The sequence below is a fragment of the Lelliottia sp. genome, assembly GCF_045627565.1.
In the GTDB taxonomy this organism is placed as follows: Bacteria; Pseudomonadota; Gammaproteobacteria; order Enterobacterales; family Enterobacteriaceae; genus Enterobacter.
Map to the genome: position 1 here is coordinate 1 of NZ_JAZQNX010000039.1, position 115343 is coordinate 115343.

A 115343-nucleotide genomic window follows, 5' to 3' on the forward strand; every position below is an offset into this window, starting at 1 on the left:
CGATGGATTCGTCCACCGTCATCGGCACCGGAATGCCGTTATCGTCGCGCGGGCCGAGTAAATGGCTCATCAGCTGGCCTCTTTCATATGGCGAGTTAAATCAATGCGGTCGGACGGCAACAGGCATTTTTGGCGTTTGCAATCCGGGCAGGTTTCAAAGCTTTCGCGGTGATGTTCCGCGCGGACGTCACCGTTGTGTTTCAGCAGCGCGATGGCGTAGTCGATCTCTTTTTGCACGGCGAAAGGACGACTGCACACCCGGCAATGACACAGGGCAAAGCGCGACTGCTGGAGAAAATCCTCTTTTTTCCACACCGCCAGTTCGTACTCCTGCGACAGCTTGATCGCGGCCGTCGGGCAAACCTCTTCGCAGCGACCGCAAAAAATGCAGCGCCCAAGGTTGAACTGCCAGGCCAGCTCTTTGGTGGCCAGATCCGTTTCAACCGTCAACGCATTCGACGGGCAGGCATTCACACAGGCAGCGCAACCAATGCACTGCTGCGGATTGTGTTCAGGTTTGCCGCGAAAGTTTTTATCGACCGGAATCGGCTCCAGCGGATAACTGCTGGTAACCGTGCCGGTTTTGACCACTTTTTTGATAAAGGTAAACATCACGCGTCCTTATTTCAGCGGCGAGTTCTTGCGCTCGATGCTGTAGCGTTCAAGCTCTTTGTACGCCACCACTTTGCTTTTCTTTTTACGCACATCGACCACCGTCATGCGATCGGTGCAGGAGTAGCACGGATCCAGGCTGCCGATGATCAGCGGCGCATCAGAGACAGTGTTGCCGCGCAGCATATAGCGCAGCGTCGGCCAATTGGCGTAAGTCGCTGCACGACAGCGCCAGCGGTACAGCTTCTGGTTGTCGCCGGTCATGCTCCAATGAATGTCATCTCCGCGCGGCGCTTCGGCAAAACCAAGTGCAAAGCGGTTAGGGATATAGGTAAAGCCTTCGACCATCAGCGGGCCGCCCGGCAGGTTATCCAGACCAAAATCGATCATATTCAGCGCAGTGAACACTTCGTTGATGCGTACTTTCAAACGCGAAATCACGTCGCAGCCCTGCTCGGTGTGAATCGTCATAGGCAGCAGGCCATAACCGACGAACGGGTGATCGGCGCGGGTATCGCGAGCGTGGCCGCTGGCGCGCACCATTGGGCCGACGTTGCTGAAGTCGCGGGCGATTTGCGGATCAAGACGACCAATGCCCACGGTACGCTGTTCGATGTTTGGCGTACTGAGCAGCATATCCACCAGATCCTGTACGTCGCGGCGCATCTGCTGGGCCAGCAGGCGGGTCTGGATCATGTCGTCTTTCAGCAGATCGCGACGAATCCCGCCGATCAGATTCAGACCGTAAGTTTTACGCGCGCCGGTCAGGATCTCGGCCATTTTCATGGAGGCTTCACGCACGCGGAAGAACTGCATAAACCCGGAGTCGAAGCCAACGAAGTGGCAAGCCAGGCCGAGGTTCAGCAGGTGTGAATGCAGGCGCTCCACCTCCAGCAGAATGGCGCGGATCATCTGCGCACGTTCCGGCACCACAATTCCCATGCCGTTTTCGACCGAGGTGGTATAGGCGGTGCTGTGGGCAAAGCCGCAGATGCCGCACACGCGGTCAGACAGGAAAGTGACTTCGTTGTAACCCATGCGGGTTTCCGCCAGTTTTTCCATGCCGCGATGGACATAGAACAGGCGATAATCGGCGTCGATAATGTTTTCGCCGTCGACGAACAAACGGAAATGGCCCGGTTCATCGGAGGTGACGTGCAGCGGGCCAATCGGCACCACGTTGTTCTTTTTGCTGCCCAGCTCGTTGATGAATTCGTAGGTTTCACTGTCGGTTGTCGGCGCAGGGCGCTGGCGATAATCCATGCTGTCTTTACGCAGCGGATAGAGTTCGTCCGGCCAGTCGTCCGGCAATACCAGACGGCGCTCATCCGGCAGGCCCACCGGCACAAGACCGTACATGTCGCGCACTTCGCGCTCACCCCAGACGGCCGCGGGCACGCGCGGCGTGACGGACGGATATTCCGGTTTATTCGGATCCACTTCGACGCGTACGGTGAGCCAGCACTTCACACCCTGCTCCATCGACATCACGTAATACACCGCGTAATTGCCGCACAACTGACGCTCATCGTTACCGAACAGCACCGACAGCCAGCCGCCCTGCTGGTAATAAAGAAACTCCACCACTTCGGGCAGATAGTTCACCTTGATGGTGACGGTTATCTGATCTTTGGTCTGCCAGGACTCTTCCAGCACTACGCCGGGGAAAGCCTGATGCAGCGCGGCGAGATAGTTTTGACCTTTTTTTTCTTCTGACATGCTCTGACTCTCTGTAATCACGCCACCAGCAAGGAGACGAATGCTAAAAATGCAAAACCAAAACCAGCCCAGGTCATGCGTGAGGTGGCAACAAACCGCAGTCGCGCCATGCTGTTTTCAAACAGGGCGATAATGAGGACGCCAGCCATCAGCTTGAACGCGGCAATCACCACGGCCAGCAGCAGACCGCCAACGGAAAAGTGGATCATTTGACCCCACGGGAAAAAGACCCCGACAAACATCTGCAATACCACCAGCTGTTTGAGGCTGATGCCCCACTTCAGTACCGCAAAGCCGTAGCCGCTGTATTCGGTGAGCGGACCTTCCTGCAGCTCTTGCTCCGCTTCAGCGAGGTCGAACGGCAGTTTGCCCATCTCGATAAAGGTGGCAAACGCGCAGGCGCAGAGCGCCAGAATCAGCGGGATGCTCCGCGCAACGGGCCAGTGATAGACGGTGTCGGTGATAAAGCTGATATGGGTAGACCCCGCGACCTGTGCGGCGACCCACAATCCCAGCAGCAGGATCGGCTCCACTAATACGCCCAGCATTGCCTCGCGGCTGGCCCCGATACCGGTGAACGGACTGCCGGTATCCAGGCCTGCAATGGCAAAGAAAAAGCGCGCGATAGCAAAGAGGTAAATCAGGGTGATCAGATCGCCCAAAACAGGCAACGGTGACCACACGGTCACCACCGGCAGCGCGGTGGCAATAGTTAGCATCACGCCGACCATCACAAACGGCGTCAGACGAAACACCCAGCCCGCCGCATCGGGCGCAATACTTTGACGTCCCATCAGCTTGAACAGGTCACGATATTCCTGCAGCACGCCAGGACCACGACGGTTATGCATCCGCGCACGCGCCACTCGGGTCACGCCGGAGAGCAGTGGCGCGACGGCGAACAACACCAGCGCCTGAAGTAATGCCAGTAACAAACTCATGTCAGGCTCCTCGTGAAATCACAATCACCACCAGCACCGCCAGTTCGATAACGGCGAGGCGACGGAATAAGCCGGGCGCGGCAGCGCTCTGCCAGCCAGGAACCCAGCCCACCGGATTGAGCTTTTCTCGCAGCTTCAGCACGGCAGAAAAGTTTTCTTTTACCGGCATCGCAAAGCCGTGGGCGGTGATCACCATGGATTCTTCGTGTTCATATCCGCAGGCCCATGCCGCGCCGCGCGAACGGGCAGGCAGGCGATCGCGTTTGAAGAACAGCATCAGCACGAACGGCAGCAGTGGCGCGGCAATCAGCAACAGCGCAATCATCGGTTGAGAAACGGTGGTGTGCGATGTCGTCAGCGGCAGAGGAACAGCCGTACCCAGCAGCGGCAGCAGCCACGGCGCTGCAACGCCGCCTGCGATACAGCACATTGCCAGCAGAACCACGCTCGTCGTCATCAGGAAAGGTGCGCCAAAGGCCTGTCTGGCTTCACGGGTACGCGGCGCGCCCAGGAACGTCACCCCATACACTTTCGCCATACACATCACCGCCAGCGCCCCGGTAATGGCTAAACCCACCGCCAATAGCGGGCCAAGAAGGCGTGCAATAAACACGTCGCTCTGGCCGAGTGCAAAGAACGACTGGTAGATAACCCATTCGCCTGCAAAGCCGTTCAGCGGCGGCAGTGCGGCCATCGCCATCAGCCCGACCAGCATGGCAAGCGAGATAAGCGGCATTGTTTTGCCGATCCCGCCGAGCTTTTCGATGTCGCGATGCCCGGTGCGGAACCAGACGCTGCCTGCCCCCAGAAACAGGGTACTTTTAAACAGGCTGTGGTTGATGAGGTGATATAACCCGCCGATAAATCCGGCCGCAATCAGGGTCGGTTGGTTCAGTGCAAGCCCGGTCACGCCTGCGCCAAAGCCCAGCAAAATGATGCCGATGTTTTCGAGCGTGTGGTACGCCAGCAAACGCTGAATATTGTGCTCCATCAGGGCATACAGTCCGCCCACGAAAGCGGTGAGCATCCCGACCAGCAACAGCACCACGCCCCACCACAGTGGCGGTTGTCCCCCCACCAGCGTCAGCGTCAACATGCCGAACAGACCGACTTTCATGACCACGGTTGAAAACAGCGTCGCGGCAGGGGCAGAAGCGTTCGCATGTGCCTGCGGAGCCCAGCCGTGCAGCGGAATAATCCCCGCCAGCAAACCGAAGCCAGCCATACCCAGCAGCCAGATGTCGGCACCCAATGGCAACATCTGCGTGCGTTGATTGATCAACACCAGATCCAGCGTGCCGTAGCGTTGCCACATCAACCCGCACGCCAGCGCCAGCAGCAGCGTTCCCAGGCGTCCCAGCGCAAACCACAGCTTGCCAGACTGCGTGCATCCGGTGAGAAACACCCCGCATAACGCCATGATTTCTGACATCACCACCAGCGCCGCGAGATTGCTGGCGACTACGGCACAAATGGCGGTCGCCAGCAGCAAATTGACCAACAGCCCGTTCGGTTTGGTCTGCGAATGACGATGCCAGTCGATGTTAAACAGGCTGATAAACAGCCCGCACAAACCAAAGGTCACCAGCCAGATGGCGTTGAGCGGCGTAAGGGCAATGCTGTGATGGATAACAGGAATCACCGCCACGGCACTCAGCCCGCGCGTCAACACCACAACGCCCGCAGCGAACGTCATCACGCTGCCCACTGCGCCGCCAAGCCCGGCAACCCAGCCGCTCAGCGGTTTATAAAACGAGAGGAGAAGTGACAGAACCGCCGTCACCGTCAGGCACGCTACGGCGCTGATAACTAAATCGACAGCGTTCATTTCGCCCCCTCGTTTTGCGTCTGAAGCAGCGACAGATCGCCGAAATCGGTATTCACGGTCAGCTCGCGTTTGCGTTTGCTGCTGCGCGCAATATCACGAATATTCACTAAAATCAGCGCCTTTGTCGGACAGGTACGAACACAGGCCGGGCCTTGTTCATCAAAACTGCACAAATCGCATTTCACCGCCACGGCACGCACGCCCGGCACCCAATCCAGCAGCGTACTGACGCGCGCCGGAGCCGGTGGCGCGGGGGGCGCTTTTGGCGAATTAGCATTGGCAGGAATGTGCAGCGGACGGCTGCCGGAAAATTCAATGGCGCCAAATGGACAGGCGATGCCGCACAGTTTGCAGCTCACGCACAAGCTTTCATTTAACTGTACAGCCCCCTCAACGCGGGTGATGGCGTTGACAGGACAGACACCCGCGCAGGGGGCGTCCTCACAATGATGGCAGAGCTGCGGCGCAGACTCTTTCTCATTGCGCATGACTTTCAAACGTGGCATCGACTGCAACCCGTGCAGGCGGTGCGTTTCTGAACACGCCGCTTCACAGGTATGACAGCCAATGCAGACCGTCGAGTCAGCTATTACAAAACGGTTCACCGGGGAGTCCTCAGGACATAGTCATTTTTGACGAAAAAGTGCCATATCGACACGTCTCGACACGTAAACATCAGACGGTGCGCGGCTCGCTCACCAGCGCTTTTAAATCCACCGGTAAATCGTGCTCAACCGCGGAATAGAGGTTGTTGTAAACAGGTGCGATTTTTTCCAGATAGTGTTCAAGCACCTGCTGGCGATCACGGTTGCTGACGTGACCGTCAACCATGCCGTCGGCCATCAACTGCGCCTGCGCAATCAACTCTCTTTCGCCCTCTTTTGTCTCGACAAAGTACTGAATGGTGTGGCTGTTAAACGTGTCCGCCAGGGTGACGAAAATCATGAAGTGGCCGAACAGTACAAAGCACAAATCCTCTTGTGCCGCACAGCTCATGGCGTGATGCAGACGCGCTTTTGACAGGGTGATCCCCTGGACCAGCGAATTACAGTAATGCTGCCATTGTTCCTGCAGTGATTGATGGCGCTGCGCGATGTAATCCGCCTTTTCGCTAATTTCCCAAATAGTCATCTCAGGTATCCGGTTAATGGAGATACGGCTGTTAAGCAGATTTTGTGCCAATTTTTATCATATTGAAATTTATAGAATTTAAGACAATCCAAACTGTCAATGACAGCCTGTCGACGTGTCATTTCGTCAGCAACGTCATCGTCACACCCTAATCAAAATTAAGCTGGCATCGTTATTGCATTAATGGGGCAAATCATTGAGGAGGCGTCATGCACGAAATCACCCTCTGCCAGCGAGCGCTGGAGTTAATCGAACAGCAGGCAAAAGCGCACAACGCGAAACGCGTGACAGGCGTTTGGCTGAAAGTGGGACCGTTTTCCTGCGTCGAAACCAGCGCCCTCACCTTTTGCTTTGAGCTGGTGTGTCGCGACACGCTGGCTGAAGGCTGTCAGCTGTATATAGAAGAACAGCAGGCCGAATGCTGGTGTGAACACTGCCAGCAATACGTCACGCTGCTCTCCTCTAAAGTGCGCCTCTGTCCGCAGTGTCAGAACGTTGGGCTGCGCATCGTGGCGGACGACGGTTTGCAGATCCAGCGCCTCGAAATAGACCAGGAGTAAATCATGTGTAGTACCTGCGGTTGCGCCGAAGGCAACCTGTATATCGAAGGCGATGAGCATCGCCCTCATTCCGCGTTTCGCTCCGCCCCTTTCTCCCCTGCACCGCGCGCCACGGCGGCGTTAACCGGCATTCGGTTCGCGCCGAAGCAGTCGGATGCGGGCGATCTGCATTACGGCCACGGCGAAGCGGGGACGCATGCGCCAGGCATGAGCCAGCGCAAAATGTTGGAAGTCGAAATCAACGTGCTGGACAAAAACAATCAGCTGGCTGCACGCAATCGCGCACGCTTTGCCGCGCGTCAACAACTGGTGCTGAACCTGGTTTCCAGTCCCGGCTCGGGTAAAACCACTCTGCTCACCGAAACGCTCAAACACCTGAGCGGCAGCGTCTCGTGCGCGGTTATCGAAGGCGATCAGCAAACCGTGAATGACGCCGCACGCATCCGCGAAACCGGCACCCCGGCTATTCAGGTGAATACCGGTAAGGGCTGCCATCTGGATGCGCAAATGATTGCCGACGCCGCGCCGCGTCTGCCGCTGGCCGATAACGGCATTCTGTTTATTGAAAACGTCGGCAATCTGGTGTGTCCGGCGAGTTTTGATCTGGGCGAGCGTCACAAAGTTGCGGTGCTGTCCGTCACCGAAGGAGAAGACAAGCCGCTGAAATATCCGCATATGTTTGCCGCTGCCTCGCTGATGCTGCTTAATAAAATCGACCTGCTGCCGTATCTGAATTTCGATGTCGATAAATGCCTGGCGTACGCGCGCGAGGTGAACCCGGATATTCAGATCCTGCTGGTGTCCGCCACGCGCGGAGACGGCATGGAAAGCTGGCTTGCGTGGCTGGAGAACGAACGATGTGCATAGGCGTCCCGGGACAAATTCATTCCATCGATGGCAATCAGGCGAAAGTAGAAGTCTGCGGCGTGCTCCGCGACGTTGATCTCACGCTGGTCGGGTGTGCGGATGAAACTGGCGCATCGCGTATTGGCCAGTGGGTGCTGGTCCACGTGGGTTTTGCGATGAGCATGATTGACGAGGAAGAAGCCCGCGACACCCTGGCGGCGCTGCAAAATATGTTCGACGTCGAACCCGACGTGGGCGCGCTGCTGTATGGCGAGGAGCGATAGCCGATGCGCTACGTTGATGAATATCGTTCGCCAGAACAAGTGATGCGGCTTATCGCTCACCTTAAGATTCGGGCAACATTACTCGAGTACACCGCGCAGCGTCCGCTGCGGATCATGGAAGTGTGCGGCGGACACACGCATGCCATCTTCAAGTTTGGCCTTGACCAGTTGCTGCCGGAGAACATCGAGTTTATCCACGGTCCAGGCTGTCCGGTGTGCGTGCTGCCGATGGGCCGCATCGATAATTGCATCGAAATCGCCAGCCAACCGGGCGTGATTTTCTGCACTTTTGGCGATGCGATGCGCGTGCCGGGCAAAAACGGTTCACTGTTACAGGCCAGAGCGCGCGGTGCGGATGTGCGAATTGTCTATTCTCCTGTGGATGCGCTGAAGCTGGCGGCGGAAAATCCAACGCGCAAAGTGGTGTTTTTCGGCCTGGGATTTGAAACCACCATGCCCGCCACGGCGATTACTTTGCAACAGGCAAAAGCGCAAGGTCTCGATAACTTCTTCTTTTTTTGCCAGCACATCACGCTGATCCCTACGTTGCGCAGCCTGCTGGAAGAACCGGATAACGGAATTGATGCTTTTTTAGCGCCCGGCCACGTCAGTATGGTGATTGGCACAGAGGCGTACGGTTTTATTGCAGCGGACTATCATCGGCCATTAGTGGTCGCTGGTTTCGAACCACTTGATCTACTGCAAGGCGTTAACATGCTGGTTGAGCAGAAAATAGCAGCCATGAGCGTGGTCGAAAATCAGTATCGCCGCGTCGTGCCCGATGCGGGAAATCCGCTGGCGCAAAAAGCCATCGCCGAGGTTTTTGCCGTAGAAGGTGACAGCGAATGGCGCGGTTTGGGATGGATTGCAGCGTCTGGCGTGCATTTAACCCCCGCGTATCGCGCATTCGACGCCGAAGCGCATTTTCGCCCGCAGCCACAGCAGGTTTGTGATGACCCGAGAGCCCGCTGCGGGGCCGTGCTGACCGGTAAATGCAAACCGCATCAATGCCCGTTATTTGGCAACACCTGCAATCCGCAAACCGCATTTGGCGCGCTAATGGTCTCTTCCGAAGGCGCCTGCGCCGCATGGTATCAGTATCGCAATCAGGAGTGTGAAGCATGAACACGGTTGAAATGGCGCACGGCAGCGGCGGCCAGGCGATGCAGAAACTCATCAGCCAACTGTTTCTGGAAGCCTTTGCCAACCCATGGCTGGCGGAGCAAGAAGATCAGGCGCGCATTGCCCTGTCGACACTGACCGCGCAGGGCGACAGGCTGGCGTTCTCTACCGACAGTTACGTGATTGATCCGCTGTTCTTTCCGGGTGGTGATATCGGCAAGCTGGCGGTGTGCGGCACCGCCAATGACGTGGCCGTCAGCGGCGCTACCCCTCGCTATCTTTCGTGCGGTTTTATTCTTGAAGAGGGGCTGGCGATGGACACGCTAAAAGCCGTCGTTCAGAGCATGGCGCGCACCGCACGCGAAGCGGGTATCGCTATTGTCACCGGTGATACCAAAGTCGTGCAGCGCGGCGCGGCGGATAAACTGTTTATTAATACTGCAGGGCTGGGCGCAATCCCCGCGGACGTTCACTGGGGCGCACAACGGCTGACGGTCGGTGATGTGTTGATCGTGAGCGGCACGCTGGGCTGTCATGGCGCAACGATTTTGAACCTGCGTGAAGGCCTGGGCCTGGACGGCGAATTGCGCAGCGACTGCGCCGTGCTGACGCCGCTTATCCAGACGCTCCGTCATCTCCCGGGGATCAAAGCCCTGCGCGATGCGACGCGCGGGGGAGTCAATGCGGTTGCCCATGAATTTGCCGCCAGCAGCGGATGCGGCATTGAGCTGACAGAGCAACATCTGCCGGTCAAACCGGCCGTGCGCGGCCTGTGCGAACTTCTTGGGCTTGATCCGCTAAACTTTGCCAACGAAGGCAAATTGTTAATCGGCGTCGAGCGTTCTGCGGCAGAAGCCGTGCTGGCGCAGCTGCGCGATCATCCACTTGGTCAGGATGCCGCAGTGATCGGTGAAGTGGTTGAGCGCAAAGGGGTGCGCCTGACCGGACTTTACGGCATTAAACGCACGCTGGATTTACCGCACGCGGAACCGTTACCCCGAATTTGCTAGAACCGCGCTAAACGTGGTCAGCACTCTTATTTTTTTGCCCGTTTCTTTGGAAGCAATATGTCGTATACACCGATGAGCGATCTTGGACAGCAAGGGCTGTTCGATATTACGCGCACACTGTTACAGCAGCCCGATCTGGGTTCGCTCAGCGAAGCCCTGACGCGTCTGGTGCAGCAGTCTGCGCTGGCAGACAGTGCCGCTATCGTGCTGTGGCACAGCGCAAGCCGTCGTGCCAGCTACTTTGCGACGCGCGATAACGGTAAGTCCGTCGAATATGAAGACGAAACCGTGCTGGCGAATGGTCCTGTGCGCCGTATTTTGTCACGCCCGGACGCCCTGCACTGCAACTTCGACGAATTCCAGCAAGCCTGGCCGCTGCTTGCAAAGAGCAATTTGTATTCGCCTTTTGGCCATTACTGCCTGCTACCGCTCACCGTGGAAGGGCGGATTTTTGGTGGCTGCGAATTTATCCGCAACACGGATCAGCCGTGGAGCGAGACGGAATATGAGCGTCTGCATACGTTCACGCAGATTGTCAGCGTGGTGGCCGAGCAGATCCACAGCCGCGTCACCGATAACGTCGATTACGATCTGTTAAGCCGCGAGCGCGATAACTTCCGCATTCTCGTCGCCATCACTAATGCGGTACTGTCCAGACTGGACATGGACGAACTGGTGAGTGAAGTCGCCAAAGAGATCCACCACTATTTTAAAATCGACGCGATAAGCATCGTGTTGCGCGGCCATCGCAAGGGCAAGCTGACCATCCACTCCACTCACTATCTCGATGAAACCAATCCTGCGCACGAACAAAGCGAAGTGGATGAGGCGGGAACGCTTTCCGAGCGGGTGTTTAAAAGCAAAGAGATGCTGCTGCTGAATCTGAGTGAACGCGACGAGCTGGCACCTTACGAGCGGATGCTTTTCCAGTGCTGGGGGAACCAGATTCAGACCCTGTGCCTGCTGCCGCTGATGTCCGGCAATACCATGCTCGGCGTGTTAAAACTGGCGCAGTGCGAAGAACAAGCCTTTACCACGACCAACCTTAAGCTGCTGCGCCAAATCGCAGAGCGCATTGCGATTGCGCTCGACAACGCGCTGGCGTACCAGGAAATTCATCGCCTGAAAGAGCGGCTGGTGGACGAAAACCTGGCGCTGACCGAGCAGCTTAATAATGTCGACAGCGAATTCGGTGAAATCATTGGCCGCAGTGATGCCATGTACAGCGTTCTGAAGCAAGTTGAGATGGTGGCGCAAAGCGACAGCACGGTGTTAATCCTCGGCGAAACGGGCACCGGTAAAGAGTTGATCGCCCGCGCGATTCATAATCTTAGCAACCGCAACAGCCGCCGGATGGTGAAGATGAACTGCGCGGCGATGCCCGCGGGCTTGCTTGAAAGCGATCTTTTTGGTCACGAGCGCGGCGCGTTTACCGGCGCCAGCACCCAGCGCATTGGCCGCTTTGAACTGGCGGATAAAAGCTCGCTATTCCTGGATGAAGTGGGTGATATGCCGCTGGAATTGCAGCCAAAACTGCTGCGAGTATTACAAGAGCAAGAGTTTGAACGTCTGGGAAGTAATAAACTCATTCAGACCAATGTCCGGCTGATTGCCGCGACCAATCGCGATCTAAAAAAAATGGTCGCCGACCGCGAATTTCGTAACGACCTTTATTACCGTCTGAACGTGTTTCCAATTTGCTTACCGCCGCTACGCGAGCGCCCCGACGATATTCCGCTGCTGGTGAAAGCCTTTACCGCTAAAATTGCTCGTCGGATGGGACGCAATATCGACAGTATTCCAGCGGAAACGCTGCGCACTCTTTCCACGATGGAGTGGCCGGGCAACGTTCGTGAACTGGAAAATGTGATTGAGCGTGCCGTACTGTTGACGCGTGGCAACGTTCTACAGCTGTCGATCCCGGAAGTTATGATCTCAGAGCCGCCGTTACCCACGCGGGAGATCGCGCAGGACGGTGAGGACGAGTACCAGCTGATTGTCCGTATTTTAAGAGAGACCAATGGCGTCGTCGCTGGGCCAAAAGGTGCAGCACAACGTCTCGGTTTGAAGCGCACAACATTGCTCTCGCGAATGAAACGTTTGGGCATCGAAAAAGATATGTTGCTCTGATTCCATTCTCAATGCCGTGTTACGCACGGCATTCATTTCTCCAGCCATCATAATTCCTAATTAATAACAACACGTTATTATCAGTGATTGACACGATATATTTTAAATTGTATAAATCCCACCCGTTAAAATGAGTTTCATTATCATTAAAATCCCCTGACCTGCTAATAAACAATCAATTGATGAAGGATAGCGTTTTATGAAAAAGGTCCTCAGCGCCTTAGGCCTGGTATTCGCTTCGGTTAGCTGTGCATATGCAACCACTTATCCTCTGACTATTGAGAATTGCGGGTACACCCAAACCTTCACCAAAGCCCCTGAGCGCGTTGTCGCGCTGGGTCAGAATACCGTCGAAATTTTGCTGCTGTTGGGCCTGCAGGATAAGATCGCTGCCAGCGCTTTTTGGCCAACCAAAGTGCTGCCGGAACTGGCAGAGAAAAATGCCAAAATCAAACTGCTGACGGTCGAAATCCCGACACTTGAGTCTGTTCTCGCCCAGAATCCTGATTTTGTTCCGGCACAGTTGCCGTTATTGCTGGGCCCTGAAAGCAAAGTGGCGAAACGAGAAGATCTCGCGACCGTTGGCGTTAATAGCTATGTTTCACCCGGCATGTGCGCCACCAAAAAGGACGTGGGTGACATGTACGGTAGTCGTCAAAAACTCTGGGACATGACGTTCCTGTACCAGGAAATTGAAGATTTCGCTAAAATTTTCAACGTTGAAGCGCGCGGTCAGGCGGTATTTGCCGATTTCAAAAAACGCGAAGCCGATCTGCGTGCCGAATTTGGTAAAAACAAAAAAGACCTTTCATTTGTCTTCTGGTTCTCCAGCGCCTCCCCTTCTGCAGACGCCTACGTGGGCGGCAAAAATGGCGCATCCGGCTTTATCGCGAATGTGCTGGGCGGACACAACGCCATTACCTCTGAAACCGAATGGCCAACCGTGGGCTGGGAAAGCATCATCGCAGCAAACCCTGACGTCATCGTCGTCTCAAACCTCGATCGTAACCGTTGGGTTCTGGATAACGCGGAAGAAAAAATCAAATTCCTGAAAAGCGATCCGGCTGTCAGTCAGCTTGATGCCGTCAAAAAAGGCCATATCGTGGTGATGGACGGTCAGGCCATGAACCCCACTATCCGCACCATTTACGGCGCAGAACAGGTTGGCGAACAGCTTAGAAAGATGGGGCTGAACTAATGAGTTCAGCCGTTCAACAGGCACGGCAGGGGGTGTTTCTTGGCACCTCCTGCATCCTTTCTATTGCCGTGCTTATTCTGGTGATCGCCATTGGCGTCAGCGTGGGTGAGCTATCGATCCCGCTGCAAACCGTGTTCTATGCGATCGGCAATAAAATGGGATTCACCGATGTGCCGCTGAATCGCATTTTTGAGAGTGTGATTTGGGACTTCCGCCTGAGCCGTGCGCTGGTTGCGGCCTGCTGCGGTGCGGGACTGGCCATTTGCGGAGCGGTACTCCAGAGCCTGTTGAAAAATGCGCTCGCAGAACCCTATGTTCTTGGGGTCTCCGCGGGGGCCTCCACGGGCGCAGTGTCTGTTGTGGTATTAGGTATCGGAACGGGCGCCGTTTCGCTCTCCGCAGGTGCGTTCGCCGGTGCCTTTGCTGCCTTTGTGTTTGTCGCGTTCCTGACGAATGGCGCGCGTGGCGGTAACGAGCGTACTATCCTGGCGGGTGTTGCCGCCTCGCAGCTGTTTAATGCCATCACCGCCTACACCATCAGTACCTCCGCCAGCGCTCAGCAGGCCCGTGATGTGATGTTCTGGCTGCTGGGCAGTTTTAGCGGCGTCAGATGGCCTGAGCTCCAGCTGGTGCTGATTGTGGTACTGACCGGCCTGGCTATCTGCCTTTACTATTCCCGTGCGCTGGATGCCTTTACGTTTGGCGATGATGCCGCAGCGTCCCTTGGGATCGCCGTCCCTTGGGTGCGTTTGATTCTGTTCACCGTCACTGCGCTGATTACCGCAACCATTGTCAGCATGGCGGGCTCTATTGGATTTGTCGGTCTGGTCGTTCCGCATGTGATGCGCTATTTCTTTGGCCCGCTGCATCGCACGCTGCTTATCGCCAGTGCCCTGGCGGGTGCCATCCTGATGGTGCTTGCCGATATTGCGTCTCGTCTGCTGATTGCACCGCAAAGCCTGCCGGTCGGCGTGGTCACCGCCCTGGTTGGCGTGCCGTTCTTTGCCCTTATTATCTATCGTTCAAGGAATAAGTGATGAGCATCACTGCCGAAAATATTACCTGGAAGGTGGGTAAAAAAGTTATCGTCAACAATGTCTCACTGACGGTTTCTCGTGGGCAAACGGTTGGGCTACTTGGGCCAAACGGTTCAGGTAAATCCTCTTTGCTGCGCGTTCTGGCAGGCTTGCGTCGGCCCCATTCGGGCTGTGTCACGCTGGACGATAAAAACATCAGCCAGATCGCTAAAAAACAGCTGGCACGTCGGGTGGCTTTTGTTGAACAGCACGGCATGACAGAAGCGAATATGCGCGTTCGCGACGTAGTGAAACTCGGGCGAATCCCCCATCATTCGCCTTTTTCGAACTGGGGTGCGCAGGACGATGAAACCGTCACTGCTGCGCTGGAACGTGTGGATATGCTCAAAAAGAGCGAGCAAGGCTGGCAAAGTTTATCCGGCGGTGAACGCCAGCGCGTGCACATTGCCCGCGCGCTTGCGCAGACGCCAACTGAGATCCTGCTCGATGAACCCACGAACCATCTGGATATTCATCATCAAATACAGCTGATGAAACTCATCAGCGAATTACCCGTCACCAGCATTGTGGCCATCCACGATCTCAACCATGCGTCGATGTTCTGCGACGCACTCATCGTGATGCAAAATGGGGAAATTGTTGCATCGGGCACACCCGATGAGATCCTGACTGAAACGCTGTTGTGGGATGTCTTTCGGGTCGAAACGAAAATTGAAATTTCACCGTTTCATGGCAAAAAACACATCCACTACATCGCTTAACGCCGGGTAATCCGCATGTCTTTATCTCTCTTTCGGCCAGCAAAAGTCTGGCCGCCTGTTTTACTGGGCAGCCAGTTTGTTTTCAACATCGGTTTTTATGCCGTCGTTCCCTTTCTTGCGATCTTTTTGCGCGAAGACATGATGCTCTCTGGCGGGCTGATTGGGCTGATCCTGGGGCTGCGGACCTTTTCCCAGCAAGGGATGTTTATCGTCGGCGGTGCGCTTTCAGACCGATTTGGCGCACGTATCGTGATCCTGTCCGGCTGCCTTATTCGCGTGTCGGGTTATTTGCTGCTGGCGTTTGGGCAATCGCTTTGGCCGATTATATTGGGAGCCTGTCTGACCGGAATTGGCGGGGCGCTGTTTTCCCCCTCCATTGAAGCATTGCTGGCGAAAGCCGGAACACAAAGCGAGGCGCGGGGCAAACGCAGTCGCGCGGAGTGGTTTGCCCTGTTTGCCGTGTGTGGTGAACTGGGGGCCGTGCTTGGGCCGGTTGTCGGGGCACTCATGACAGGGCTTGGTTTCCGCCAGGTCGCACTGGCTGGTGCAGGTGTTTTTGTCGTGGCGTTGATCGTCCTGTTTTTCGCGTTGCCTTCAGCTCCAGCTAAAAAGCAGACGCTTGAAATGACACCCTGGTGGACCACCTTTCGTCAGCCGCGATTTGTCGCTTTCATTATCGCCTACAGCTCATGGTTACTGAGTTACAACCAACTTTATCTGGCGCTGCCCGTGGAAATTCAACGTGCAGGCGGGAGCGAAAAAGATCTGGGACCGCTGTTTATGCTGGCCTCAATATTGATTATTGCTTTTCAACTGCCGCTGGCACGTTTTGCGCGTCGTGTGGGCCCCACCAGGATCCTTCCGTTTGGGTTCATCGTCGTCTCAGCCTCCTTTGTCAGCGTCGCCCTTTTCGCGGCAACCGTCCCGCCTGCGGGGTGGCTCCGACTTGCGCCGTCCGCCTGTTTTGTCACGCTGTTAACGCTGGGGCAGATGCTGCTGGTGCCTGCCGCCAAAGATCTGATCCCCTGGTTTGCTGATGAGACAACGCTTGGCGCACATTATGGCGCACTGGCAACGGCCGGGGGTTGCACTGTGCTGGCGGGGAATTTCCTTTTCGGCGGTCAACTCGATCATGCTTTAGTGCCATCGAAAGAAGCGATTTTTCCCTGGTTGCAGTTAGCCTTTTTCCCGCTGTGCAGCGCGATAGCGATGGTGATCATTTGTCGCCCGATGCAAGGGGCGCGTGGTCGTAAAGTTTAAGACTTGTTTTTGGGGCGGCATTTCTCGGGCAGTTCCGGCACCGGGCGGCGGTCGTCTATCAAATGACGAATAGTGAGGATCGGGTGACGCCACAACATGCGTGGCCCGGCCCAGTGCATAACCTGTTTCATCTCTTCACGTTTTGCAGGTTGGTAGCAGTGGACAGGACACTGCTTACAGGCTGGTTTCTCTTCTCCAAATACGCATTTATCCAGCCGTTTATCTGCATACGCGTTCAAAACCTGATAATGCCCAGGGTCGCGAGATGCCTGAGGGCACTGTGTTTCGTAGAGCGCGATCATTTTGCTGATCGTCTCTTTTTCACGAGAGATACGTTTTCCTGACATGACAGATTATCCGTTAATAATGTGCATAAATAATACATCTTTAAACTCAGCTTTTCAGCCTGATTTCATTTGTTGCATTTCATTTTCTGAAGGCAGCTTCCAGTTATAGATTTGTGCCCTTACAAAATTACTGGCATTTTATACAGGTATTTTCATTCCCTTTTCGCCTGCTGTTAATGGAGCCTGTATGTCAGATATCACGATCACCCCGTCTCAACGCCATCTCAAAGTGGGCTACTTCAGAAAGCGCCATGAAGATCGTAATACCAAAATTCCAAAGCGCTACAGCGTTCACGCGGCACTGAGCCTAAAAGGCGACTGGCTCGAAAAAGCAGGGTTTAAAACAAATTCACAGGTCAGAGTGAGAGTCGAGCACGGAAAATTACTCATTGAGTTGATGGAAGAAGACACAGCATAAAGTCTCGACATTTTGCTGCCCCCTGTCATTTGTTCATGCGACAATAGAGGTAACTAACGGCCAGCAGGTCGCACAAAACGCAATACTTTCAATGAAATGGATATCTTAACTCCATGAGCACAATCGAAAATTTGACCGCGCATACGCCAATGATGCAGCAGTATCTGAAACTCAAAGCTCAGCATCCTGAAATCCTGCTTTTTTATCGTATGGGGGATTTTTACGAGCTTTTCTATGACGATGCAAAACGCGCGTCACAGCTGCTCGACATCTCGCTGACTAAGCGTGGCGCATCGGCGGGTGAACCGATTCCGATGGCGGGTATTCCGCATCATGCTGTAGAAAACTACCTGGCGAAGCTCGTCAATCAAGGTGAGTCCGTCGCAATTTGCGAACAAATTGGCGATCCGGCCACGTCAAAAGGCCCAGTGGAACGCAAAGTGGTTCGCATCGTCACACCCGGCACTATCAGTGACGAAGCGCTGTTGCAGGAGCGTCAGGATAACCTGCTCGCCGCGATCTGGCAGGACAGCAAAGGCTACGGTTATGCCACGCTGGATATCAGCTCCGGTCGTTTTCGCTTGAGTGAACCCGCCGATCGCGAAACCATGGCGGCGGAATTACAACGCACCAATCCAGCCGAACTGCTGTACGCCGAAGATTTTGCGGAGATGGCACTGATTGATGGCCGTCGAGGCCTGCGTCGCCGTCCGTTATGGGAATTTGAAATTGATACCGCACGCCAACAGTTAAACCTGCAGTTTGGTACGCGGGATCTGGTTGGCTTTGGCGTTGAGAATGCGCCGCGTGGTCTGTGCGCCGCAGGCTGTCTGTTGCAGTACGTAAAAGATACGCAGCGCACTACCCTGCCCCATATCCGATCGATTACGATGGAACGCCAGCAGGACAGCATCATCATGGATGCGGCCACACGTCGTAATCTCGAAATCACGCAGAATCTCGCCGGTGGCGTGGAAAACACCCTCGCCGCCGTGCTCGACAGTACCGTGACACCAATGGGAAGCCGGATGCTCAAGCGCTGGCTGCATATGCCCGTGCGTGACACAAATGTGCTGGTCAGTCGCCAGCAAACCATCGGTGCGTTACAGGATCGCTTTACAGAGCTCCAACCTGTTCTGCGCCAGGTAGGCGATTTAGAACGTATTCTTGCCCGTCTCGCGTTGCGCACCGCGCGCCCACGCGATCTGGCCCGCATGCGTCATGCCTTCCAGCAGCTTCCCACGTTACGTGCGCAGCTGGCTGAAGTGAACAGCGCTCCCGTGCAAAAACTGCGCGAAACGATGGGTGAATTCACCGAGCTGTGCGAATTACTGGAACGCGCGGTCGTGGAAGCTCCCCCGGTTCTGGTTCGCGATGGCGGCGTCATTGCTCCTGGCTATCACGAGGAACTCGATGAATGGCGTGCTCTGGCTGATGGTGCAACGGATTATCTCGATAAGCTGGAAATCCGCGAGCGTGAGCGTTTGGGGCTTGATACGTTGAAAGTGGGCTACAATGCCATCCACGGCTATTACATTCAAATCAGCCGTGGTCAGAGCCACCATGCACCCATTCACTATGTCCGTCGGCAGACCCTCAAGAACGCCGAGCGTTACATCATTCCTGAACTGAAAGAGTATGAGGACAAAGTTCTCACCTCCAAAGGGAAAGCGCTGGCGCTTGAAAAACAGCTTTATGAAGAGCTGTTCGATATGCTGATGCCGCACCTTGCTGATTTACAGGCGAGCGCAAGTGCGTTGGCTGAGCTGGATGTACTGATAAACCTGGCAGAACGCGCCGACACGCTAAATTACGCCTGCCCGACGTTTATTGATAAACCCGGCATTCGTATTACTGAGGGGCGTCATCCCGTTGTCGAGCAGGTATTACGCGAACCCTTTATTGCCAACCCGCTCAATCTTTCTCCGCAACGCCGTATGCTGATTATTACCGGTCCGAACATGGGCGGTAAAAGTACGTATATGCGACAAACTGCCTTGATTGCCCTGCTAGCCTACATTGGTAGCTACGTTCCCGCGCAGAAAGTGGAAATCGGTCCTATCGATCGTATCTTCACCCGCGTGGGTGCTGCGGACGATCTGGCAAGCGGCCGCTCAACGTTTATGGTCGAAATGACTGAGACAGCAAATATTCTGCATAACGCGACAGAAAACAGTCTGGTGCTGATGGATGAGATTGGTCGCGGGACATCAACCTATGATGGACTTTCTCTGGCGTGGGCTTGCGCCGAAAGTCTGGCGAATAAGATCAAAGCGCTGACCCTTTTTGCGACGCATTATTTCGAGCTAACGCAGCTACCCGAGAAAATGGAAGGTGTGGCGAACGTGCATCTGGATGCGCTGGAGCACGGTGACACCATCGCGTTCATGCATACGGTTCAGGATGGCGCTGCAAGCAAGAGTTACGGCCTTGCCGTTGCTGCACTGGCAGGTGTGCCAAAAGAAGTGATTAAACGTGCACGTCAGAAACTGCGTGAACTGGAAAGCTTATCGCCAAATGCGGCTGCGACTCAGGTGGATGGCTCGCAAATGTCGTTGCTGATGCCAGCGGAAGAGACATCTCCTGCGATGGAAGCGCTCGAAAATCTCGATCCGGATTCCCTGACACCGCGTCAGGCGCTGGAGTGGATTTATCGTTTGAAAAGTCTGGTGTAAACCAAAAAACCCTCTTCCTGATAAGGGAAGAGGGGCTGTATTAGCGATGAAAATCGGACAGTAGCGGCGGTATAGCAGGGACCTGCGGAGCGTCATCAATATCTTTCTGCGTCATACGAAACGCTTCAGGATAGTGTTCGCGGCTGATGCGGCGCAGCGGTTCAGTATCGCGCCAGGTATACAGACACTGCTGACACTGGTAAACCGTCCAGACATCTTTTACCGGCGACGTCGCCATCACTTCAATATGTTCATCGGCACAACGTGGACAAATCATTTCTTCTTCCTTATTGGCGTGCGGCCAGCATCGCAGTCAGTTTTTCAGCCCAGGCTTTGGTTTCAGGTAAATCCTGAACCGGCTGGCTGTAGTGACCACGGTTATCCGGCGCAACCGGAGTCGTGGCATCGATAATCATTTTGTCAGTGATTCCCGCCGGGCTGGAGCCAGGATCGAGTTCCAGCACGGACATATTCGGTAGCTGTACCAGATCACCTGCCGGATTGACCTTTGACGAAAGCGCCCACATCACCTGCGGAAGATTGAACGGGTCGACATCTTCATCAACCATGATCACCATCTTCACATAGCCCAAACCGTGCGGCGTGGTCATGGCACGCAACCCCACCGCGCGAGCAAAACCACCGTAGCGTTTTTTGGTAGAGATGATGGCCAGCAGCCCGTGGGTATACATCGCATTCACAGCCTGTACTTCCGGGAATTCTGCTTTCAGCTGTTGGTACAGCGGCACGCAAGTCGCCGGGCCCATCAGGTAGTCAATCTCCGTCCACGGCATCCCGAGATAGAGCGATTCAAAAATAGGTTTCGAGCGGTAAGAGACCTTATCAATACGCACGACGGTCATGTTACGCCCGCCGGAGTAGTGCCCGGTGAATTCACCAAACGGCCCTTCAATTTCACGCTTACGACTCTCAATAACCCCTTCAAGAATGACCTCTGAGCCCCACGGGACGTCGAAACCAGTAAGCGGTGCAGTCGCAATGGGGTACGGACTTTCACGAAGTGCGCCCGCCATTTCGTATTCTGACTGATCGTATTTGAGGGGCGTGGCCCCCATCAGGGTGATAATAGGATCGTTTCCGAGCGTGATCGCAATCGGCAAATCTTCGCCGCGCTCTTCCGCTTTATGCAGATGCAGCGCGATATCGTGCATTGGCACAGGCTGTAGGCCAAGCTTGCGTTTACCTTTCACCTCCATGCGGTAAATACCCACGTTTTGCTTGCCGAAATGATCCGGATCGAGCGGATCGCGTGAGACCACACAGGCTTTATCGAGATAAAAACCTCCATCGCCGTCGTTCAGACGGAACAGTGGCAAAATATCAAAAAGGTTAATCTCATCCCCATCGACAGTATTCTCAGCCCAGGCCGGATTCGCCCGGCGCTCTGGTGTCACCGGGAATTTATCCCATCGACGGATAAACTCATCAATCTGATTTTTGACTGGCGTGTTAGGCGGCAGCCCCAAAGAGATGGCGTGGTTTTGCCATGAACCAATGGTGTTCATCGTTACGCGAGCATCGGTAAACCCACGAATGTTGTCAAACCATAGCGCGGGTGCACCTTCGCCAATGCGTCCTGTCGCATTGGCCGCCGCGGCGAGATCGGGTTCTGCATTAACCTCTTCCTCTATTTTCAGCAGTTGCCCTTGCTCATCGAGCGCCTGCAAAAAGCTTCTCAAATCATCAAATGCCATCTTTATTCTCCTGTGAAAAATGCTTTGCCGCTTGCAGACCGTTCCAGCGACGCGCGCTTTTATGTTCCAGTCCAAACTGATCGAGTACCCGAGTCACAATGTGCTGAGTGATGTCATCGGCACTCTGCGGATGGTTGTAATACGCTGGCATTGGCGGCACCATCGCCACCCCCATGCGGGAAAGGGCCAACATATTTTCCAAATGAATAGTACTGAGGGGCGTTTCCCGTGGAACCAGAACCAGCTTTCGCCCCTCTTTTAACACCACGTCTGCGGCGCGACCTATCAACCCTTCGGCATAGCCCACGCGAATGCCAGCCAGTGTTTTCATACTGCATGGGATAACAATCATGCCGTCGGTACGAAACGAACCGGATGAGATCGTGGCAGCCTGGTCGGCTGGGCTATGCGTAAAATCAGCCAGAGAAGCGACCTCCTGAGCGGTATAGGGCGTCTCCAGTTCAATCGTGGTTTTGGCCCATTTCGACATCACCAGATGCGTTTCGACGTCAGGCATTTCCCGCAGCGCCTGAAGTAAAGCGACACCTAACGGCGCACCGGTTGCCCCGGTCATCCCAACAATCAGTCTCATTCATCGCCTCAATATATTTGTTCGCATACGAACGTTATAATTAAAATACGCTTCATAAATGCGTCTGACAAGATCGTTCGCATGCGATCACATTATTTGTCTGGGAAAGCCGCGTTAAATTTATTCGCAATAGCGGCTATCATAGGGGAAGAATTTTTATCCTGGAGAGTTCATGGAACTGAGACAAGAAGCGTTCCACCTGCTGCGTCAGCTTTTTCAACAACATACTGCGCACTGGCAGAATGCTCTGCCGGAATTAACAAAGCCACAATATGCCGTGCTGCGTTCTATTGACGAACATCCAGGGATTGAGCAGGTCGCGCTGACTGAAGTCGCTGTCAGCACCAAAGCTACACTGGCAGAGATGCTAAGCCGTATGGAGGGTCGTGGTCTGGTTAAGCGAGAGGCCGATCCGGCGGACAAACGCAGAAGATTTGTCTTTCTAACGCCTGAGGGTGAGAGTTTACTGGAACGCTGTAAACCAACAGGGAACAAGGTTGATGAAGCCTTTTTAGGCAAACTTAGCGCGGATGAGCGTACACAGTTTGCTGAATTGATTAAAAAAATGATGCAAGGCTAGCTTTCCTGCCCAATAAATTAATGGTGTTGGAAAGCGGGATTCACGGTGCAGTGATTGGCTACCGCGAATCAAAGACTCTGCTGGAAAATGCCAGTAAGGTGCGCTGGTCAGCGACGGTGCTCAATCGGGATGGCGTAAAATCAGGTAGCGCCAACCGCACAAAGCAGCGCTGACGTAGTGCATAAAAGAAAAAGGCCAGTCTTTCGACCGGCCTTTTTTTGATGAAAAGTGTCTTACTCACGGAACAGCGCTTCGATGTTCAGTCCTTGCCCCTGCAGAATTTCACGCAGGCGACGCAAACCTTCAACCTGAATCTGACGAACACGTTCACGCGTCAGGCCAATCTCACGGCCAACATCTTCCAGTGTCGCAGCTTCATACCCTAGCAGACCGAAACGACGTGCCAGTACTTCACGCTGTTTGGCGTTCAGTTCGAACAGCCATTTGACGATACTTTGTTTCATATCATCATCTTGCGTGGTGTCTTCCGGGCCGTTGTCTTTTTCATCGGCCAGGATGTCCAGCAGCGCTTTTTCGGAATCGCCACCCAGTGGGGTGTCGACTGAGGTAATGCGCTCATTGAGACGCAGCATACGGCTTACGTCATCAACCGGTTTATCGAGTTGCTCGGCAATCTCTTCTGCACTTGGCTCGTGGTCCAGTTTATGGGACAACTCGCGCGCAGTACGCAGGTAGACGTTCAACTCTTTGACGATGTGAATCGGCAAACGAATCGTACGGGTTTGGTTCATGATTGCCCGTTCGATGGTCTGACGAATCCACCAGGTTGCGTAAGTTGAGAACCGGAACCCACGTTCAGGGTCAAACTTCTCAACGGCGCGGATCAAGCCCAGGTTACCCTCTTCAATCAGATCCAGCAGTGCCAGACCACGATTGCTATAACGACGGGCAATTTTCACAACCAGGCGCAAGTTACTTTCAATCATGCGACGGCGTGAGGCAACATCTCCACGCAGTGCGCGACGCGCGAAATACACTTCTTCTTCGGCTGTTAGCAGTGGGGAATAACCAATCTCCCCAAGGTAAAGCTGAGTCGCGTCAAGCACACGCTGTGTGGCGCCCTGCGATAACAGCTCTTCTTCAGCTAAATCGTTATCACTGGGTTCCTCTTCAACTAAGACTTTCTCATCAAAAGACTCGGTTCCGTTCTCATCAAATTCCGCGTCTTCATTTAAATCATGAACTTTCAGCGTATTCTGACTCATAAGGTGGCTCCTACCCGTGATCCCTGAACGAGACATCCTGAAGCGGTATGCCCCGTCAAATTATCGCTGCGGCAAATACTGCAGCGGGTTTACGGATTTCCCCTTGTAACGAATTTCAAAATGCAAGCGTGTAGAACTGGTTCCGGTGCTACCCATGGTAGCAATTTTTTGCCCCGCCTTGATTTCTTGTTGCTCCCGGACCAGCATTGTATCGTTATGGGCGTAGGCACTCAGGTAATCATCGTTATGTTTTATGATAATAAGATTACCGTAACCGCGCAGAGCGTTACCGGCATATACAACGCGTCCATCTGCGGTCGCGGTGATAGCCTGTCCCTTAGTTCCTGCGATATCGATCCCTTTATTTCCCCCCTCGGAGGAAGAGAAGTTCTCGAATACTTTGCCGTCAGTTGGCCAGCGCCAGGTGGAGATAGGCGCACTGGAGGTCATACTGCTGGCAGTCGGTACGGTAGAGCTAACCACAGGTGCCGTAGTCGGTGCTGTGACGACAGTCGCAGACGCCTTATTATTCGGCAACATTTTGTTAGCACTCTGTTCACCTGAGTCCTCAGAATACGTAATTGTGGGTTGCGAAGCAACCACTGCGCTTGTATTTTGCGCAGGTTTAACGCTGTTATTTTGAGCGGTAACATCCGCTGCGGAAACAGAGTTGCCCGGCGTCAATGGCGTACCGGTCGCATTACCGACCTGAAGCGTTTGCCCAACTTCCAGACCATACGGGGCCTGCACGCTATTTCGCTGCGCCAGGTCACGGAAATCGTTCCCGGTGATCCACGCGATATAGAAAAGCGTATCTCCACGTTTAACGGTATAAGTGCTGCCGCCGGTATAGCTTCCTTTAGGAATGTTCCCATACTTACGGTTATAGACTATGCGGCCATTCTCGGTCTGCACAGATTGTTGCACTGGTTGAATCTGCGTTGGCTGCGCAGCAGGAAGCTGCATCGGCTGAATTGGCGGATTTTGTTGTGTTGTTGCAGTGCCCATTTTTGGTGGAGGGGTAATTAGCATTCCGCCGGACGAACTTCCGGAACCGCTGTTACCACCGACAGAGCTCACCGGAGCAGGGGCGTTATTTGAATTCGTACAACCCGCCAGCCAAAGCGAAACCAGAGACAATGCCGCAACACGGCTGATGGTGAATTTTGGGCTTCCCGCGCTCATTTATCCCCCAGGAATGTGTTAACTACCAGTGACTTAAAATTAACCGTAATCGCACAAACGGTTTGCGCCTCACCATACGCTGAATTTTCCTGAAAAACCCTGGAAAATTCCGAGTCTCAGGCCAGCTCTCCCTTCACGAGAGGCACAAAACGCACGGCTTCTACAGTATCGATGATAAACTCGCCATCCCGCCGACGAACACGCTTTAACAGCTGATGTTCATCGCCCACGGGTAACACGAGAATGCCGCCATTATCCAGCTGCGACAAGAGCGCAGCGGGGATTTCAAGCGGTGCTGCCGTCACGATAATAGCGTCAAACGGAGCGCGAGCCTGCCACCCCAGCCATCCGTCACCGTGACGTGTTGAAACATTATGTAAATCAAGCTGTTTAAGACGACGGCGCGCATGCCATTGCAAACCTTTGATTCGTTCAACAGAACAGACATGATGAACGAGATGCGCCAGAATCGCCGTCTGATAGCCCGATCCCGTTCCAATTTCGAGAACGCGAGACTCCGGTGTCAGCTCCAGTAATTCCGTCATGCGCGCGACCATATAGGGCTGAGAGATTGTCTGCCCTTGTCCTATGGGTAAGGCCACGTTTTCCCACGCTTTGTGTTCAAACGCCTCATCCACAAATTTCTCGCGCGGTACCTGCGCGATAGCCTCCAGCACACGCTCGTCGGCGATGCCCTGGGTGCGCAATTGATTCAGAAGTGCTTGTACACGTTGACTTACCATTGCGTGTTCACCCCGGCACGTTCAAGCCAGCCTGACACCACATCTTGCGCGTTGTACGCCGTTAAATCTACGTGCAACGGCGTGACGGACACATACCCTTCATCGACAGCCGCAAAATCGGTATCCGGGCCAGCGTCACATTTATCGCCAGGAGGACCGATCCAGTAAAGCGTATTGCCGCGCGGATCCTGCTGCGGAATCACCTGGTCAGCAGGATGTCGGCTGCCACAGCGCGTCACGCGAATGCCTTTGATTTCGTCAAGAGGCAGATCGGGAACGTTGATATTCAAAATACGCCCGGTGCGCAGCGGTTCACGGCTGAGTGCACGCAGAATCGAACAGGTTACCGCTGCGGCCGTATCGTAGTGCTGGTGCCCATTCAGCGAAACCGCCAGCGCAGGGAATCCCAAATGGCGGCCTTCCATCGCTGCGGCGACAGTCCCTGAGTAAATAACGTCGTCACCCAGATTTGGCCCCGCGTTAATCCCCGACACGACCACATCCGGCCCAGGACGCATTAGCGTATTGACGCCCAAAAACACGCAATCGGTCGGCGTGCCCATCTGCACGGCGATATCGCCATTCTCAAACGCAAACGTACGAAGTGACGATTCCAGCGTCAATGAATTGGACGCCCCGCTGCGGTTACGGTCAGGAGCAACAACCTGCACATCGGCAAACTCGCGCAGGTATTTCGCCAGCGTCTGAATGCCCGGCGCATGTATCCCATCATCGTTACTCAGCAATATTCGCATAATCACCCGAGGTGTTGATAAGTTCCCTGACAACGCTGGTGGCGAAGCTACCTGCCGGTAGCCAGAAGCGTAACTCGACGGTCACGTCGTCCCACCAGTTCCAGCTAAGCTTCTGCGGATAGAGCAGCATCGCACGGCGCGCCGCCTCAACTTTCTCCCGCATCAGCAATGATTGTAATTCTGGCGCATCCGCAATCGCCGCCTGTTCAGCCGTGAGCGCATCGCCCTGCGTGCCCCACTCTCCCGAGCCGGGCATCGCGGCGGTAATCATCAGCGTTTTATTATCGACGCGCGTCTGCACATCGGTCATTTCTTCCGCCGTGGCCACAAACCAACTGCCGCGTCCCGCTAATTGTAGCGCATCGCCGACAACAACTTGATTCGCGTCCGGTTTTTTCAGCCGTTCACTCACAATCTGATTAAACAACGCACTGCGGGCCGCAGACAACCAAAAACTGCGCTTATTCCTGTCACGCACCGGCGCATCGCTTTGCGCCCAGCGCAGCGCACCCAGCAAATTACTGCCGCCGATACCGAAACGCTGTGCGCCGAAGTAGTTCGGCACGCCCTGCTCCGCGATTGCGGCCAGGCGTTTTTCGACGTCGTCACGATCTGTCACGTCACGCAGAATCAAAGTGAAGGCATTGCCCTGGAGCGCGCCTAAACGCAGCTTGCGCTTATGCCGGGCATATTCCAGCACTTTACAGCCTTCAAGCTCAAATTGACTTAAATCAGGCATCACGTTGCCGGGAACGCGGGCGCAAAGCCACTGTTCCGTTACGGCGTGTTTGTCTTTCTGACCGGCAAAACTCACTTCGCGGGCGTGGATTTTAAGGAATTTCGCGAGCGCGTCGGCGACAAAACGGGTGTTACAGCCATTTTTCAAAATACGTACGAGGAGGTGTTCGCCTTCGCCGTCCGGCTCGAAACCTAAATCTTCCACCACCACGAAATCTTCGGGATTGGCTTTTAGCAGGCCAGCGCCCTGCGGTTTTCCGTGCAGCCAGGTCAGATTCTCAAACGCTGTCATTTGGCCGCCTTCACCAGCAGCGCAACCGCTTCGCAGGCGATGCCTTCACCGCGCCCGGTAAAGCCAAGTTTTTCAGTGGTGGTCGCTTTAACATTCACGTCGTCCATATGACAACCCAGATCTTCAGCAATAAACACGCGCATCTGCGGGATATGCGTCAGCATTTTTGGCGCCTGCGCAATAATGGTCACATCCACATTGCCGAGCGTGTAGCCCTTCGCCTGAATACGTCGCCAGGCTTCGCGCAACAGTTCGCGGCTATCCGCCCCTTTAAAGGCCGGATCGGTATCCGGGAACAGCTTGCCGATATCGCCCAGCGCCGCAGCACCCAGCAGGGCGTCGGTCAGGGCGTGAAGCGCCACATCGCCGTCGGAGTGTGCAAGCAACCCTTTTTCATAAGGAATGCGCACGCCGCCAATGATAATCGGGCCAACGCCGCCAAAGGCGTGTACGTCAAAACCGTGTCCAATTCGCATTATGCGTTCTCCTGATAGGTCATACGGGTAAGATAAAATTCCGCGAGCTGTAAATCTTCGGGGCGCGTCACTTTGATATTATCAGCGCGTCCTTCTACTAGCTCAGGATGGAAACCACAATATTCCAGCGCCGATGCTTCATCGGTGATGGTTGCGCCTTCATTGAGCGCACGGGTTAAGCAGTCATGGAGCAGTTCGCGAGGGAAAAATTGGGGCGTCAGCGCGTGCCAAAGATCAACGCGTTCAACGGTGTGAGCAATGTGATTCAGCCCCGGTTCCGCACGCTTCATGGTGTCGCGCACCGGCGCGGCCAGAATACCGCCCACAGCGCTTGTCTGGCTGATCGCCAGCAAACGTGCGAGATCGTCCGGATGTAAACACGGACGCGCGGCATCGTGAACCAGCACCCACGCGGCATTCCCGGCCGCCCGTATGCCTGCCAGCACCGAGTCGGCACGCTCTGTGCCACCGTCAACGACGGTAATTTGCGGATGATTCGCCAGCGGTAACGCGGCAAAACGGGCATCGCCCGGACTGATAGCGATAACGACGCGCGTCACCCGTGGATTCGCCAGCAGCGCCGCCACGGTATGCTCAAGGATCGTTTTATCACCGATTGAAAGGTATTGTTTAGGGCACTCTGTCTGCATGCGCCGACCAAAGCCAGCGGCCGGTACCACGGCGCATACATCCGAAAAAGTCACTGCCATGTCGTAATCCTGGGCCTGATTATCGATTATTTTGTGCTGAGCCCTGGTTGCGTTTAGACGCATCCGGCACCAGACGATAAAAGGTTTCGTCCGGTTTAGTCATACTGAGTTCGTTACGTGCACGTTCCTCAATCGCCTCTTGCCCGCCATTGAGGTCATCAATTTCGGCAAAAAGTTGATCGTTTCGCGCTTTAAGTTTTGCGTTCGTTGCCTGCTGTGCCGTCACGTCATCGTTGACGCGACCGTAGTCATGAAGACCATTCTTACCGAACCACAGCGAATACTGCAGCCAGACCAGCAAGGCCAGCAACAGCAGCGTTAGTTTACCCATCCTGCCCCCTGAAAAACGGCATCATCATCCCACAACTTTGCCCCTGACTCTACTCTGGGGCGACGGAGATGCCGCAACATCGCGGGCAAATGTACCACATTTTTGCCACGGATACGTAAGCACAACAAAGGCACATTATTCGTTACGATTTGAATTATGGCTGAACTTAACCCATCAGCCATAAAAACAGCAGACCGAAGATGGCGACAACCGCCACAATCGTAATCAGAGTGGTGTAAAGCAGTTTGCCATTGAGCAGAGAGTGCAGCGCAATGCCGACCACAACCGCAACGGGCATCAGCGCCAAAAAGAACGGCCAGGTGTAGAGGAAGAAAAACAGCGTGTTGCGGCCATAGATCAGGAACGGAATGCCGAGCGCCAGCAACCACGAGACGAAGCCGACCACGGCCCCAGGCAGTGACCAGGTCGTCTCGTCATTGGTCGATAGCGTTTCCGACCCGCTGATAATGTAATTCTGACTGTTGCGCATAACGAATCCTGTGGCCGATGACAATCGGATAGCTCACTATCCGATACCGTCTCAGGATCTGATAATATCGTCCTGGCGGAGCAGGTCTAATAATTGGCTTACTAAATTTGTTACCAATTGTTGACCATCCAGGTGAATCTCTGCCGATTCAGGCGCTTCGTAAACCGCATCAATCCCCGTGAAATTCTTCAGTTCTCCGGCACGCGCCTTTTTATACAACCCTTTCGGATCGCGCGTTTCGCAGATCGCCAGCGGCGTATCGACGAAAACTTCGATAAAACGATCGTGTCCGACGCGCTCGCGCACCATTTGACGTTCTGCGCGATGCGGCGAGATAAACGCCGTGAGCACCACCAGCCCCGCATCGGCCATCAGGCTCGCCACTTCACCGACGCGGCGAATATTCTCTTTGCGATCGTCATCGCTAAAACCCAAATCGCTGCACAGGCCATGACGCACGTTGTCGCCGTCCAGCAGATAGGTGCTAACGCCCTGCTGATGCAGGGCCTCTTCCAGCGCGCCCGCAACCGTCGATTTACCGGAGCCAGACAGCCCGGTAAACCACAGCACAACCCCACGGTGACCGTGGAGTTGTTCGCGCTGAGCGACAGTCACCGGATGAGGATGCCAGACGACGTTCTCATCATGCTGAGCCATCACTTGCCTCCCAGCAGATCGCGTGCGCCCCAGTGCGGGAAGTGCTTACGCACCAGGGCATTCAGCTCCAGCTCAAACGCGCTGAATTCTGACGGCGTCGCGTTGGCCTGCAGATGCGGTTCGTTCACCAGCCCTGCGCCCACAGTGACGTTGGTCAGTCTGTCGATAAAGATCAGACCACCGGTGACCGGGTTGTGCTGGTATTTATCGAGCACCAGCGGTTCGTCAAACGTGAAATCCACTAGCCCAATACCGTTCAGCGGTAACTCATCCGCTTTATGCTGCGCCAGACTGTTGATATCCACCTGATATTGAATACCGTCTACGCGTGCTCGTGTTTTCTTGCCCGCGATTTTAACGTCGTAGCTCTGGCCCGCGGTCAGCGGTTGCTCCGCCATCCACACCACGTCCAGCGACGCGCTTTGCACCGCAGGGACACTTTCCTCGGCATCCAGCAGCAGATCGCCACGGCTGATATCAATCTCATCTTTCAGCACCAGCGTCACCGCTTCACCCGCGCCCGCTTCCTGCAAGTCACCGTCAAAGGTGACAATACGGGTAATCGCCGATTCCACGCCCGACGGCAGGACTTTAACGCGCTGGCCGACCTTCACAGTGCCCGACGCGATCGTGCCGGAGAAACCCCTGAAATCAAGATTTGGACGGTTCACATATTGCACAGGGAAACGCATCGGCTGGTTTTCGACCACACGCTGAATTTCGACGGTTTCGAGCACTTCCAGCAGCGTTGGGCCGCTGTACCACGGCATATTGGCGCTCTGAGAAGCGACGTTATCCCCTTCCAGCGCCGAAAGCGGCACAAAGCGAATATCCAGATGACCTGGCAACTGCCCGGCAAACGTTAGGTAGCTTTGGCGGATCGCTTCGAAGGCGTCTTCGCTGAAGTTCACCAGATCCATTTTATTGACCGCAACGACCAGATGCTTGATCCCCAACAGCGTGGAGATAAAGCTGTGGCGACGCGTTTGATCCAGCACGCCTTTGCGTGCATCCATCAGCAGAATTGCCAGTTCACAGGTCGAGGCCCCGGTCGCCATGTTACGGGTGTACTGTTCGTGGCCTGGGGTATCGGCAATGATAAATTTGCGCTTCTCAGTGGAGAAATAACGATACGCCACATCAATGGTGATGCCCTGCTCGCGTTCCGCCTGCAGGCCGTCCACCAGCAAGGCCAGGTCGAGCTTTTCGCCCTGCGTACCGTGACGCTTGCTGTCGTTATGCAGCGAGGAGAGTTGGTCTTCGTAAATCTGACGGGTGTCATGCAGCAGACGACCAATCAGCGTGCTTTTGCCGTCATCGACGCTGCCGCAGGTCAGAAAACGCAGCAGGCTTTTGTGCTGCTGAGCGTGCAGATACGCTTCGACGCCGCCCTCATCAGCAATTTGTTGTGCAATCGTGGTGTTCATGGCGGCTCCTTAGAAATAACCCTGGCGTTTTTTCAGCTCCATTGAGCCGGCCTGATCGCGGTCAATGACGCGCCCCTGCCGCTCGCTGGTGGTGGAGACCAACATCTCTTCGATGATCTCCGGCAGCGTTTGCGCGTTTGATTCCACCGCGCCGGTCAGCGGCCAACAGCCGAGAGTACGGAAACGCACCATCTGATTTTTGATCTCTTCGCCAGGCTGCAAATCAATCCGATCGTCATCGATCATCATCAGCATGCCGTCGCGCTCCAGCACCGGACGCTCTGCCGCCAGATACAGCGGAACGATGTCGATATTTTCCAGATAGATGTACTGCCAGATATCCAGCTCGGTCCAGTTAGACAGCGGGAACACACGGATGCTTTCGCCTTTGTTAATCTGACCGTTGTAGTTATGCCACAGCTCAGGGCGCTGATTTTTCGGGTCCCAACGATGGAAGCGATCGCGGAAAGAATAAATACGCTCTTTAGCGCGGGATTTCTCTTCGTCGCGGCGCGCGCCGCCAAACGCAGCATCAAAACCGTATTTGTTCAGCGCCTGCTTTAGCCCTTCGGTTTTCATGATGTCGGTATGCTTACCGCTGCCGTGTACAAACGGGTTGATGCCCATCGCCACGCCTTCCGGGTTTTTATGCACCAGCAGTTCGCAGCCATAAGCTTTCGCGGTACGGTCGCGGAATTCGTACATCTCACGGAATTTCCAGCCGGTATCCACATGCAGCAGCGGGAACGGTAGCGTCCCCGGATAAAACGCTTTACGCGCCAAATGCAGCATCACGCTGGAGTCTTTCCCGATGGAATACATCATCACGGGATTGGAGAATTCGGCAGCCACCTCTCGGATGATATGAATGCTTTCTGCTTCGAGTTGCCGCAGGTGGGTAAGTCGTTTTTGGTCCATAACCGTTCCTTATTCTCCCGCCACATTCAGGGCGGGCATGGGGGCATTTTTGGCAAGATGTTCACGATATTGACGGTGTCGGTCGCAAGCTCCGGACAGGCTTTGATGCGGACAGACAGGGTGCGATGTGACAACTCACTCACAAACAGGAATAGTGGGACTATAGGGGGCGACTCAGGGTGAATGAAATTACGAATTGGAATGAGTAGTTACTCAATGGAATAACGACCTGGAAAAGCTAATATCAAAAAGTGCTTAACACGCGGAATTTCGGGCGTTTAAGAGCAAATGAAATTGTGTAAGCGCGATCACAGTTTCATACTAGGCGAGTTAAAATTAGCGCCGTTTTTTAAGGACTCACTATGTTTTCCGCAATGCGCCACCGTATCGCCGCCCTGGCGTTCGGCGTTTGCTTTATTCTTCCGGCTCACGCAACAGCTCACTCTTTCGGTGAAATCGCCTCAACGCAGGCGCGCCACATTGCCACCGTTTTTCCAGGAAGGATGACCGGCACGCCAGCAGAAATGCTCTCCGCTGATTATCTGCGCCAACAGTTTGCCGACATGGGCTACCAGAGCGATATTCGCGCCTTTCACAGCCGATACATTTATACCTCGCGCAACAACAGTAAAAACTGGCACAACGTGACCGGCAGTACGGTCATTGCTGCGCATGAAGGTAAGACGGCGCAGCAAATTATCATCATGGCGCACCTGGATACCTTCGCGCCGATGAGCGATGAGGATACCGATCATAATCTCGGCGGCCTGACGCTACAGGGAATGGACGATAACGCAGCGGGTTTGGGCGTTATGCTTGAGCTGGCTGAACGTCTGAAAAATACCCCGACGAAATACGGCATTCGCTTTGTCGCCACCAGCGGTGAAGAAGAGGGCAAACTCGGCGCGGAGAATCTGCTTAATCGCATGAGCACGGCTGAAAAGAAAAATACCCTGCTGGTGATTAATCTCGATAACCTGATCGTGGGCGACAAACTCTATTTCAACAGCGGCAAAACGACGCCAAACTCAGTACGCAAGCTCACGCGCGACCGCGCACTGGCGATTGCCCGGGGTCAGGGCATTCAGGCGGCGATAAATCCAGGGCGCAACCCGAATTATCCAAAAGGCGCGGGATGTTGTGCCGACGGTGAAATATTTGATAAAGCAGGTATTCCGGTGCTGTATGTCGAAGCGACCAACTGGTCTTTAGGCAACAAAGATGGGTATCAGCAGCGGGCTAAATCGAAAGCATTCCCGGACGGAACGAGCTGGCATGACGTGCGACTCGACAACCAGCAGCACATTGACACGGCGCTCCCGCAACGCATTGAGCGCCGCACTCGCGACGTGGTGAAAGTGATGCTACCGCTGGTCAAAGAGTTGGCAAAAGCGAATAAAGCGTAGTGCGGTCTGATGCCCTCACCCCGCCCCTCTCCCACAGGGAGAGGGAGAAAACAGCTGCTGCGATTCTCTCAACTGCGGGTAGGGCGAAAAAACAGCTCCGGGTGATTCGCTAAACCGGCAGGTGAGGCGAAAAAACAGCTCCGGGTGATTCCCTCTTCCAATGGCAGAGAGGGAACAAATTAGCGCTCGGAACAGTTCCCTCTCCCTTTGGGAGAGGGTTAGGGTGAGGGAAAAATTACCCCTCGTGCAATCCGCATTCGCGCTTAAGCCCAAAGAATCGCGTCTCTTCTTCCGCCATTCCCGGCTCCCATTTCCGTGTGGTGTGGGTGTCGCCCACTGACAGATAGCCCTGATCCCACAGAGGATGGTATTTCAGCCCGTGCTTCTGCAGATACTGATAAACAGTACGATTATCCCAGTCGATAATCGGCAGCACTTTGAACACGCCGCGCTGAATGCCCAACACCGGCAAGCTGGCGCGACTGCCGGACTGCTCACGACGCAGACCCGCAAACCACGTTTTCACATTCAGCTCTTCAAGCGCCCGGTTCATCGGCTCGACTTTGTTGATGTCATTGTATTTCTCAATGCCCTCAACACCCTGCTCCCACAGCTTGCCGTATCGCGCTTCCTGCCACGCCGCACTCTGCTCTGCACGATAAACTTTGAGGTTTAGCTTGAGTTTGTCCGCCAACTCATCAATGAACTGATAGGTTTCCGGGAACAGATAGCCCGTATCCGTGAGGATCACCGGAATATCAGGGCGGATCGTGTTGACCAGGTGCAAACTCACCGCCGCCTGAATACCAAAGCTTGATGAGAGCGCATACTCGCCTGGCAGGTTTTCCAGCGCCCACGCCACCCGTCCTTCGGCATCCAGTTTTTCCAGTCTGGCATTGGTTTCCGCCAACGCCAGAATGCGTTCCACTTTCGGTAAATCGTTAAGGGCATTCAGATCGAGTAAGGACATAGCAACCTCTCTTTTATTCCCAAAAATCTCTGGCGGGATCGAGCACAGGGCGAATGATGCCCGCACGCACCGTAAAGTCGCCGAAGCCTTCACCCGCTTCACGCTCTTTCGCCCAGCGCCCAACAAGCTCGTCAAGTGAATCAAGAATTTCGGGTTCAGTAATGTTTTCGCGATACATACGCGGAATGCGCGTCCCGCTGCGGTTGCCGCCCAGATGCACGTTGTAACGACCCGGCGCTTTACCCACCAGCCCAAGCTCGGCCAGCAGTGCACGGCCACAGCCGTTCGGGCAACCCGTCACGCGCATCACGATATGCTCATCCGGAATACCGTGTTTCGCCAGCACCGCTTCCACTTTATCGGTGAAGGACGGCAGGAAACGCTCGGCTTCCGCCATCGCCAGTGGACAGGTTGGGAATGACACACAGGCCATTGAGTTCTCACGCTGAGGCTTCACGCCATCCATCAGCGTATGCTCGCGCGCCAGCTTCTCGATCTTCGCTTTCTGGCTCTCCGGCACGCCGGCAATAATCAGGTTCTGATTCGCTGTGATGCGGAACTCGCCTTTATGAATCTTAGCAATTTCCAGCAGACCGGTTTTCAGCGGACGGCCCGGATAATCCAGAATACGGCCGTTTTCGATAAACAGCGTCAGGTGCCATTTATTGTCGATGCCTTTGACCCAGCCGATGCGATCGCCACGACCGGTAAATTCATACGCACGGATAGGCTCAAACGTGATCCCCGCGCGACGTTCGACTTCTGCTTTGAACGTCTCTACGCCGACGCGCTCCAGCGTATATTTGGTTTTCGCATTTTTACGATCGGTACGGTTACCCCAGTCGCGCTGCGTGGTCACTACCGCTTCGGCCACGGCCAGCGTGTGCTCCAGCGGGATATAACCAAATTCGCTCGCGGTGCGTGCGTAGGTTTTCTTGTTGCCGTGTTCGATGGACAAACCACCGCCCACCAGCAGGTTAAAGCCAACCAACTTGCCGTTTTCCGCAATCGCCACGAAGTTCATGTCGTTGGCGTGCAGATCGATATCATTCTGCGGCGGAATGACCACCGTAGTTTTAAATTTACGCGGCAGATAGGTCTGACCCAGAATCGGCTCGACATCGGTGGTCGCGACTTTTTCCTGATCGAGCCAGATCTCCGCATACGCGCGGGTGCGCGGCAGCAGATGTTCAGAGATCTTCTTCGCCCATTCATACGCCTCGGCGTGCAGCTCTGACTCATACGGGTTGGAGGTACACAACACGTTACGGTTCATGTCGTTCGCAGTCGCCAGCGCGTCCAGTCCGACGGAATGCAGCATCTGGTGTACCGGCTTCACGTTCTTTTTCAGAATGCCGTGAAACTGGAAGGTCTGACGGTTGGTCAGACGAATGCTGCCGTAAATCGTGTTGTCGTGGGCGAATTTATCAATCGCCTGCCACTGTTTCGTGGTGATGACTCCACCCGGCAGACGGCAACGCAGCAGCATCGCATGACGCGGCTCCAGCTTTTGTTCCGCACGTTCCGCACGAATATCGCGGTCATCCTGTTGATACATACCGTGGAAGCGGATCAGCAGGAAGTTGTCGCCTTTGAAACCGCCGGTCAGACCGTCGTTTAAATCTTCGGCAATGGTGCCGCGCAGATAGTTGCTATCAACCTTCATGCGCTCGGCGTCAGTCAGTTTGCCTTCGACCACCAGTGGGCCAGGGTGTTTTTCACTCATTAGTAGACATCTCGCTGATAACGGCGCTCTACGCGCAGCTCACTTAAAAATTCATCCGCCGTTTCGATATCCATACCACCGAATTCGGCAATCACTTCCAGCAAAGCCTGCTCAACGTCTTTCGCCATACGATTGGCGTCGCCGCAGACATAAAGGTGGGCGCCGTTATTGATCCACGCCCACAGCTCTGCGCCCTGTTCGCGCAGTTTGTCTTGTACGTATATTTTTTGTTTTTGGTCACGTGACCACGCCAGATCGATGCGTGAGAGCACGCCCTCTTTGACGTAACGCTGCCACTCAACCTGATAAAGGAAATCTTCCGTAAAGTGCGGGTTGCCAAAGAACAGCCAGTTTTTGCCAGGCGCTTCCTCAGCTGCACGCTGCTGCATAAACGCGCGGAACGGCGCGATACCAGTGCCTGGACCAATCATGATGACCGGCGTTTCAGGGTTCGCTGGCAGGCGGAAGTTATCGTTATGTTCAATAAAGACGCGGACTTCGCCCTCTTCCTCAACGCGATCGGCCAGGAAACTGGAGGCCCCGCCCGCCCGCGCACGACCTTCGATATCGAAGCGTACGGCCCCCACGGTGATGTGCACTTCGCTTTCCACTTCCGCCTGAGACGAGGCAATGGAATAGAGGCGCGGCGTTAACGGGCGCAGCAGACCGATTAAGGCCTCGGCGTCGAGCTGTGCCGGAGAGAAGCGCACCATATCGACAATCGGGGTGGTTGCGGCGTAATGCTGCAGTTTGGCTTTGTCGCCCACCAGCGGCAGCAGCGTTTCGCTACGGGTCAGCGTGGCGTAATTCTCGACAATATTGGCGGTGTTGACCGTCAGCTCAAAATGCCACTGTAGCGCTTCGGAAAGCGACAGCGTTTTGCCCTCCACGTTGACCTGCTCGGTGCCTTTCAACCACAGCAATTCAACCAGCTCTTTTACTAATACAGGATCGTTTTGATACCAGACGCCAAGCGCATCACCCGGCTGGTAGCGCAAGCCGGAATCACCCAGATCAATTTCGATATGGCGAACGTCTTTTTCCGAATCGCGACCGGTAATTTTTTGATTTACGGACAGGCTCGCAACCAGCGGCTCTTCTTTGGTATACGGGCTGGTAGAGACTTCATTGACCGCACCTGAAGCACTGATCGCCGCCTGTGCTGGCGTATCCTTCGGTACGCGCGCTTTCAGCACATCCACAATCCGTGCGCGCCATTCGGCGGCAGCGGCTTGATACTCAACGTCGGCATCCACGCGATCCAGCAGACGCTCTGCGCCCAGTTCCGCCAGCTTGCTGTCGAAATCTTTGCCGGACTGGCAGAAGAACTCATAGGATGTGTCGCCCAGACCAAAGACAGCAAACGCGGTGCCGTCGAGTTTTGGCGCTTTTTTGGAGAACAGGAATTTATGCAGCGCGACCGCTTCTTCGGCCGGTTCGCCTTCGCCCTGTGTTGATGCCACAACGACAACCAGTTTTTCTGACGCGATTTGTTTAAATTTATAATCCCCGGCGTTCACCAGGTTCACGTTCAGTTTGGCGGCGAGCAGATCGTCACGCAGCGCTTCCGCCACGCGACGGGCATTGCCCGTTTGCGAAGCAGATATCAGCGTAATAGCCGGAATTTCAACCGCTGTAGCTGGCGCATTCACGACCACTCCAGGCTGCTGATTGAGCATTCCCCAGAAATAGCCGGAAACCCAGGCAAGCTGCGTAGGTGAAAAATCAGTGGTGGCTGCCTGAAGGCGCGCCAGTTGCTCCGGGTTCAGAGGAAGCAAATTCGAAGGTGGGGCCTGTGTTGTCATGCGTCGTTATGTTCCAGTAGCAAAGCGGACTTCAAGTAATATGTCCTGAATAGTTCGAGTTGCAGCCAACGGAGCGACAACTGAAGTATGACGGGCATAAAATCCAAACTGAAGATAAGGTTAACGGCGGGGATAATAACAATTAAAGAAGGGATGGAAATAACAAATAACCAAAAGAACTAACCTGTTTTAGCTATGGTTGATAACAACAAAACTGGTTAAGCAAATCACTGAAATATAACCATAAAATTTACCAAATTTGCCCCGAGCAACTGCACTACGAATGATGGCCGTTTTAGTTAATGATTAAAAATGTGCTTTCCGGTACTATGCGGCGGTTTTTTCCGCACTACTGAGAGCACATGATGTCCACCACACTGTTTAAAGATTTCATCTTCGAAGCCGCCCATCACCTCCCGCATGTCCCGCAAGGGCATAAATGTGGCCGTCTGCACGGGCACTCTTTTATGGTGCGTCTTGAGATTACCGGTGAAGTCGATCCACATACTGGCTGGATTATGGACTTCTCCGAACTGAAAGCGGCGTTTAAGCCGACGTACGATCGCCTCGATCATTACTATCTGAATGATATTCCCGGGCTGGAAAACCCAACCAGCGAAGTGCTGGCAAAATGGATCTGGGATCAGATGAAACCGCTGGTGCCGCTGTTAAGCTCGGTGATGATCAAAGAGACGTGTACCGCAGGCTGCGTGTATCGCGGAGAGTAAGAAAAAGCCCGGCGAAATGACCGGGCTTTTTTTCAGGCAATATTCAGATACTTGTGCGTCTGCATCGACAATCGCCAGTTGCGGGCGATGCAGGTTTCAATGCACAGACGCGTCGCGTCATCTTTCTGACTGATTGGCTGAAGGGCGATGATCCGCTGCTTTTCATCGGTTAACGTCGCTAGCAGTTCATCCAGCGCTTCGATATCACGCATGCGGCCAACCGGATGCTTAATCTCATCGGCACGCTCAAGCGCCTGCGAAAGCACGTCGTAACCACCGCGCATGTTCACTTTTGGCGATACGGTCACCCAGGTGGTGTGAGAGCAGTGCACTTCGTGCGTGCCGCTGGTTTCAATCTGGCAACTGTAGCCGTTCTTTTCCAGCAAATCGGTCAGCGACATGAGATCGTGAATGCACGGTTCGCCGCCGGTTATCACCACGTGGCGCGCCGTCCATCCCTGACGACCAATTATCGCCAACAGATCTTCTGCGCTCCCGGCTCCCCATTTATCGCTTTCTTTGGTTTTGGCAAGAATGCTAAACAGCGATACTTCCCGATCCGCCAGTTTGTCCCACGTATGTTTGGTATCACACCAGGCACAGCCAACCGGGCATCCCTGTAAACGAATAAAAATAGCAGGAACGCCAGTGAAGTAACCCTCGCCTTGCAGGGTTTGGAACATCTCGTTAATCGGGTACTGCATAGTCATCTCACTTTGGGGATAATCATTAATTATCGCAGATCCCCGCCCATGTTTCATGCCCGATCGGTGCTGTGTGCCTCAATCGCCGCAACGAAACGTGTCGTGATTTGCTGAGGACGCGTAATAGCGCCCCCCACCACAACCGTGTGAGCGCCTAGCGCAAGACAGCGCGCAGCACGCTCAGGCGTGTCGACATTGCCTTCAGCCACGACAGGAATATTCACGGCAGCCACCACATCGCGTAAAAACTCACAGTCATTTTCGGGAAGCGAATTGCCATGCGTTTCCGCCGTATAGCCGTAAAGAGTGGTGCCTACGCAATCAAATCCCAACGCTTGTGCCTCTTTCGCTTCCGCCAGCGTGGCGATATCCGCCATCAACAGCACCGACGGATAGCGCGCGCGGATTTGCCCGACAAACGATTCCAGCGTTTGTCCATCCGGACGCGGTCGGGCGGTGGCGTCCAGCGCGATAATTTCCGGATTCACCGTCATCAGTTCATCGATCTCCTTGAACGTAGCGGTAATAAACACCTCGCTGCCCGGATAATCGCGCTTAATGATGCCAATCACCGGCAGGGAAACCTGCTGTTTAATGGCGGCGATATCCGCCACGCTGTTGGAGCGAATCGCCACCGCACCACCCTGCGCCGCGGCCAGTGCCATGCGCGACATAATGAACGGGCTGTGCAGCGGTTCGTTTTCCAGCGCCTGACAGGAGACGATTAATTTGCCTTTCAATACATCCAGTACAGTCTTCATCACGATAAAATCTCTTCAACTTCGTTTTTGATAATGGTGACATGCGGGCCGTAAATCACCTGGACGCCGTTACCGCGGACGATCACACCGCGTGCGCCAGTGGCTTTCAGCGCGGCCTCATTAACCTTTCCGCCATCCTTGACCGTCACGCGTAACCGCGTCGCACAGCAGTCCACCTCGTCCAGATTGTCTTTGCCGCCCAGCCCGGCGATCACCGCCGCCGCGCGTTCACTTTGTGGGAGCGTGCTTTCGACCACCGCCTCTTTTTCACGTCCCGGCGTGGCGTAGCCAAATCGGGTGATCATGAAGCGGAAGGTGAAGTAATAGAGGAAGAACCACGGCACGCCGACCAGCGGAACATACATCCAGTTCGTTTTGGCCTCGCCTTGCAGGACGCCAAACAGGATGAAATCGATAAAGCCGCCGGAAAATGTCTGCCCAATGGTGATATGCAGAATGTGGGCGAGCATAAATGCCAGTCCATCGAAGAACGCGTGGATGACATAAAGCACCGGTGCCACGAACAGGAACGAGAACTCAATCGGCTCGGTAATACCCGTCAGGAAAGAGGTCAACGCCGCAGAAATCAGCAGCCCCGCGACGCGCTTTTTATTCTCGGGTTTGGCAGTGTGATACATCGCCAGACACGCCCCGAGCAGGCCGAACATCATGGTGATAAAACGCCCTGACATAAAACGTGAAGTGCCGAGGTAAAACTGTTGGGTATTCGGATCGGCAAGCTGTGCAAAGAAGATCCGCTGCGTGCCTTCGACCAGATGACCGTTAACGATCTCACTGCCGCCCAGCGCCGTCGTCCAGAAAGGTAGATAGAAAATATGGTGCAAACCAAACGGGCCGAGCATCCGCAGGATAAAACCATACAGCAGCGTGCCGATATAACCCGTCGCATCCACCAGGCCGCCGAGGCCAAAGATCAGTTTCTGAAAGTGCGGCCACACGACCGTCATCGCCGCGCCGACGACGATGGCTGCGAGGGAGCTGATAATCGGCACAAAGCGTGAGCCACCAAAGAAGCCGAGAAACTGCGGAAGCGCAATTTTATTGAACCGATGATGCAGAGTGCAGGTGACCAGACCCATCACCACGCCACCAAAGACGCCTGTCTCCAGCGTCTGAATCCCAAGGGTCATCCCCTGCCCCACGGCACCTGGATTTTCCAGCGCGAGCTTGCCCGTCAGAATCAGCAATGCATTGATGGTGGCATTCATCACCAAAAACGCGAGCAAAGCTGCAAGCCCAGCCGTGCCTTTGTCCGTTTTTGCCAGACCAACCGCAACGCCAACCGCAAACAGCACCGACAGGTTTGCAAAAACAATCGAACCCGCGCTGCTCATTATAGTGAAAATGGCCTGCAGCCAGCCGATATCGAGAAATGGATAGGCCGTAAGCGTGTTCGGATTTGATAACGCGCCGCCAATTCCTAGCAGCAAACCCGCCGCAGGCAACACGGCGATCGGTAACATAAACGACTTACCAAACCGCTGGGCTTTTTCAAACCACGCGCCTGATGAGGCACCGCTGAACATTTGCATCATTATTTTCACTCCCCCATTAACTGATGAAAATTTTTACCACATAAAATTAATAAACTGAAAATTATCACCAAAAAGACAGAGGTGGATCATACTTTTTTAAAATGACTGGCATCTTTCCCCCGCTTTCCGCCACACTAGCCGGTAGAAAAACGCATCAAGGATCAGGTATGTCAGAAAATGAAAATCTGCTGCTCAGGCTGCGCCAGGGCGTCTCTGGATACAGTCCAACGCAGCAAAAGTTGGGATCGTTTGTCCTTAACGATCCTTCCAGAGTGCTCTACCTGACGATTACCGAGCTGGCGCGCGAAAGCGACACCAGCGAAGCGAGCGTGACGCGGCTATGCCGCACGCTAGGGTGTAAGGGATATACCGAATTTAAGATGGCGCTGGCGCTGGATGTTCAGCGTGAACACGTGCCGCTAAAGAAAGGCGATGAGATTGACGACATCGTCGAAGAGTCGATTCTGGCGCTACAGGATACTTCTCGTCTGCTCGACCGGGAGATTCTGTTAAAAGCCGCTCAGGCATTACACCAGTCGCGTTCCGTTTATATTTATGGCGTGGCGGCAAGCGCGATTATCGGTGATTACCTTCACTACAAATTGCTTCGCCTCGGCAAGCCGGCACAGTTGTTTAGCGATATGCATCGTGCGTCGATGAATGCGACGACCTTAACGTCTGACGATCTGGTGGTGGCCATTTCGAGTTCCGGCTCGACACGGGATCTTTTACACGTCGTGAAACTCGCGCGAAAACGAGGCGCGCACGTGCTGGCGCTGAGTAATACGCCGCGAAGCCCGCTGACATCTTTAAGCGATATGTTGCTGGTGGCAGCGAAGCCTGAAGGCCCGCTCAGCGCGGGTGCGCTGAATGCCAAAGTCGGCGTGATGCTGCTTGTGGAGCTTCTGGCAACGACCATGATTTCGCTGGACGATCGGTATGGTGACGCCAGTCAGCAAACGGCCAGTGCGACGCTTCCCCTGTTGCTGTAATTCAGGCATAAAAAAACCCGCCGAAGCGGGTTTTTCTTTAAATCGAAAGCTCAGTATTACTGACCTTTGATCTCTTTACGACCGTTGTACGGAGCTTTTTCGCCCAGTGCTTCTTCGATACGAATCAGCTGGTTGTATTTAGCAACGCGGTCAGAACGGCTCATAGAGCCCGTTTTGATCTGGCCAGCAGCGGTACCAACAGCCAGGTCAGCGATGGTAGCGTCTCCAGTTTCGCCTGAACGGTGAGAGATAACGGCAGTGTAGCCAGCGTCTTTCGCCATTTTGATCGCAGCCAGAGTTTCGGTCAAAGAACCGATCTGGTTGAATTTGATCAGGATGGAGTTAACGATGCCTTTCTCGATACCTTCTTTCAGGATCTTGGTGTTGGTTACGAACAGATCGTCACCAACCAGCTGGATTTTGTCGCCCAGAACTTTAGTCTGGTATGCAAAACCGTCCCAGTCAGATTCGTCCAGACCGTCTTCGATAGAGACGATTGGGTACTGTTTGGTCAGATCTTCCAGGAAGTGAGTGAACTCTTCAGAGGTGAAGGCTTTGTTGCCTTCGCCAGCCAGAACGTATTTACCGTCTTTGTAGAATTCAGATGCTGCACAGTCCATCGCCAGAGTGATGTCGGTGCCCAGCTCATAACCTGCAGCTTTAACCGCTTCAGCGATAACAGCCAGTGCTTCTGCGTTGGAACCCAGGTTTGGCGCATAGCCACCTTCGTCACCAACAGCAGTGTTCATACCTTTAGCTTTCAGAACTTTAGCCAGGTTATGGAACACTTCAGAACCCATACGAACAGCTTCTTTCAGGGATTTCGCGCCAACTGGCTGAATCATGAATTCCTGAATATCAACGTTGTTGTCCGCGTGCTCACCACCGTTGATGATGTTCATCATCGGAACCGGCATGGAGTATTTGCCTGGGGTGCCGTTCAGTTCAGCGATGTGTTCGAACAGCGCCTGACCTTTAGAAGCAGCAGCCGCTTTAGCCGTTGCCAGAGACACAGCCAGGATTGCATTCGCACCGAAGTTAGATTTGTTTTCAGTACCGTCCAGATCGATCATGATCTTGTCGATACCAGCCTGGTCTTTGGCATCTTTGCCAAGAACAGCCTGAGCGATTGGGCCGTTAACCGCGCCAACAGCTTTCAGTACGCCTTTGCCCATGTAACGGGATTTGTCGCCATCGCGCAGTTCCAGCGCTTCGCGGGAACCAGTAGAAGCACCTGACGGCGCAGCAGCCATACCAACGAAACCACCTTCAAGGTGAACTTCAGCTTCTACGGTAGGGTTACCACGGGAGTCGATGATTTCACGACCGATGACTTTAACAATTTTGGACATTAGATTTTCCTCAGTACAAGTTAAACTAAAACTCCAGACAAACAACGCGTACTCAAGGTACGCGTTGCCGTTCTAACTTTTTTTACTTCGCCTGACGCTTCTGGTACTCGCTGGCGGCTTTCACAAAGCCTGCAAACAGCGGATGCCCATCACGTGGCGTTGAAGTAAATTCCGGGTGGAATTGACAAGCAACAAACCAAGGATGGTTTGGCACTTCAATGATCTCGACTAACTGATCATCCCCGGAACGGCCCGCAATACGCAGACCCGCGGCTTCAATTTGTTTCAACAGCATGTTGTTGACTTCGTAGCGGTGACGATGGCGCTCGGTAATGGTTGTCGAGCCATACATCTTGCGAACCAGACTGTCTTCAGAAACCTGACAAGCCTGTGCGCCAAGACGCATCGTGCCACCCAGATCGCTCTTCTCGGTACGGACTTCGACGTTACCGTCTTCATCGCGCCATTCGGTGATAAGCGCCACAACAGGGTACTTACAGTCTGGCACAAATTCCGTAGAGTTCGCGTTTTCCATACCCACTACGTTACGAGCAAACTCAATCAACGCAACCTGCATACCCAGGCAAATGCCAAGGTAAGGAATATTATTTTCACGCGCAAAGCGTGCGGTAGCGATCTTGCCTTCTACACCGCGGTAGCCGAAGCCGCCAGGGATCAGAATAGCATCCAGATCTTTCAGAATTTCGACGCCGCGCGTTTCAACATCCTGCGAATCAATCAGCTTGATGTTAACAGTGACGCGATTCTTCAGACCACCGTGTTTCAGCGCTTCGATGACTGACTTATAGGCATCTGGCAGTTCAATATACTTGCCAACCATACCGATAGTCACTTCGCCTGCCGGATTCGCTTCTTCGTAAATAACTTGTTCCCATTCGGACAAGTTAGCTTCAGGAACGTTCAAGCTGAATCGTTTACAAATATAATCGTCCAGACCCTGTGATTTCAACAGGCCCGGGATTTTATAAATGGAATCGACGTCTTTTAGAGAAATTACAGCCTTTTCAGCAACGTTACAGAACAATGCAATTTTCGCACGTTCGTTGGCGGGAACGGCACGATCGGAACGGCAAATCAGGATATCCGGCTGGATACCGATAGAGAGCAGTTCTTTCACGGAGTGCTGAGTCGGTTTAGTTTTCACTTCACCGGCAGCGGCCATGTAAGGTACCAGCGTCAGGTGCATAAATAGCGCGTGTTCACGGCCAATATCTACCGCCAGCTGACGAATCGCTTCCAGGAATGGCAGAGATTCGATATCACCGACCGTACCGCCAATTTCAACCAGCACAACGTCGTGGCCTTCGCCACCGGCAACGATGCGCTCTTTGATTGCATTGGTGATATGCGGGATAACCTGAACGGTTGCGCCTAAATAGTCGCCACGGCGCTCTTTACGCAGAACGTCGGAGTAGATACGACCCGTAGTGAAGTTGTTGCGGCGACTCATTTTGGTACGAATGAAGCGCTCGTAGTGACCTAAGTCCAGATCGGTTTCAGCGCCGTCTTCGGTAACGAACACTTCGCCGTGCTGGATTGGGCTCATGGTGCCTGGATCGACGTTGATGTACGGATCCAATTTCATCATGGTCACATTGAGGCCACGGGCTTCAAGAATGGCCGCGAGAGAGGCTGCGGCAATGCCTTTACCCAGAGAGGATACAACCCCGCCGGTCACAAAAATATAGTTCGTTGTCATGCTGAACCTGAGAAGTTAGGTTGGAATGATGGAATAACCAGGACGGGAAAGTAGTATACCCGAACACGGCGAGTGCCACAAACTTTCATTCTCCGTCTCCTGACTCAGGCTTTGACAAACATAGGGAGTGAGAAAATAGCCGCTTTTGGGTAATTGTTTTTGACGCAAATCAAGCGCTTGTCATTTAAAAAATCACACAAATTGCGCTTGATCGCGAAAATTCGTTAGAGATCATGTTCCTGGCGTTTTACTTCCTGCCAGACCTCTTCCATCAAATCGAGGTCAACACCGGTCATTTCCAGGCCGCGGGCGGCGACAATGCGCTCAACTTCGCGGAAACGACGCTCAAATTTAAGGTTGGCTTTTTGCAGCGCGGTTTCCGCTTTCACCCCTAAATGACGGGATAAATTAACCGTCGCAAAAAGCAAATCGCCCATCTCCTCTTCCAGTCTGGCTTCATCGACCACGGCCTGCTTTGCTTCGTGCATCACTTCATCAATTTCTTCATGCACTTTATCCAGCACCGGTCCTAATGAGGTCCAGTCAAACCCTACGGTTGAGCAACGTTTCTGAATTTTATGGGCGCGCATGAGCGCTGGCAGGTTCAGCGGGATATCATCCAGCGCGGAATGCTGCGATTTTTCAGCCCGTTCAGCACTTTTGATTTGCTCCCAACGGGCCAGCACTTCGGTGCTGTTGTTTGCTGTTGCCTCACCAAAAATATGCGGGTGACGACGCTCAAGTTTGTCACTGATGGCAGCGCAAATATCGTCGAAATCGAAACGCGCCTCTTCCTGAGCCATTTGCGCGTAAAACACCACCTGGAACAGCAGATCGCCCAGCTCGCCGCGCAGATCGTCAAAATCTTCACGCGAAATAGCGTCCAGCACTTCGTACGTTTCTTCGAGGGTGTAAGGCGCGATGGTGGCGAAAGTCTGCTCTTTGTCCCACGGGCAGCCGTTTTCCGGGTCACGCAGGCGTTTCATTATGCCGAGCAGGCGGTCGATTTGGGTCATGAGGAGTTCCTGGTAAAAATGAGAAACGCCGGGCGGCAATGACGCCTTACCCGGCTGATAAAAGAGGATTAGCCGCCGTGCAGGCGACGGGCGTCAATCACATCCGGCACCTGGTTCAGTTTGCCAAGCACGCGGCCCAGCACCTGCAGGTTGTAGATTTCGATCGTCATATCGATGGTGGCGAGCTGCTCGCGCGTGTCGCTGCGACTCGCCACGCCCAGCACGTTGACCTTCTCGTTGGCAAGAATCGTGGTGATGTCACGCAGCAAACCGCTACGGTCATTAGCCGTGACGCGCACCACCAGCGAGTAACCGGCGGAATAGCTTTCGCCCCACACCGCATCCACGATGCGTTCCGGCGCATGAGATTGCAGCTCGGCCAGCTGGTCGCAGTCCGAACGGTGAATCGAAATTCCCCGCCCCTGAGTAATAAACCCGACAATGTCATCGCCAGGGATCGGCTGGCAGCAGCGGGCAATGTGGTGCATCAAATTGCCGACGCCCTCGACCACTACGCGGCCATTATCTTTGCTGCGATGCGGTGGCGTGTAGGTTTTCTGCTGAAGCTGTTTCAGCGCAGCCGCATCTTGTTCAGCCGCGCTCGGCTTATTGAACTTCGACTGCAGGAAATTCACCATCTGGTTGAGACGAATATCGCCCCCGCCAATGGCCGCTAACAGCTCATCCATTTCGTTGAAGTTGTAGCGCGGCAGCAGGTGTTTTTCTGCTTCTTTCAGGTTGATGCCTAAATGTTCCAGCTCATCATCCAAAATCTGGCGACCCGCGATGATATTTTTGTCGCGATCTTGCTTGCGGAACCAGGCATGGATTTTGGAGCGGCCACGGCTGGTAGTGACATAACCCAGGTTCGGGTTTAGCCAGTCGCGGCTTGGGTTCGGCTGTTTCTGGGTGATGATTTCAATCTGATCGCCCATCTGGAGCTGATAGGTAAACGGCACAATGCGCCCGCCAATCTTCGCCCCGATGCAGCGATGCCCCACATCGCTGTGGATGTGGTAAGCAAAATCGAGCGGCGTTGAACCTGTTGGCAGGTCTACAACGTCCCCTTTTGGCGTAAAGACATACACCCGGTCGTCAAAGACCTGACTACGCACTTCGTCGAGCAATTCGCCCGAATCGGCCATCTCTTCTTGCCAGGCGATAAGCTTACGCAGCCAGGCAATACGATCTTCGTGGCCGGTACGCGTTCCGGTGGAGGGGCCTTCTTTGTATTTCCAGTGTGCCGCGACGCCAAGTTCAGCGTCTTCATGCATCTGTTTGGTACGAATCTGAATTTCAACCGTTTTGCCGCCAGGACCCAGCACAACAGTGTGAATGGATTGATAGCCGTTCGGTTTGGGGTTGGCGACGTAATCGTCAAACTCATCCGGTAAATGACGGAAGTGAGTATGCACTATCCCCAGCGCGGCGTAGCAGTCCTGCAAACGATCGGCGACGATGCGCACCGCACGCACGTCAAACAGCTCATCAAAGGCAAGATGCTTTTTCTGCATTTTGCGCCAGATGCTGTAGATATGTTTCGGTCGGCCATACACTTCGGCCCGCACGTTCTCTTCTTTCATCGCCTGACGCAATCCACCGACAAACTCGTCGATATAGTGCTCGCGATCGATACGGCGCTCGTGCAGCAGTTTGGCAATACGCTTGTATTCCGCAGGGTGCAGATAGCGGAAGCAGTAATCCTCAAGCTCCCATTTCAGCTGTCCGATGCCTAAACGGTTAGCAAGAGGCGCATAAATATTGGTGCACTCTTTTGCCGCCAGCACGCGCTCATCTTCAGGCGCATCTTTCACTTCACGCAGGTGGGCAACGCGTTCGGCCAGCTTGATGACGACGCAGCGGAAATCATCCACCATCGCCAGTAGCATGCGGCGAACGTTATCAACCTGTTCGGAGGAGACAGAGTCCGTATGAGCCGCTTTAAGCTGACGAATGGCTGCCATATCGCGCACGCCGTGAATCAGTTCAACTACGGGTTTTCCTACGCTCTCACGCAGCACGTCTTCGCTGACCACGTCGGCATCCGCCAGTGGGAACAGCAACGCGGCCTGCAGCGTTTCGATATCCATGTTGAGCATGGAGAGGATTTCGACCATCTCGATGCCGCGCCATAACACCAAATCGGCGTCAGCATGGCCCTGCGTCATGCGCAGACAATAGGCCCAGGTTTCGGTTAAGCGTTCACACGACTGCTGGCTGGAAATCCCCAGACTTGCGATCCATTTTTGTGGGTCAAACTCACCAGCTTTATTGAGATGTGCACTTCTTACCGCAACCATCGTCCTCTCCTTTAGGGACAAGGGCCTGTCGAATTCGACAAGCCGAAACTAATCACTAGAGCTGAAACAACACCATTGATTCCAGGTGTCCAGTGTGCGGGAACATATCCAGCATTGCCAGACGCTGAATTTGGTAACCCGCACTTAATAATGCCTCGCTGTCCCGCGCCAATGTCGCTGGGTTACAGGAAACATAGACCACGCGTTTTGGCGCGAGTTTAATTATATGCTGCATTACGCCCGGCGCACCCGCGCGTGCGGGATCGAGTAAAATTTTATCAAAACCGTGCTGCGCCCAGGGCTGTTGAGTGACATCCTCTTCAAGGTTTTCATGAAAGAATGTCACATTATCCAACGCGTTATGACGCGCATTTTGCTGCCCTTTTTCGACCAGCGCATTGACGCCTTCGACGCCGATGACGCTGGCTGCTCGTTGCGCCAGAGGCAAGGTAAAATTCCCCATGCCGCAAAACAGGTCGAGCACTCGGTCACCCGGCTGAACATCAAGCCACTCAATCGCTTTCGCGACCATCTGCTGGTTCACACCGTCGTTCACCTGGATGAAATCTCGCGGACTGAACGTTAAGCGTAGTCCGTCAGAGAGATACCAGGGATCGTCACCCGACACGCGCTCAAGTATCTCGCTTTGTGGCGCGAGAAAAAGCGTTAGTTCATGAGAATGCGAAAAGCGTTCCAGTTTTTCGCGATCCTGAGCGGAAAGTGGCGCAGTGTGGCGCAGCACCATCAACGGCCCATTATCAGCAAGGACCAGCTCAACATGTCCCAGCGCACGCGCGCCCTGCAAATCAGAAAGGCAGTTGCGCAAATGCGGGAGTAATGCTTCAAGATGGGGCACCAAAACGGGGCACTGCTTCACATCCACGATGTCACTGGAGGCGGCTTTGCGAAAACCCATCGCCAGTTTTTGCGTTTTGGGTTCATAGCTCAGGCTCAGACGCGCCCGGCGGCGATATCCCCAGGGCTGCCCGGAGATAATCTCATTCACCTCATGCTTCATCAGACGCGCCAGCGCAGTGCTTTTGCTGCTCTGTTGTAGCGCAACGCTCGCATGCTGCTGCTGGCAGCCACCGCACACGCCAAAATGCAGACAGCGTGGCGCAACGCGTTCAGGGCTATCATTAAGGCGACGTTTTACCTGGCCGCGTGAATACTTGCTTTTGTCTTCCGTCAGGGTGACTTCGGCCCGTTCATTCGGTAATAATCCAGCAATAAACAACGCCTTGCCGTTATGACGCGCAACGCCCTGACCAAACGGGTCCAGGTCTGTGGCTTCAACAGTTATGATCTGACGCGTCGTCACGCGTCGCTTTGCAGAGTAGAATTGCGCCATCGCCGAGAATTTTCTCAAAAAAACATAATGACCCTAATTGTCCCATAACGGAACGCCATGACCAACTACAGCCTGCGCGCACGCATGATGATTTTGATTCTCGCCCCGACCGTTCTGATCGGTTTGCTGTTGAGCATCTTCTTTGTTGTGCACCGTTACAATGACTTGCAGCGTCAACTTGAAGATGCAGGCGCCAGCATCATCGAACCGCTGGCCGTGTCGAGTGAATACGGCATGAATCTGCAAAATCGTGATTCTCTCGGGCAGCTCATCAGCGTGTTGCATCGCCGCCATTCAGAGATCGTCCGGGCGATTTCCGTGTATGACGAAAATAATCGCCTGTTCGTCACCTCGAATTTTCATCTCGATCCCAGCGAACTGAAAATCGCCGACGGCGTGCCCTTTCCGCGTCATCTGACTGTGATAAGGCGTGGCGATATTATGATTCTGCGTACGCCGATTTTATCGGAGAGCTATTCGCCGGATGAATCCGCCGTATCAGACGCCAAGGCCAGTAAGAATATGTTGGGATATGTGGCGCTGGAGTTGGATCTCAAGTCAGTGCGGCTCCAGCAGTACAAAGAAATATTTATCTCCAGCGTAATGATGCTGTTTTGTATCGGGATTGCGCTCATTTTCGGCTGGCGTTTAATGCGCGACGTCACCAGTCCCATTCGTAATATGGTGAATACCGTTGATCGCATCCGGCGCGGGCAACTCGACAGTCGTGTCGAAGGATTTATGCTCGGCGAGCTGGATATGCTGAAAAACGGCATTAACTCGATGGCGATGTCGCTGGCGGCCTATCACGAAGAGATGCAGCATAACGTCGATCAGGCCACCTCCGATCTGCGCGAAACCCTTGAGCAGATGGAAATCCAGAACGTCGAGCTGGATTTAGCGAAAAAACGCGCCCAGGAAGCCGCGCGTATTAAATCAGAATTCCTCGCCAATATGTCCCACGAGCTGCGCACGCCGCTGAACGGGGTGATTGGCTTTACGCGCCTGACGCTAAAATCTGAGCTCAATCCCACCCAACGCGATCATCTGCATACCATTGAGCGTTCGGCGAATAATCTGCTGGCGATCATTAACGATGTGCTTGATTTTTCCAAACTGGAAGCGGGCAAACTGATCCTTGAAAGCATTCCTTTCCCGCTGCGCAGCACCCTGGATGAAATCGTGACGCTTCTTGCGCACTCCTCGCACGACAAAGGTCTTGAGCTGACGCTGAACATCAAAAATGACGTGCCAGATAATGTCATCGGCGATCCGCTGCGTCTCCAGCAGGTGATCACTAATCTGGTGGGGAACGCGATTAAATTTACCGAAAACGGAAACATTGACGTTCTGGTCGAAAAGCGTGCGATCAGCAATAACAAACTCCAGATTGAGGTGCAGATCCGCGATACCGGCATTGGGATCCCTGAGCGGGATCAGTCGCGGCTGTTCCAGGCTTTCCGCCAGGCGGATGCCAGTATTTCGCGTCGCCACGGCGGGACAGGATTAGGGCTGGTGATCACCCAAAAACTGCTCAAAGAGATGGGCGGGGATATCTCCTTCCACAGCCAGCCCAATCGCGGATCGACGTTCTGGTTCCATATCAGTCTCGACCTGAATCCCAACGTGGTGACCGACGGCCCAATGACACACTGCCTGCGCGGCATGCGTCTGGCCTATGTCGAACCGAACGCCGCAGCGGCCCAAAGTACGCTGGATGTGCTCAGCACTACGCCACTGGAGGTTATTTACAGCCCGACGTTCTCTGCTCTCGCCGTCGATCATTACGACATTTTGCTGATGGGCATTCCGGTCACCTTTACGGGCGAACTGACGATGCAGCAGGAGCGGCTGGCGAAAGCCGCTTCCATGACCGATTACCTGCTTCTGGCGCTGCCGTGTCACGCGCAGCTGAACGCGGAGGAGCTAAAAAATGACGGTGCGGCTGCGTGTCTGTTAAAACCGCTGACCGCAACACGTCTGCTGCCCGCGCTGACCGAATATTGCCGCATCAATCATCATGCACTCCCCGTCGCTCATGATGACCACAAACTGCCAATGAGCGTCATGGCTGTCGATGACAATCCGGCCAACCTCAAACTCATCGGTGTGTTACTGGAAGACCAGGTGCAACACGTTGAGCTATGCAGCAGCGGCGCGCAGGCGGTGGAACATGCGAAGCAGATGCAATTTGATCTGATACTGATGGATATTCAGATGCCGGACATGGATGGCATTCGCGCCTGTGAGTTGATTCGCCAGCTCCCGCATCAGCAGCAAACACCAGTGATTGCAGTGACGGCTCATGCCATGGCGGGGCAAAAAGAGAAGCTGTTGAGTGCTGGAATGAATGATTATCTGGCGAAACCGATCGACGAAGAGAAGCTGCACAGCCTGCTATTACGCTATAAGCCTGGCCTCGTGGGGGGAGCTAACATTGCCCCATCAGAACCCGTGGAAATGACCTTTAATCCTAATGCCACACTCGACTGGCAGCTGGCGCTACATCAGGCGGCGGGTAAACCGGATTTAGCGCGAGAGATGCTGCAAATGCTGATCGCCTTCCTGCCGGAAATCCGCAATAAAGTAGAAGAACAGCTGGTTGGTGAAAACCCTGAAGATCTGCTTGAGGCCATTCATAAATTGCACGGTAGCTGCAGCTACAGCGGCGTGCCGCGCCTGAAAAGTCTCTGCCAGTTGCTTGAGCAGCAGTTGCGTTCGGGTACGCCTGAGTCAGAGCTGGAGCCAGAGTTTCTCGAATTGCTGGATGAAATGGATAACGTCACGCGCGAAGCGAGAAAAATGCTGGGATAAGAAAATCAGGGGATATTACATCCCCTTTCCCGCCAGCAATGTCGCCGCGATATTTCTCGCGGTCATGCGCACGTTTTCTGCGGCATTTTCTAACGCCTCTTCCAGAGTGCAAACGCTATAAATCACGCTGAACACCGCGTCGATGCCGTGCTCATGCACCACGCCAACATCTGCCGTCAAGCTCCCGGCAATACCGATCACGGGCTTGTTGTAACGTTTGGCGACTTTCGCCACGCCGACCGGCACTTTGCCATGTATCGTCTGGCTGTCGATGCGCCCTTCGCCGGTGATCACTAAGTCGGCATCAGCTATGTGTTTATCCAGATGCAAAGCGTCGGTAACAATCTCAATGCCCTGGCGTAACTCCGCGCCGCAAAACGCGTACAGCGCTGCGCCCATGCCACCCGCTGCACCGCCCCCCGCAAGGTTGAGCACGTCTTTATCCAGATCGCGGGAGATGATTTGCGCAAAGTGCGCCAGGGACTGATCCAGCTTACTGACCATTTCCGGGGTCGCCCCTTTTTGCGGGCCAAACACCGCTGATGCGCCTTCATCGCCGGTTAACGGGTTGGTGACATCGCAGGCCACTTCGATGCAGCACTCCGCCAGACGGGAATCCAGCGTGTTGATATCAATGCGCGCCAACCTGTCCAGCTCGCCGCCCCCTTGTCCGATTTGATGGCCCTGGGCGTTTAGCAATTTTGCCCCCAGCGCCTGCACCATTCCGGCACCGCCGTCGTTAGTGGCACTTCCGCCAAGACCAATAATGATGTGTTTTACCCCTGCATCCAGGGCATGACGAATGAGTTCGCCCGTGCCCCAGGAGGTGGTTTTGAGCGGATTACGTAAGGATGAGGCGACAAGTTCAAGGCCGCTCGCTGCCGCCATTTCGATAAACGCGCTTTGTTCGTTCCCGGATAATCCGTAGAACCCTTCAACGTTTTCGCCCAACGGTCCTGTGACCTGGACGTTGATGATTTTGCCCTGCGTGGCCGCCACCATCGCTTCGACCGTGCCTTCGCCGCCGTCGGCTACCGGTAATTTGACATACTGCGCCGAAGGAAAGATCTCGCTAAATCCCTGCTCGATCGCTGTCGCCACCTCAAGAGCACTCAAACTTTCCTTATACGAGTCCGGTGCGATTACAATTTTCATACGCCATCCTTACGCCTGTTAACTTCGTTGAGCATACACCCGCGCAGAGTGCAAAAATGCCCACTCCCGCAGGAACCGGCATTCACACCTAACGCACCATGCAAGGACGCTTATTGTTAAAGGTCCAGTCCGGGATTAAATACTGCATCGCCATCGCATCATCACGTGCGCCCAGGCCATGCTTCTGATACAGCTCGTGCGCTTTCATTAGCTGATCCATATCCAATTCGACGCCTAAGCCTGGGGTGGTGGGTACGTGTACCATTCCGCCTTTTATCTCGAACGGCTGTTTGGTCAGGCGCTGGTTGCCCTCCTGCCAGATCCAGTGCGTGTCGATAGCGGTGATTTTCCCTGGCGCTGCGGCCGCAACGTGAGTGAACATCGCCAGCGAAATATCAAAGTGGTTGTTGGAGTGCGAACCCCAGGTCAGCCCGAATTCATGGCACATTTGCGCCACACGCACCGAGCCTTGCATAGTCCAGAAATGCGGATCGGCCAGCGGAATATCAACCGATTGCAGCGAAAGGGTGTGCCCCATCTGACGCCAGTCGGTGGCAATCATATTTGTCGCCGTTGGCAGACCCGTTGCACGGCGGAATTCAGCCATCACTTCACGACCGGAAAACCCCTGCTCAGCGCCACACGGGTCTTCGGCATAGGCCAGCACGCCTTTCAGCCGCTTACCAATGCTGATGGCTTCATTGAGCGACCAGGCACCGTTGGGATCGAGCGTGACGCGCGCCAGCGGGAAGCGCTTCGCCAGGGCTTCAATCGACTCAGCCTCTTCCTCCCCTGCCAGAACGCCGCCTTTCAGTTTGAAATCGTTAAAACCATATTTTTCGTAGGCGGCTTCAGCCAGCCGTACCACCGTATCCGGCGTCATGGCTTCGTCGTGACGCAGACGATACCAGTCGCATTTTTCGTCGGGCTGGCTTTGGTATTCCAGCGGCGTCAGTGTGCGATCGCCCACGAAGAACAGATAACCGAGCATTTCGACTTCGCTCCGCTGCTGGCCTTCGCCCAGCAATGAGGCGACGTTAACGCCGAGATGCTGCCCGAGCAGATCCAGCATCGCCGCTTCGATCCCCGTCACCACATGAATGGTGGTGCGCAGGTCAAACGTTTGTAGCCCTCGACCGCCCGCATCGCGATCGGCAAAGGTGTTACGCACCACGTTTAAGACGTTTTTGTATTCGCCAAGCGTTTTACCCACCACTAATGGAATCGCGTCTTCCAGAGTTTTGCGGATCTTCTCGCCGCCCGGAATTTCACCCACGCCGGTATGGCCTGAGTTGTCTTTGATGATGACGATGTTGCGGGTAAAGAACGGAGCATGCGCGCCGCTCAGATTCATCAGCATGCTGTCGTGGCCCGCCACCGGGACAATCTGCATTGACGTCACAACAGGGGTAGAGAAAGTACTCATCATTCCATCCTTTTAATTAGTGGCGACCGAACGCAGGGCGTTTGCGGTCAAATGTCCAGCCGGGAACAAGATATTGCATCGGACCCGCGTCATTACGCGCGCCGCCTGGCAACTTCTTGTAAAGCTCATGCGCCTTATGGATTTGATCCCAGTCCAGTTCGACACCTAATCCCGGTGCATCCGGTACGGCGATTTTGCCGTTTTTAATCTCAAGGGGATTTTTGGTCAGGCGCGCGTCGCCCTCCTGCCAAATCCAGTGGGTGTCGATGGCCGTCGGCGTACCCGGCGCAGCGGCACCAACGTGCGTGAACATCGCCAGTGAGATATCGAAATGATTATTGGAGTGGCAACCCCATGTCAGACCCCAGTCGTCGCAGAGTTGCGCGACACGCACTGCGCCTGAAAGTGTCCAGAAGTGCGGATCGGCCAGCGGAATATCGACTGAATTAAGCATGACCGCGTGACCCATTTCGCGCCAGTTGGTAGCGATCATATTGGTCGCCACCGGCAATCCTGTTGCGCGACGGAATTCCGCCATCACTTCGCGCCCTGAAAAACCTTGCTCAGCACCACAAGGATCTTCCGCGTAGGTCAGCACGTCGTTCAGGCCTTTGCACAGGGAAATGGCTTCATCCAGCAGCCACGCCCCGTTGGGATCGACGGTAATACGCGCATCCGGGAACCGTTTTTTGAGTGCGCGGGCGGCATCGATTTCCTGCTCACCCGGCAGTACGCCGCCCTTCAGTTTGAAGTCTTTAAACCCATAGCGATCCTGTGCGGCTTCTGCCAGACGCACCACCGCGTCGCGGGTCAGTGCCTCCTGGTGACGCAAGTGGTACCAGTCATGATGGCCCGCGGTGTCTTCCAGATACGGCAGATCGGTTTTAGTGCGATCGCCCACATAGAAGAGATACCCCAGCACCGTCACCGCATCACGCTGTTTGCCCGGACCGAGCAGTTCACATACCGGGACGTTCAGCGTTTTTCCGAGAAGGTCCAGCAGCGCTGCTTCTAGCGCGGCGACAGCGTTTACGCGCAGTTCAAACGTCCAGGCGCCTTTGCCGAACGTATCGAAATCAGCCGCCTGATTGCCTTTATGCACTTGCTGCACCACGTTGTTCAGTCGGGCAATTTCCCGACCGATGACCATCGGAATGGCATCAAGCAGCGTCTGGAGAATCACTTCACCGCCTGGCGCTTCCCCTACGCCGGTGTTCCCGGCGCTGTCGGTGAGAACCACGATATTGCGCGTGAAATACGCATTATGCGCGTCGCCAATATTGAGCAGCATACTGTCGTAGCCGGCCACCGGAATGACCTGCATATCGGTAATCACTGGGCTGGATTGCGTATTCATCATGTGCGCCCCACAACAGGTTTCAATTCCACACGTTTGATATCGCCCACCAGCACCAGATAGCTCAAGACCGCGACCAGAGCGTGAACGCCAACATAGATGAGCGCCCCATTAAACGATCCGGTGGTGCCGACGATATAGCCAATCGCAATCGGCGTGACGATGCCAGAGATATTGCCGAACATGTTGAACAGACCGCCGCTGAGTCCGCTGATCTCTTTCGGTGCCGTATCCGCCATGACCGCCCAACCCAATGCGCCAATGCCTTTGCCGAAGAACGCCAGCGCCATAAAGCCGACAATCATCCACTCCACGTCAACGTAGTTACAGAACACCATCGACATCGAGAGCAGCATCCCCAACACAATCGGCGTTTTACGCGCAATGTTGAGCGATCCGGTACGCCGCATCAGCCAGTCTGAAATCACCCCGCCCAGCACGCCGCCAATAAAGCCGCACACCGCAGGGACAGAGGCGATAAAGCCTGCTTTGAGAATTGACATGCCGCGCGCCTGCACCAGATACACCGGGAACCAGGTAATAAAGAAGTAAGTCAACGCGTTGATGCAGTATTGACCGAGGTAGATGCCGATCATCATGCGCGAGCCGATAAGCTGTTTGATCTGGCCCCATTTTTGGCTGAACGGTACTTTTTCTTTGGTGCTTTTCTGATCCATGTTGATCAGCGCGCCACCTTCAGCAATGTATTCCAGCTCTTTCTTGTTTACGCCCGGATGTTGATTGGGTTCGTGGATCACTTTTAGCCAGACAAAGCTGATGATGATCCCAAGGCCGCCCATAAAGAAGAACACATGTGACCAGCCCACTTCATGCGTTAGCCAGCCCATGATCGGCGCGAAGATCACCGTCGCGAAATACTGTGCGGAGTTAAAAATCGCGACTGCCGTGCCCCTTTCTTGAGCGGGGAACCAGGCGGCGACGATACGGCTATTGCCCGGGAATGATGGCGCTTCGGCCAGCCCCACCAGGAAACGTAAGGTGAAGAGTGCAACGATAATGCCGAAACCGTTGAAGACGTCGACAAAGCCCTGCAACAGCGTAAACAGGGACCATATAAAGATGGACCAGAAATAGACACGTTTTGAGCCGAAGCGGTCAAGCAACCAGCCGCCGGGGATTTGGCCAATCACGTAGGCCCAAGAAAATGCAGAGAAGACATATCCCATACCGACCGCATCGAGACCAATGTCTTTTGCCATTTCGGAACCGGCAATCGACAATGTGGCGCGGTCGCCATAATTGAAGGACGTGACGATAAACAGCATCACCACTATCCAGTAGCGAGCATTGGTGCGCTTCTCAGCGCTGCTCGCCGCGTGGCTTAATGTACTCATTGTTGCACTCCTGAATCGTAGCTTTCGCCAGGTTCATTCTGTACGGCACAACCTGTAGGGTAATCAGAATGAGAGGTTAGTGTTTGCAGTTTTGGTACGGCTTTGTGCCGTTTTATTGTGTCTAACTGCCTTTTTGGTAACTGACGAGGAAAGTATATGTAAGGACTCTCGCCCCTCTCACCGTGCAACGACACAACATTGACGGGCGTGTTTGAGGTTGTTTGAGGCATAAGCACAACGCAATGGAAGGGACTTCACGAAAACGCAGATACAGGAATAAAGAGAGAGAAGGAAACAGAAGAGTGTGAATCAGGTCGCTTGACGCGAGGATAACGCCCTCCGCAGACGGGAGGGCGAAAGATTATTTGAGTAACGAACCCCAGTTTTCGACCCAGGGGTTTGATTCACTTTCAGGCTCAGGATGCTCGCTCGCATCAATCATCAGCATATCGCCGACGCGTTGAGCGCTTTGCTCCTGCAGTAGCGCATCAAACTGCTTACCGCCGCCGCAGAAATGGCTATAACTGCTGTCACCCAGAGCGATAATGCCGTAGTGAACATCAGGCTGATAACCCAGCTTATGTTTAATGCCCTGAAAAAGCGGAACGATGCTGTCGGGCAGATCGCCCTGTCCGGTTGTAGAGGTCACCACCAGCACATACTGATTTTTGTACTTTTCCCAGTCGGCCAGATCCGGATCTTCATAGACGGTCGCTTTATGGCCCATCCCTGCCAGGATCGCTTCGGCTTCTTCGGCCACCAGTAGCGAGTTGCCGTACATCGTGCCGACAAAAATTCCGACTTCAGCCATGCTTAACGCCCTCGATTATTGCTCTTGCTGTTCATCCTGAACGTTGCTGGCGACAAACTCAACCCTTTCATTTTCGGGGAGTTGTCCCAGCCAGCCAAACTGTGATAGCGCCTGCATCCATACATCGTCCAGACCCGCACGAATCACCAGCGGTTCGCCGGTAAAAGGATGCGTCAGGCTGAGTTGGCTGGCGTGTAGCATCAATCGGCCACAACCAAAGTGCTCGGCCGCACTGCGGTTCTGGCGCAAATCGCCGTGTTTGCTGTCACCAATAATCGGATGACGCAGGTGAGAAAGATGGCGACGCAACTGGTGTTTACGTCCAGTTTTGGGTTCCAGTTCAACCAAACCATAACGTGTCGTTGAGAACTTCCCTGTTGCCACGGGCATTTCAACGGTGGCAAGACCACGGTAATCCGTCACTGCTGGCTGTGGATCCTTGTTTTCGCGGGCAAATTTGTCAGCGATTTTATCCAGCTCCTCAACCAACGGATAATCGAGCGTGGCTTCATCCATCAGCCAGCCACGCACGATAGCGTGATAGCGTTTTTGAATTTGATGCTGCTCGAAATGCTGGGAGAGCAAACGTCCGGCTTCGCTGGAAAGGCCCATCAGCAAAACGCCGGACGTGGGTCTGTCGAGGCGGTGTACGGTAAAAACGTGCTGACCAATCTGGTCGCGCACGGTTTGCATTACCACGACTTTTTCATCGCGATCCAGCCAGCTACGGTGAACCAGCCAGCCTGACGGCTTGTTAACGGCAACGATCCATTCATCCTGATACAGGATCTCAATGGTCATACGTTATTTCCGGCAAAGAGTTTGTCCAGACGCTGCAGCTCAATCAATACCCCTTCCCGTTGCGGGTGAGACGTATCGAGCGCCATTTCATAATAGGGGCTAACGGCAAAATCATGCGGAAGGGGGTGACCGCCGTCCAGCAAGGCGTGCAGGCGCGGAATCAGCACCCATTGTAGCCACTCGAAAGGCTCGAGCGTATCCAGGCAAAATGGCTGCGTGCTTTCGAAAGCCTCTGCCTGCGGCGCCATTTCTTGCCACAGCTGGTGGTGGCGCAAAAGGGATTCGATAGCGTGCAACTGAGCACGAACGCTGTCGTGATGCGTCATAAATACCTCAACTGAAAAACTGAACGGCGCGCAGCATAGCATTGCGTGACGCAGAAACAAAAAAAGGGAGCACTGTATAAACAGTGCTCCCGGTTCGTTTCGCAGCATTCCAGCTACAATTTGTGCTCCCTGCTCGTCCTTGACAACTTTTCCTGCGGCCCGAGGGCCTGGTCGTCCGTAAACCGCGCATCCAGCTCACATCATCCTGATGTGAATGTTTCATCCCGAAACGTCCTGATCTTCCTGACCCACCGGGCATCCTGACCGGTTCTCTTTCTCCTTCCTGGAGGTGTCCCTTACGCGTCCTGCGTGATCCTTTTTGCTTCATCCTGAAGCCTTCCTGCAGCGCCATCCTGACGTATCCTCGGTGAAAAACGTCATCATCCTGATGTTCGCTTCTCGTGTCGGCATCCTGTCGACCTGTATAGGATTACCCATTCCGCTTCGTCTTACAACCCATCCGAAGAGGCTCACAGCAAGCCCACTCATAATAAAAACGCTTAAAATCCATATCAATCCATTGAAAGTAAACGAATTTAATGAGGAGACTTACGAAATTAAAGCGGCGTGTAACGGTGATCTCTCACAACCCGTGTAAGAGATCTCTCACAAAAGACGTACGGCGTTGGATTACAAAACCGGCTCGAGTTGATTGAGGAAATCCGCAAGTGAGGGCGCGAGAACGTCGCGTTTGCGGGTGCCGAGCGTTTCTTTAATGACTTCACCATTCAGATTACAGACAGCGATCACATCTAGTTCGCTGTCCAGCGTGGCGATAAAGAGCGTCGGGGCAAGTTTCAGGCGTTTTTGCGTCACCAGATGCCCAATCAGATTCTCCTGAACCCGCTGGAAATCATTTTCGCTCCAGGTCTGGAGCAGCGTCATCGTCTCATTGGCGAAACGAGCCTGCATATCCCCGGCAAACTGTGTGGTGTAAAACGCATGAACCGCTGGCTGTACCACGATGTCCATTGCACGCTCAACTGCATTTACAGTCTGCTCAAGTGAGAACGGCTGGGGCTGCCAGAGAATTTTGTCGTCCATCGTGGTGATAATGCATGGCGACGGCACACCGTATAACTCTTCACTTTGCGGCCACGTTCCATTCATTTCATGCCATGCGTCGCAATAGCGTGCAGTGAATGCCGTCAGGGCATTTGCAGTCTCAATATCCACCGATTTCTCTCTTCACGTCAGACAGGATAAACTTGGGTTTATAGTGTACCTGCAAAGTGGCAATGAAACATGTCTTACGAAAATCATCAGGCGTTAACGGGTTTAACGCTGGGCAAAACAACCGATTACCGCGACACCTACGACGCTAGCCTGCTGCAAGGCGTTCCGCGCAGTCTTAATCGCGATCCGCTCGGGCTGCGCGCCGACGCGCTACCTTTTGTCGGCGGCGATATCTGGACGCTCTATGAACTCTCCTGGCTGAATGCGCGCGGCTTGCCACAGGTGGCCGTAGGTCACGTTGAGCTGGATTACGCCAGCATGAATCTGGTGGAATCCAAAAGCTTCAAGCTTTACCTGAACAGCTTTAATCAGACACGATTTGATTCCTGGGATGACGTGCAACGTACGCTTGAGCGCGATCTCAGCGCCTGTGCGCAGGGCAACGTGACGGTGGCGTTGTATCGTCTGCACGAACTGGAAGGACAGCCCATTGCCCACTTCCATGGTGCCTGCATTGACGATCAGGATATTGAAATCGACAACTACGAATTCAGCACTGACTATCTCGAAAACGCCACCGACAGCAAAGTGGTGGAAGAGACGCTGGTTAGCCATTTACTGAAATCGAACTGTCTGATCACCCATCAGCCAGACTGGGGCTCGGTGCAAATTCAGTATCGTGGCCCGAAAATTGACCGGGAAAAACTGCTCCGCTATCTGGTGTCGTTCCGCCATCACAACGAATTCCACGAGCAGTGCGTGGAGCGTATCTTTAATGATATTCAGCGCTTCTGCCAGCCGGAGAAACTGAGCGTCTACGCGCGTTACACCCGTCGCGGCGGCCTGGATATTAACCCGTGGCGCACCAATACCGAATTTGCTCCCGCGATTGGACGTCTGGTCCGTCAGTAATTTTTTTCTCGATTTGCGCGGTTCATTCCGCGCTTGAGGTTGTGAAACGTCATAAGCCAGGGCTATTGTAATCAACAGGGAAAGAAGATCTTCGTCCCATAAGGAGCTCACTTGATTACACATATTAGCCCGCTTGGCTCAATGGATATGTTGTCGCAGCTGGAAGTGGACATGCTTAAACGCACGGCCAGCAGTGACCTGTATCAACTGTTTCGCAACTGTTCACTTGCCGTTCTGAACTCCGGAAGTCTGACAGATAACAGCAAGGAGCTGCTGTCTCGTTTTGAAAGCTTTGATATCAACGTGTTGCGCCGCGAACGTGGCGTGAAGCTCGAAGTGATTAACCCGCCGGAAGATGCCTTTGTCGACGGGCGAATTATTCGCTCATTGCAGGCCAACCTGTTCGCCGTCCTGCGCGATATCCTGTTTGTTAACGGACAAATTCACAACGCCGGTCGCTTCCAGCATCTAAATCTGGAAAGCTCGGTCCACATGACTAACCTGGTGTTCTCTATTCTACGTAACGCCCGTGCTCTGCACGTGGGCGAAGCGCCGAACATGGTCGTCTGCTGGGGCGGCCACTCCATCAATGAAACTGAATATTTGTACGCCCGCCGGGTTGGCACACAGCTGGGACTGCGCGAACTGAATATTTGTACCGGCTGCGGTCCAGGCGCGATGGAAGCCCCCATGAAAGGCGCGGCGGTTGGCCACGCGCAGCAGCGTTATAAAGAAGGCCGATTTATTGGTATGACCGAGCCGTCTATTATTGCCGCTGAACCGCCGAATCCGCTGGTTAATGAACTGATTATCATGCCGGATATTGAAAAACGTCTTGAGGCGTTCGTCCGCATCGCGCACGGGATAATCATCTTCCCGGGTGGTGTGGGTACCGCTGAAGAACTGCTTTACCTGTTGGGTATCCTGATGAATCCGGCCAACAAAAACCAGGTTCTTCCGCTGATCCTGACCGGTCCTAAAGAGAGCGCGGACTATTTCCGCGTTCTGGATGAATTTATTGTCCATACGCTCGGCGAAGCGGCACGAAGCCATTACCGCATTATTGTTGACGATGCGGCAGAAGTGGCGCGTCAGATGAAAAAAGCGATGCCGCTGGTGAAAGAAAACCGCCGCGACACGGGCGATGCCTACAGCTTTAACTGGTCAATTCGTATTCCACCGGATCTGCAAATGCCGTTTGAGCCATCCCATGAAAACATGGCCAATCTTAAACTGTATCCGGATCAGCCAGTTGAAGTACTGGCGGCAGACCTGCGTCGTGCGTTCTCCGGTATCGTGGCGGGTAATGTCAAAGAGGTGGGCATTCGTGCCATTGAAGAGTTTGGTCCGTACAAAATCCACGGCGATAGCGAGATGATGCGTCGCATGGACGACCTGCTACAGGGCTTTGTCGCACAGCATCGAATGAAGCTGCCCGGCTCTGCCTATATCCCTTGCTACGAAATTTGCGCGTAGCCGCATAATCTACTGCACTATTCCAAGCCGGGTTTTCACCCGGCTTTTTAATTTCATCTGATTAATCATAGGTATTACTTATCTGATTTACATTTTCGCCCCGCACGCAAACGATTACCTATATTTTTAAACCGTCAATTATCAGCCTTAATCTAAATTACCCACCAGATAAAACTAAAAAAGCCAATGTTTACAGCCAATCTCGCGTATATGTAGCACTAAGCTATCCTGCCATATGTCGTTAATGGTAGCCTTCGCGCCCGTAAATCCGCTTTGACGTTTTAATTACAGTTTTTTGGTCTAATAATGCCCACATCATAAGTGGATTATTGCATTTGGGATCAGGATCACTGATACATTCATTACTTAAATGTATCTTTCCGCCCGCAAATAGTTACGGGGAAAAATTATAAAAAAACCGTCACTAAACGAATTTCATATTACCGTCAGGCGTTTTTTTAATGGATTTGACCAGAAACCTGACAAATTGCTTCCTCCAGGAGAAATAGATGGAAACCACTCAAACCAGCACCATTGCTTCAACAGAATCCAGAAGTGGATGGCGCAAAACGGACACCATGTGGATGCTGGGCCTGTACGGTACAGCAATCGGTGCTGGCGTTCTTTTCCTGCCAATTAACGCAGGCGTTGGCGGTCTGATTCCGCTGATCATTATGGCAATCATTGCCTTCCCGATGACTTACTTTGCACACCGCGGCCTGACCCGTTTTGTTCTTTCCGGCAAAAACCCAGGCGAAGACATCACTGAAGTTGTTGAAGAACACTTTGGTATTGGTGCTGGTAAACTGATTACCCTGCTTTACTTCTTCGCTATCTACCCGATTCTGCTGGTTTACAGCGTGGCGATCACCAACACCGTGGAAAGCTTCATGACGCACCAGCTGCACATGACGCCACCACCGCGTGCGATTCTGTCTCTGATTCTGATTCTGGGCATGATGACTATCGTTCGTTTTGGCGAGCAGATGATCGTGAAAGCGATGAGCGTTCTGGTATTCCCGTTCGTGGTTGCCCTGATGGTGCTGGCGTGCTACCTGATCCCACAGTGGAACAGCGCAGCACTGGAAACCCTCTCCTTCAGCACTGCATCTGCCACCGGTAACGGTTTGTGGATGACCCTGTGGCTGGCTATCCCGGTCATGGTCTTCTCCTTCAACCACTCCCCGATCATCTCTTCTTTCGCTGTTGCAAAACGTGAAGAGTACGGTCAGGGCGCAGAGAAGAAATGTTCCAGCATCCTGGCACGCGCTCACGTCATGATGGTGATTACCGTTATGTTCTTCGTCTTCAGCTGTGTATTGAGCCTGTCCCCAGCGGATCTGGCAGCAGCAAAAGCACAGAACATTTCAATTCTGTCTTACCTGGCTAACCACTTTAACGCACCGTTGATTGCCTGGATGGCGCCAATCATCGCGATTATCGCTATTACCAAATCCTTCCTGGGCCACTACCTCGGCGCACGCGAAGGCTTCAACGGTATGGTGATTAAATCTCTGCGTGGTAAAGGCAAAAGCATTGAAATCAACAAACTGAACAAAATCACTGCATTGTTCATGCTGTTGACCACCTGGGCGGTAGCGACCATGAACCCGAGCATTCTCGGCATGATCGAAACCCTGGGCGGCCCAATCATTGCGATGATTCTGTTCCTGATGCCGATGTATGCGATTCAGAAAGTTCCGGCGATGCGTAAGTACAGCGGCCACGTCAGCAACGTATTCGTTGTGATTATGGGTCTGATTGCTATCTCCGCTATCTTCTTCTCGCTGTTCAGCTAATACCTCCCGCGCCGTCTGTGGACGGCGCACTCTTCCTCTGACTGAAAGCAATGGACGCATCATGATTAGCGTATTCGATATCTTTAAAATCGGTATTGGTCCTTCCAGCTCTCACACTGTCGGGCCGATGAAAGCCGGTAAACAATTCACGGATGACTTGATTGCACGCGGCATTCTGCACGACGTCACGCGCGTGGTTGTTGATGTATACGGTTCCCTTTCCCTGACGGGTAAAGGCCACCACACCGATATCGCCATCATTATGGGCCTGGCGGGTAACCTGCCGGACAGTGTCGACATCGATGCCATCCCTGGTTTTATCCAGGACGTTAACACTCATGGCCGCCTGCTTCTGGCAAACGGCGAGCATGAAGTGGAATTCCCGGTTGATAAGTGCATGAATTTTCATGCCGACAACCTCTCCCTGCACGAGAACGGTATGCGTATTACCGCGCTGGCAGGCGAAAAGGCTATTCACAGCCAGACTTACTATTCCATCGGCGGCGGTTTTATCGTCGACGAAGAGCACTTTGGTCAGTCGAGTGATTCATCCGTTGCCGTGCCTTATCCGTACAAAAACGCGGCGGATTTACAGCGTCACTGCCAGGAAACGGGCCTGTCGCTCTCCGGCCTGATGATGAAAAACGAACTGGCGCTACACAGCAAAGAAGATCTCGAGCAGCACTTCAAGAACGTCTGGGATGTAATGCGTGGCGGTATCGAGCGCGGCATCACCACCGAAGGCGTTTTGCCGGGCAAACTGCGCGTTCCGCGTCGTGCCGCTGCGCTGCGCCGTATGCTGGTCAGCACCGACAAAACCACGACCGACCCGATGGCCGTTGTTGACTGGATCAACATGTTCGCGCTGGCGGTAAATGAAGAAAACGCCGCGGGTGGCCGCGTGGTAACTGCTCCGACGAATGGTGCGTGCGGTATCGTTCCGGCGGTTCTGGCTTATTACGATAAGTTTATCCGTGAAGTTAACGCCAACTCACTGGCGCGCTATCTGCTGGTGACCAGCGCGATTGGCTCACTTTACAAGATGAACGCGTCCATTTCTGGCGCTGAAGTTGGCTGTCAGGGCGAAGTCGGCGTTGCCTGCTCAATGGCAGCAGCAGGCCTTACTGAGCTGTTGGGCGGTAGCCCGACGCAGGTTTGCATCGCAGCAGAAATCGGTATGGAGCACAACCTGGGGCTGACCTGCGATCCCGTCGCCGGACAGGTTCAGGTGCCTTGCATTGAGCGTAATGCGATTGCCTCCGTTAAAGCGGTCAACGCTTCGCGTATGGCGCTACGCCGCACCAGCGAGCCCCGCGTCTGTCTCGATAAAGTTATCGAAACGATGTATGAAACGGGCAAAGACATGAATGCCAAATACCGCGAAACCTCTCGTGGCGGTTTGGCGATGAAAATCGTGACCTGCGATTAAGTCAAAAGGTGCCTCTTTCTGCGAGGCACCTTCCCGTTATCTCCGCCTTTCATAGTTTCCTTCTCTTCGCAGTGTTACCCTTAATCGACTGGATAAAAGGGAGAATGTCTGTGGCCGTTCATTTGCTGATTGTTGATGCGTTAAATCTTATCCGCCGCATTCATGCGGTACAAGGCACGCCCTGCAAGGACACTTGCCTGAACGCGCTGGAGCAGCTTATTCGCCACAGTCAGCCGACACATGTGGTTGCCGTCTTCGATGACGAAGCCCGTAACACTGGCTGGCGTCATCAGCTTTTACCGGACTATAAAGCCGGACGTGCGCCCATGCCCGATGACCTGCATGCCGAGATGCCTACTATCCGCGCAGCGTTCGAACACCGCGGCGTTCCCTGCTGGGGCGCACAAGGAAATGAAGCTGACGATCTGGCAGCTACGCTGGCGATAAAAGTGGCGGGTGCTGGCCATCAGGCGACGATTGTTTCGACCGACAAAGGCTATTGCCAGCTTCTTTCCCCCACCATCCGCATTCGTGATTATTTCCAGAAACGCTGGCTCGATGCGCCCTTTATCGCCAGCGAATTTGGCGTGTCGCCTCAGCAACTCCCTGACTACTGGGGACTTGCCGGGATCAGCAGTTCAAGAGTCCCGGGCGTCGCGGGTATTGGTCCCAAAAGTGCCGCACAGCTGCTGACCGATTTTCAGGATCTCGAAGGGATTTACGCGCATCTTGATGACGTACCCGAAAAGTGGCGCAAGAAGCTGGAGGCGTATAAAGAAATGGCGTTTATTTGCCGGGATGTGGCGAGATTACAGATTGATTTACAGCTAGACGGAAACTTGCAGCAGCTCAGGTTAGTAAAATAATTGCCCTTCATCCCTGAAGAATGAAGGGCACAGGTATTATCGTTCGTCGCGACGCCCACCCACAGCCGCCCACCAGCGACGGACATGCACCGTCACTTCTTCGCGGTCATGATAGAGTTGGCGCGCCTGAATCTCAGCGTTAATCCCCTGGGCATTCAGCTGTTCCTGAATGTACGCCAGGTTTTGAGACACCTCTTCGTAGCGTTTTTTCATTGGCAACTTGAGGTTAAAAATCGTCTCACGGCACCAGCCGTTCACCAGCCAGGTCGCCATCAATGCAGCCACTTTTGCCGGCTTTTCAACCATATCGCACACCATCCAGGTGATGTTGTTGCGGGTCGGACGATAGCGGAAGCCGTCTTCACGCAGCCAGGTGACCTGCCCGGTATCCATCAGGCTTTGCGCCATCGGACCGTTATCTACCGAAGCCACCCACATGTTGCGTTTCACCAGCTGATAGGTCCAGCCGCCAGGGCAAGCACCCAGATCGACCGCGTGCATCCCGTTAGCCAGGCGTTCATCCCACTCGTCGGCAGGAATGAAGACGTGGAACGCCTCTTCCAGTTTCAACGTGGAACGACTCGGCGCATCTGAAGGGAATCTCAGACGCGGGATACCCATATAAAACGGTGAATTGTTTGTCGTGTAGGAATAGCCCGTATAACAACAGCCTGGCGCAATAAAGAACACATGAACGACAGGGCGCTTAGGCGTCTCATAGTTAGTGAGCACGCCCACTTCGCGCAATGCCGCGCGTAGCGGAACGGTCAATTTGCGGCAGAACTTCATCAGCTCTTTGCTTTCGTTGGTATCAGCCACTTCAACGCGCAGATCGCCGCCTTTTTCCACAACGCCTTGCAGCATTCCGGAGATAGGCGAAATACGATCTTCTGGTGGCAGATCGCGCAACAGTTCACCCGCAACAAACATCTGACGGGCAAAAATTAATGAGCTAAACGGTAACTCTCGTACCAGCTTGTCGGCGTCATCCGGCTGATAGCACTCGAAGACCACATAGCCCGCGTTCTCTTTCACGCGTGCAAAGCCGAACACCTCACGGCGCGCCGCTTTATCAGTGATTTCCGCGGCGCACTCTTTCTCAAACCCCGGGCGACAATATAAAACAACCTTATTCATGAACAACGCCCTTGCGTTTCAGACGGATAGCTCCGATAAACATTAATACCCAACCCGCCAGGAAGCTAAAGCCTCCGACCGGTGTAACAAACGCCCACAGGCGTAAATGCGAAAGCGCAAGGCAGTACAAACTGCCACTAAACAGCACGGTTCCGAGCGCCATAAAGACACTGCTCCAGTAAAACCAAATGCTGATGCGGCGCTGCATCGCCACAGCAAGCCCAAAGATGGCCAGCGTGTGAAACGCTTGATATTCAAGGCCGGTATGAATCCAGCCCATCTCCACAACCCCTAAAGATTTGCTTAATACATGCGCGCCAAAAGCGCCCAATGCGACAAAAATAAAGCCACTGACTGCGGCAAAAATCAGCATGAAACGGCTGGTCATGTCTCTGTCCTAAAGTTATGCGTGCCTGGCACACAAAAGAAGTGATTACTCATACCGAAAGCGGAATTTTTCTTGTTCGTGTGCCGCCTTCAACAGTATCCACTGCCGGAAGGCGGCTATTTTACCCAGTTCTGCCTGACTGTCATGACAAACCAGATAAAAAGCATTCTTGCTGACCAGAACATCATTAAACGGGCAGACCAGGCGGCCTGCCTCAATTTCGGACTGAGCCATCACGTTGTTCGCTAACGCAACGCCTTGTCCGTGTATGGCAGCCTGTAACACCATCGCGCTGTGACTAAAGATGGGGCCATGCTGCACATTTATATGGTTTAGACCCAACTGGCGGGTATAAGTTTGCCAGTCGCGGCGAGAAGCATCATGCAAAAGCGTATGTTGCGCTAAATCAGCAGGTGTTTTCAACGCTTTGTCGCCTGTGAGCAGCAAAGGTGAACAGACCGGCAGCAGATATTCTGCGTATAATTTTTCGACACGCAGACCCGGCCAATTGCCGCGACCGTAAAAGATCGCCACATCAACGTCGTCCGCGAGTTTATCTTCCTGACGGTCTACTGCCTGGATTCTGACATCAATTTCCGGATAAGCTGAGTTAAAGCTTGAGAGTCTTGGCACCAGCCAATGAATAGCAAAACTGGGCAATAAACTGACCGTCAGCGCACCTTTGGCACTACGCGCCTGAAGTTTACGTGTGGCTTCCGTTAGCTGGGAAAAAATATCTTTAATATCCTGAAAATAGCTCTGGCCTTCTTCCGTCAGAAGCAATGAACGATTGCGACGACGAAACAGCTTAAGCCCCAAAAAGTCCTCAAGTGACTTGATTTGGTGACTTACTGCGGCCTGTGTCACAAAAAGCTCATCGGCCGCACGCGTGAAGCTAAGATGGCGCGCTGCGGCATCAAAAACACGTAATGCATTTAAGGGTGGTAATCGCTTCGACATGGTTATCAGGCTTAGATGTTAAAGGCATTTAACAGATAGGAAACAACGTTTAACCTATTAGTTTTTTTTATCTGAGCCATTATAATTTGTCCGTTGAGGAACTACCAGCAAATACCTATAGTGGCGGCACTTCCTGAGCCGGAACGAAAAGCTTTTTTTGGAATGCGTGTTCTGAAGGGCTTTTGGCTTGCGGTTGTGATGTTGTGTTGTTGTGTTTGCAATTGGTCTGCTATTCAGATCATGGTAGCGAAGCTACCCTTTTTTCACTTCCTGTACATTTACCCTGTCTGTCCATAGTGATTAATGTAGCACCGCCTATTTGCGGTGCTTTTTTTTGGCTAAAATTCAGCGCCTTACTTATCCAGCTCTACCATCTCTTTCACATCAGAGCGGTTGATCTGCTGCTTGTTACCGTTCGCATCTTTGTACGAGATCATTCCGGTTTCGTTATCGGTTTTAGGTTTGCCATCTGACACGATGGTGCGGCCATCATTGGTGTGCATAACGTAGTTATTACCGGAACATGCGCTCAGCGCAAAGGTCATCACACAGGCAGAAATGATTGCGGCAGTCTTATTCATGATTTATCTCCTTTAGCAATTCATGCTATTAAAATCTTAAAGAGTAACAGGCTTATGCTTTCGCCTAACACTATTTAGCATAACCTGCTTCTGTGAGAGTGCCAGGATAAGCAGACAATTCCGATACAGATCAACTGCCTTGCCCTCTTGCGAAATTTGCGCGACGATCCCGTGATTGAAATGAGGAATTCTATGAACGCTTTCAGCCCTGCGCACTTTCGCGCGCAGTTTCCCGCGCTGGCCGATGCCGGTGTTTATCTTGATAGTGCCGCCACGGCGTTAAAGCCACTGGCCGTGATCGAGGCAACACAGGATTTTTATCGTCTGAGCGCCGGAAACGTCCATCGCAGCCAGTTTGCTGAAGCTCAGCGATTGACCGCACGTTACGAAGCCGCGCGCGATCAGGTGGCTAATTTGTTAAACGCCGAAAGCGGTAAAAATATCGTCTGGACGCGCGGCACCACTGAAGCCATCAATATGGTCGCGCAATGCTACGCCCGCCCGCGTCTGCAGCCTGGCGATGAAATTATTGTCAGCGAAGCAGAACATCACGCTAACCTGGTGCCGTGGCTCATGGTGGCAGAACAAACCGGCGCACGTGTAGTTAAGCTCCCGCTGGGAGCCGATTTATTGCCAGATGTCGCCTGCTTACCTGATCTCATCACCCCGCGCAGTCGGATTCTGGCGCTGGGGCAGATGTCTAACGTTACGGGTGGCTGCCCGGATCTCGCCCGTGCCATTGAGATTGCCCATGCGAACAAGGTTGTCGTGATGGTCGACGGCGCGCAGGGCGTGGTGCATTTTCCGGCTGACGTGCAAAAACTGGATATCGATTTCTACGCCTTCTCCGCTCATAAACTCTATGGCCCAACGGGCATCGGCGCGTTGTATGGCAAACCGGAACTGTTGGCGCAAATGACCCCATGGTTGGGCGGTGGCAAGATGATCACGGAGGTGACGTTCGACGGGTTTATAACGCAAGAAATACCCTATCGTCTGGAAGCCGGGACGCCAAACGTGGCGGGCGTGATTGGCTTGAGCGCTGCACTGGAATGGCTGTCGCAAACCGACATCGCGCAGGCAGAAAACTGGAGTCGCGGGCTGGCAACGCTCGCAGAGGAAGAGCTGAAAAAACGTCCCGGTTTTCGCTCTTACCGCGTACAGGATTCCAGCCTGCTGGCGTTTGATTTTGCCGGAGTACATCACAGCGACATGGTAACGCTGCTCGCGGGATACGGCATCGCTTTACGCGCCGGACAGCACTGCGCCCAGCCGCTTCTCGCTGCGCTCGGTGTAACCGGAACGCTCCGCGCCTCTTTTGCTCCTTATAATACGCAAAATGACGTCGAAGCCCTCGTTGCCGCCGTTGATCGCGCCCTTCAACTTCTGGTGGATTAATGACACGTTCAGCTTTATCCGGACACCCTTTCGGCAGCGTGATTACAGAAGAGACGCTGCGGCAAACGTTCGTTCCGCTCACGCAGTGGGAAGATAAATACCGCCAGCTTATTATGCTGGGCAAGCAGCTTCCGCCGCTTTCCGACGCGCTAAAAGCGCAGGCCAAAGAAATTGCAGGCTGCGAAAACCGCGTCTGGCTGGGTGCGGCAGCATCAGGGAATGAACTGCATTTTTTTGGCGATAGCGAAGGACGCATCGTGCGGGGTCTGTTGGCCGTGCTGTTAACGGCGGTGGAAGGCAAAAGTGCGGATCATCTGCTTAAGAACGATCCGCTGGCGCTTTTTGATGAGCTGGGGCTGCGTAGTCAGCTGAGCGCCTCACGCAGTCAGGGACTTGCCGCGCTGAGTGAAGCCGTGCAAAACGCGGCGCGTGAGGCTCAGGCCTGACGATTTGCTTTCGCGATCATTTTCTTCAGCGCATGCGATACCGCCACAAAGCCAAAGGTCGCAGTCACCATCGTGGCTGCGCCAAATCCTGAGGCACAGTCCATTCGTTTTGGCCCTTCCGCGGTGCTTTTCATCGCACAAACGGAGCCATCTGCCTGCGGATAAACTAGCGCTTCCGTCGAGAATACGCAGTCAACGCCCAGTTTTCCTTTACTGTTTTTCACCACGTTGAAATCGCTCTTCAGCCTCTCACGCAGTTTGGCGGCTAGAGGATCCTGAATGGTTTTCGCCAGATCGGTGACCTGGATCTGCGTAGGATCAATCTGTCCACCCGCGCCTCCGGTTGTCACCAGAGGAATCTTATAGCGGCGGCAATAGGCAATCAGGGCCGCTTTGGGACGGACACTGTCAATCGCATCAATCACATAGCTAAAACCTGCGCTCATATATTCCGCGACATTCTCTGCCGTCACGAAATCATCAATGACCGTCACACGGCACTCGGGGTTAATCAGTCGAATGCGATCGGCCATGACTTCTGATTTCGCCAGACCGACGTTATCGCGCAGCGCATGGATCTGACGATTGGTATTGGTGACGCAGACATCATCCATATCAATCAATGTGATGGCACCAATACCTGTGCGCGCCAGTGCTTCGGCCGCCCATGACCCTACCCCGCCAATGCCCACGACGCAGACGTGCGACTCCGCAAACAGTTGCAGGGCTTTTTCACCGTATAAACGTGCCGTACCGCCAAAGCGTTGACGCCAGGCATCACTGATTACCACAGACATATGACCTCAGATGTAAAAAGGGTGAGGAATTACCCTCACCCCGCCCTTCTCCCATAAGGGGAAGGAGGAAAACTATGTGCTCGATATTACCACAATCAGCCGCTGAAAACGCTGCCTGCGCCAGGAGCTGGCTTCAACACCCACACGCGACCATAGTGGTTATACCAACCCGCGCGATGGCCCGCATCAGGACCCACGCCTTGATAAATATCGAAGTGCTGGCCTTTAATTGCGCCGCCTACGTCCAGCGCCACCATCAGGCGTAATTCATACTGACCACTGAACTTACCGTTATTGTCCAGCTGTGGGACTTCGGCCAACAGCGTGGTTCCTGCCGGAATAATTGATCGATCTGATGCCACCGACGCGCGGCCAATTAACGGTACGGCGCTTGCGCCTTTCACAGGGGCATAGTTTTGCGGCTTAAAGAATACGAAGGACGGATTCTGCTCCAGCAGTTCACGCACTTCGGCTTCGCTGTGTTTTTCGCCCCACTCGCGGATCGCCTGCATCGACATATCTTCTTTCTTTACTTCGCCCCGGTCGATCAGCACTTTGCCAATGCTGCGATACGCGTGACCATTTTTACCGGAGTAGCTGAAGAAGTTAAGCGGCGAACCATCACCAAAATCAATATATCCGCTGCCCTGAACATCCATAATGAAGTTGTCCATCAGGGAGTTGCTGTAGGCCAGTACATAGGTCTCGTTCAGCGCACCCGAATAGATTTCGGCGCGGGATGGCAGACGCCCACGTTTTGGCGGCATGCGATAAAGAGGATACTGGAATTCGCCCTGGCGGGTGTGTCGCGCCTGGATGACCGGCGTGTAATAACCAGTAAACTGAACGTTGCCATAGTTATCGGCACCTTCCATCTGCCAGGCATCAATTCCGTACTGACGCATGGTGCGCGTATCGCCCCCGGCACGTAACCAGTCCTGAACAGCGTTATAGACGCTATTCTGCGAACCATATAAACGTGGCGATGCGCTGCGGATCTGGTTTACCTGCTCCGCAAAGTCACCGGCATTGATCGGTGCGCCGACGGCATCTGGCTGGTTTACTAAAGAGAAAGGCTGAGAGAATTTCCCATCTTTATATTGCTGACCGCGATCGGTCGGTTTGGAAGAGCAAGCCGCAAGAATCGCTACCATTGCGCCCGTCATCAGATACTTCGCCCAACGTCCTTTCATTATATCTCGTCTTAAAGTTGCCCTATGTCTTCTTAATGAAGATAACAAACCGCCAGAGCGAAGGAAATGTGATACCGCACCCTAAGGCAGATTTTGCGCACTAAATAACCCGAACGCCCGATGTCGTTCAAATTACATACTAATTTAACTTTTTCTTTGAAAAAGGGTTGCATCAAAAAGTCATCCGAGTATAGTGCGCATCCACGGACGCGGGGTGGAGCAGCCTGGTAGCTCGTCGGGCTCATAACCCGAAGGTCGTCAGTTCAAATCTGGCCCCCGCAACCAATTCTTCTAAACAATTGACACCCTTCTGGGTGTTTTTTTGTATCTGCCGTTTGTGATTTGCTGATTCGCCGGGCGTGAACCCGGCTTTAGAATCTACCCTCTTCTGGCCAACGTTGCGCCATCTGAGAAATACGCCTTTATCCCTGCCAGAATCGACTCAGCCACTTCCTGCTGGAATTTCGCCGTCTTGAGCTTTCGCTCCTCTTCTACGTTGCTGATAAACGCCGTTTCGACGAGGATCGAGGGGATATCCGGGGCTTTCAATACCGCAAACCCTGCCTGTTCCACGCTGTTCTTGTGCAGCTTGTTCACATTCCCAAGTTTACCCAACACCGCTTTACCAAATTTCAGGCTGTCGGTAATGGTGAGCGATTGCACCATATCGAACAGAGTATGATCGACATAACGGTCACCGCTTTTACTCACCCCACCGATAAGGTCAGAGGCATTCTGGGAATCCGCCAATAATCTCGCCGCCGTACTGGTTGCCCCTTTGGTTGAGAGAGCAAACACGGACGAACCGCTGGGCTGTCGGCTGGTAAAGGCATCAGCGTGAATGGAGACAAACAGGTCAGCACGTTGCTTCTGCGCTTTGGCCACCCGCACTTTCAGCGGAATGAAGACATCTTCATTTCGCGTCATATACGCGCGCATATTGCCTTCTTTATCAATAAGCGCTTTCAGACGCCGGCCAATTTGTAGCACCACATCTTTTTCGCGCGTGCGATATTTGCCCACCGCGCCGGAATCTTCTCCGCCATGTCCAGGATCGAGCATGATCACGATCGGACGATCGCGCCCTGCTTTACCCGGCTGAGGGCCACTTTGCGCAGGCGGAACATGTCGGTCGAGATCGCCTTTGTTGTAATCTTCGAGCAGAGCCAGCAGCGGATCCTGAATATCTGTCGCATTTGCCGGATAGAGATCCATCACCAGACGCTCTTTAAAACCGGCAACCGGTGCCAGCGCAAACAGTTGCGGCTTCACGTTCTGTTTCAGCTCAAATACCATTCGCACGGTTTGCGGATCAAACTGACCAACGCGGGCGGATTTAATATAAGGATCGTCACCGCGGATCTGCGCGCTCATGCCTTTCAGCACAGAGTTCAGATTCACCCCTTCGATATCCACCACGACGCGTTCCGGGTTGCTGAGAGCAAATTGCTTATATTTCAGCACCTGATTGGACTCTACCGTCACGCGGGTATACGTCGAAGACGGCCAGACGCGCACCGCCACAACATGGCTTGCGGCGGCGAGTGCAACCTGACTGACGCTTAGCAACCACATCGCCCCGGCCCCTTGTAACAAACGGCGGCGGCTTATTGCTGTTTTGGATCCCGACATGCCTCTCCCGAGCAATACATCAAATTAATAAGTAAAACGTCCAAATTGACCGAAAACTTTAACGAATGACGCATAACCTGTCATCAATAAAAGGGTAAACAATCATACGTTAACGCACGTATCACTCAATAAATTCTCTGGTTCACTAAGAATTTAGGCTTGCACACGCGGCGATAATCGAATAAAAATACACAAAATACGAATAAACATTCATTGAGGGTTGTGCCGTGGTAAAGGAACGTAGAACCGAGTTGGTCCAGGGATTTCGCCATTCCGTTCCCTACATCAATACCCACCGGGGAAAAACGTTTGTCATCATGTTGGGTGGCGAAGCCATTGAACATGAGAACTTTTCCAGTATCGTCAATGATATCGGCCTGTTGCACAGTTTGGGCATTCGTCTGGTCGTCGTCTACGGCGCTCGTCCACAGATCGACGCCAACCTGGCGGCTCATCATCACGAACCGATTTACCATAAACATACACGGGTGACGGACGCCAAAACGCTGGAACTGGTGAAACAAGCTGCCGGCCTTTTGCAGCTCGATATTACCGCACGCCTGTCGATGAGCCTCAACAATACACCGTTGCAGGGCGCCCATATTAACGTGGTCAGCGGCAATTTCATCATCTCCCAGCCGCTGGGCGTAGATGACGGTGTGGATTACTGTCACAGCGGGCGTATTCGTCGTATTGATGAAGAAGCGATTCATCGTCAACTGGACAGTGGCGCGATTGTCTTGATGGGGCCAGTGGCCGTTTCCGTGACGGGCGAGAGCTTCAACCTCACCTCTGAAGAGGTCGCCACACAGCTGGCGATTAAACTCAAAGCAGAAAAGATGATTGGATTCTGCTCATCGCAGGGCGTATTTGATGAACAAGGAAACATCGTTTCTGAACTCTTCCCTAACGAAGCTCAGGCGCGCGTTGAAACGCTCGAAGCCGAAGGCGATTATCACTCCGGGACGGTGCGTTTCCTGCGCGGTGCGGTCAAAGCCTGTCGCAGCGGCGTGCGTCGCAGCCATCTCATCAGCTATCAGGAAGACGGTGCATTGTTGCAGGAGTTGTTCTCACGCGACGGTATCGGCACGCAGATCGTGATGGAGAGTGCGGAGCAAATTCGCCGCGCCACCATCAACGATATTGGCGGCATTCTGGAGCTGATTCGCCCGCTGGAACAACAGGGAATTTTGGTGCGCCGCTCCCGTGAACAACTGGAGATGGAAATCGACAAGTTCACCATCATCCAGCGCGATAATCTGACCATTGCCTGTGCGGCGCTTTATCCTTTCCCGGAAGAAAAAATCGGTGAGATGGCCTGCGTGGCTGTGCATCCCGACTACCGCAGCTCATCGCGAGGCGAAGTTCTGCTCGAACGTGTTGCAGCGCAGGCGCGGCAAATTGGGTTGAGTAAGCTGTTTGTACTCACGACACGCAGCATTCACTGGTTCCAGGAACGCGGCTTTACACCGGTGGATATTGATTCACTGCCGGAGAGTAAAAAAGAGATGTACAACTATCAGCGGCGTTCAAAAGTACTGATGGCAGACCTGGGGTGAACCTGTGAACTAAACGCCCTTTCCCATTGGGAGAGGGCGAGTTTCAGACTGACTCAAAAATGGCACTTAACCCACTGCGACGCTCAATACGCGTCGTGACCGCCTGCGCCAGCACACGTTCATCGGCGTAGAGCGACAAGCGCTTACGGGCGCGGGTGATAGCGGTGTAAACCAGTTCACGCGTAATGACTGGCGACATCTGCACTGGCAGAATCAACACCGCGTGATCAAATTCAGAGCCTTGCGATTTATGCACCGTCATCGCCCATGCCGTTTCGTGTTCCGGCAAACGGCTTGGCTGGACCGATTTCACGCTGCCATCCGGCATCTGGAACCACACGCGAAGCCCCTGCCCGCGATCGAGGGCAATACCAATATCACCGTTGAACAGGCCGAGAGCGCTGTCGTTGCGTGAAATCATCACAGGCCGCCCTTCATACCAGCGCGAATGCGGCTGGCGGATGATTTTACGTTTCTGAGAAAGCGTCTGCTCCAGCCGTTCGTTAAGTCCCGTCACGCCGAACGCCCCCTCACGAAGCGCGCACAGGAGTTGATATTCGCCAAAAGCAGCGATAACCGCTTCCGGCGAATCCTGCTGGTGAATGCAGTGCAGAAAACGCTGATAACCCAGCACCGCATCTTCAAGCATCGCCAGATACTCTTCGCCCGTTTGCAGCGGCTTTTTTTCTATGTCTTGAAAATCACCGTTAAACACCGCGCGGATGGCATTTCGGTCGCCGCGATTCACCGCCGCGGCAAGCTGCCCGATACCGGAATCACTGCCGAATCGATAGCTTTTTTGCAGTAAACAGAGACTGTCGCGTAACGCGCCCGCTACCGGATCGGACGTGCCTTCAATCGAACACCCGGTGAGATCCGACAACTCCTGCGCACGCGGTAACGTATAGCCCGCACTGGCGTAATGACAGATATCACCCAGCACCGCGCCCGCTTCAACCGAGGCGAGCTGATCGCGATCGCCGAGGAAAATCACTCTGGCATGGGGCGGCAAGGCATCAATCAGACGCGACATCATCGTCAGATCGATCATTGAGGCTTCATCCACCACCAGCACATCCAGATGCAGCGGGTTGCCCGCGTGATAACGCAGACGCTGACTGCCCGGCTGAGCACCCAGTAAACGGTGCAACGTGCTGGCTTCATTCGGGAACAAGGTGCGTTGCGCATCATTGAGCGGGAGTTTTTGCAACGCCCCGCCCAGCGATTCGGTCAGTCGCGCAGCGGCTTTTCCTGTCGGCGCAGCCAGACGAATCCGGCATTTTTGTTCACCCGCCATTTGAATCAAAGCGGCCAACAATTTTGCCACCGTGGTGGTTTTACCCGTTCCTGGCCCGCCCGAAATCACGGAAATACGGCGCGTGAGCGCAACCGCCGCTGCCACTTTTTGCCAGTTCACCGACCCACTGTCATCAAATAAAGCGTTCAGCGTTTGATGTAGCTGGGCAGGATCATAAGGCAGCGGTTGATTTGACTCATTGAAGAAGCGGGCAATCGCCAGCTCATTTCGCCACATGCGATTGAGATAGAGCCGTTCAGCGCACAGGATGAGTGGCGTCGGCAGATCGCCGGTACTGACGCCATGGGATTGCAACAGGACGTCCTGCCAGTTAACCGCTTCGCCCACTAGCGCAAAACACGCTTGTAAGGGGGCCGGGGTTTTATCGTCGACCACCAGACGTGAGAGCGGTAAACAAACATGCCCTTCACCCGCATCCCTACTGAGGATTGCGGCGGCCAGCATGACGGCTGGCTGGTCGTTGCCCGCCACCATCATGGCAAACTGTGCATCGAGTCGGCGCAGAACACGTTGTTCTACCGCCTCGAGCAGTAAGGCTTGCATCGTCATTCAGCCACCTCTTCCGTGCTTGCCGCGAACAGCATGTCCATTTTATCCACCAGCGCAACGTCAGGGCGCGTTGTAAAAATTCCAGAGTGCGGATCGTTCGCGTCAACACCCCGTAAAAACAGATAAATCACGCCACCAAAATGCTGCTCATAGGCGTAATCCGCGATGCGATGACGCAGATATCGATGGAGCGCTAACGTATAAAGCTGATACTGCAAGTCATAGCGGTGCGACTGCATCGCCGCGGCCATCGCCTCTTGGGTATACGCCTCGCTGTTATCACCCAGCCAGTTGGATTTGTAATCCAACAGGTAATAGCGCCCGTCATGGCGGAAAACAAGATCGATAAAGCCCTTTAGCATGCCGCTTACCTGGCGGAAATTCAGCGCCGGACATGCTTTCGACAGCGGATCATATTCGCGGATTAGCCCATCCAGCGCACTGGCCGTCAACGGGCCGGCGATAGGAATATAAAATTCCATCTCAACCTGTTTTTCTTTGGCGGTGAGGTGGCTCAAAGATAAACCCGATTCCGTGAGCGGCGCCTGCAAAATCGAGGTGACCCAATCCGTCAGAACTGGCTGCCAGTGCGCATCGTAGCCGCCTTTTTGCAGCATCTCAGACACCCATTCCGGCGAAACAGGCTGTGTAAAATCCAGCGCTTCAAACAGGCTGTGCAGGAATGTTCCCGGCGATGCGCCACGCGGGAATTGATGCGGCGTAAGCTTAGGTTGCTCAATCACCTCGCCGACTCCCGACGCATCCACGTCAAGTTTAGGCATTAATTCTTGCGCAAAATTCTGTCCATGTTGCTGCAACCCGGAATAACTCGTCACGCGCCAGTCATCCACCAGCCCACGCGTAATTTGCCGTGCGCTTAAATCAGGCGCGGAGATCTCCGGCATCTTCCAGCGTGTCGAATCAATCGGCCCCGTGATTTGAAGCGCGATATTCTCATCGCACAGCGCCTCAAGGCACTGCTTCAGCCCTGCGGCATCTTTTGGCTCACCTTGCTGTATCAGACGTCCAAGTGCGCTTTGATGAAAATCGCTTTCACCTATTTTCTCACCACGACGGCGGAAAAGCGGCGCAACGCCAAGGCTGCAATGCCATACAGAACGCGTTAACGCCACGTAGAGCAGGCGCAAATCTTCTGCCAGACGTTCAGCCTCCGCAAGTTCAATACTTGCGTCCGCTCGGCTGAGATCAAGAATCGCTTCAAACGAGTCACGATCGTGATAAAACGCCTGATCCTGTACGCGATAATTCGCGATAAACGGCAGGCAAACCAGCGGATATTCCAGCCCTTTCGACTTGTGAATAGTGACGATTTTCACCAGATGTTTATCGCTTTCGAGTCGCATCTGTTGGCTTGCTGCATTACTGTTTGGATCGGCAATATGTTGCGATAACCAGCGCACCAGCGCGTGTTCACTTTCCAGTTGCGATCCGGCCTCCTGCAACAGTTCGCTGATGTGCAAAATGTCAGTGAGACGCCGCTCACCACCGGATGTCGCCAGCATATTTTCTGCGACGTGGCGCTGAGACATCAGTTCACGCAGCATGGCCATCACGCCGCGCTTTAACCAGCGCTCGCGGTAATGGACAAATTCTTCAACAACCGCATCCCATTTCGCTTCATCATTATTCAGCGCATCAATGTCCCGCGCGTTGAGTCCTAACATGGAGCTGGCCAGCGCACTACGCAGCGTACTCTCGCGCTCAGGCGTTAACACAGCCTGCAGTAGCCACAGCATCTCCTGCGCTTCAAGGGTTTCAAAAACGCTGTCGCGATTGGATAAATACACCGAGGGAATATCAAGCGAAGTGAGCGCGTCACGAATCAGCGACGCCTCCTGCCGACTGCGAACCAGCACGGTAATGTCTGATGCGCTGACCGATGTTGCCTTTTCGCCTTTCCGCAGTAACGCCTCGCCGCGCACACCTGCGCTTAGCCAATCGCGAATCTGCGCCGCGCAATGCTGAGCCATCGCGTTCTGGTAGTCGCTGACGCCACAGCCTTCGCCATTCATCAGCCAGTAATTCATGGCCGGTTGAGTTTTTCCCTGATATTCAAAGCGAAGGTCGTGATTTTGCGGTGCGGACTTAACGGGAGAAAACGGTATTTCCTTGAACATAAAGGCCGCGTCCATACGCTCAAAAAGCGTATTTACGCTGGCGACCATACCGGGCGCTGAACGCCAGTTGGTGTCGAGGGTGTAGTGCGCTTCGACCTCGCTACGCGCCTTCATGTAGGTGAAAATATCCGCGCCGCGAAACGCATAAATCGCCTGTTTGGGATCGCCAATCAGGAGCAGCGCGGTATCCGGCTGCTTACGCCAGATACGCCGGAAAATACGATATTGCTGTGGGTCGGTATCCTGGAATTCATCAATCATCGCCACCGGGAATCGGGTGCGAATCGCAGCAGCCAGCGCCTCACCGTTTTCGCTGCTCAATGCTGCATCCAGTCGGCTCAGCATATCGTCGAAACCGAGTTCTCCCCGACGATTTTTCTCACGTGCGACCGCTTCACGGATCTCTGCCATGGCGCGCGTGATCATCAGATCATTCAGGGTGAGCGGCTGTGATAACAGGGTTTCGATAGCAACAAACAGGGGGTGTTCCGGCACAATGCCGTCGGCTTTGGTTCGCTCCGTCAGAAAATTCTGTGCAAATTTTTCAAGCGCATCGGGTAACTGGTAGCCGCGCGTTTCTTCCTGCGCCCAAGCGCTGATTTTTTCGATCCATTTCGCCTGATTGCCACGGTTAAACTTACGTCGATCGATGCCCGAGTTTTCAATAATGCTGTCGATTTCCCCCACCGAATCGCACCATTTTTGCTTCAGGGTGGCAATCAACGACACTATAGCCTCATGCCGCTCAGCAAGCGTTTCATCTGCCCGAGGCGGGGATTTAATGACGGGCGCTTCACCTTGAAGATAGCGATCGATAGCGCGCAGAAGATCCTCTGGCCCTTTCCATAACGCATGCACCGCTTCGGCAATATCGCGCGGCAACGGATAGCAGTGACGCCGCCAGTAATCAGCGCAGGCCTGGTAACGAAGTTCCGATTCATCTTCGATGAGCTGTTGCTCAAAGAGCATGCCGGATTCAAACGCATTCAAACTCAGCATGCGCTGACAAAAACCGTGAATGGTAAAGACGGCAGCTTCATCCATTTGCCGCTCGGCCAGCAACAGCCACTGTGCCGCTTGCTGCTTGTCGACGATCTCTTCAAGCAAGCGAAGATACAGAGGGTTGTCAGTAGTCTGGCGCAGACAGGCGATACGCAGTTCATGAATATTTGAACGTATCCGCCCGCGCAACTCGGCAGTCGCGGCCTCGGTAAACGTCACGACCAGCAGATCTTCCACACCGAGGGGGCGTGAAAAAGCCGCATTGCCACCCAAACCTAAAAGCAAACGCAGATAGAGAGCGGCAATGGTGTACGTTTTTCCCGTTCCCGCTGAGGCTTCAATCAATCGTTCACCTTGTAGCGGTAAACGTAAGGGATCAAGGGACTCAGCGGTATCGGTCATTCTTTTTTGCTCCAGGGCATAGATTTCTGTAATGCGCTGACGCTTTCCCAAACTTTCCAGCCCTGCGGATTAACATAGTCCGCCTTTCCATTCTGGCTGCCTGAAACCTGGGATAAGCATGCCATACCTTGCGGCTTCACCACCGCCTGGTGGAAGAAATCAGCCACCTTTTCAGGCGTCAGCAATTTTATCTCGGCCACTATTTTATCACGCGAATCAAACGTCAGATTGCCCCTGTCAAAATCTTTGCTCAGCTGTGAGGCTTCTTCGCCTAACGTTTGCGGGGCTTGCTGCATCTGGGCGATAACCGCCTGCTGGATTTGAGCGAACTCTTCTGGCTTCATCTTGCGCAGTTTCTCTTCCGCCTGCGGGAAGAAAGCCTGGTAACGCTGCCAAAGATACGCGGGCTGTTTATCGTTGCTTTGCAGCAAGAAGCCCAGGCCCCACTGACGGCCCACGCTCATGGAGAAAGCAAATACCGCATAGCCAAGCTGCTCTTCGGTACGCAACTGACTGTAGAACCACGGCTGAATAATTTGCTCCAGCACCGCGCTGTACGCAGAACCGGCAAACTCATCGTAACCCGTTGGGACAAAGACAGCGGCCAGCGCTGAGTCCGTGCTGCTGCCTGCTTTTTCAAAGATCACATGTTGCTGTTTCTCAACCAGCACATCCTGATTACGGCACCACTCGTTACCGTTAGCACCCAATTGTTTGCGAACATTTTGCGCGAGCGTTTTCGATTGTTCTTCGCTCATGTTCCCGACAATTAGAAACTCTGGGCGTGAATGGGTCTTCAACGCGGTGCGATAATCCATCACCTCTTTAAGCGTGATAGACGGCAGTAATGCCCGACGCGTTTCGCGCTGGAAATACGGGATCTGGGACAGCATCTGCACGGGCATTATTGCCTGTTCGAAGGCCTTGCCTTTCTCTGCCGAATCCATCATTTGCGCGTACCAGGATTTGGCCTGCTCCAGTTGCTCCTCAGTCGGGGTGTAGCTGAAATAACCGTCCAGCAGCGCCTGGAAAAGCTGTGGCAGACGCTGAGTGTAGCCGTTGGCGTTCACCATCAAACCATTGTTAGCATTCGTCGAGAAACTGATGCCCCCTACTGCGGCCTGATTACTGAGCTGATCCAGCGCAATTCCCGCGAGATAGTCATTCAGGGCGAACATCACCTGATTTTTCGCGCTATCCATGGCCTGCGGATTGCGCAGGATGACGCTCACGTCTGCTTTGGGCTCGCTGGCAAAATAACGGCTTGGGGTGTACACCACGCGCAGCGCCGGCTCGTCAACAATCAGCTCCGGGTGCGGGTATTTTTTCGAAGGCTTAATCAGCGTGAAATCATCCGGAATATACGGATTCAGTTCAGGCAGTTTGAGGTCTATGTCATTCGATTTTTTCTTCCAGTCAGCGAATGTTTGCTCGCTGATTTTGTTGACCTGATAAGGTGCATCAACAAAATACGCCATTTTGTTATGGGGTTCATTCGGGCTGATATACCAGATACGGGCGTTTTGCGGGGTCATCATCGCCAGACGCGCTTTTATGGCTTCAGCATCATAGCGATCGGCAATATTCACGGCATCCAGAGTATGCTCTACCGGAACACGGAGCATGGTATCTGCCAGCCATTCAACGTAGTCCATGTCACGTGTGATGGAGGGATAACGGAAGTCGAGATCCAGCACGTGCGCCAGTTCGTCAAAGTAGCGTTTATCCACGCCCTTTTCGCGCAGCAGCGACAGATAGCTAAAAATGGCGGCAACGACTTCGTCGCGGTGTGCGAGACCTTTATCGGTTAATGTCGCCGAAATGGCGAGAACACCGCTGTTACCGTTCACAACCGGGTCGGAGTCGGCGCGAATACCCTCTACCAGGCCTTGGTTTTGCAACCAGTCAGAGAGCGTACCCGGACTCCGGTTCCCGATAAGATAGGTGACCAGTTCATCCGTTTTACTGCGAAATTGCGCGGTATTGTTATCAATACGGAATTCAACACGCAGCACCTTACGCGGCAGCGCAGGGACGTAGTGGATAACGATCCCTTTTTGTTCATCGGTAACAACGGGAACCGTGATTTCAGGACGTTCGATATTTTTGTTCGGAACTCGACCATAGGTTTGCGCAGCGATACGTGCCAGTTCAGGCAGTGGTTTGTTGCTGTACACTACGGCTTTCATCAGGTTAGCGGAATAATACGTATCGCGGAACGCGTGCAGTGCATCCAGCACCGGACTCCCCGCTTTATCGCTCAGCGTATCGAGATTGCCGCCGGAAAAACGCGAACCAGGGTGCGCAGGGTTGATGGTTTCTGCGCTGACTTGCGCCATTCGCATACCGTCTCGCGTGCGCGCCATCGTCAGTTCAGCGTTGACGGCATTACGCTCACGCTCTGCGTATTTTTTATCCAGCAAAGGTGATGCGATGGCATCCGCAAGACGGTCTACCGCAGGCTCCAGTGCATCATTTTCGACTTCAAGATAATAGGCGGTACGGTACGGCGCGGTGCTGGCATTGTGGCTACCACCGTGCATTTTGAGAAATTCAGAAAGGCTGTCTGCCTGCGGGTATTTTTTAGAACCCATCAGCGTCATATGTTCAAGATAGTGCGCAAGGCCCGGATGAGAGTCCGGATCTTCAAGCGATCCCACCGGCACTACCAGGGCTGAAAGTGACTTCACCGCCTGCGGGTCAGATACCAGCAGCACAGTCATCCCGTTATCAAGCGTTATCGCCTGATACTGTCGGGCGTCTTTATCGCTTTTACGGATTGTTTCCTTTACGGGTTGCCAACCGGAGTCTGCCTGAGTGACGGGTGCCCAAAGGGCGACAAACAATACAAACGCTTTAAATAAGGTGCTGCCTGGCATTCACTACCTCTTCATCACGGCTACTTCATTAATCAACTGCGTGCTGGACACGCCAGCATCTCTTTCTGTTTACATCAGTCCGTGACAACTCGGGCATGATAATTGAACGCCCTATCCTGTGCAATTTTTATACAGCCGTCAGGACTGATTAAATCTAAACATCGGTAGCAGATAGCGTTGAGCTTCAACCGTAATCGCATCGAAGTACTCTGGTTCCAGCGTTCGCCATAACCGCTGATACCAAACATCATCCCCTTCGCCCCGAACCATCATGTTTCCTTCGTACGCCTGCATAAATTTGCTGCGTGCTTTTTGCAAAGTCGCCTCATCCATTAACATGGCATCATTCTGCGCGTCGTAACAGGTTTTTATCCATGCGCCCCCACTTTCTGGGAGCAGCAGCAAAGGTTTGTTCATGCCCTGTCGATAACCCTCAACAAACAGCGTCAGATACGCTAACGCCTGTTCTGAGGACATTGGCGGGAAACGCCATTCGCCATCTTTACGCACAAACAACCGGCTTTCGCCGTCATTCCCGCCCGCACTGTAGACAAGATGTTCGAGCCAGAGTTGCAAGCCCTGCGAAACACTGAGCATCGCGGGACGCCAGCGTAGCAGTCCATCAGGCTGCACATGCTGAAGCCACCCTGTCAGTTGGATACCATTACAGTTCAGGTCAATTTCAAGGCTTTTTCCCGGCTGGCGGTTCTCAATAACGCGATCGGCCAAGGCCTGCATTTCCTGACACTGTGCGTCCCAGACAATTTCGCCAAATGCGCCAAAAGGAAGCAGCCCCGCAGCGCGATAACGCCTGAAGAGCATTTGTGCATTTTCTTGTTCGACCAGAGCATTGAGTAATTGCTGGTTCAGTTGATAGCGGCTTAATCCGTCGAGCGTAAAGGGTTCTGAATCAGGGATTTCGCTGTCTTCAGAGCGGAAGTTCACCTGCAAACGCTGCTGGAAAAAGGCACGTACCGGGTGTGCCCAAAAGCGCTGCAATTGCTCAAAGGTCAGCGTTTCAATGGGTCGCGGTTCAAGTTCCTGAATAAAATCAGAATGCGCTATGCCTGAATTCTTCGCGGCGGGAAGCCATTCGCGCGCATAGCTTTGCTGCTCGTTTTCCACGTAATTTGTCGGATCAAACGGCATGCGGCTGTGACAATGTGTGATGTGCGCTTTTACCTTCTGCTCACTCTTGTCGCAATTCAGTGTTTCATCGCCAGGTAAATAGTGGCTCTGACCGATGTAATCAACGAGTTCCTGCACCAAAACCGACGGGAAACGTTCGCTGTTATCCTGAATAGAATGCCCGATGTAGCTGATATAGAGCATTTGCTGGGCAGAGATTAACGCCTCGAGGAAGAGATATCGGTCATCATCGCGTCGGCTGCGATCTCCACGCTGCGGCTGCTGGCTCATCAGATCAAAGCCCAACGGGGCGAGCGCACGTGGATAAACGCCGTCATTCATCCCCAGCAAGCAGACAACTTTAAACGGAATCGAACGCATAGGCATCAAGGTACAAATATTGACAGGCCCGGCGAGAAAACGCTGGCTAATACGTTCCTGATCGAGGCGTTGAGTGAGCTCATCTCGCAGGAGCGACAGCGGGATAGGCTGATCGTAATGCGATGAAATTCCTTCATCTATTATCGCCTGCCACTGCTTCTCGATCAGCGCCATTGCCGCTTCGGTGTCGCTGTCCGGCAGGAAGAAATCTGTCAACATTTCACGACATATTGGCAGCCACGCGTCTAGCGGACGGGGCTGCATCAACTCACGCTTCCAGCGATTGAGCTGCATCAGAAGTGAAGCCAGGTGCCCAACCAGTTCCGCAATCAGTCCTGTCGACTCGTCATAGGGTAAGACGTCATTCCACTCCCCCTGACTGCTTTCCATGGCATAGCCCAGTAGCATACGTGTCAGGCCAAACGCCCATGTGTGTTGACCTGTCGGCGGAAGGGAAAACTCCTGGACGTTGTCATCGTCAATCCCCCAACGAACGCCCGACTCGTTAACCCATTGGCGCAAATAGCGCAGCCCTTCTTCATCAATATCAAAACGGGTGGCAAGAACGGGAACGTCCAACAACGCCAGCACATCTTCAGAAATAAAGCGGCTATCCGGTAAAGAGAGCAAGCTAATAAAAGCCTGCAAAGCAGGATGAGACTGGCGTGCCCGTCGGTCAGAAACAGCATAGGGGAGATAACGCTCGCCTGTTGCGCTGCCAAATACCGCCTGGATAAAGGGGCTGTAGCTGTCTATATCCGCGACCATCACAACGATGTCGCGCGGAGTGAGTTCAGGATCGTCCTGCAGCAGCGCCAGGAGTTTATCGTGAAGTACTTCCACTTCGCGTTGCGGGCTATGACACATGTGAATGGTCAGACTGCGATCGTCAGGATCCAGTTTGCGTTTCTTGTCGCTGCTGGCAAATTCTTCAGCCGTGATTCCCGCTATTGCGCGATTTTCCAGATCAAGAATATCCGACTGGACATTGTGTAAGAGGCTATCTTGGCTGATGTCCGCAAACGCGTCGACGTCACCTTCGCCCGAAGAGGTGATGTCGGAAAGCATATGCACATAATCTCGCCCCAGTTTCCCCCACGATGCGAGCAGCGGATTCGGCAAATCCTGAACGCCTTCTTCATTGAAACGTTGAGCGGCACCAGCACTGTCTTTAAAAAGCGGGATTGAACGGTCTTCGAATAGCCGACGCCTTTGCCTGGTAACAAAGCGAGCGATCGTTCGTGGATCCTGGATATCACCCCAATATTCTCGACAAGGGTTAGTGAACAAAATGTGGATATCGACATGCTTGCCCAACGCTTTAAGTGCATTGAGATATACGGGCGGCAACGCTGAGATTCCGCAGATAAACACGCGCGAGGGTAACCCCTCTGGTGGCTTTGAAGCCGCCTCAAGCGTTGCAATAAAACGATCGTAGAGATTGGCACGATGCCACTGCGGTTGCCCTAACTTTTCAGTATGTTCTACCAGCGCTTTCCAGAGTGGAGCCTGCCAGACTTGAGCATCGGGTAAACCGTCAACAAGCTCACCAGACTCCCAACGGTTCAACCATTGCGAACGATAGACCAGATATTGGTCATACAGATCAGCTGTGCGCGAGGCGAGCTGGAACAACTTACGTTTATCGGTATCGTCGCTGAGATAGTGCCGAAGCATGACGAATTCATCGCGTGGAAGCATTTCCGGCAGAATCGACATCAACTTCCAGCTCATGCTTTGTTTACTGAATGCGCTTTGTTTAGGGATGTCAGGCAGGACACGGACAAACATGTCCCAGATAAAACTCGCGGGAAGCGGGAATTCGATATTTGCCGCAATACCGAATTTTTGCGCAAAGGACATTTGTAACCATTGAGCCATGCCCGTGCTTTGTACCAGCACCATTTCAGGCTCGAAAGGATCGAGAGGATGCTCGCGCTCGACGATAAACTCCATCAACGCTTCCAGCACATCCAGACGATTTGAATGGTAGACCCTTAACATACGCGCTCCCGACTACTTGCTAACCGGGCAGTGCAGGCGTGTCATTTGACCCTGCCGCCCCAGAGGAGAAAAAATAGTGACCGTGATGCTGACACATCCGGCCTGTGTTGTCTGCACCCGGCTCGTACGCCAACCATCCGGCAAGGTATCTGAGTATAATTGCGCCTGATTCCAGGCATAATGCCAGAGCTGACGATATTGATTGAACATCGTAAAACGACTCGCCAATGCGCGATGATAGCCAGACAGCGCAGTGACAATTATCACCAGTAACATCATTGCCAATAAGACTTCCACCATGCTAAATCCTTTTTGTCTGTTTAGGGTAGCCGACATAGCGCGACCTCCTTGAGTGGACAAAAATCACTCCAGCCATGGGGAGAAAAGACAATTCGCCCATTCTGTATTTCCCCACCACGCCATAACATGACGTCACCACTGCCAGCGATCAGTAAAACACGTTCATTTGCCAGCAAACGCACGCAAGCTCGCCCTTCCGGGGTATTTCTGCACTGGATATTTGGACTTACCGGCCATAGCTGGCTCTTTCCCCACTCCAGCGCTGACTGTGCGTTAACCTGTTGCTGCATCAATTGGCGCTCACTGCTGACAATACGCGTAAAAGCGTCAAGCTGTTGGTTGAGCCCCGTGAGAATTAAGCTTCCAATAATGAGGAGAAGCAGGACAAGGGCAAGCGATGACATTCCACGCTGGCGGTTCACAGATTGAATCCGGTTACGCGATAAGTTGCCTGATAAGGTTCGGTTTGCAGGCCGACGCGAGAAGCCGCAAGCTCAATCGTTAATTCAGGTGAAAATCCAGATGTCTGCGTTTTACTCACTGAGAATCGTTTGATCAGAATACTGGCAGGATCGGTCAGTTTGTCCCACCCTTTTCCGTCGCAGGCAGTGGCTCCGCGCTGTATTTCAAGCGATCCCCCTTCGAGACGAAAGCCCGTTTGCTCAGTTTCTGATTGTGGTGCGTTTTCCCAACGTCCATTGCTGTTAGCATCCCACTGAACAATAACGCAGCTTCCTGCCCTGCCTATTGACAGCGCTTGCCCCTGACAAAGGCCCGCACAATATCCGGCCCTCTGCAGCTGCTTGCCAATTGCAGAGATTCTTAACCATACCTCTTCTTCCAGTTCCTGCTGCCTTTCTTGCATCAGGCTGGCGCGCTGTAAACCCGGCAGAAAACGCGCAGTGCTCAGTAATAAAATACTGCCAATCGCCATGGCTAACAGCACTTCCGTTAACGAGAAACCTCGCTGATTTATTGACATATTCCCTTGCCCGTACTGTTGCACATTCTGATACGCCCCCCGTTTGAGACGATGAGTAACCACTCGCCCACATCGCTTCTGACGCGAATATGCCCCGGCCAGGCGGTATCCCTTAACCCATAAAATGCCAGGGAGGGTGTCACCTCAGCGATTGTGACTTCAGGCCATAGCGGCTTTAGAACAAAAACGCTAAGCGTATCGCAATCCGTTATTTTCGTTGTTAAAAGACACTCACTTTGACCGTCTTTTTTGAGCAAAATGGTGTGGTCACGGTTGTGCCCGTTTGCGTCATCGCGTAATTGCACCAGAAAGTCCCGCACCTGATGTGCGGTTTGCCACAGGCGCTGCTGTTGCTGCCAGCTTTGCCAGCCAAATAATCCCGTCGCGCTAAGAATGACCATAATAGAGACAGCCACCATCGTCTCGATGAGCGTAAATCCACGTTCTGTTTTCATGGCGGCAGTTTGATGAGAACGACAAGAAAAAACGAGGAGGGAAATTGAAAGTTACGAGGCGTTTTCCACGCTGTTTTGTGTGTTGCATGACATTGCAAAAAGGATTGAAAGCAGCTCGTAAGACCAAAAATCAGGCAAAAAAAACCGGCACTGATTAGCGCCGGTTGTGTAAGGATGTCGCTTGTTAGATAGCCACGGGCGCTTTAATGCCAGGGTGCGGATCGTAGCCTTCAATTTCAAAATCTTCGAAGCGATAGTCGAAGATAGACTCCGGCTTACGCTTGATGACCAGCTTCGGCAAAGCCCGCGGTTCACGAGTCAACTGAAGGTGCGTCTGTTCCATGTGATTGCTGTAGAGATGGGTATCGCCACCTGTCCAGACAAAATCACCCACTTCCAGGTCGCATTGCTGCGCCATCATATGCACCAGCAACGCGTAGCTGGCAATGTTGAATGGCAAACCAAGGAAGACATCGCAAGAGCGTTGGTAAAGCTGACAAGAGAGCTTGCCATCGGCAACGTAGAACTGGAAGAAAGCATGACAAGGCGCTAGCGCCATTTTGTCCAGCTCACCGACGTTCCAGGCGGACACAATAATGCGTCGCGAGTCTGGATCGTTTTTTAGCTGATTGAGCACGGTGGTGATCTGATCAATATGACGGCCATCGGGCGTAGGCCATGCACGCCACTGGTGGCCATAAACCGGCCCCAGGTTGCCGTTATCATCCGCCCATTCGTCCCAGATAGACACGTTGTTTTCACGCAGATAAGCAACGTTAGTATCGCCTTGCAGGAACCAGAGCAGCTCATGAATGATCGAGCGCAAATGACAGCGCTTCGTTGTCACCAGTGGGAAGCCTTCTTGCAGATTGAAACGCATCTGGTGGCCAAAAATAGAGAGCGTACCCGTTCCGGTGCGGTCGTTTTTCGGCGTGCCCTCATCGAGCACTTTTTTCATCAATTCAAGATACTGTTTCATGGTTCCTCAGGAGAGCTGTTGCTGTGGACGACGGTACGCCCAAATCATCATGATGATACCCGCGACAATCATCGGGATGGAGAGAATCTGCCCCATGCTGATGTACTGAACCCACTCGCCGGTGAATTGAGCATCTGGCTGGCGGAAGAATTCCACAATAATACGGAACGCGCCATAACCAATCAGGAACAGGCCGGAGACAGACCCCATCGGGCGCGGCTTGCGGATAAAGAGATTCAGAATGATAAACAGCACGACGCCCTCAAGCGCCAGCTCATAGAGCTGAGACATGTGACGCGGCAGCACGCCGTAGGTATCGAAAATGGATTGCCATTCCGGGTGCGAAGGTAAGAGCGCGATGTCTTCAGCACGAGAGGCCGGGAAGAGCATGGTATACGGCACACTCGGATCGACGCGGCCCCACAGCTCGCCATTGATAAAGTTACCCAAACGACCCGCCCCCAAACCAAATGGAATGAGCGGCGCCATGAAATCCGCGACCTGGAAGAAGTTGCGCTTGGTCCGTTTGGCAAAAATCACCATCACCAGGATCACACCAATCAGGCCACCGTGGAAGGACATGCCACCATCCCAGACGCGGAACAGGTACAGAGGATCACTCAGGAATGTCGGGAAGTTGTAGAACAGCACGTAGCCGATACGGCCGCCCAGGAACACACCCAGAAATCCAGCATACAGCAGATTTTCAACTTCATTTTTCGTCCATCCACTGCCAGGGCGACCGGCACGACGCCCGGCAAGCCACATGGCAAAGATGAAACCAACCAGATACATCAGACCATACCAGTGCAGCGCAACGGGCCCGATAGAGAATATGACCGGATCAAATTCCGGAAAATGCAGATAACCACTGTTCATCTGTCACCACAAGTTCTTGTTATTCCGCTGAAAATTGACAGCGGCAGAGAATCGCGCACGGCGTTAACCGACGCTCCAAAGTGGCGAATCATAGCATAACGCTGGCAGGGAGGATGCGATTGAGATGTAAAAGATGTGTATAGAGTATGGTGAGTATTTATTTGTTTACCCCGAAGCGATCGCCGAACGGGGTAACGAAGAAAGTCGTTACCGACCGCCGCGGATCAAGCCACCCATGCCACGACGCTCCATAAAAGCAGCGACCTGGTGACGAACTTCTATAGCGAGCTGCGCCTCAAGGCTTCGCCTGGCAAGCTCCTGCGCCTCGTCAAAATCGATATGACGTAACAGGTATTTAACGCGAGCCACCGAGCGGCCGTTCATGGATAAATGACGGAAGCCAAGACCAATCAGAATGGCGACACACATTGAATCACCTGCCATTTCTCCACATAACCGCAGATCGATATCGTACTGTTCGGCTTCTCGCGCGATCATCGCCAGCGCACGGAGCATAGCCGGATGGAGGCTATCGTAAATGCTCGCAACGCGCGTATTGTTACGATCCACCGCGAGCATGTACTGGGTGAGATCGTTGGTACCCACAGAGATAAAATCGACGCGGTTTGCCAGCTGCGGCATCATAAAGACCATTGAAGGAACTTCGATCATCACCCCGATACGTGGTTTCGGGATCGCATATCCGATCATCTCCTCCACTTCGCGGCCTGCACGTTCGATTAAACGACGCGCTTCGTCAATCTCATCCAGGCTGGTGACCATCGGCAACAGAATACTGAGATTGCCCGTGGCCGCATTCGCACGCAGCATGGCGCGAACCTGAACCAGGAAGATTTCGGGCTGATCGAGCGTAATACGAATCCCGCGCCACCCGAGGCAAGGATTTTCTTCGCTGATGGGCATATACGGCAGCTGTTTATCGGCGCCAACATCCAGCGTTCGCAGCGTCACCGGCTTGTCGTTAAACATCTGCAACATGCCCTGATACTGCGCCACCTGCTCTTCTTCGGACGGAAATCCGCTTTGCAACATGAAGGGAATTTCTGTGCGGTACAGACCAATACCGTCGATGCGACTCCCGAGCTTTTCTTCATGCGCGGGACTCAGGCCTGCATTGAGCATCACTTTGACCCGCTCGCCGCTTTTCAGTTGCGCAGGCAGGTTGACGTCATCTTCCGCAAGTTTACTTAACTCGTTCTCTTCGCTGATCAGCCGCTGGTATTCCTGCAGTAAAACAGGCTCAGGATCGACCAGTAATTCACCGCGATAACCATCAACGACAAGTGTGCGTCTTTGCAGTACGGCAGGCTGAATATCCGCGCCCATGACCGTAGGGATCCCCAGCGCCCGCACCATAATGGCCGCATGGGAGTTAGCAGCACCATCGCGAACAACGATGCCCGCCAGTCTGTCCTGCGGTAATTCGGCAAGCGTCGTCGCGGAAAGCTCATCCGCCACCAGCACAAAGCGTTTCGGCCAGGTGTTTTCCCCCTGATTGGAGTCATCGAGATGGAATAACAGACGCTGCCCGAGACTGCGGAGATCGCCAGCGCGCTCTTTAAGATAGCCATCAGTCAATGCTGCAAACTGTTCGGCAAATTTTTCGATAACCTTCTTCACTGCCCATTCGGCCACAGAGCCTTTATCGACTTCGGCAAAGAGTTCACGTCGCAAACGCGCATCGGAAAGCAGGTGAGAATAGAGGTCAAAAATGGCCGCCGTTTCTTTTTGCGCACCTGCCGCAAAACGTTTGCTGTAACGTCGGAATTCGTTTGAAGCCTCTTCCAGTGCCCCCGTCAGACGCTCTCGCTCAAGGACAGCATCAAGCGTTGAGGCCTCATACACCTGTTCCATCAGCGGCAGGGTGGCATCCATCCAGCCTTCGGCAATGGCAACACCAGGGGATGCAGGCAGCGCACGAATTCGTGTCTGGCGATATTGACCAAACAATGCTGCCAATTGTGACTGGGAAAGGATCGCCGCCATTTGGGTGGCTAACGTGACAAGAAATGACTCTTCGCTTTCATCGAACTGACGCAACTCGCGCTGCTGGACAACCAAAATGCCAAGCAGTTGGCGGCGCTGAATAATCGGCACCCCAAGAAAGGCACGAAATCGCTCTTCTTTAACGGAAGGGATATATTTGAAGCTGGGGTGTTTTTGCGCATCCGCCAGGTTGATAGGTTCCGCCAGCCGACCTACGAGGCCGACGATACCTTCATCAAACGCAAGAGCAACGGTGCGACCGCGCGGTTTTTTAAGGCCGCGGGTTGCCATCAGGTAGTAACAACGTCGATCATGGTCGGCCAGATACACCGAACAAACTTCGGTTTCCATCGCAAGACAGATGTCAGTCACCAGGATGTCCAGCGCCTCATTGAGACGCGGTGCACTGGCAACCTTTTCGACTATTTCTCGCAAGCGGGTGAGCATGATATGCGTTGCTTAACCTCTTTTACGTCGCCAGGCAGGTGCGCTTTGTGGTTTAGGAGGAGCCTCCTGAAACGCTATCACAACACTTGCGAACTCTTTCATTACCCTACGGTAAACATCGCGCTTAAACGAGACGACCTGACGAACAGGATACCAGTAGCTTACCCAGCGCCAGCCATCAAATTCTGGCGTACTGCTGGTTTGCATATTGATTTCAGAGTCGTTGCTTACCAATTGCAGGAGAAACCATTTCTGTTTCTGGCCGATACAAACCGGCTTTGTGTCCCAACGCACCAAACGTTTCGGTAACTTGTAACGCAACCAGTTGCGGGTCGAAGCCAGGATGCGAACATCTTTTCGGCTTAAGCCGACTTCTTCGAACAGCTCCCGATACATCGCTTGTTCTGGGGACTCTCCAGGATTTATCCCGCCTTGCGGGAATTGCCAGGAGTGCTGACCATATCGCCTTGCCCACATGACCTGGCCCTGACGATTACAAATTACGATACCTACGTTCGGGCGGTAGCCATCGTCATCAATCACCGGACTACCTCAAACTAAACCTTATATATGAATGATTGTTTCATACTACTGTGAGGCGGTAAACCACTCTCTTACAGGGCTGCAACCGAATAACATTTGAATAACTCACAATTTTCACCCAAGTTATAAACAGACAGGCAGGATTGAGGACGATTTTATTCACTTTTTCTGTGGATATACTTGTGAAGAAGTATGGAATTACCGATGGACAACATTTTGTGGCGTGGAAATGCAAAACCGTCACTCACAAATAAAAATATTATTTATTAAGAAGTTAAAGACAAAAAAACGATCGTCACTTACCAAAGCGTGACCGTTATCACAGAGAGGATCGTAAGGCTGATGAAAGATCGAACAGCGTCGGTTTTATCCACAGATTGTGCCAATAAGTTAGTCACATTTTGTGTGAAAATTCGATTTTCGTCGCACGTCAAGGCTGTAAATCGAAACAGTAGTGAGGGTTATACCCAGTTATCCCACTTTTCTGTGGATAAGTGGGTGTAAGATCCTGTTCATTGTCAGTGACCAGTTTTGAACAACCCTGTTTTGGAATTTATTTTTGCTCAGATTTGAAATAAAAAAGACATAAAAATCATAACCCTGCCATATCTGTTCAGAAATCGTTAAACTCTATCCACAAGGTCTCATTTTGTCGTTCATTTTTTAACCAAAGGCTGATATTGATGCTTCCGCTCCTTCCACTCCGCTCTCCTCCTGCAACCGAAGAGCAATTATTGCACCAGGCACAGCGCGTGGCCGGTCATACCCTTGGGGAATTAGCCGCTCTGGCAGGGCTGCCAATTCCCCAGGATCTGAAACGCGATAAGGGTTGGATCGGCGTATTGCTAGAACTGTGGCTTGGCGCCAGCGCGGGCAGCAAGCCTGAACAAGATTTCGCCGCGATGGGCGTCGAGCTGAAAACTATTCCTGTCGATAGCCAGGGTAAACCGCTCGAAACGACGTTTGTTTGCGTCGCTCCCTTAACCGGAAATACTGGCGTCACCTGGGAAACAAGCCATGTCCGTCACAAACTGAAGCGGGTACTGTGGGTACCAATTGAGGGAGACAGAGCCATCCCGTTGGCTGAGCGCCGGGTTGGCGCACCGCTGCTGTGGAGCCCTGACGAAGAGGAAGATCGACAGCTTTGCCAGGATTGGGAAGAATTAATGGACATGATCGTTCTGGGGCACGTTGAGCGGATAACGGCGCGTCATGGCGAAGTTATGCAATTACGTCCGAAAGCGGCTAACAGCAAAGCGCTTACCGAAGCCATCGGTGCCCGTGGCGAACCGATACTCACGCTGCCGCGCGGCTTTTATTTAAAAAAGAATTTCACGGGCGCCCTGCTGGCTCGCCACTTCTTGTTGAAAACATAGTTTTTACGTGAAGTTTGAAGTGAATCAAAGTCAATCACCGGCTTTTTAAGATTTCACTGCTTCCCCATAGCGCATATTCAGGTTATTACTACACTATGATTTGATACGAGCCAGATGAGGATGATAACGATGAAAAAATGGGCAGTGATAATCTCGGCGGTCGGTTTAGCGTTTGCTGTTTCAGGTTGTAGCAGCGATTACGTCATGGCCACGAAAGATGGCCGAATGATACTGACAGACGGCAAACCCGAAGTCGACGACGATACCGGCCTGGTGAGTTATAACGACCAGCAGGGTAATAAAATGCAGATTAATCGCGACGATGTGTCGCAAATCATCGAGCGATAAACAGATAAAGGTCAGCCGCTTGCTGGCCTTTTTGATTTTTTTCTTCCCCTTTTGCCTCCCCTCTGCCATGTTTATATTCCTCCGTCTGGAGTCAATTCCCGATCCTGACGCAGCCTACATGTCACACTAAGGAAGCCGGCTATGCATTATCACCGTATCCCCCACAGCACTCTGGAGATCAGCCAACTGGGGTTGGGCACGATGACATTCGGTGAACAAAACAGCGAAGCCGATGCCCATGCGCAACTCGATTACGCCGTCAGCCAGGGCATTAACCTGATTGACGTTGCAGAAATGTACCCCGTGCCACCGCGCCCGGAAACTCAAGGATTAACCGAAACTTACGTTGGCAACTGGCTGGCGAAGAGCGGTAATCGCGAAAAACTGGTCATTGCGTCTAAAGTGAGTGGCCCTTCGCGCAACAACGATGCGGGTATTCGCCAGAATCAGGTTCTGGATCGCAAGAATATTCGCGCCGCGCTGGATGACAGCTTAAAGCGCCTGCAAACGGACTACCTCGATTTATATCAGGTGCACTGGCCGCAGCGTCCAACCAACTGCTTTGGTAAACTGGGTTACAGCTGGAGCGACGGCGCACCTGTCGTGACGCTGCTCGAAACGCTGGAAGCACTGACCGAATGCCAGCGCGCCGGTAAGATTCGCTACATTGGCGTCTCGAACGAAACGGCATTTGGGGTGATGCGTTATCTGCATCTGGCGGATAAACACGATCTGCCGCGTATTGTGACGATTCAGAATCCCTACAGTCTGGTAAATCGCAGCTATGAAGTCGGTCTGGCGGAAGTGACCCAGTACGAAGGCGTTGAACTGCTGGCCTATTCCTGCCTGGGCTTTGGGACGTTAACCGGTAAATATCTGAATGGTGCTAAACCGGCTGGCGCACGCAATACGTTGTTTAGCCGATTTACACGTTACAGCGGTGAGCAAACGCAGAAGGCAGTTGCGGCTTACGTCGATATCGCGAAGCGTCACGGGCTGGCTCCGGCACAAATGGCGTTAGCTTTTGTACGCCGCCAGCCGTTTGTCGCCAGCACCTTACTGGGCGCCACGACTATGGATCAGCTGAAAACTAACATTGAAAGCTTCCATCTTGAGCTGAGTGAAGACGTTTTGGCAGAGATTGAAGCCGTGCATCAGGTTTACACCTACCCTGCTCCGTAATAAAAGCAAAACGGCAACCCTGTTGCCGTTTTGAGTTTTTTCCCTCTCTGGTCACGATGAGAATATCAGGCCGCCACGCTAGCGACGACGCTGCCAGATCCACAGCCCGGTAATCGCCAGCGCAAAGAGCGCGCCAAACCCCACGCCAATGCCCACCACCGGCAACCCCGCTTTGACAGCCAGCGAGTAAAGCCCCAGCATCAGCAGCATCGCGGTGTTCTCACCCAAATTCTGCACGGCAATGGCGTTGCCCGCCCCGACGGTATGCTTGCCGCGCTCCTGCAATAACGCATTGAGCGGCACGATAAAGAAACCGCCCAAAATACCAATCAGGATCAGCAATCCGTAAGCGGGTAAGAGCGCATGCTGCAGGGAGAAGAACAGCACGCCCACGCCAATCAAAATCCCGGCGGGCATACAGCGCCTCACCGTTTCCAGCGTCACCAGTTTCGCCGCCGCTCCCGCACCCACCACGATCCCGACAGCGACCATGGCATTCAGATACGTTGGCGTCGCGTTGTCAGTAATCCCTAACGCTGTCGGGACCCACAACACAAGCAGGAAGCGCAGCGTCACGCCAGCGCCCCAGAACATGCTGGTTCCAATCAACGAAAAACGCGTTTCGCCATCGCGCCACAGCACCCGACAGGCGTTGAAGAAACTGGACGTCATGGGGGTGAATCGCCAGGATTGCCCCGGACGCGCCACGGGGAGCGTCGGGATAAACAGGTTTGCGACTACGGCGCCTGCGTATACCACGGCGCAAATGCCCAGCGCCGCGAGAACGTGCCAGTCTGCCAGCACACCACCGGCAACAGAACCAAGCAGAATCGCGGCAATCGTCGAAGATTCCATCAGACCATTGGCTTTGACCAACTTATCGCCCGTGGTTAGCTCACCCAGAATGCCGTATTTGGCAGGCGAATAAGCCGCTGCCCCAATACCCACCAGCGTGTAGCCAATAAAAGGATTGAAGCCGAAACAGATACTTGCCGCACCCAACAACTTAAGGCTGTTGGCAAACATCATCACCCGTCCTTTCGGGAAGCTGTCCGCCACCTGCCCGACGAACGGGGCAAAAAGAATGTAAGCGCCCACAAACACCATCTGCAGAATAGGCTGACTCCAGTCAGGATAGAATTCTGCTTTCAGTAGTGCGAGGGTGGCAAAGAGCAAGGCATTATCGCCAAAGGCCGACAGGAACTGGGCGGACGTTACCGCCATCATGCCCTTCGACCAGAGCGAAGTGTTAGTGTGTGCCGACTCACGCATCGTGATGTTCTTCCTCTTCAACCATGCCTTTCAGCGCCACAAAATCGGGTTTACCGCTGCCCAAAACAGGTAGCTGCTTCAGATAACGAATGTCGCGCGGCACGGCCAGTTCTGGCACACCATGTTCACGGGCGTAATGCAGCAGTTGTTCACGCTTGAGCTCGCTATCCGTGGTGAAGAGCACCAGGGCCTCGCCTTTACTGGCGTCACTTTTAATCGCCGTTGCGTGCATCTTCTCGGGAGAAAGAGCATTGGCGAGCTGTTCCACCATTTCCAGCGACACCATTTCCCCGGCGATCTTGGCAAAGCGCTTCGCACGGCCCTGAATTTGCACAAACCCGTGCTCATCAAAACGCACGATATCGCCGGTGTCATACCAGCCGGTTTCCACTTCGCCAGCCGCATTTTCCGCCGTCGGCGCTTCAAGCACGCCCGGATTTTCAACGCGCAGATAGCCGTTCATCACGTTTGGCCCTTTGAGCTGCAGACGACCGCCCTCTTCAATACCAGGTACCGCCAGCAGGCGTGCGTCCATTCCGGGTAGGATTCGGCCCACCGTGCCCGGTCTGGCGGCCATCGGCACGTTGATCGACACGACGGGCGCGCATTCCGTTACGCCATAACCTTCGAGGATGCGCAGACCAAACTTGTCCTGCCAAATTTCGCGGGTGCTGTCCTGCAATTTTTCAGCCCCGGCTACCACGTAGCGCACGCGGAAGAAATCATAGGGATTGGCAAAGCGCGCGTAATGCCCCAGGAACGTCGATGTACCAAAAAGCACCGTACAATTGCGGTCATAAACTAGTTCCGGCACCACCCGATAATGCAACGGGCTGGGATACAGGAAGACTTCCGCACCCGTGAATAACGGCGTAAAAAGCCCGACCGTCAGACCGAACGAGTGGAAAAGCGGCAGCGCCGACATAAACCGATCTTTGGCGGTAAAGTCAGCGATCGTTTTGATCTGCTCAACGTTCGCCAGAATGCTTTTATGGCTGTGAACCACGCCCTTTGGATGACCTTCCGACCCCGAGGTAAAAAGAATCATCGCCGCGTCTTCTGGCTGCTGTTTAACCTGCGCCAGATGCGGGACCAGCAGATGGGCGAAAATCCACAGCTTATCCGCCGTTGTGACGTCGGCTTTGAGATCTTCGAGGAAGACCCAGCGCACCTGCTTGAGCTGCTCCGGCAAATGCCAGAGTTTGCCCTTATCGAGGAACTGGCGTGACGTGAAGACCGTTTTGATCTCTGCCGCCGTAATGGCGCTGGTCAACCCTTTGACTCCTGCCGTGTAGTTCATCATCGCCGGAATTCGACCGCGTGAAACGGCACCAAAAATCACCGCCGCGCTGATACCGGCATTGGGCAGCATCAGCCCGATTTTCTCGCCCTTTTGGCTGTATTTCTCAAGAATGCGTCCGACAAACAGGGCCTTGGTGAGCAGTTTGCGGTACGTGTCGGGTGTGAAATTGATATCTTCGACGCAGTTTTTTCTCGCGCCATAGCGGTCCTGAGCGGAGAGTAACGCTTCATATAACGTTTCACGCGGACGTACCGCCATGCGGGCTTCCATCATAATTTGATGAAGCATTTCCCCTGCTATTTTACGGCGGTCGCGAGCGCGTGGGGCGTCAGGCATGGGCAGCGTTGTTGGCGGCAGTATGTGGAGCGTAATTTGCGGGAACAGCCGTTGCTTCACTAGCCCTTTCAGGCGGCTGAAATAGGTCAGTTCAGCGCCTTCAATGCGCAACGGAACGACTGTCGCTTTCGACTTGGCCGCAACAAAACCGGCACCGTCGTAGATTTTCATCAGTGAACCCGTCACTGAGATACGGCCTTCCGGGAATATCACCACCGGCCGCCCCTGTTCAATCAGGCGAACCAGATGCTTAATCATCATCGGTTTAGTGGGGTCGAGCGGGACAAGGTCAACCAGCGGCGCAAGCCAGCGCATAAACCATTTCTGGCTGATAGAGCTGTACACCGCAAACACCGGACGTCCAGGCAGGAAAAGGGCCAGCAGGATCCCGTCGATAAAGGAAACATGGTTTGGGGTGATAAGGACGCGCTCGCCTTGCAGTGACTGGGTATCACCCGTCAGGCGGATGCGAAAGAGGATACGAAATAAGATACGGAAGAACCCAAATAGCATTTCAACTCCCTTTGCCTGTCAATAATTGGCGTTACGCTAAATTGTGGCAGATTACACGAGAAGTGCAGGAGGGGCGATAGCTTATTCGGGACGAAAAAAAACCTGCGCATCTGCGCAGGCTGGTGCAAGAGATGAGTACGATTCCGTACTTAGAATTCTCACCAATCAATACCTCTGGGTATCTTGATTGTGGTTGTTGGCCCCGCGCTTTGCCAGTGGGAAAACGCAAGTGAATGAGCCTAAGTGCAACCAGGTGTGAAAATTATCGATTGCTGTTACATCTTGAAGTTACAGACAAAAAAAACCTGCGTATGGACGCAGGTTGGTGCAAATCGTGTTAATCAACCGGAGCTGATTTCACCTATCAATACCTCTGGGATCTCGACTGTAGCAATACGCTGATAATGACCGCCAGCGGACAATCGCAACAGCGTGCCGCAAAGTGTAACTAAAGGTTCCGTTTAATATTATTCTGACACCTCTGGCCATGTAACGATTACACCGATTTCCCATGTTCTGCATCACGTTTGCGACGGCCTTTCACGCACAGCCCTTGAATGCACCTCGCTTTTCCGCAACACTGATGAGTGTGTAAACGCTTACCCCCAAAAGAAGGTGTTAAATGGCGACAATAAAGGATGTGGCCCGTCTGTCCGGTGTTTCCGTCGCGACTGTCTCGCGCGTCATTAACGATTCACCGAAAGCCAGCGACGCTTCCCGCCAGGCAGTGCAGAGCGCAATGGAAACGCTGAATTATCATCCCAACGCCAATGCCCGCGCGCTTGCGCAGCAATCGACTGAGACGGTTGGCCTGGTGGTGGGTGACGTATCTGACCCGTTTTTCGGCGCGATGGTCAAAGCCGTCGAGCAAGTGGCTTACCAGACGGGGAATTTTTTACTGATCGGTAATGGCTATCACAACGAAGAAAAAGAACGCAAGGCCATTGAACAGCTGATTCGCCATCGCTGTGCGGCGCTGGTAGTCCACGCCAAAGTCCTGCCCGATGCTGAACTGCTGCATCTTATGAAGCAAATCCCTGGCATGGTGCTCATCAACCGCATTATTCCTGGCTATGAGCAACGCTGCGTTGCGCTTGACGACCGTTACGGCGCCTGGCTCGCCACGCGTCATCTTATTCAGCAAGGCCATACCCGTATCGGCTATCTCTGTTCAAATCACCAGATCTCAGACGCAGAAGACCGTCTGCGCGGTTACTACGATGCGTTGCGCGAAAGCGGCCTGCCCTGTAACGATCGGCTGGTCGCCTATGGTGAACCGGATGAGAGCGGCGGCGAACATGCGATGACCGAGCTTTTAGGCCGCGGGCGCAACTTTACCGCCGTGGCCTCCTATAACGACTCGATGGCCGCGGGTGCTATGGGCGTGCTCAACGACAATGGCATTGATGTGCCAGCCGAAATTTCATTGATTGGTTTCGATGATGTGTTGGTTGCGCGCTACGTTCGTCCGCGTTTAACCACCGTGCGTTACCCTATCGTTACCATGGCAACCCAGGCGGCTGAACTGGCGCTGGCCCTCGCCGATAAACGCCCTCTGCCGGATATTACGCACTTATTCAGCCCGACACTGGTGCGCCGTCACTCCGTTGTGAGTCCTGCGGAACCCGTCAGCGAATAGCGATAGAGATGGACCGTTTTATTCGGATATTCCAGCGCATCACCGATGTCATGCCAGCCGTAACGCTCGTAAAAGTTACGGCAGGCTGACCAAAGATGCAGCTCGGAATACCCGGCGCGAGCGGCGTAAGCCATCACGTACTCCTGTAATTTCCCCGCCAGCCCTCTCCCGCGCGCCGATTCATCAACATACAGCGCAGCCAGCCACGGATAAAGATCCTGGCGCGTGATTAAATCACAGCGCCACAGCCCTACCGTGCCTAACAGCTGTTCGCCCTCAACAGCCACAAACGTAATCGGTAGTGCATCTGGTTGTTGGCTATGGGTGACGATACTGGCAAAAAATTCGCGGGGTAAACCGTCGCCAAAAGCCTGCCAGATCCAGTCGGTCACTTGCTCTGCATGATGTGCAACGGCATACAGCGGCAGAATCGTCATACCAGTTTTCCCTGGAACAGAGGGACAGATTCGAAGAGATAGCCGTCAAAATCCGGTGCGTCTTCATCAGACAGTTCAAGCAGGCTTTTTTTAACGTTTTCGAGATGCTGGAACATGGCCTGCCACGCGCCCATCACATCGCGACGACGCAGCGCCGCCAGAATGGTTTGCCTGTCACCCAGCCATTTCAGCCGATACGCGCGGCTGGCGATATGAACGTTAAACTGCTGCCACAGCGGGCTGCTGTCCATGTGATGCCAGACGCTTTCCACGGTTGCAAGCAGCATCTGGTTTTGCGTCGCACCCGCCAACACCAGGTGGAACATTTTATTGTTGTCCTGGCTGTTATCGTTGGCGGCAATCGCGCGCTGCTCTTGTTCAATAATGCGGCGCAAATTGTCGATATCCGCACGCGTCGCCATCTTCGCCGCAAAGGCGGCAATATTGCTCTCAAGCAACTGACGCGCCTGTAAAATCTCGAACGGGCCGACATCGCTACTTAAAAAGCGCTCTTCTTCGTTTTCGTGTTCTTCGGGAATACGCATCACGTAGACGCCAGAACCCTGGCGAATATCCACCGTTCCTTGTAGTTCCAGCATCAGAAGTGCTTCACGCACAATCGTGCGGCTTACGCCGTAAGTCTCGGCAATATTGCGCTCAGGTGGCAGACGCGAGCCAACAGGATAGTGCCCCTGAATGATTTGCGTGCGTAAATCTTCGCCAATTTCCTGGTACTGCTTTTTTTCCGGCGGAACAACGGCCTTCTCCACAATATCACCTGCACTTACTTAGGAATGAATACTCAGGCCGGGCATCCTTCCCCGGCCGCTTTGGACGCTATTTTACCAGAACCCTCGCCGAGAGAGCCTATTTCCATTCATCATCGACAGTAAGCGTCAGCCAGCGCTCATCGCGAAGCTGCCGGAACCACGATGCGGATTTTTTCGCCCGGCGCGCGCGATTATTTTCCAGGTCGATTTCAATCAGCCCGTAGCGATTTTTAAAGGCATTCATTGGCGAGACATTATCGGTAAAGGCCCACAGCATATAGCCGTGACAGTTTGCCCCCTCTTCCCGCGCCAACAGGGTGTAATAGAGATGTTCGCTGATAAAATCAATGCGGTAATCGTCTTCAATCACGCCGTCACGGTTGCGGAACTGCGCTTCGTTTTCCACGCCCATGCCGCTCTCCGCTACAAACCACGGAATGTTGCGATACTCGTTTTTAATGCGCATCGCCATGTCGTAAATAATGCGCGGATAAATCTCCCAGCCTCGTGATTTATTCATCCTGCGTCCCGGCAGTTCGAAGGGCTCGTAATAATATGCCGGATGGAAAGGTGTCTGAGGATGCCACGCCCGCGATGGCGCCTTTACGCGATGGGGATAATAAAGATTGATCCCCAGCTCATCGACGGTGTTTTCCGCGATGATCGCCAGCTCCTCCTCCGTGTATTCCCACTGCACCTGATGCTGCTCCAGCAACGTGAACAGCTCCTGCGGGTAGCGCCCGTGCACAAACGGATCGAGGAAAACGCGGTTGTAAAACAGATCGTAGCGTTCAGCGGCGCGCACATCATGCGCTGCCTGAGAGCGCGGATAGGTGACTTCCGGATTGAGAATACAGCCCACCGTGCCGTGATAGCCCTGCTCGTGAAAATGCTTCACCACTTTCGCCGTCGCCAACACTTTGTGGTGATTCCACTGCATCCAGGTGTGGGTGTTCTGTTCGTAGGGCCAACGCAGCGCATCCAGATAAACCCGCGTTTGCACGACGATTGGTTCGTTGAAGGTAAACCAGCGCGTGACTTTTGCGTGGTAGCGTTCAAACACCTTTTCCGCATAACGTACAAACAGCTCGACGACATATTTCGACGCCCAGCCCCCGTAGGTTTCCAGCAAAACACCCGGCAATTCGTAATGCTCGAGGCAGATCATCGGTTCGATGCCCTGCCGGTGCATTTCGTCGAACAGCGCGTCGTAATACGCGGCGTACTCTTCATCAACGGTCGCGTTTTCATAGTCCGTCAGAAAACGCGACCAGTTGATTGATGTGCGGTAGTGCGTGAGTCCGGCCTGCTTCATCAGCGCCACGTCGTCACGAAAGCGATTGATGAAATCGGTCGCGACCGCCGGTCCAAAACCGTTATGCCAGACGTGACGATCGTTTTTGTACCAGAGATCGATCCACGAATCCTGACCCTCTTTTTTTCCGCTCCAGCCTTCCGTCTGCCAGGCGGACGCTGCTGCGCCCAGAATAAAATCCGGCGGTATCGCAATACTTTTTATGCTCATGACATCCTCATGCGTTGTTGGTCGCCTGCTGGCTTTGTGCCAGCAGGGCCGCTTGTTCCGCGCGGCGCGAGGCGATTCTCACAAACGGCAAATAGATCAGCACAGCGGTGATGATGCAGATAAATTGCGTGACCACAGCGCCCATCGAGCCTGCCGTTGAGAGCCAGGCGTTAATCAGCGGCGGTGTCGTCCACGGCACCATCACCACGGCTTTACTGGCGAAACCGGTCACGGTGGCGAAATAGCCAATCGAACCGGTCACCAGCGGCGTGATGATGAAGGGAATGGCCAGAATCGGGTTCAGCATGATCGGCATCCCGAAGATCACGGGCTCGTTGATGTTGAAGATCCCAGGGCCGATCGAGAGCTTGGCAATCTCACGCATCTCTTTGCGCTTGGTGCCGATCATCACCGCGATCAGCAGGCCGATGGTCAGCCCCGACCCACCGATGCTCATATACACATCCCAGAACGGCATGGTGATAATGTTCGGGATCTCTTTGCCCTGCTCAAACGCGCTCATGTTGACCGTGATCGCCCCCAGCAGCAGTGGCTCGCGGATCGGTTTGATCATCTGATTGCCATGAATCCCGATCACCCAGAAAAGCTGCGCCACAAACATCAGCAACAGAATGCCCGGCAAGCTTTGCACGACGCGCTCCAGTGGCTGCTGAACCACCTGATAAACCGCGTCGTAAAGATACATGCCGGTGATTTGGTGGAAAACAAAGCCAAACGTCGCAATCGCGGTGGTGGTGATAATGGCCGGAATCAGCGCGGAAAACGACGCCGCCACGTTAGGCGGCACGGTGTCCGGCATTTTGATTTTCAGGCCGTTGCGATTCTCCAGCCAGCAGTAAACTTCAACGGAGAGAATGGCGATGAACATGCCGAGAAACAGGCTGCGGGTGTCAGAGAACTGGCGCAACAGCACGTCTTTCACCACATGCATTTCACCATCCACCAGCATTTCGACGGTGGTTGGTGTGACGCAAATAAAGCAGATCACTGCCAGCAGGCCAGGGAACAACGATTTAATTCCGTTAATACGCCCCAGCTCAATACCAATAAGAAACACCGCGCCGATGTTCAGGAAGTTCAGCGTGGCGTAATTCAGGGCGCTGGTGATCGGCTTTAATGCGGCCAGAAAAGAGAGCGATTCAAAGCTGGCTAACCCGTTTTTTGGATCCAGAACCATGTTGGAGATCAGGACCGAAAATGCCCCAACGATGATGACGGGCATGAGGGTAATGAAGGCGGATTTGATCGCCATAATGTAGCGAAAGCTATTGAAGGTGGTGGCGAAACTGCCCAGAGAGTTGATCAGTTTTTCCTGTAAAGCCATAGGGTAATACCTCAGTAAAAGGGCTTTTATAGAATAAGGTGTACAGCCGGATACTATTGGCATACCAAAAATAGTCGCCCGCGCCAGATCGTTCTGTGATTAAGCTCCCAATGCGCTAAGAGGTATTCCAAATCATGATTTTTCACCACTTTGGCATACCACTTACCCGGTTTTATGCTGAAGTGGCGAACCGTTGCCAGAAAGCGTGATCCTGATAGGGCTTTTCGCTCCCCCGCCCCGCTTATCCCTTTCACTCTGTGTGATAAACTCATGACGATTACGTGAGAGCAGGAATTTCTAATGGCAACAATGCTGGATGTCTCATTACGCGCGGGTGTCTCGAAAGCGACCGTTTCGCGCGTGCTGAACGGCACAGGTCAGGTAAAAGAGAGTACGCGTCAGCAAGTGTTTAAAGCGATGGAGGAGCTAGGCTATCGTCCGAACTTTCTCGCGCAATCACTGGCGAACCAGACCAGCAACAGCATTGGTCTGGTGGTGTCGACATTTGACGGGTTCTATTTTGGTCGCCTGCTGCAACAAGCGTCGCGACAGACGGAAACCCACGGCAAACAGCTGATTGTCACCGACGGCCATGATGCACCGGAGCAAGAAGAACAAGCGGTGCAAATGCTGGCGGATCGCCGGTGCGACGCTATCGTGCTTTACACCCGCTACATGAGCGAAAAAGCGATCATGAAGCTGATCCACACCGTGCAAACCCCGCTGGTGGTGATTAACCGCGAAGTCGCTCAGGCAGCGGATCGCTGCGTGTTCTTTGAACAACAAGACGCGGCCTTTAAAGCGGTGGATTATTTAATCTGTCAGGGTCATCGCGAGATCGCCTGTATGACCGTCCCAATTCATACACCAACGGGTAAAGCACGCCTGATGGGGTATCGTAAGGCGCTGGAAAAACACGGAATTGTCTGGGACGATCGTCGCGTGAAGTACGGCGATGCGGGCATGACGCAGGGCTATGAACTGTGTCGGGAACTGCTCAGTGAGAACGCGCCGTTTAGCGCACTGTTTGCCTGTAACGACGACATGGCGCTTGGGGCATCAAAGGCGTTGCATCAGGCGGGGCTACGCATTCCGCAGGATATTTCGCTGTTTGGCTTCGATGATGCGCCCTGCGCAAAATGGCTGGAGCCAGCACTCTCATCGGTTTATTTGCCGATCGACAGCATGATTGTCACGGCCATCGATCAGGCGATCCGGCTGGCAAATAACCAGCCGGTTGAAACGATCCCACCGTTTACCGGTACGCTGGTTTTGCGTGATTCGGTGACGACAGGGCCGTATTTCGTCTCAAAATAGCTCGAGCGCGAGCAGCTCCTGAATGGTCTGGCGACGACGAATCAGTCGCGCCACGCCGTGATCAAACAGCACTTCTGGCAGCAGCGGACGACTGTTGTAATTAGACGACATCGACGCGCCGTACGCGCCGGTATCGTGCAGCACCAGATAGTCACCAGGCTGAACAACAGGCAGCGCGCGGGTTTCCACTTTGCCGCCTTCCTGCTGGGTGAACACATCACCCGATTCACACAGCGGGCCTGCCACTACCGTGTCGACCTGCGGGGCAGTCGTTAAATCACGCCCATCCGCCGCCAGTGCCGTAATGTGGTGATAGCTGCCGTACATTGATGGTCGCATCAGATCGTTAAAACCCGCGTCGATCAACACAAAATGACGGCTGCCCATCGCTTTAACGCTGCGAACCTGCGCCACCAGCACGCCCGATTCCGCCACCAGGAAACGACCCGGTTCAATTTCCAGTTTGACCGCATGCCCAAGATGGGCAGCAATTTTGTCGCGCGCAGCGCTCCACAGTCCGTAATAGTGATCGGTATCGATCGCCTCTTCGCCTTCGCGATACGGGATCGACAAACCGCCTCCCGCCGAGATCGCCTCCAGATCCTGACCAAAGTCGATCACCTGATTCACCATCGCACCGCACACTTGCTCCAGATGCGTGTAATCCACGCCAGAACCGATATGCATGTGAATGCCAACAAGTGTCAGATTGTAGCGCTGCAATACCGCCAGCGCGGCAGGCAGATCGGCATACCAGATGCCGTGTTTGCTGTTTTCCCCACCAGTGTTGGTTTTTTGGCTGTGGCCATGACCAAAACCTGGATTGACGCGCAACCACACGCGATGACCTGGCGAAACCTGCCCAAGCTGTTCCAGCATATCTACAGAACCGGCATTTACCGGAATCTGCAGTTCATGCACGCGCGCCAGCGTGGCACTATCAATCAGGTCTGCGGTAAAGACAATCGCATCGCTGTCGGCCTGCGGATCGTATCCGGCCGCCAACGCACGTTCAATTTCGCCCAACGAAACAGAATCAACTTTAACGCCCTGCTCACGCATCAGACGCAGAATATGAATATTTGAGCACGCCTTCTGCGCGAAACGCACCACGTCAAACTGATGCAGGGCGGCGATCTTTTCGCGAACGATCTGCGCATCGTAAACCCAGACCGGGCAGCCAAATTCGGCAGGCAGTCGCAGCAAATTCTCAGCGTTCAGATCAGTTTCTGTATTGTTGAGTGGGCGTGGCATGGTGTTCTCCAGATAACAGCATTTTTTAACATTACGCCACAGCTTACAGACAATAAAAAATATCGTTTTATCGCGAGTCTATGCAAAAATGATATGGATAACCGATAAAAAAAGGTGTCTTATGCCCGCCGTTAACTTGCGTCACATTGAAATTTTTCATGCGGTGATGACCACCGGAAATCTGACTGAAGCCGCGCAGATGCTGCACACCTCGCAGCCCACGGTCAGCCGTGAATTAGCACGCTTTGAAAAAGTGTTGGGATTAACGCTGTTTGAACGTTCCCGCGGCAGGCTTCACGCGACGGTGCAAGGGTTGCGGTTGTTCGAGGAAGTTCAGCGATCCTGGTACGGTCTGGACCGCATCGTCAGCGCGGCGGAGAGCCTGCGGGAGTTCCGCCAGGGCGAGTTATCGATTGTCTGTCTGCCGGTTTTCTCTCAATCCTTCCTGCCGCAGCTTATTCAGCCGTTCCTGGCGCGCTACCCTGACGTCAATCTCACCATTGTGCCGCAGGAGTCGCCGTTGCTCGAAGAGTGGCTCTCCGCGCAGCGCCACGATTTGGGCCTGACCGAAACGCTCGCCACGCCCGCAGGCACTGAACGCACAGAATTACTCTCGCTGGATGAAGTGTGTGTGTTGCCCAAAGGGCATCCGCTGGCCAGCAAAAGCGTGCTGACGCCTGCCGATTTTCACGGCGAGAATTACATCAGCCTGTCGCAAGCGGACAGTTATCGACACTTACTCGATTCTTTATTCGCGGACCATCAGGTTAAACGCCGAATGGTTGTGGAAACGCATAGCGCAGCCTCCATTTGCGCCATGGTTCGGGCAGGCGTCGGCATTGCGGTGGTCAACCCGTTAACGGCGCTGGATTACGCCGATAGCGGGATTGTGATTCGTCGTTTCAGTATTTCAGTGCCGTTCACCGTCAGTCTGATCAGGCCACTGCATCGTCCTGCTTCGGCCCTGGTCGAGGCATTTTCCACACATTTAACTGAGCATTCGCTTCAGATAGCGCACCGTTTACCCGATCTGCTAAAGGTGTAGAACACGTTACGAGAGCATAAACTCCACCGCATCCGCGGCATGAATGGCCGTGGTATCAAACACCGGGATCGGGCTTTCTTCCCCCGGAACTAACAGGCCGATCTCGGTGCAGCCAAAGATCACCCCTTCCGCGCCCTGCTTCGCCAGCTTATCAATCACGTTCAAATAATAGTGGCGTGAAGCGTCGCTAAACGTCCCCAGGCACAGCTCTTGAAAGATAATTTGGTTGATGCGTGCGCGGTCCACGTCATCCGGTACGATGCTTTCAATTCCGAATTGCGTCTCCAGGCGCCCACGGTAAAAATCCTGCTCCATGGTGTAACGCGTACCTAACAGCGCCACGCGTTTCATGCCGGTCGCCGCAATCGCCCTTCCGGTCGCATCCGCAATATGCAGGAACGGCAGTGAACAGCGCGTTTCAATATGCGATGCAACTTTATGCATGGTATTGGTACACAGCATAATGCCTTGCGCGCCGGCACGTTCCAGTCCTAACGCCGCCTGCGCCAGCATGTCACCAGCTTTATCCCACTCACCGCTGGCCTGACAGGCTTCGATTTCATGAAAATCCACGCTGTGCAGCAGCAGGCTTGCAGAATGCAGACCGCCAAGACGCTGTTTGATGCCTTCGTTAATCAGGCGGTAATAAGGAATGGTCGATTCCCAGCTCATTCCCCCTATCAGGCCGATCGTTTTCATATTCGCTCCTTTATGTTTCCTCCAGTGAAGCAAACTTGTGATCGTGTTTCCAGTTATTTGGCTTGCCGTTTCCTTTTAACCCGCAGTGCGATAAATTAATTAAAACAATGTTTCACTACTTAGCAGGACATAAAAATGTTTAGATTCCATAAAGAGACAACGCTTGACGATCTGGGCAATGGCGTCACGCGCCGCATTCTGGCGCATAACGGAAAAATGATGGCGGTTGAGGTCAATTTTGAAGAAGGCGCTGTCGGCCCGATGCACAATCACCCGCACGAACAGCTGACTTACGTGCTGTCCGGGGAGTTCGAATTTACCATCGGCGAAGAAAAGCATGTGGTGACGGCGGGCGATACTCTCTATAAAGAGCCGCACGTGATGCACGGCTGCGTTTGCCTGAAGCCTGGTACGCTGCTGGATACCTTTACGCCGGTGCGTGAAGATTTCCTCAAGTAATGTCTTAGCGTGATAAAGGGCGAATTTTCATTCGCCTTTTTTTGTCGTTTTGCTTAACCCTAATCAAGTTCCGTTAGCGCTGAGTTCGACAGCATGGCTTCGAAGAAACACTTCCGCAGGCGTACGCACTCAAAATTCTGTCGAGAGCCTTAACAGTTTTTTGTGACCGACAATGACGACAACCGCCGATATTTGAACGCCTCGACACTCACGCTCGCAAAAGAATGCCCTTCAGGATTATCCATAACGTAAGTCAATGATTTCAAACCCTCCTGAACAACAAATTTTGGTAGTTGTTATTGACCCCACTTTTAATGTTGCATGACGGGTTCATTCATTTCTGTCCAACATTAACTTTCTGCATAACGCCTTCTCATTTAAGTCAAAATTGCCAGTGACTTCACTTTATTGAAACAGCGTTTCGACGGCGATCACATTTCCATCATTTACCGAATGACGTAGAAATAAATAGCAATAGAATAAATTAAAACGCCGTTTTACAAATCAAGAACAGCAGTTCACGTGTTTTAAAACTCAGACAGGGCGCGTCGAGAAAAACACATGAAAGTTCTTATTAATCAGAGGTAAAAGGAACCACCACCTTGAGTCGCACACAGAACACTCGCTTCCCCGTCTCGTAAAAAATGCGCGGGCAGCTGCATCACCAGCAGATTCCGATTTAAACCATTGATTGCCAGGTAGGTATGTATGAATGAAAACAAAATGCTGGGGCTTGCGTGGATATCACCCTATATCATCGGGTTGATACTCTTTACCGCATTCCCCTTTGTTTCATCTTTCTTTCTCAGTTTTACTGATTACGATTTGATGAGTCCGCCGGTATTTAACGGCATCGAAAACTATCGCTACATGTTTACCGAAGATGCGCTCTTCTGGAAATCCATGGGCGTGACCTTTGCGTATGTATTTTTGACCATCCCATTGAAACTTGCATTTGCACTGGGAATTGCGTTTGTCCTGAACTTTAAATTACGTGGCATAGGATTCTTCCGAACCGCTTACTATATTCCGTCTATCCTCGGTAGCTCTGTCGCGATTGCTGTTTTGTGGCGTGCGCTGTTTGCGATTGATGGCCTGCTGAACAGCTTCATTGGCGTATTTGGTTTTGACGCGGTGAACTGGCTCGGCGAGCCTTCTCTGGCGCTGATGTCCGTCACGCTGCTCCGCGTCTGGCAGTTTGGCTCCGCGATGGTTATCTTCCTGGCCGCCCTGCA

General features: G+C 53.6%; 103 protein-coding genes, 1 tRNA gene and 1 pseudogene (1 of these 105 running past the window's edge). 36 read left to right on the top strand and 69 right to left on the bottom strand.

The annotated features are described in order from the left end of the window. From ACKI5T_RS18195 to hycA, 7 genes are all read right to left on the bottom strand, one after another. The coding region (locus ACKI5T_RS18195) for a hypothetical protein (protein WP_407439462.1) at positions 1 to 70 on the bottom strand (70 nt) is incomplete at its 3' end. Beyond that, on the bottom strand, positions 70 to 612 hold the full coding sequence (locus ACKI5T_RS18200) for a formate hydrogenlyase complex iron-sulfur subunit (protein ID WP_407439255.1): 543 nt from the start codon (positions 610 to 612) through the stop codon (positions 70 to 72). The genes ACKI5T_RS18200 and ACKI5T_RS18195, both read right to left, overlap by 1 nt. Positions 613 to 621: 9 nt before the next feature. Beyond that, positions 622 to 2331, bottom strand: a complete 1710-nt coding sequence (locus tag ACKI5T_RS18205) for an NADH-quinone oxidoreductase subunit C (protein ID WP_407439257.1) — start codon at positions 2329 to 2331, stop codon at positions 622 to 624. 17 nt (positions 2332 to 2348) lie between these two features. Further along, the gene (locus ACKI5T_RS18210; protein ID WP_407439259.1) at positions 2349 to 3272 is read right to left on the bottom strand and encodes a respiratory chain complex I subunit 1 family protein; all 924 of its coding nucleotides are present in this window, start codon (positions 3270 to 3272) and stop codon (positions 2349 to 2351) included. Position 3273: 1 nt separating this feature from the next. Further along, entirely contained in the window at positions 3274 to 5100 is a 1827-nt protein-coding gene (gene hycC, locus ACKI5T_RS18215) for a formate hydrogenlyase subunit 3 (protein WP_407439261.1), read from the bottom strand. Then, positions 5097 to 5705, bottom strand: a complete 609-nt coding sequence (locus tag ACKI5T_RS18220) for a 4Fe-4S dicluster domain-containing protein (RefSeq protein WP_407439262.1) — start codon at positions 5703 to 5705, stop codon at positions 5097 to 5099. Before ACKI5T_RS18220 ends, hycC begins: the two co-directional genes overlap by 4 nt. Before the next feature lie 70 nt (positions 5706 to 5775). Beyond that, entirely contained in the window at positions 5776 to 6231 is a 456-nt protein-coding gene (gene hycA, locus ACKI5T_RS18225) for a formate hydrogenlyase regulator HycA (protein WP_407439263.1), read from the bottom strand. A 209-nt stretch (positions 6232 to 6440) separates the two neighbouring features. On the opposite strand from hycA, the gene hypA reads away from it, so the two are divergent. The 10 genes from hypA (at position 6441) to ACKI5T_RS18275 (ending at position 16439) form a co-directional block, all read left to right on the top strand. Continuing rightward, positions 6441 to 6791, top strand: coding sequence for a hydrogenase maturation nickel metallochaperone HypA (gene hypA, locus ACKI5T_RS18230; protein ID WP_407439265.1), 351 nt, complete (start codon positions 6441 to 6443; stop codon positions 6789 to 6791). 3 nt (positions 6792 to 6794) lie between these two features. Beyond that, positions 6795 to 7658, top strand: coding sequence for a hydrogenase nickel incorporation protein HypB (gene hypB / locus ACKI5T_RS18235; protein WP_407439266.1), 864 nt, complete (start codon positions 6795 to 6797; stop codon positions 7656 to 7658). Further along, positions 7649 to 7921: a HypC/HybG/HupF family hydrogenase formation chaperone gene (locus ACKI5T_RS18240; RefSeq protein ID WP_407439267.1), complete on the top strand. Its 273-nt coding sequence runs from the start codon at positions 7649 to 7651 to the stop codon at positions 7919 to 7921. The genes hypB and ACKI5T_RS18240 overlap by 10 nt, the downstream gene beginning before the upstream one ends. A 3-nt stretch (positions 7922 to 7924) precedes the next feature. Beyond that, positions 7925 to 9046 carry a hydrogenase formation protein HypD gene (gene hypD, locus ACKI5T_RS18245; RefSeq protein WP_407439269.1) on the top strand — a complete coding sequence of 374 codons (1122 nt, stop codon included), beginning with the start codon at positions 7925 to 7927 and terminating at the stop codon, positions 9044 to 9046. Next, entirely contained in the window at positions 9043 to 10053 is a 1011-nt protein-coding gene (gene hypE, locus ACKI5T_RS18250) for a hydrogenase expression/formation protein HypE (RefSeq protein ID WP_407439271.1), read from the top strand. Before hypD ends, hypE begins: the two co-directional genes overlap by 4 nt. Before the next feature lie 57 nt (positions 10054 to 10110). After that, entirely contained in the window at positions 10111 to 12183 is a 2073-nt protein-coding gene (gene flhA, locus ACKI5T_RS18255; protein WP_407439272.1) for a formate hydrogenlyase transcriptional activator FlhA, read from the top strand. 199 nt (positions 12184 to 12382) lie between these two features. Continuing rightward, complete coding sequence (locus ACKI5T_RS18260) at positions 12383 to 13381, top strand: ABC transporter substrate-binding protein (RefSeq protein ID WP_407439274.1); 999 nt, start codon at positions 12383 to 12385, stop codon at positions 13379 to 13381. Next, positions 13381 to 14418, top strand: coding sequence for a FecCD family ABC transporter permease (locus ACKI5T_RS18265; RefSeq protein ID WP_407439276.1), 1038 nt, complete (start codon positions 13381 to 13383; stop codon positions 14416 to 14418). The genes ACKI5T_RS18260 and ACKI5T_RS18265 overlap by 1 nt, the downstream gene beginning before the upstream one ends. Then, positions 14418 to 15179, top strand: coding sequence for an ABC transporter ATP-binding protein (locus ACKI5T_RS18270; protein WP_407439277.1), 762 nt, complete (start codon positions 14418 to 14420; stop codon positions 15177 to 15179). The genes ACKI5T_RS18265 and ACKI5T_RS18270 overlap by 1 nt, the downstream gene beginning before the upstream one ends. 15 nt (positions 15180 to 15194) lie before the next feature. Beyond that, positions 15195 to 16439, top strand: a complete 1245-nt coding sequence (locus ACKI5T_RS18275) for an MDR family MFS transporter (protein WP_407439279.1) — start codon at positions 15195 to 15197, stop codon at positions 16437 to 16439. On the opposite strand, the gene ACKI5T_RS18280 is transcribed toward ACKI5T_RS18275, so the two are convergent. Beyond that, positions 16436 to 16786 carry a nitrous oxide-stimulated promoter family protein gene (locus ACKI5T_RS18280; RefSeq protein ID WP_407439280.1) on the bottom strand — a complete coding sequence of 117 codons (351 nt, stop codon included), beginning with the start codon at positions 16784 to 16786 and terminating at the stop codon, positions 16436 to 16438. The two genes, ACKI5T_RS18275 and ACKI5T_RS18280, sit on opposite strands and share 4 nt — an antisense overlap. A 187-nt stretch (positions 16787 to 16973) precedes the next feature. Here ACKI5T_RS18280 and ACKI5T_RS18285 point away from each other — a divergent pair, with 187 nt between their 5' ends. Together ACKI5T_RS18285 and mutS are read left to right on the top strand one after the other, a co-directional pair. Beyond that, complete coding sequence (locus ACKI5T_RS18285) at positions 16974 to 17204, top strand: SymE family type I addiction module toxin (protein ID WP_015960203.1); 231 nt, start codon at positions 16974 to 16976, stop codon at positions 17202 to 17204. A 113-nt stretch (positions 17205 to 17317) separates the two neighbouring features. Further along, positions 17318 to 19879 carry a DNA mismatch repair protein MutS gene (mutS, locus tag ACKI5T_RS18290; RefSeq protein WP_407439281.1) on the top strand — a complete coding sequence of 854 codons (2562 nt, stop codon included), beginning with the start codon at positions 17318 to 17320 and terminating at the stop codon, positions 19877 to 19879. Between the two features lie 40 nt (positions 19880 to 19919). On the opposite strand, the gene ACKI5T_RS18295 is transcribed toward mutS, so the two are convergent. From ACKI5T_RS18295 to ACKI5T_RS18305, 3 genes are read right to left on the bottom strand one after another with little or no spacing between them, the layout of a single operon-like run. Further along, complete coding sequence (locus tag ACKI5T_RS18295) at positions 19920 to 20156, bottom strand: non-oxidative hydroxyarylic acid decarboxylases subunit D (protein ID WP_407439283.1); 237 nt, start codon at positions 20154 to 20156, stop codon at positions 19920 to 19922. A 10-nt stretch (positions 20157 to 20166) separates the two neighbouring features. After that, a complete protein-coding gene (locus ACKI5T_RS18300) occupies positions 20167 to 21594 on the bottom strand; it encodes a non-oxidative hydroxyarylic acid decarboxylases subunit C (protein WP_407439285.1) in 1428 nt (475 codons plus the stop codon). Beyond that, complete coding sequence (locus ACKI5T_RS18305) at positions 21584 to 22186, bottom strand: non-oxidative hydroxyarylic acid decarboxylases subunit B (protein WP_407439286.1); 603 nt, start codon at positions 22184 to 22186, stop codon at positions 21584 to 21586. Before ACKI5T_RS18305 ends, ACKI5T_RS18300 begins: the two co-directional genes overlap by 11 nt. A 172-nt stretch (positions 22187 to 22358) precedes the next feature. Between ACKI5T_RS18305 and ACKI5T_RS18310 the strand changes: the two genes are divergently transcribed. Further along, positions 22359 to 22766 (top strand): MarR family winged helix-turn-helix transcriptional regulator, encoded by a 408-nt coding sequence (locus ACKI5T_RS18310; protein ID WP_407439288.1) that lies wholly within the window; start codon positions 22359 to 22361, stop codon positions 22764 to 22766. 20 nt (positions 22767 to 22786) lie between these two features. Then, entirely contained in the window at positions 22787 to 22939 is a 153-nt protein-coding gene (locus ACKI5T_RS18315) for a hypothetical protein (RefSeq protein WP_407439289.1), read from the top strand. A gap of 60 nt (positions 22940 to 22999) precedes the next feature. Here ACKI5T_RS18315 and rpoS read toward each other — a convergent pair whose 3' ends face one another. The 12 genes from rpoS to cysD form a co-directional block, all read right to left on the bottom strand. Continuing rightward, positions 23000 to 23992, bottom strand: coding sequence for an RNA polymerase sigma factor RpoS (rpoS, locus tag ACKI5T_RS18320; RefSeq protein ID WP_015960205.1), 993 nt, complete (start codon positions 23990 to 23992; stop codon positions 23000 to 23002). A 60-nt stretch (positions 23993 to 24052) separates the two neighbouring features. Beyond that, a complete protein-coding gene (nlpD, locus tag ACKI5T_RS18325) occupies positions 24053 to 25177 on the bottom strand; it encodes a murein hydrolase activator NlpD (protein WP_407439291.1) in 1125 nt (374 codons plus the stop codon). A 116-nt stretch (positions 25178 to 25293) separates the two neighbouring features. Then, a complete protein-coding gene (locus tag ACKI5T_RS18330; protein WP_015960207.1) occupies positions 25294 to 25920 on the bottom strand; it encodes a protein-L-isoaspartate(D-aspartate) O-methyltransferase in 627 nt (208 codons plus the stop codon). Then, complete coding sequence (gene surE, locus ACKI5T_RS18335) at positions 25914 to 26675, bottom strand: 5'/3'-nucleotidase SurE (RefSeq protein ID WP_015960208.1); 762 nt, start codon at positions 26673 to 26675, stop codon at positions 25914 to 25916. Before surE ends, ACKI5T_RS18330 begins: the two co-directional genes overlap by 7 nt. Beyond that, complete coding sequence (gene truD, locus ACKI5T_RS18340) at positions 26656 to 27705, bottom strand: tRNA pseudouridine(13) synthase TruD (RefSeq protein ID WP_407439293.1); 1050 nt, start codon at positions 27703 to 27705, stop codon at positions 26656 to 26658. The genes surE and truD overlap by 20 nt, the downstream gene beginning before the upstream one ends. Then, positions 27702 to 28181: a 2-C-methyl-D-erythritol 2,4-cyclodiphosphate synthase gene (ispF, locus tag ACKI5T_RS18345; RefSeq protein ID WP_015960210.1), complete on the bottom strand. Its 480-nt coding sequence runs from the start codon at positions 28179 to 28181 to the stop codon at positions 27702 to 27704. The genes truD and ispF overlap by 4 nt, the downstream gene beginning before the upstream one ends. Next, entirely contained in the window at positions 28181 to 28891 is a 711-nt protein-coding gene (gene ispD / locus ACKI5T_RS18350; RefSeq protein WP_407439295.1) for a 2-C-methyl-D-erythritol 4-phosphate cytidylyltransferase, read from the bottom strand. Before ispD ends, ispF begins: the two co-directional genes overlap by 1 nt. Before the next feature lie 19 nt (positions 28892 to 28910). Further along, positions 28911 to 29222 carry a cell division protein FtsB gene (gene ftsB, locus ACKI5T_RS18355; protein WP_015960212.1) on the bottom strand — a complete coding sequence of 104 codons (312 nt, stop codon included), beginning with the start codon at positions 29220 to 29222 and terminating at the stop codon, positions 28911 to 28913. 166 nt (positions 29223 to 29388) lie between these two features. After that, complete coding sequence (locus ACKI5T_RS18360; RefSeq protein WP_015960213.1) at positions 29389 to 29712, bottom strand: DUF3561 family protein; 324 nt, start codon at positions 29710 to 29712, stop codon at positions 29389 to 29391. Positions 29713 to 29763: 51 nt separating this feature from the next. Beyond that, positions 29764 to 30369, bottom strand: a complete 606-nt coding sequence (gene cysC, locus ACKI5T_RS18365) for an adenylyl-sulfate kinase (RefSeq protein ID WP_407439298.1) — start codon at positions 30367 to 30369, stop codon at positions 29764 to 29766. After that, positions 30369 to 31796 (bottom strand): sulfate adenylyltransferase subunit CysN, encoded by a 1428-nt coding sequence (gene cysN / locus ACKI5T_RS18370; RefSeq protein WP_407439300.1) that lies wholly within the window; start codon positions 31794 to 31796, stop codon positions 30369 to 30371. The genes cysC and cysN overlap by 1 nt, the downstream gene beginning before the upstream one ends. Before the next feature lie 9 nt (positions 31797 to 31805). Further along, the gene (cysD, locus tag ACKI5T_RS18375) at positions 31806 to 32714 is read right to left on the bottom strand and encodes a sulfate adenylyltransferase subunit CysD (protein WP_015960216.1); all 909 of its coding nucleotides are present in this window, start codon (positions 32712 to 32714) and stop codon (positions 31806 to 31808) included. A gap of 362 nt (positions 32715 to 33076) precedes the next feature. Between cysD and ACKI5T_RS18380 the strand changes: the two genes are divergently transcribed. Continuing rightward, positions 33077 to 34120: an aminopeptidase gene (locus tag ACKI5T_RS18380; protein WP_407439301.1), complete on the top strand. Its 1044-nt coding sequence runs from the start codon at positions 33077 to 33079 to the stop codon at positions 34118 to 34120. Positions 34121 to 34355: 235 nt separating this feature from the next. Here the strand turns inward: ACKI5T_RS18380 and cysH are convergent, their stop codons facing one another. The 3 genes from cysH to cysJ are packed head-to-tail and all read right to left on the bottom strand — an operon-like array spanning position 34356 to position 38621. Next, complete coding sequence (gene cysH / locus ACKI5T_RS18385) at positions 34356 to 35090, bottom strand: phosphoadenosine phosphosulfate reductase (protein WP_407439303.1); 735 nt, start codon at positions 35088 to 35090, stop codon at positions 34356 to 34358. 13 nt (positions 35091 to 35103) lie between these two features. Beyond that, entirely contained in the window at positions 35104 to 36816 is a 1713-nt protein-coding gene (gene cysI / locus ACKI5T_RS18390; protein WP_015960219.1) for an assimilatory sulfite reductase (NADPH) hemoprotein subunit, read from the bottom strand. Further along, on the bottom strand, positions 36816 to 38621 hold the full coding sequence (cysJ, locus tag ACKI5T_RS18395; RefSeq protein WP_407439305.1) for an NADPH-dependent assimilatory sulfite reductase flavoprotein subunit: 1806 nt from the start codon (positions 38619 to 38621) through the stop codon (positions 36816 to 36818). Before cysJ ends, cysI begins: the two co-directional genes overlap by 1 nt. Before the next feature lie 362 nt (positions 38622 to 38983). Between cysJ and queD the strand changes: the two genes are divergently transcribed. Then, positions 38984 to 39349, top strand: a complete 366-nt coding sequence (queD, locus tag ACKI5T_RS18400) for a 6-carboxytetrahydropterin synthase QueD (RefSeq protein ID WP_165500881.1) — start codon at positions 38984 to 38986, stop codon at positions 39347 to 39349. 32 nt (positions 39350 to 39381) lie between these two features. On the opposite strand, the gene queE is transcribed toward queD, so the two are convergent. From queE to ACKI5T_RS18415, 3 genes are read right to left on the bottom strand one after another with little or no spacing between them, the layout of a single operon-like run. Beyond that, the gene (gene queE / locus ACKI5T_RS18405; protein ID WP_407439307.1) at positions 39382 to 40053 is read right to left on the bottom strand and encodes a 7-carboxy-7-deazaguanine synthase QueE; all 672 of its coding nucleotides are present in this window, start codon (positions 40051 to 40053) and stop codon (positions 39382 to 39384) included. A 53-nt stretch (positions 40054 to 40106) separates the two neighbouring features. After that, complete coding sequence (locus tag ACKI5T_RS18410; protein WP_407439464.1) at positions 40107 to 40814, bottom strand: N-acetylmannosamine-6-phosphate 2-epimerase; 708 nt, start codon at positions 40812 to 40814, stop codon at positions 40107 to 40109. Beyond that, on the bottom strand, positions 40814 to 42370 hold the full coding sequence (locus tag ACKI5T_RS18415; protein WP_407439309.1) for a PTS transporter subunit EIIC: 1557 nt from the start codon (positions 42368 to 42370) through the stop codon (positions 40814 to 40816). Before ACKI5T_RS18415 ends, ACKI5T_RS18410 begins: the two co-directional genes overlap by 1 nt. A gap of 167 nt (positions 42371 to 42537) precedes the next feature. Here ACKI5T_RS18415 and ACKI5T_RS18420 point away from each other — a divergent pair, with 167 nt between their 5' ends. Further along, positions 42538 to 43362, top strand: coding sequence for a MurR/RpiR family transcriptional regulator (locus ACKI5T_RS18420; RefSeq protein ID WP_407439311.1), 825 nt, complete (start codon positions 42538 to 42540; stop codon positions 43360 to 43362). Between the two features lie 56 nt (positions 43363 to 43418). Here ACKI5T_RS18420 and eno read toward each other — a convergent pair whose 3' ends face one another. From eno to rlmD, 5 genes are all read right to left on the bottom strand, one after another. Beyond that, a complete protein-coding gene (gene eno, locus ACKI5T_RS18425; protein WP_407439313.1) occupies positions 43419 to 44714 on the bottom strand; it encodes a phosphopyruvate hydratase in 1296 nt (431 codons plus the stop codon). Between the two features lie 82 nt (positions 44715 to 44796). After that, on the bottom strand, positions 44797 to 46434 hold the full coding sequence (pyrG, locus tag ACKI5T_RS18430; protein WP_015960227.1) for a glutamine hydrolyzing CTP synthase: 1638 nt from the start codon (positions 46432 to 46434) through the stop codon (positions 44797 to 44799). Between the two features lie 224 nt (positions 46435 to 46658). Next, the gene (gene mazG, locus ACKI5T_RS18435) at positions 46659 to 47450 is read right to left on the bottom strand and encodes a nucleoside triphosphate pyrophosphohydrolase (RefSeq protein WP_407439315.1); all 792 of its coding nucleotides are present in this window, start codon (positions 47448 to 47450) and stop codon (positions 46659 to 46661) included. 68 nt (positions 47451 to 47518) lie between these two features. Then, positions 47519 to 49750, bottom strand: a complete 2232-nt coding sequence (gene relA, locus ACKI5T_RS18440) for a GTP diphosphokinase (RefSeq protein WP_015960229.1) — start codon at positions 49748 to 49750, stop codon at positions 47519 to 47521. Positions 49751 to 49805: 55 nt separating this feature from the next. Beyond that, entirely contained in the window at positions 49806 to 51101 is a 1296-nt protein-coding gene (gene rlmD, locus ACKI5T_RS18445) for a 23S rRNA (uracil(1939)-C(5))-methyltransferase RlmD (protein ID WP_407439316.1), read from the bottom strand. Positions 51102 to 51158: 57 nt separating this feature from the next. On the opposite strand from rlmD, the gene barA reads away from it, so the two are divergent. Next, positions 51159 to 53915 (top strand): two-component sensor histidine kinase BarA, encoded by a 2757-nt coding sequence (gene barA / locus ACKI5T_RS18450; protein ID WP_407439318.1) that lies wholly within the window; start codon positions 51159 to 51161, stop codon positions 53913 to 53915. Between the two features lie 15 nt (positions 53916 to 53930). On the opposite strand, the gene ACKI5T_RS18455 is transcribed toward barA, so the two are convergent. The 8 genes from ACKI5T_RS18455 to syd all read right to left on the bottom strand — a co-directional run bounded on the left by ACKI5T_RS18455 (position 53931) and on the right by syd (position 62322). After that, entirely contained in the window at positions 53931 to 55070 is a 1140-nt protein-coding gene (locus tag ACKI5T_RS18455) for a glycerate kinase (RefSeq protein WP_407439320.1), read from the bottom strand. Positions 55071 to 55158: 88 nt separating this feature from the next. Then, on the bottom strand, positions 55159 to 56499 hold the full coding sequence (gene gudD / locus ACKI5T_RS18460) for a glucarate dehydratase (protein WP_407439321.1): 1341 nt from the start codon (positions 56497 to 56499) through the stop codon (positions 55159 to 55161). 13 nt (positions 56500 to 56512) lie between these two features. After that, positions 56513 to 57853, bottom strand: coding sequence for an enolase C-terminal domain-like protein (locus tag ACKI5T_RS18465; RefSeq protein ID WP_407439465.1), 1341 nt, complete (start codon positions 57851 to 57853; stop codon positions 56513 to 56515). Beyond that, a complete protein-coding gene (locus ACKI5T_RS18470) occupies positions 57853 to 59208 on the bottom strand; it encodes an MFS transporter (protein ID WP_407439323.1) in 1356 nt (451 codons plus the stop codon). The genes ACKI5T_RS18465 and ACKI5T_RS18470 overlap by 1 nt, the downstream gene beginning before the upstream one ends. A 361-nt stretch (positions 59209 to 59569) precedes the next feature. Then, positions 59570 to 60019, bottom strand: coding sequence for a flavodoxin (locus ACKI5T_RS18475; protein WP_015960236.1), 450 nt, complete (start codon positions 60017 to 60019; stop codon positions 59570 to 59572). Positions 60020 to 60034: 15 nt separating this feature from the next. Next, the gene (gene truC, locus ACKI5T_RS18480) at positions 60035 to 60820 is read right to left on the bottom strand and encodes a tRNA pseudouridine(65) synthase TruC (protein ID WP_407439325.1); all 786 of its coding nucleotides are present in this window, start codon (positions 60818 to 60820) and stop codon (positions 60035 to 60037) included. Then, a complete protein-coding gene (locus tag ACKI5T_RS18485; protein WP_133631277.1) occupies positions 60817 to 61146 on the bottom strand; it encodes a YqcC family protein in 330 nt (109 codons plus the stop codon). Before ACKI5T_RS18485 ends, truC begins: the two co-directional genes overlap by 4 nt. A gap of 630 nt (positions 61147 to 61776) precedes the next feature. Then, the gene (gene syd / locus ACKI5T_RS18490; RefSeq protein ID WP_015960239.1) at positions 61777 to 62322 is read right to left on the bottom strand and encodes a SecY-interacting protein; all 546 of its coding nucleotides are present in this window, start codon (positions 62320 to 62322) and stop codon (positions 61777 to 61779) included. 69 nt (positions 62323 to 62391) lie between these two features. On the opposite strand from syd, the gene queF reads away from it, so the two are divergent. The 5 genes from queF to xni all read left to right on the top strand — a co-directional run bounded on the left by queF (position 62392) and on the right by xni (position 68804). After that, a complete protein-coding gene (gene queF / locus ACKI5T_RS18495; RefSeq protein ID WP_407439328.1) occupies positions 62392 to 63234 on the top strand; it encodes an NADPH-dependent 7-cyano-7-deazaguanine reductase QueF in 843 nt (280 codons plus the stop codon). 111 nt (positions 63235 to 63345) lie between these two features. Further along, positions 63346 to 64710, top strand: coding sequence for a nucleotide 5'-monophosphate nucleosidase PpnN (gene ppnN, locus ACKI5T_RS18500; protein ID WP_015960241.1), 1365 nt, complete (start codon positions 63346 to 63348; stop codon positions 64708 to 64710). Between the two features lie 509 nt (positions 64711 to 65219). Beyond that, positions 65220 to 66509 (top strand): HAAAP family serine/threonine permease, encoded by a 1290-nt coding sequence (locus ACKI5T_RS18505; protein WP_407439330.1) that lies wholly within the window; start codon positions 65220 to 65222, stop codon positions 66507 to 66509. Positions 66510 to 66570: 61 nt separating this feature from the next. Further along, positions 66571 to 67938, top strand: coding sequence for an L-serine ammonia-lyase (locus ACKI5T_RS18510; RefSeq protein ID WP_407439332.1), 1368 nt, complete (start codon positions 66571 to 66573; stop codon positions 67936 to 67938). Positions 67939 to 68048: 110 nt separating this feature from the next. Beyond that, on the top strand, positions 68049 to 68804 hold the full coding sequence (gene xni, locus ACKI5T_RS18515) for a flap endonuclease Xni (RefSeq protein WP_407439334.1): 756 nt from the start codon (positions 68049 to 68051) through the stop codon (positions 68802 to 68804). 36 nt (positions 68805 to 68840) lie between these two features. Here the strand turns inward: xni and rlmM are convergent, their stop codons facing one another. From rlmM to ACKI5T_RS18535, 4 genes are all read right to left on the bottom strand, one after another. Further along, positions 68841 to 69941: a 23S rRNA (cytidine(2498)-2'-O)-methyltransferase RlmM gene (gene rlmM, locus ACKI5T_RS18520; RefSeq protein ID WP_015960245.1), complete on the bottom strand. Its 1101-nt coding sequence runs from the start codon at positions 69939 to 69941 to the stop codon at positions 68841 to 68843. Next, complete coding sequence (locus ACKI5T_RS18525; RefSeq protein ID WP_407439337.1) at positions 69934 to 70329, bottom strand: DUF423 domain-containing protein; 396 nt, start codon at positions 70327 to 70329, stop codon at positions 69934 to 69936. The genes rlmM and ACKI5T_RS18525 overlap by 8 nt, the downstream gene beginning before the upstream one ends. A 45-nt stretch (positions 70330 to 70374) precedes the next feature. Next, a complete protein-coding gene (gcvA, locus tag ACKI5T_RS18530) occupies positions 70375 to 71289 on the bottom strand; it encodes a glycine cleavage system transcriptional regulator GcvA (protein WP_015960247.1) in 915 nt (304 codons plus the stop codon). 353 nt (positions 71290 to 71642) lie between these two features. After that, the gene (locus tag ACKI5T_RS18535) at positions 71643 to 71870 is read right to left on the bottom strand and encodes a YgdI/YgdR family lipoprotein (protein WP_015960248.1); all 228 of its coding nucleotides are present in this window, start codon (positions 71868 to 71870) and stop codon (positions 71643 to 71645) included. Between the two features lie 192 nt (positions 71871 to 72062). On the opposite strand from ACKI5T_RS18535, the gene csdA reads away from it, so the two are divergent. Together csdA and csdE are read left to right on the top strand one after the other, a co-directional pair. Further along, positions 72063 to 73268, top strand: a complete 1206-nt coding sequence (gene csdA / locus ACKI5T_RS18540; RefSeq protein ID WP_407439339.1) for a cysteine desulfurase CsdA — start codon at positions 72063 to 72065, stop codon at positions 73266 to 73268. Beyond that, positions 73268 to 73714: a cysteine desulfurase sulfur acceptor subunit CsdE gene (gene csdE, locus ACKI5T_RS18545; protein ID WP_407439341.1), complete on the top strand. Its 447-nt coding sequence runs from the start codon at positions 73268 to 73270 to the stop codon at positions 73712 to 73714. Before csdA ends, csdE begins: the two co-directional genes overlap by 1 nt. Here the strand turns inward: csdE and tcdA are convergent. Next, a complete protein-coding gene (gene tcdA / locus ACKI5T_RS18550; protein WP_407439342.1) occupies positions 73705 to 74511 on the bottom strand; it encodes a tRNA cyclic N6-threonylcarbamoyladenosine(37) synthase TcdA in 807 nt (268 codons plus the stop codon). The two genes, csdE and tcdA, sit on opposite strands and share 10 nt — an antisense overlap. A gap of 95 nt (positions 74512 to 74606) precedes the next feature. Beyond that, positions 74607 to 75704 (bottom strand): murein transglycosylase A, encoded by a 1098-nt coding sequence (gene mltA / locus ACKI5T_RS18555; protein ID WP_015960252.1) that lies wholly within the window; start codon positions 75702 to 75704, stop codon positions 74607 to 74609. Positions 75705 to 75912: 208 nt separating this feature from the next. Between mltA and ACKI5T_RS18560 the strand changes: the two genes are divergently transcribed. Continuing rightward, positions 75913 to 75989 (top strand) — tRNA-Met (locus ACKI5T_RS18560). A gap of 93 nt (positions 75990 to 76082) precedes the next feature. On the opposite strand, the gene amiC is transcribed toward ACKI5T_RS18560, so the two are convergent. Continuing rightward, a complete protein-coding gene (gene amiC, locus ACKI5T_RS18565; protein ID WP_407439345.1) occupies positions 76083 to 77336 on the bottom strand; it encodes an N-acetylmuramoyl-L-alanine amidase AmiC in 1254 nt (417 codons plus the stop codon). A gap of 227 nt (positions 77337 to 77563) precedes the next feature. Here amiC and argA point away from each other — a divergent pair, with 227 nt between their 5' ends. Then, positions 77564 to 78895 (top strand): amino-acid N-acetyltransferase, encoded by a 1332-nt coding sequence (argA, locus tag ACKI5T_RS18570; protein WP_015960254.1) that lies wholly within the window; start codon positions 77564 to 77566, stop codon positions 78893 to 78895. Positions 78896 to 78938: 43 nt separating this feature from the next. Here argA and recD read toward each other — a convergent pair whose 3' ends face one another. The 12 genes from recD to rppH form a co-directional block, all read right to left on the bottom strand. After that, complete coding sequence (gene recD, locus ACKI5T_RS18575; RefSeq protein ID WP_407439347.1) at positions 78939 to 80762, bottom strand: exodeoxyribonuclease V subunit alpha; 1824 nt, start codon at positions 80760 to 80762, stop codon at positions 78939 to 78941. Further along, complete coding sequence (gene recB, locus ACKI5T_RS18580) at positions 80759 to 84304, bottom strand: exodeoxyribonuclease V subunit beta (RefSeq protein ID WP_407439349.1); 3546 nt, start codon at positions 84302 to 84304, stop codon at positions 80759 to 80761. Before recB ends, recD begins: the two co-directional genes overlap by 4 nt. Next, the gene (ptrA, locus tag ACKI5T_RS18585; RefSeq protein ID WP_407439351.1) at positions 84301 to 87183 is read right to left on the bottom strand and encodes a pitrilysin; all 2883 of its coding nucleotides are present in this window, start codon (positions 87181 to 87183) and stop codon (positions 84301 to 84303) included. Before ptrA ends, recB begins: the two co-directional genes overlap by 4 nt. 138 nt (positions 87184 to 87321) lie before the next feature. Continuing rightward, positions 87322 to 90696: an exodeoxyribonuclease V subunit gamma gene (recC, locus tag ACKI5T_RS18590; RefSeq protein WP_407439352.1), complete on the bottom strand. Its 3375-nt coding sequence runs from the start codon at positions 90694 to 90696 to the stop codon at positions 87322 to 87324. Between the two features lie 12 nt (positions 90697 to 90708). Next, positions 90709 to 91032 (bottom strand): prepilin-type N-terminal cleavage/methylation domain-containing protein, encoded by a 324-nt coding sequence (locus ACKI5T_RS18595; protein WP_015960259.1) that lies wholly within the window; start codon positions 91030 to 91032, stop codon positions 90709 to 90711. Then, the gene (locus tag ACKI5T_RS18600; RefSeq protein ID WP_407439354.1) at positions 91017 to 91418 is read right to left on the bottom strand and encodes a DUF2509 family protein; all 402 of its coding nucleotides are present in this window, start codon (positions 91416 to 91418) and stop codon (positions 91017 to 91019) included. The genes ACKI5T_RS18595 and ACKI5T_RS18600 overlap by 16 nt, the downstream gene beginning before the upstream one ends. After that, entirely contained in the window at positions 91415 to 91978 is a 564-nt protein-coding gene (locus ACKI5T_RS18605) for a prepilin peptidase-dependent protein (protein WP_407439356.1), read from the bottom strand. The genes ACKI5T_RS18600 and ACKI5T_RS18605 overlap by 4 nt, the downstream gene beginning before the upstream one ends. Then, the gene (locus ACKI5T_RS18610; protein ID WP_407439358.1) at positions 91969 to 92433 is read right to left on the bottom strand and encodes a prepilin peptidase-dependent protein; all 465 of its coding nucleotides are present in this window, start codon (positions 92431 to 92433) and stop codon (positions 91969 to 91971) included. The genes ACKI5T_RS18605 and ACKI5T_RS18610 overlap by 10 nt, the downstream gene beginning before the upstream one ends. Positions 92434 to 92617: 184 nt before the next feature. Further along, positions 92618 to 93412 carry a thymidylate synthase gene (thyA, locus tag ACKI5T_RS18615; protein ID WP_407439360.1) on the bottom strand — a complete coding sequence of 265 codons (795 nt, stop codon included), beginning with the start codon at positions 93410 to 93412 and terminating at the stop codon, positions 92618 to 92620. A gap of 6 nt (positions 93413 to 93418) precedes the next feature. After that, on the bottom strand, positions 93419 to 94291 hold the full coding sequence (gene lgt, locus ACKI5T_RS18620) for a prolipoprotein diacylglyceryl transferase (RefSeq protein ID WP_015960263.1): 873 nt from the start codon (positions 94289 to 94291) through the stop codon (positions 93419 to 93421). 207 nt (positions 94292 to 94498) lie between these two features. Next, positions 94499 to 96745 (bottom strand): phosphoenolpyruvate--protein phosphotransferase, encoded by a 2247-nt coding sequence (ptsP, locus tag ACKI5T_RS18625; protein WP_407439362.1) that lies wholly within the window; start codon positions 96743 to 96745, stop codon positions 94499 to 94501. A gap of 12 nt (positions 96746 to 96757) precedes the next feature. Beyond that, entirely contained in the window at positions 96758 to 97288 is a 531-nt protein-coding gene (gene rppH, locus ACKI5T_RS18630; RefSeq protein ID WP_015960265.1) for an RNA pyrophosphohydrolase, read from the bottom strand. Positions 97289 to 97742: 454 nt separating this feature from the next. Here rppH and ACKI5T_RS18635 point away from each other — a divergent pair. The 4 genes and pseudogenes from ACKI5T_RS18635 to ACKI5T_RS18650 form a co-directional block, all read left to right on the top strand. Beyond that, positions 97743 to 97820 (top strand): annotated as a pseudogene (locus ACKI5T_RS18635) (hypothetical protein); the annotation flags it as partial. Between the two features lie 151 nt (positions 97821 to 97971). Then, complete coding sequence (mutH, locus tag ACKI5T_RS18640) at positions 97972 to 98664, top strand: DNA mismatch repair endonuclease MutH (protein WP_407439365.1); 693 nt, start codon at positions 97972 to 97974, stop codon at positions 98662 to 98664. Positions 98665 to 98793: 129 nt separating this feature from the next. Further along, positions 98794 to 99012 carry a lipoprotein YgdR gene (gene ygdR, locus ACKI5T_RS18645; protein WP_015960267.1) on the top strand — a complete coding sequence of 73 codons (219 nt, stop codon included), beginning with the start codon at positions 98794 to 98796 and terminating at the stop codon, positions 99010 to 99012. Between the two features lie 141 nt (positions 99013 to 99153). Continuing rightward, complete coding sequence (locus ACKI5T_RS18650) at positions 99154 to 100194, top strand: NADP(H)-dependent aldo-keto reductase (protein WP_407439367.1); 1041 nt, start codon at positions 99154 to 99156, stop codon at positions 100192 to 100194. A 78-nt stretch (positions 100195 to 100272) separates the two neighbouring features. Here the strand turns inward: ACKI5T_RS18650 and lplT are convergent, their stop codons facing one another. After that, positions 100273 to 101466: a lysophospholipid transporter LplT gene (gene lplT / locus ACKI5T_RS18655; RefSeq protein WP_015960269.1), complete on the bottom strand. Its 1194-nt coding sequence runs from the start codon at positions 101464 to 101466 to the stop codon at positions 100273 to 100275. Further along, entirely contained in the window at positions 101459 to 103618 is a 2160-nt protein-coding gene (gene aas, locus ACKI5T_RS18660; protein WP_407439369.1) for a bifunctional acyl-ACP--phospholipid O-acyltransferase/long-chain-fatty-acid--ACP ligase, read from the bottom strand. Before aas ends, lplT begins: the two co-directional genes overlap by 8 nt. Before the next feature lie 622 nt (positions 103619 to 104240). Between aas and galR the strand changes: the two genes are divergently transcribed. After that, positions 104241 to 105257, top strand: coding sequence for an HTH-type transcriptional regulator GalR (galR, locus tag ACKI5T_RS18665; protein ID WP_015960271.1), 1017 nt, complete (start codon positions 104241 to 104243; stop codon positions 105255 to 105257). Here galR and ACKI5T_RS18670 read toward each other — a convergent pair. From ACKI5T_RS18670 to ACKI5T_RS18685, 4 genes are all read right to left on the bottom strand, one after another. Then, positions 105218 to 105694, bottom strand: coding sequence for a GNAT family N-acetyltransferase (locus ACKI5T_RS18670; protein WP_407439372.1), 477 nt, complete (start codon positions 105692 to 105694; stop codon positions 105218 to 105220). The genes galR and ACKI5T_RS18670 overlap by 40 nt on opposite strands. Next, entirely contained in the window at positions 105691 to 106464 is a 774-nt protein-coding gene (locus ACKI5T_RS18675; RefSeq protein ID WP_015960273.1) for a GntR family transcriptional regulator, read from the bottom strand. Before ACKI5T_RS18675 ends, ACKI5T_RS18670 begins: the two co-directional genes overlap by 4 nt. A 97-nt stretch (positions 106465 to 106561) precedes the next feature. Then, entirely contained in the window at positions 106562 to 107989 is a 1428-nt protein-coding gene (locus ACKI5T_RS18680; protein ID WP_407439374.1) for a glycoside hydrolase family 1 protein, read from the bottom strand. Positions 107990 to 107996: 7 nt separating this feature from the next. Beyond that, positions 107997 to 109334, bottom strand: coding sequence for a PTS sugar transporter subunit IIC (locus tag ACKI5T_RS18685; RefSeq protein WP_407439376.1), 1338 nt, complete (start codon positions 109332 to 109334; stop codon positions 107997 to 107999). Positions 109335 to 109634: 300 nt separating this feature from the next. Between ACKI5T_RS18685 and ACKI5T_RS18690 the strand changes: the two genes are divergently transcribed. Beyond that, a complete protein-coding gene (locus ACKI5T_RS18690) occupies positions 109635 to 110651 on the top strand; it encodes a LacI family DNA-binding transcriptional regulator (RefSeq protein WP_407439378.1) in 1017 nt (338 codons plus the stop codon). Here the strand turns inward: ACKI5T_RS18690 and lysA are convergent. Next, positions 110643 to 111905, bottom strand: coding sequence for a diaminopimelate decarboxylase (gene lysA, locus ACKI5T_RS18695; RefSeq protein ID WP_407439380.1), 1263 nt, complete (start codon positions 111903 to 111905; stop codon positions 110643 to 110645). The genes ACKI5T_RS18690 and lysA overlap by 9 nt on opposite strands. A 121-nt stretch (positions 111906 to 112026) precedes the next feature. On the opposite strand from lysA, the gene ACKI5T_RS18700 reads away from it, so the two are divergent. After that, entirely contained in the window at positions 112027 to 112950 is a 924-nt protein-coding gene (locus ACKI5T_RS18700; RefSeq protein ID WP_407439382.1) for a LysR family transcriptional regulator, read from the top strand. Positions 112951 to 112956: 6 nt separating this feature from the next. Here the strand turns inward: ACKI5T_RS18700 and ACKI5T_RS18705 are convergent, their stop codons facing one another. Continuing rightward, a complete protein-coding gene (locus tag ACKI5T_RS18705) occupies positions 112957 to 113649 on the bottom strand; it encodes an aspartate/glutamate racemase (protein ID WP_407439383.1) in 693 nt (230 codons plus the stop codon). 135 nt (positions 113650 to 113784) lie between these two features. On the opposite strand from ACKI5T_RS18705, the gene ACKI5T_RS18710 reads away from it, so the two are divergent. Both ACKI5T_RS18710 and ACKI5T_RS18715 read left to right on the top strand, forming a co-directional pair. Further along, positions 113785 to 114108, top strand: a complete 324-nt coding sequence (locus ACKI5T_RS18710; RefSeq protein ID WP_015960280.1) for a cupin domain-containing protein — start codon at positions 113785 to 113787, stop codon at positions 114106 to 114108. Between the two features lie 708 nt (positions 114109 to 114816). Next, positions 114817 to 115343, top strand: partial view of a carbohydrate ABC transporter permease gene (locus tag ACKI5T_RS18715; protein WP_015960281.1) — the 5' portion only. Its footprint extends 364 nt past the window's final position; only the first 527 of its 891 coding nucleotides appear in the window; it begins with the start codon at positions 114817 to 114819; its stop codon lies off the right edge, out of view.

Excerpts from the sequence above, each read along its gene's own strand:
- ACKI5T_RS18200 (WP_407439255.1), bottom strand. The coding sequence starts at position 612 with ATGTTTACCTTTATCAAAAAAGTGGTCAAAACCGGCACGGTTACCAGC.
- ACKI5T_RS18205 (WP_407439257.1), bottom strand. The coding sequence starts at position 2,331 with ATGTCAGAAGAAAAAAAAGGTCAAAACTATCTCGCCGCGCTGCATCAG.
- ACKI5T_RS18210 (WP_407439259.1), bottom strand. The coding sequence starts at position 3,272 with ATGAGTTTGTTACTGGCATTACTTCAGGCGCTGGTGTTGTTCGCCGTC.
- hycC (WP_407439261.1), bottom strand. The coding sequence starts at position 5,100 with ATGAACGCTGTCGATTTAGTTATCAGCGCCGTAGCGTGCCTGACGGTG.
- hycA (WP_407439263.1), bottom strand. The coding sequence starts at position 6,231 with ATGACTATTTGGGAAATTAGCGAAAAGGCGGATTACATCGCGCAGCGC.
- hypA (WP_407439265.1), top strand. The coding sequence starts at position 6,441 with ATGCACGAAATCACCCTCTGCCAGCGAGCGCTGGAGTTAATCGAACAG.
- hypB (WP_407439266.1), top strand. The coding sequence starts at position 6,795 with ATGTGTAGTACCTGCGGTTGCGCCGAAGGCAACCTGTATATCGAAGGC.
- ACKI5T_RS18240 (WP_407439267.1), top strand. The coding sequence starts at position 7,649 with ATGTGCATAGGCGTCCCGGGACAAATTCATTCCATCGATGGCAATCAG.
- hypD (WP_407439269.1), top strand. The coding sequence starts at position 7,925 with ATGCGCTACGTTGATGAATATCGTTCGCCAGAACAAGTGATGCGGCTT.
- hypE (WP_407439271.1), top strand. The coding sequence starts at position 9,043 with ATGAACACGGTTGAAATGGCGCACGGCAGCGGCGGCCAGGCGATGCAG.
- flhA (WP_407439272.1), top strand. The coding sequence starts at position 10,111 with ATGTCGTATACACCGATGAGCGATCTTGGACAGCAAGGGCTGTTCGAT.
- ACKI5T_RS18260 (WP_407439274.1), top strand. The coding sequence starts at position 12,383 with ATGAAAAAGGTCCTCAGCGCCTTAGGCCTGGTATTCGCTTCGGTTAGC.
- ACKI5T_RS18265 (WP_407439276.1), top strand. The coding sequence starts at position 13,381 with ATGAGTTCAGCCGTTCAACAGGCACGGCAGGGGGTGTTTCTTGGCACC.
- ACKI5T_RS18270 (WP_407439277.1), top strand. The coding sequence starts at position 14,418 with ATGAGCATCACTGCCGAAAATATTACCTGGAAGGTGGGTAAAAAAGTT.
- ACKI5T_RS18275 (WP_407439279.1), top strand. The coding sequence starts at position 15,195 with ATGTCTTTATCTCTCTTTCGGCCAGCAAAAGTCTGGCCGCCTGTTTTA.
- ACKI5T_RS18280 (WP_407439280.1), bottom strand. The coding sequence starts at position 16,786 with ATGTCAGGAAAACGTATCTCTCGTGAAAAAGAGACGATCAGCAAAATG.
- ACKI5T_RS18285 (WP_015960203.1), top strand. The coding sequence starts at position 16,974 with ATGTCAGATATCACGATCACCCCGTCTCAACGCCATCTCAAAGTGGGC.
- mutS (WP_407439281.1), top strand. The coding sequence starts at position 17,318 with ATGAGCACAATCGAAAATTTGACCGCGCATACGCCAATGATGCAGCAG.
- ACKI5T_RS18295 (WP_407439283.1), bottom strand. The coding sequence starts at position 20,156 with ATGATTTGTCCACGTTGTGCCGATGAACATATTGAAGTGATGGCGACG.
- ACKI5T_RS18300 (WP_407439285.1), bottom strand. The coding sequence starts at position 21,594 with ATGGCATTTGATGATTTGAGAAGCTTTTTGCAGGCGCTCGATGAGCAA.
- ACKI5T_RS18305 (WP_407439286.1), bottom strand. The coding sequence starts at position 22,186 with ATGAGACTGATTGTTGGGATGACCGGGGCAACCGGTGCGCCGTTAGGT.
- ACKI5T_RS18310 (WP_407439288.1), top strand. The coding sequence starts at position 22,359 with ATGGAACTGAGACAAGAAGCGTTCCACCTGCTGCGTCAGCTTTTTCAA.
- ACKI5T_RS18315 (WP_407439289.1), top strand. The coding sequence starts at position 22,787 with ATGGTGTTGGAAAGCGGGATTCACGGTGCAGTGATTGGCTACCGCGAA.
- rpoS (WP_015960205.1), bottom strand. The coding sequence starts at position 23,992 with ATGAGTCAGAATACGCTGAAAGTTCATGATTTAAATGAAGACGCGGAA.
- nlpD (WP_407439291.1), bottom strand. The coding sequence starts at position 25,177 with ATGAGCGCGGGAAGCCCAAAATTCACCATCAGCCGTGTTGCGGCATTG.
- ACKI5T_RS18330 (WP_015960207.1), bottom strand. The coding sequence starts at position 25,920 with ATGGTAAGTCAACGTGTACAAGCACTTCTGAATCAATTGCGCACCCAG.
- surE (WP_015960208.1), bottom strand. The coding sequence starts at position 26,675 with ATGCGAATATTGCTGAGTAACGATGATGGGATACATGCGCCGGGCATT.
- truD (WP_407439293.1), bottom strand. The coding sequence starts at position 27,705 with ATGACAGCGTTTGAGAATCTGACCTGGCTGCACGGAAAACCGCAGGGC.
- ispF (WP_015960210.1), bottom strand. The coding sequence starts at position 28,181 with ATGCGAATTGGACACGGTTTTGACGTACACGCCTTTGGCGGCGTTGGC.
- ispD (WP_407439295.1), bottom strand. The coding sequence starts at position 28,891 with ATGGCAGTGACTTTTTCGGATGTATGCGCCGTGGTACCGGCCGCTGGC.
- ftsB (WP_015960212.1), bottom strand. The coding sequence starts at position 29,222 with ATGGGTAAACTAACGCTGCTGTTGCTGGCCTTGCTGGTCTGGCTGCAG.
- ACKI5T_RS18360 (WP_015960213.1), bottom strand. The coding sequence starts at position 29,712 with ATGCGCAACAGTCAGAATTACATTATCAGCGGGTCGGAAACGCTATCG.
- cysC (WP_407439298.1), bottom strand. The coding sequence starts at position 30,369 with ATGGCTCAGCATGATGAGAACGTCGTCTGGCATCCTCATCCGGTGACT.
- cysN (WP_407439300.1), bottom strand. The coding sequence starts at position 31,796 with ATGAACACCACGATTGCACAACAAATTGCTGATGAGGGCGGCGTCGAA.
- cysD (WP_015960216.1), bottom strand. The coding sequence starts at position 32,714 with ATGGACCAAAAACGACTTACCCACCTGCGGCAACTCGAAGCAGAAAGC.
- ACKI5T_RS18380 (WP_407439301.1), top strand. The coding sequence starts at position 33,077 with ATGTTTTCCGCAATGCGCCACCGTATCGCCGCCCTGGCGTTCGGCGTT.
- cysH (WP_407439303.1), bottom strand. The coding sequence starts at position 35,090 with ATGTCCTTACTCGATCTGAATGCCCTTAACGATTTACCGAAAGTGGAA.
- cysI (WP_015960219.1), bottom strand. The coding sequence starts at position 36,816 with ATGAGTGAAAAACACCCTGGCCCACTGGTGGTCGAAGGCAAACTGACT.
- cysJ (WP_407439305.1), bottom strand. The coding sequence starts at position 38,621 with ATGACAACACAGGCCCCACCTTCGAATTTGCTTCCTCTGAACCCGGAG.
- queD (WP_165500881.1), top strand. The coding sequence starts at position 38,984 with ATGATGTCCACCACACTGTTTAAAGATTTCATCTTCGAAGCCGCCCAT.
- queE (WP_407439307.1), bottom strand. The coding sequence starts at position 40,053 with ATGCAGTACCCGATTAACGAGATGTTCCAAACCCTGCAAGGCGAGGGT.
- ACKI5T_RS18410 (WP_407439464.1), bottom strand. The coding sequence starts at position 40,814 with ATGAAGACTGTACTGGATGTATTGAAAGGCAAATTAATCGTCTCCTGT.
- ACKI5T_RS18415 (WP_407439309.1), bottom strand. The coding sequence starts at position 42,370 with ATGATGCAAATGTTCAGCGGTGCCTCATCAGGCGCGTGGTTTGAAAAA.
- ACKI5T_RS18420 (WP_407439311.1), top strand. The coding sequence starts at position 42,538 with ATGTCAGAAAATGAAAATCTGCTGCTCAGGCTGCGCCAGGGCGTCTCT.
- eno (WP_407439313.1), bottom strand. The coding sequence starts at position 44,714 with ATGTCCAAAATTGTTAAAGTCATCGGTCGTGAAATCATCGACTCCCGT.
- pyrG (WP_015960227.1), bottom strand. The coding sequence starts at position 46,434 with ATGACAACGAACTATATTTTTGTGACCGGCGGGGTTGTATCCTCTCTG.
- mazG (WP_407439315.1), bottom strand. The coding sequence starts at position 47,450 with ATGACCCAAATCGACCGCCTGCTCGGCATAATGAAACGCCTGCGTGAC.
- relA (WP_015960229.1), bottom strand. The coding sequence starts at position 49,750 with ATGGTTGCGGTAAGAAGTGCACATCTCAATAAAGCTGGTGAGTTTGAC.
- rlmD (WP_407439316.1), bottom strand. The coding sequence starts at position 51,101 with ATGGCGCAATTCTACTCTGCAAAGCGACGCGTGACGACGCGTCAGATC.
- barA (WP_407439318.1), top strand. The coding sequence starts at position 51,159 with ATGACCAACTACAGCCTGCGCGCACGCATGATGATTTTGATTCTCGCC.
- ACKI5T_RS18455 (WP_407439320.1), bottom strand. The coding sequence starts at position 55,070 with ATGAAAATTGTAATCGCACCGGACTCGTATAAGGAAAGTTTGAGTGCT.
- gudD (WP_407439321.1), bottom strand. The coding sequence starts at position 56,499 with ATGATGAGTACTTTCTCTACCCCTGTTGTGACGTCAATGCAGATTGTC.
- ACKI5T_RS18465 (WP_407439465.1), bottom strand. The coding sequence starts at position 57,853 with ATGAATACGCAATCCAGCCCAGTGATTACCGATATGCAGGTCATTCCG.
- ACKI5T_RS18470 (WP_407439323.1), bottom strand. The coding sequence starts at position 59,208 with ATGAGTACATTAAGCCACGCGGCGAGCAGCGCTGAGAAGCGCACCAAT.
- ACKI5T_RS18475 (WP_015960236.1), bottom strand. The coding sequence starts at position 60,019 with ATGGCTGAAGTCGGAATTTTTGTCGGCACGATGTACGGCAACTCGCTA.
- truC (WP_407439325.1), bottom strand. The coding sequence starts at position 60,820 with ATGACCATTGAGATCCTGTATCAGGATGAATGGATCGTTGCCGTTAAC.
- ACKI5T_RS18485 (WP_133631277.1), bottom strand. The coding sequence starts at position 61,146 with ATGACGCATCACGACAGCGTTCGTGCTCAGTTGCACGCTATCGAATCC.
- queF (WP_407439328.1), top strand. The coding sequence starts at position 62,392 with ATGTCTTACGAAAATCATCAGGCGTTAACGGGTTTAACGCTGGGCAAA.
- ACKI5T_RS18505 (WP_407439330.1), top strand. The coding sequence starts at position 65,220 with ATGGAAACCACTCAAACCAGCACCATTGCTTCAACAGAATCCAGAAGT.
- ACKI5T_RS18510 (WP_407439332.1), top strand. The coding sequence starts at position 66,571 with ATGATTAGCGTATTCGATATCTTTAAAATCGGTATTGGTCCTTCCAGC.
- rlmM (WP_015960245.1), bottom strand. The coding sequence starts at position 69,941 with ATGAATAAGGTTGTTTTATATTGTCGCCCGGGGTTTGAGAAAGAGTGC.
- ACKI5T_RS18525 (WP_407439337.1), bottom strand. The coding sequence starts at position 70,329 with ATGACCAGCCGTTTCATGCTGATTTTTGCCGCAGTCAGTGGCTTTATT.
- gcvA (WP_015960247.1), bottom strand. The coding sequence starts at position 71,289 with ATGTCGAAGCGATTACCACCCTTAAATGCATTACGTGTTTTTGATGCC.
- ACKI5T_RS18535 (WP_015960248.1), bottom strand. The coding sequence starts at position 71,870 with ATGAATAAGACTGCCGCAATCATTTCTGCCTGTGTGATGACCTTTGCG.
- csdA (WP_407439339.1), top strand. The coding sequence starts at position 72,063 with ATGAACGCTTTCAGCCCTGCGCACTTTCGCGCGCAGTTTCCCGCGCTG.
- csdE (WP_407439341.1), top strand. The coding sequence starts at position 73,268 with ATGACACGTTCAGCTTTATCCGGACACCCTTTCGGCAGCGTGATTACA.
- tcdA (WP_407439342.1), bottom strand. The coding sequence starts at position 74,511 with ATGTCTGTGGTAATCAGTGATGCCTGGCGTCAACGCTTTGGCGGTACG.
- mltA (WP_015960252.1), bottom strand. The coding sequence starts at position 75,704 with ATGAAAGGACGTTGGGCGAAGTATCTGATGACGGGCGCAATGGTAGCG.
- amiC (WP_407439345.1), bottom strand. The coding sequence starts at position 77,336 with ATGTCGGGATCCAAAACAGCAATAAGCCGCCGCCGTTTGTTACAAGGG.
- recD (WP_407439347.1), bottom strand. The coding sequence starts at position 80,762 with ATGACGATGCAAGCCTTACTGCTCGAGGCGGTAGAACAACGTGTTCTG.
- recB (WP_407439349.1), bottom strand. The coding sequence starts at position 84,304 with ATGACCGATACCGCTGAGTCCCTTGATCCCTTACGTTTACCGCTACAA.
- ptrA (WP_407439351.1), bottom strand. The coding sequence starts at position 87,183 with ATGCCAGGCAGCACCTTATTTAAAGCGTTTGTATTGTTTGTCGCCCTT.
- recC (WP_407439352.1), bottom strand. The coding sequence starts at position 90,696 with ATGTTAAGGGTCTACCATTCAAATCGTCTGGATGTGCTGGAAGCGTTG.
- ACKI5T_RS18595 (WP_015960259.1), bottom strand. The coding sequence starts at position 91,032 with ATGTCGGCTACCCTAAACAGACAAAAAGGATTTAGCATGGTGGAAGTC.
- ACKI5T_RS18605 (WP_407439356.1), bottom strand. The coding sequence starts at position 91,978 with ATGTCAATAAATCAGCGAGGTTTCTCGTTAACGGAAGTGCTGTTAGCC.
- ACKI5T_RS18610 (WP_407439358.1), bottom strand. The coding sequence starts at position 92,433 with ATGAAAACAGAACGTGGATTTACGCTCATCGAGACGATGGTGGCTGTC.
- thyA (WP_407439360.1), bottom strand. The coding sequence starts at position 93,412 with ATGAAACAGTATCTTGAATTGATGAAAAAAGTGCTCGATGAGGGCACG.
- lgt (WP_015960263.1), bottom strand. The coding sequence starts at position 94,291 with ATGAACAGTGGTTATCTGCATTTTCCGGAATTTGATCCGGTCATATTC.
- ptsP (WP_407439362.1), bottom strand. The coding sequence starts at position 96,745 with ATGCTCACCCGCTTGCGAGAAATAGTCGAAAAGGTTGCCAGTGCACCG.
- mutH (WP_407439365.1), top strand. The coding sequence starts at position 97,972 with ATGCTTCCGCTCCTTCCACTCCGCTCTCCTCCTGCAACCGAAGAGCAA.
- ygdR (WP_015960267.1), top strand. The coding sequence starts at position 98,794 with ATGAAAAAATGGGCAGTGATAATCTCGGCGGTCGGTTTAGCGTTTGCT.
- ACKI5T_RS18650 (WP_407439367.1), top strand. The coding sequence starts at position 99,154 with ATGCATTATCACCGTATCCCCCACAGCACTCTGGAGATCAGCCAACTG.
- lplT (WP_015960269.1), bottom strand. The coding sequence starts at position 101,466 with ATGCGTGAGTCGGCACACACTAACACTTCGCTCTGGTCGAAGGGCATG.
- aas (WP_407439369.1), bottom strand. The coding sequence starts at position 103,618 with ATGCTATTTGGGTTCTTCCGTATCTTATTTCGTATCCTCTTTCGCATC.
- galR (WP_015960271.1), top strand. The coding sequence starts at position 104,241 with ATGGCGACAATAAAGGATGTGGCCCGTCTGTCCGGTGTTTCCGTCGCG.
- ACKI5T_RS18670 (WP_407439372.1), bottom strand. The coding sequence starts at position 105,694 with ATGACGATTCTGCCGCTGTATGCCGTTGCACATCATGCAGAGCAAGTG.
- ACKI5T_RS18680 (WP_407439374.1), bottom strand. The coding sequence starts at position 107,989 with ATGAGCATAAAAAGTATTGCGATACCGCCGGATTTTATTCTGGGCGCA.
- ACKI5T_RS18685 (WP_407439376.1), bottom strand. The coding sequence starts at position 109,334 with ATGGCTTTACAGGAAAAACTGATCAACTCTCTGGGCAGTTTCGCCACC.
- ACKI5T_RS18690 (WP_407439378.1), top strand. The coding sequence starts at position 109,635 with ATGGCAACAATGCTGGATGTCTCATTACGCGCGGGTGTCTCGAAAGCG.
- lysA (WP_407439380.1), bottom strand. The coding sequence starts at position 111,905 with ATGCCACGCCCACTCAACAATACAGAAACTGATCTGAACGCTGAGAAT.
- ACKI5T_RS18700 (WP_407439382.1), top strand. The coding sequence starts at position 112,027 with ATGCCCGCCGTTAACTTGCGTCACATTGAAATTTTTCATGCGGTGATG.
- ACKI5T_RS18705 (WP_407439383.1), bottom strand. The coding sequence starts at position 113,649 with ATGAAAACGATCGGCCTGATAGGGGGAATGAGCTGGGAATCGACCATT.
- ACKI5T_RS18710 (WP_015960280.1), top strand. The coding sequence starts at position 113,785 with ATGTTTAGATTCCATAAAGAGACAACGCTTGACGATCTGGGCAATGGC.